Source organism: Cytobacillus sp. NJ13 (genome assembly GCA_030348385.1).
In the GTDB taxonomy this organism is placed as follows: Bacteria; Bacillota; Bacilli; order Bacillales; family Cytobacillaceae; genus Cytobacillus.
Genome location: JAUCFP010000006.1, coordinates 4,071,885 through 4,187,227, shown reverse-complemented (window position 1 = coordinate 4,187,227; position 115,343 = coordinate 4,071,885). Strand labels below are relative to the sequence as shown.

The window sequence follows — 115,343 nt, the reverse complement described above, 5'->3', positions numbered from 1 at the left end:
ATTCCAAACAGAATCGCCACAAGGAAAATCTGGGTATAGTTCGAAATCGGAAAATCCAGCCTATCCACTAAAAATGCCACAATGGACTGTGAAGCAAGGTAGGTGAATCCCACTGTCAGCAGCGGGATAATTGGCGCAACCACTGACCGGAAAACCAGCAGCAGAACAACCAGAATAAAGACGACTGTGATTCCTTCTGTCTTTTTCAGACCTTCCTGCGAACTGTTCATGAGGTCTTCATTGATCAGCCATTCACTCGTATAATAGTGATCTACCTTTGCATCATCAATAGCTGAATAAAGCTCTTCACTCAGCTCCGCTGGCTCACGGTCGTTCCAGCTTACATTGACAGAAGCCAGAATCGACTTGCCATCTTCTGAAACAAGCTGGTCTTTCAAGCTTTCTTCATTAAAATGGGTAAGAATTTCCGTAATTCCCATTTCTTCGCTTTTGTCTTCAAGCGTCCGGATAGCTTTCTCCGCTTCTTTGATTTCTTCTCCTGTGAGCTTTTTATCATTATGAAAAACAAGTGCGACCTGTGTCTCATCCCCGCCGCCTTCCTGCTTCTGCACTTCTTGCATGATATCCCCGGCAAGTGTGGATGAATACTCTTCAGGCACAGTAATCTGCCCTTTATCACGGACGAGTTCTGCCATGTTCGGCGCTGCCATAAACAATCCGGCAACCACTGCGATCCAAACGACAATGACAAGCCATTTTCTTTTAATAATTGAATACACTCTTTAATCCCCCGCTTTGTTTTCTGATAGAACTTTATCCAATTTTTCAAAGGTTTCAATAAACTGCTGGATTTCGGCCTGATCAAATCTGTTTATCAGCGATTCTACAAGATTATGAATCTTTTCTTCTGCTTTGACGTACAATTCATTCCCTTTTTCGGTAAGAGTCAGATAGACAACCCTGCGATCATTTTCATCTCGTGTTCGCTGTATCAGTCCTTTTTCCCACATACGCGTAATCATCGCCGTAATCGCGCTCTTTTTCACGTCAAACACTTCTGCAAGCTCTGACGAAGTACAAGATCCCACCTGATTTATGTACCTCAGTGTAAAATGCTGATCGTTAGTCAGATCGCTGCCAATCTGATTTTTCACAAGTGACGCAGCCTTTTTCTCAACGGAAAAAGAAACGGCAATATACCGGTCGACCAAATCCTTAATGTTTGGCACATTCACTTATATATTCACCTCACAGAGTAATTATTCTATCGTTTAACTGTTCAACTATTTAACTATTAACGTAGTTAACTTTAAGGGAGGGAACTTGGATTGTCAATAAAAAAATCCAGTGCATATTTAGTTCCACGTTTCGCCCCTGCCTTCTTCCCGCTAACTGCTTGCAGAAGCCTTTTAACAGAGTCTCTTGATTCTATCCCTAAATATTCCTTTGCTTGGGCATTGGAGATTGAATGGTTAATTAGAAGAGAGTATTCCTGAAGGGATTGAATATGTGCATCCTTGGAGAGGTGATTGAAAGCTGAACAGAGCCACCTCCCATGCATTCTTATCATCGGAAAGGAAGAGCATTTCTGGCATTGGACTCCTTGTTTCATCTCAGCGGGACTTATTTGATATCGCTGGAGGACGTTTAGCATAATCCTCCCCGATGAACCTCCTTTTTGAACGGTTATCGGGAATTCTGTTCAAAAGTGCTTCCAATTGGTGCAGCAGGAGTGACTTTATTTTTGATTTTACAATCATATTTAGACTCCTTTTTTTATATTTCAACTAAAATGCTGCTTGCAGGAATCAGATTCCTGCTTTATGAGCGAAATTTAAAATTCATCGGCGAAAAAACATGATATATGAGCGAAACACCATCAACAATCCATCTGCATGTAAAGTTACTTTCGTTGCTTCCCCAAATATTTTTATGTAAAATTCATAAAAAGACGATAGTAACGAAGGGGCGATTTTGATGAAAGTATTGGCGCTGCTGGGCAGTACCAGAGAAAACGGGAACTCGGAGTATTTAGCGAAAAAGATCGCAGAAGGTACTGATCACACCCTGGTAAAATTAACAGACCTGCAAATCGAACCGATTGTGGATCAGAGGCATGCGGATGGGGGCTTTACACCGGTTGATGACGACTATGAACAATTAGTGCAGCACATGCTTTCACATGATGTTTTTGTATTCGCCACCCCTTTATACTGGTATGGCATGAGCGGTCCGATGAAGGATTTCTTTGATCGCTGGTCACAGTATCTAAGGGATGAACGCTTTAACCTGAAAGATGAGCTGGCAAAGAAGAAAGCTTACGTTGTTATTACAGGCGGCAGCAGCGCGAAAGTAAAAGGCCTTCCCCTTGTTCAGCAATTTCAATATATCTTCGAATTTGTGGGAATGGAGTTTGCTGACTATATCATTGGAAGCGGAGTAAAGCCGGGAGAAGTTAAAGAGGACACTCTTGCTTTAGCGAAGGCCGAACAGTGGAATACATTATTTTCAAAATAAAAAGGCGGACTAATGAGTCCGCCTTTTTTTCACATCACGATTCCTGTCTTACCCTGGAATCTTTTTTCATCTGATTTTCCCCATCAGGGTCTAAATACAACTTCCTGCTTGGCATAGCGACATAAACACTCTCATTTTCAAGAATGTCCATGATCTCAAAATTGATTTCTTCCTTAATTTTCAGGAATTCTCCCCAATTTGTCGTTTTGGTAAAGAAATAAAGGAAGATATCGAGTCCATTTTCTTTGTAGTCGTCAAAGGTCACAAGAATGGTTTCCGGGTGTATATCGGGATGATTTTTTAACAAATACTCGATCTGCCCTACCACATTCGCCATTTGATCTTTAGTTGTGTCATGAGTAACGCGCAATCTGAAGCTGATTTGCCTCTTCCCCATCTTGCTCCAGTTTGTAATCGATTCATTGGCTAAAGTAGCATTAGGGACTGTGACCAGCGCCTGAGCGAACGTTCTAACCTTGGTGCTTCGAAAAGAAATATCTTCAACCGTTCCCTCAACACTTGGCGTCATAATCCAATCGCCAATCGTGCACGGCTTTTCCGTAATAATGACAAATCCGCCAAACAAGTTGCCCAGTACATCCTTGGCAGCAAAAGCAATGGCGACCCCGCCTAATCCAAGCCCTGCCACAAAGCCATTTACATCATAATCAAACTCCTGGGCAACCACGCTAATACTGATTGCTACAATAACAACTCTCAAAGCCTTTGAAATAAATGGAATGAGAATATCATCAATCTCAAGATCGTACTTAACCTTTAGGCTTGTGAAAAGGGCTGATGATGCCGATGCCATATTGTACAAGCCCCACGTGATCATGATAATGATGGACGCTCTAATAATATCTAAAAATAAGGAATTATGCTGGTTTAAGTAAGGAAAATAACCGACAGATACATAGATTCCTATAATGATAAATAACCACTGAATCGGCTTTTGAAATGAAACAAATATATGAGAGAAAAAGTCATTTGGCGCTTTTCTGCTCAGTCTTAATAATAGTGTAAATACATATTTAGTGAAAAGCTTCCGGAAAATGAGAAACAGCAGGAAAATCCCAATTATAATCCCAGATCCACCAATATATCTTCTTTCATGTAAGTTTCCCAGAACATATAAATAACCTCCTTGATGCTATTTGTTATCATAACATAATTCTATAAGACAGGTTATCATACGATACTCCCTTAAAACGTATTGGAAAAACCTTTCTTCATCCGAGGTGCATTCCCAGCTCAATACCCATAAAAGCGAGAAGTATCCCTCCGCCATAGCTCAATACATTATAAAGAATGAGCTCTTTTTTCCTTTTATCCATATGGAGCTGTATTGCTTCCAGCTTAAATGTAGAAAAAGTGGTGAATGCCCCCATGAATCCTGTGCCAAGCAGCATAAAAAGACTGCCTCCTATTCCTGAGCCTACCATGATTCCAAGAAGAAAAGAACCAATTAGGTTAATAACAAGCGTGGCAGCAGGGAACCTCGACACAATTCTTTTATTTATAACCTGACTGACCCACAGCCTAGATATTGCTCCAAAGAAACCGCCTATCCCCACCAGAAGAACATGAAACGTACTCATCCAGATTCTTCTCCTTTCCTAACCTGAAATCCCAATCGGCTCATCCATAATCCGCCAAAAAGGCTGGCTGCAACATACAAAACGGCCAGACCTGTCTTTCCATTGAGAAAGAGTGCTGCCGTTTCAACGCTTAATGTTGAAAAAGTGGTAAAAGATCCAATAAAACCCGTTCCCAGTGCCGTTTTTATATGTGCTGGCAAAGAAAAACGCACCATCAGCCCCGTCGTTAGCCAAGCCAGAAGAAAACTTCCCAGCAGATTAACCGTCAAAGTAGCAAATGGAAAAACGGCACTCTCATGAAAGAGAAAAACACCAATACTGTACCGTAAAGAGGCACCCAAAAATCCTGCAGCCCCAACCCATAAGTAAACCATCTTCATCCCTCCATTTCTTAGTTTTCCCATAAGAAAAGTGCAAGCGCCTTACCCCCCCCGAAAAGCACAAGACGAGCCTCACGGAAAGGCGTTCTTTGCCTTTTTGGGAGGATTGCCCGAAATGTGGAGGCGACTGCCCAGGGACGACAAGCATAAGACTAGCCCTGCAAGAAGGTGTTCTTTCCTTCTGAAAGGGATTGGCTTATGTCTCGAGTCCCTAGGAGCCGCAACTAGACAAGTTTGTGACCTCGAGGGGGTAGGCGCTGGAGCTAGACAGTAATCGACGTTCATAACTTATATTTTCTTATTTTACATAAAAAGACTCCTGCCAGTTACCACATAACTGACAGGAGTCATTAGCCATAAGGCGGTTAAAGGTGAACCCATCACCTAATAAGACGTATCTTTACTAACACTTTAAAACATTTGAACAAGGATTAAAAGACCTTTATTCATAGCTCAATAAGTATTCCCCTTTTTTATAAAAAACGCTGAAAGAAGCAGTCCATATAACAGATGGCCTAAAAGCCAAAAAACTATGGCAGATATAGATGTAAGTTCAGGGGTTCGATCAGATAATGCAGTCGTTGGATAAAGCAGGACTCCTATGGAAAAGGTTATTAATAAAGTACGGCCGATGATTTGGAACCTGTTCCAGCGGTATTTCCTTATTATTAATAATAAGCTGACTGCTAAAACAGCAGAAATAATCAGATGAAATACAAATTCAATCAATTCGGGAAAATGATAGTCTTTCAAAACAGGGAAGTAATCCACATTTAAAAGCAATGTATACACCTTTATTCCAGAGGATAACTCAATCATTTTCAGGAATAAGCCCAGAAAAATTCCGGATGCCAGTCCCGTAAAAGCCCCCTTTGCCAAAAGCCTCAGCATATTTTCATCCTATCCTTCCCCTTGATTGCATACTGAAAAGAATATCACTATTTATTCTGTTCCGTGATCTGGCCTATCTTAAGCCCAGTCTTGGACTGTCTGATAAAGTCATGTATTTCCTCAATTGTTAACCCCAGCTTTTTTGCTGTCATAATCAGCTCTAACCATTCTTTATCAATTTTCCCCTCACAGGTTTCCATTCCCTTTCCACTCTCCCGTAAAGATTCTGTTCCCTCAGAAGTCTTCATTGAGTGCTGCTTTTATTAATCATTCCATATAGGAATAAATGGGCAATTTCTTTTGCTAAATCTTCTGGAGTTTTTAATCCATTGAATAATTTGGTTAATGTCACGCGTTCCATAATCCCTGTCAGACTTTCAGCGACAGTCCCCATATCAATATCTTCCCTGAAGTATCCTGCTTGCTGTTCTGACAAGAGGTTGTCTTCAATTTGACCAGCTAGTATTTCTTTGGTTTCCTCGGCATCCAGGGCCATGAAAAAACCGATGCGGGTCAAATTTTGGTTTTCCAAAAAAAATTTAAAAATAGCTGTGAGGCCTGACGTTATTCGTTCAGGCAATGCAGGTAAATCAATGCCTGATTCCAAACGGCTATTGGATGTAAGTTCGGAAAGCCGGTCACGAAACAGATCGACCAGTTCTTGAAATATAGCGTCCTTGCTTTCAAAGTACAGGTAAAACGAAGGCTGTGTCAGACCTGCCCTTTGCACAATCCCACTTATTTTTGTATGAAAATAGCCCTTTTGCGCAAATTCCTCCGCGGCAATTTCAAGAAGCAATGCACGGCTCTGCTCCCCGCTGGCCCCTTTTTTCCGTCCTCTGTGTCCCATAAACAACAGCTCCGTCTGCATATATTACTCACAAGTATTATCCACTATCATCACTGGGAAAGTCAAACAATTATCTGAATTTTTTATTAATAGACGAAAAATTTATGTAATTACCAAAAAGGGAACATATATTCTTATTTTACACTGGGGGATGTGAAATGGAAAGTTACCGGAAGTACAATTTTAAAGGAAAAATAGAAAACTTTTTTTGAGGAAGAACGTTTAATAAAAGACTGTGACTTAAACCATATTATTGCCTGGCCATGGGCCACTTGGGTTTAATGATGTTTTTTACAACAATGTTCCAAATAGCATAACCAAATATTAATCCTAAAAAAAAAAACATTTAAAATCTAAAAACTTTAGGAAATTATATGGGTTACTATAGAAAACAAACGCACCCTATAGCCATCCATTAAGCGCAAAAATCAGCGCTTCACCACAAAGAATGAAAATATATTATATCCGTCGATACTGTTTCTAAGGCTGGGAGAGGAAGGTCGATAAACTATGGTGCCATAGAGCCCATCCTATAGTCTGACTCCAACGAACACGGTGCGCCACAAACTGTCGCTCCCTTACGGGAAGCACTCATGGTAGATTAATCCTAATTCTGATTGTTGCACCAGCCTCCAATTTTCAAGCCTAGAAAGGAAGATTTCAATGGATGTAATCATTGAAAGAGCATGTGGTATGGATGTTCATAAAGATAATATCACTTCGTGTATTATGACACCTGATGGAAAGGAGATTCAAACGTTTCCTACTAAAACAGTTTTTCTACTCACGTTAATCGACTGGATTAACGAACATGGCTGTACTCATGTCGCAATGGAAAGCACGAGTGTTTATTGGAAACCTATTGTTAACCTACTAAAATCTGAAGGGAATGAGTTTCTAGTTGTAAACGCCCAACACATGAAGGCACTCCCCGGTCGTAAGACCGACGTTAAGGATGCCGAATGGATTGCCCAACTTCTTCGCCATGGTTTACTCAAAGCGAGTTTCATTCCAAACCGTATTCAAAGAGAGCTACGGGAACTTGTCCGTTATCGCCGCAGTATTATCAAGGAACGTGCAAGATAACATAATAGGATTCATAAAGTTTTAGAAGGAGCCAACATCAAACTAGGTTCTGTCGTTTCTGATATTATGGGGGTTTTCCTCGAAGGATATGCTTCGGGCTATCGCTGATGGCGAGGATGATCCTGAGAAACTAGCAAACTTCGCTCGTCGTACAATGAAAAAGAAGAAAGAAGAACTTGAATTAGCACTTCAGGGGTATGTTAACCCAAATCAACGCTTAATGCTCAAAACGATTTTAACTCACATTGATTTCCTAACTGAGCAAATTGAAATGTTAGATCAAGAGATAGCCAAACGAGTTAGCTCTTATGAAGAAGATATTGAAAGACTGGATTCGATTCCAGGAATCGCCAAAAGAATGGCTGAACAAATCCTGGCTGAAATCGGTACTGATGTTAAAAATCAATTTCCTACTGCGGCACATCTTTGTTCATGGGCAGCTCTCGTACCCGGGCATAATGAAAGTGCTGGGAAAAGAAAATCAACTAGATCTAAAAAAGGAAATAAATATTTAAGATCAGCATTAACTAAAGCAGCTCAATCAGTGAGAGGCTCTAAAAACTATCTTGGTGCATTGTATCGACGAACAGCAGGACGTAAAGGCAACAAAAGAGCAGCTATTGTAGCTGCTCTTGCGATTTTGCGGATCGCATATTACCTGTTAACTAGAAAAGAAATGTATGTAGACTTAGGTGAAGACTACTTTGATAAACAAAGACAGGTTTCTATTGTACGCCATTCAGTTCTAAGACTAGAAAACTTAGGCTTACGGTTACAATAACAGAAGCTTCCTAATCCATTAAACAAGTATATAAGCACCCAAGATCAAGACGCTCCTCCCCTTTTTAAAAAGTTGAATGAGCTGCGTCTATTTAAGTGTTGCCATTTTTCTGATTTCACAGAAGGGAATTTTCATGGTAGTTGAAGAAGGACGATTACCAATTTTATGGCTATCGTCCTTTTTTATTTCCTAGCTGAACAGTATCCTTGTACTGCGCAGCTGGAAAGTTGTTCTTCTTAAAGATAAGCGCCCTACAGATCAAAAAGAGATAGTGGGTAAATCCTTTACATCTTCCTTGCATATTTCACTAACTAGCTGCCATAACGCGTTGTTTTCTTTATTTTTCGGTCCAAGCCTATTACAATTTTCATATTGAGGCTTTGAATTCCTTTATTTTTTGCATTAAACCCTAATAAATTTTTCAGAGCTAACTAATTATTATGTCGTTTGTTAATTTCAATCGTAATGAACTCCGGCAAATAGCTCGGAGTACATCCTTTTGCTACTATTTCATCTTTGTAAAGACCCGTTTTCTCACCAAGTTTAATACAACGTGCACGATTCTTTTCATCATAAACGCCTATCCAGCCTGCGGTGAAATTCATAGCCCATTGAACTTCCGGTTCTTCCTGCGTAATATTAGCTTCTAATGCAGATAGCAAGTCTGCGGTGTTATCAGGCGGTGTTTGTCCAGTCCATCTCAATCGCCCTTGATAATACCAGAAAGCTCGCCTTTGAAGAGCAGAAGGACTGTTTCCCCATGACTCCATCAATGCAATTTTCTTCTTGTCTTTGGTGAGCTGATTAGCCATTAACCAATCCATTAAGTTATTTCGCTCATCAAAAGTGTGAGTCTGCATATCCTTATCAAGCTTATTTAGCACATCTTGTGAAAGAAGTTTTTTGTCCATAATTAGGATTGCTAATAGTCTGGGCAAAAACTCTTCGGTTGACCAAAATTCCATAGCTAGTTCGTGATCTTTTTTAATGCCCTTCGCGATTTTTCGTAAGTCGCCTAGCTTAGTTTTACTATTGATCTGAGGTAGAATGTTTTCTGCTTTTGAAGAGCGTTTTATTTCTGTATCTTTTTTTTCATCCATTTTATACAACTCCTTTATTAAAGCACTGTTTCATAATATGTCCTTGACGGGATATATCAAGAACTTAATTTCGTTATAAGTCTTATTACAGTGGTGTGCCTCCAAAGTTTACCTTTTTTAATATTGTTGCATATATCGTATTAAAGCTTTCTCCGCCTATAATAGAAGAGCAACCATCTTTAATATAATAATTACATTTACTTCCTTTTAATTGGATACGAAAAGAGCATTCCTTTTTAAAGAAACGCACCCTATTGTTTAAGTACAATGTTTCACAAACTTAGTGTTATTACTGAAATGTTGCCCCCTTGTTTTCAATAAGTCTTGATGAAAAAATTGTTTATCCTGCCTTGGATTACTAAAAGAGGGATTAAACATGTTTGTACATAAGAATGTCATCTACATAATAGTTCTCATTAAACTTAATTTCTTTAATTTTACGCCCTTCCTCAACAAATCCCATACTTTTATAAAGCTCAATAGCTCGTTGATTTGTAGATAAAACACCTAAACCTACTTTCTCAATCAAGTGGTTTTGTTCCGCCCAGTTTAACAGTTCTTGAATCAGAAGTTTTCCAATGCCTTGGCCACGATATTCTTTCTTGACCATTGCAGTAAAAGAACCAGTATGAGAAAGTCTTTTGGTATTTTTGGAGCGAAAGACAATAAAACCAACTAATTTCCCTTTGGTTTCAGCAACGATTAACGTTTCCCGTTTATTCTCTAAGATTTTGTGGATCCAGCTCTTTATTTGCTCCGATGTTTCTTCAAACTCTTCAATTACCGAGACCATAAATTCGCTTTCTGAAAGAACTTCCCTTTCAATTTCTAACACGGCTTCTGCATCTTTAATATTTACTGTTCTCAAGGAAACATCAATATTACGTTCCTGCATCAATATTACCCCTCTTCATTAATATCTTTATAATTTCTACAAATAGGCAGTAGATACCTTGTTTCACTAACCTGCCCCTTTTGTTTAATAAGAAAAGGCCGCCAAATTTGGCTGCCGTATCTTCAATTAATGCACCCGTTAGTTGAATAAGAAAAAAGAGCTGCCGATTCCTATTGGATCTTCAACTCACAACCTTCCCCTTATTGAACAATGAACGGGCGATGCTTTATTAAAACATCGCCTCCTACTATTGTTCCATTGCATTATTCATCATCACATTGTACCAGCCCTTTTTCCAACTCTAAATAATGAACCAATTCAATTTTATACTTATTATCAACTTCCTGTATTTCCCAATAACCAGAATCGTATTTAAATAATACTTTATAGGCCTTACCATAATACCAGACCAAATTTTCCATCCTGGTTCCTCCAACCTTATTTACTAATAATTATTAAGAATTACCCCAATCTAAGAATATTTACTCATTAAATATTTACTGATGCAGTTATTTAATATGCTGTGTACTATTAGATCAATATGTAAGGTGGAGAAGAGGATTTTTTTGATCTGTAAGAAGTTATAAACGAACAAATAGACCAATTTCTTATCAGTTTCCTACTCAGCTATTCAAAATATAAAGATCAAATGCTCCATATGCAAAGAGAAATGGTTGAACATTATCTTCCCAATTATTCCAGAAAGTGAAACTGTCTCGGTTTTACCTCTAATTGGCTCAATTGACTCCTTTAGGATTAAATTAATTGAAGAGAAAGTGTTAAACGAGATAGCTAACACACAATATTCCAAAATCTAGTTATAACCCTATCAGGTGTATCCATGATGGGGTGCAAAGCTATCCAAACTGGGCTTCGACCTGATCTTGTAAGAAAATTGGTACATGGAGGGAGTCTCTTTGAAAATGATGCAGAAACAAGAGGGACTCTTAAAGAGACATAAAAAATATCTTTAATAGCAAGAAAAAGACCGTTTCACCGGTCTTTTTCTCTTATTGTGACATTATTCAACCAGTCACATTTGTTTAACAACAAAATACCACCTTATTTTGCAGCTTGTTAAACGTTATATCCTTCTTGTTGAACTAACCTGCCCCTTTAGTACAATAAGAAAAAAGCTGCTGCCTCTGCAAACCCCTTAATGAATTATTTTGTCGGATGAGAGGAAATTCCCCTCCCGATAAGGTTTGCAGAAACAGGTTTCCTTCCCAATTCTCTTGCCCAAATTGATAATTGTCCTATATGGTGAATTTCGTGAGCAATGGCATGGCGCATAACTTCCCCCCAAGTATCTGTTACAATTCTTCCATCAGGCAGAGTATCGTAAAATAATTGATTTTCCATACTGGCATCCCAGTTGTTCACAAAATTCTCTACTTCTAAGTGAAATTCTGCGTCCAATTTTCGAACCTTGTCCAAGCTGTTATAATAATCAAAACTCTCCTGAAAGTCCGCTTTCCCCTGTAATAGACGTATCCAGCTCCACTCGACATCAACAATATGGAAAAGTGTATGTAAAATACTGCCCATTCCACCTGTTCGGTTTTGCAAAAGCTCTTCCTCACTTAAATCTTCACACCAGTTATACCAGTCTTTTCGTATCATCCAGTTATATTTAAAAAGTGTTTGCAATAAAACCCCTCCGCAATAAGAAATATATTAACCTTAAAACATACTTTAGGAATATAAAAAAACTTTACTTACTATTACTACTTCTTCAGTCATAGTTTAAATTCCTTGTTCAACTCCCTCAGTTTAATACGGTTTACTCACGAATGCTCGCTTATTCGCAGGATTTCATCCTCCATGGATATATATTTCTAAATTGAAAAGAGTAGATTCTGGACAGTTAAATAGAGGAGTAGGATTATACTCCAAATTCTACCATATGATGTACTTCTCCACGCCAGCCCTTGGAGGCTTTCCCTCCCATGTCTCAACGGGTCAATTGCCCTCTCATTCCTTCGTCATGCCTATCCAAGGGGTGGAGGCCAGTTATGCTAACCTGATGGGTCAGTGCCCTTTTGTTGAACAAACCTGGTACTCCATACATATTTGAAACCCTGCGAATAAGCCAACACTCGATCTTTAAAAATATAAGGGGTAATGATTCTCTTCGAGAAAAAGTGAATTGAACTACGCTGCCAACTCAGTTAACGGCTGGACCTTCTTGGCACAATAAGCTTCGTTTTTTCGCGCTATCCCTACAAAGATCCTAGCTAACTTCCCGATCAGCTTCATTATAGATTTCATTTTTTTCATTTTCTTGACATTAACATTATTCGAGTGGAGGGCTTTAAATTCCGGGTTGTTCATTACCAGACTCATAGTAGCTAAATAGAGGAAACGTCTTAACCTTGATCTTCCACGCTTTGAAATGATAATTTGCCCTTTCCACTTCCCTGAACTGGCTTCGGCTAGATGGAGTCCTGCATGGCGAAGTAAAGAGTTGCCGTGTGAAAAACCACTTAAATCTCCTGCTTCCCCTAAAATACCAGCTAACGAAATTTCACTAATTCCCTTAATCATAAGTAACTTATTCGCGAAAGGAATTATAGGTAGTTCATCCTTGATTGCCAGCTCAACTCTTTCAAGTTGTTGAATCGCAAGGTCATACTCTTCGAGTAATTGTTCAAGATGAAATTTATAAGCTTCTAATGCTTGCCTTGTACCAACTGATTTCCTGGCTACATTGAGGAGTAAATAGGTTTCCTTAATCCAGGCTGTCGCTTCATCAATAACTTCCACCCGGCCACGATCTCTTCAGGCTTCATGGAACCCAGTTCCATCGGAGATGGGAAAAGCCGAAGTGTTGCGATGGCCCCTTTAGCAGTGATGTCTTTAAATACTTACCTAAGCTCGGGGAAGACAATATCCACCCAGCGATTCAATTGATTAATCGAGCTTACAAGCCTCTTAACAATGACATCCCGATTTGATATGAGTACCCTGAGCTTTTCAAACGACTCAGAAGTATTCTTTACAAAGGCATAGTAACCGTTCTTCACCATATCAGCTATTACAAGAGCGTCTTTTTTATCACTCTTTGATTGGGTATTATCACGGTTTTCTTTATTTCTTTTCACCAAATGAGGGTTAACTGTCACTACCTCAATATCTTGTTTCATCAGCCATTTAGAAAGGTTAATCCAATAATGACCGGTAGGTTCCATACCAACTATGGCAGCCTCAAGTTTATGTAATCTTTGAATGCTATTAATCCAGATTAACAGGGACGAAAATCCCTCTTCGTTGTTTGGAAAAGTGATTGGATCTCCTACTACAATCCCACGGAAATTCACTGCTCTGGCTACGTGAAATTGTTGTGCAATATCCACACCAACCACAAGATGTTTATCAGTAATTCTTTCTATTAGTTGATTTTGTTTGTCCTGCATTTTAAACTTCATAGTAAGGGTTCCTCCTAAGTTTGAGTTAGAGTCGTGTCTTACTCATATCTTACTGAGGAGCCCTATTTTTTTCAAAGCTCAAAAATAACGATCTACAGGAATGCTAACCTGCCCCGTAGCTAAAGAAGAAAAATTACTTTACTTCTATGGCAAATGCGTAATTAGCATCTCCATTAGATATGTTCTCTTTCTTTTCATCCATCCACCATGCTCCATATGAATAGTAATAAATCCCTTTTTGTGTAGGTGCTGAGAAATGATTGTTACTTACATTAACTTCCGATTCTTCATTGCTGCTTATTTGAAGAACATGAATTTCATTTGGTTTTGGTTCATATTCCATAATAAAAGTTACACTTTCACCAGGACTTACTTCAATTGGTTCACTACCTTCCAATAGCTCGATTGGTCCAGCTTTGTCCACACATTCGGCTTGAGCTTTCGACGACCAGCAATAAGTTCCAAGTATAGTTTCGAATCTCTCGTTATCCACCTCTATAAAGGCTTTAGGTGGACTAGGCTTTTCTTGGGTCACACCATTATTTGTACACCCAGTATTAATTAAACCCAAGAGAGCTATAATAAGGTAACTTTTCTTCATGATTATCTCCTCCTAAAAAACAATGCACCAATATCTGAGTAGGAATCTGTTCATCTATTTAGACGAGGTTCGTTATGTATTGTTGCATCCAAAACTAATGAATAGATAATACGTAAACAAAAAGGGCAATTATCCTTATAAGGATCAATGCCCAATTATCATAAATAGGAGTGTATTTGTTGAACAAACTTGCCCCTTTATACTAAGAAGAAAAAAGAGCTGGCGATCAACACTGGATCTTCAACTCTTGCGCCCGTTTGTTTAAGTACATCTCTTAACATACTTTTCAGTATCAAATCTGAAAAATAGTCAATACTTTGAAATCCCCAAATTGACATATCGAAAAAAATCGATATATAATATAAAACATGGAACCAATCGATGTATTCAAGGCTTTATCAAACGAAACTCGACTTAACATTTTACAGTGGTTGAAGGAACCGGAGAAGCATTTCCCTAAACAAGGCGCTCACCTGCCAAAGGAGGTCAGCTATAAAGGCGGAGTTTGTGTAGGGGATATTCAAGAAAAAGCTAAAGCTTCTCAATCTACAGTTTCACACTACTTAAATATGATGCAAAAAGCTGGTCTGCTCGAATCTGTTCGTTATGGTCAGTGGACTTATTACAGAAGAAACGAAGAGTCGATTCGTAAGTTAGCTGAATATTTTAAAACGGAAATCTGAGTTGCGGATTTCTGTTTTTTCAAAACATCATATCGATTATTCTAGATATATAAATATTAAGATACTTAGGAGGGTTTATTGAATGCGTTACTTCTCGTATTTACTAGCGTTATTTGCAGGGGCAGCACTTAGTTTTGAGGGAGCTATCTACGGTGAACTAGGCAAAACAATAGGACAATTGGAAACCAGTTTTTACAACTTTTTAATGGGATCAATAATCATGGTTCTATTATGGATATTCTTTGGGAAAGGCAGGCTTTCATATGCTGTTGAAGCACCTAAATGGTCGCTACTTGGTGGTGTGTTAGGGGTTGTTTATTTAACATCCATTGTGGTTAGTGTTCCCTTTGTTGGTGTTGGAATCACCATGGTTGCAGTCATTATTGGTCAATTGGTCATGAGTATGATTATTGAACATTATGGTTGGCTAGGCAGCAAAAAAACAAGAATCAATAGAGAGAAAATATTTGCTGTTATGTCAATGATAATAGCTCTTATTTTAGTTAACTAGGAGGTCTAAAAATGGGGATATTAATGATTCTATTTACCTTATTTGGAGGTATCACACTAAGCGCACAATCGTCTATTAATGGTACATTTAGTCGAAAAGCAGGAACAATTGAAACTACACTTTTAACGTTTCTAACCGGGACAATGTTTTTAGCAATTTTTATTCTCTTTTTTGGTAAAGGAAATATTCTTGCGATTCTAGATGCACCTAAATGGCAATTAAGTGCCGCTTTTTTAGGCACAATGTACTTACTTCTTACCGTTATGGCGGTACCAAGAATTGGTGTCATAGCAACAAATATCGCTGGAATCGCTGGTCAGCTTGTAATCGGTGTCCTAATTGATCATTTTGGCTGGTTTAATAGTTTAGTAATCGCTTTAGATATTGAACGTGCCTTCGCATTACTATTTATGTTTATTGCCCTTTATTTTATCTATAAAGGAAATAAACGCTCAAGCGAAGAATCCCAAACACAAAATATTTAATTAAACTAAACTCAATGCACACTAAACTTAATTTTCAAAAAAACGTTGTTCCCTGCAATAAAAGCTGATTTTCCTAATTAGGAATATCAGCTTTTTCTAATGCTTTGTGAAATATTACACTTAAACTAACCTGCCCGTTTAGTTAAATAAGAAAAAAAGGTGCCGATAGAGCAGCTGTTCTTGAACAAAAGCACCCTCTTGTTTAAGTACATTTGTTCACAAACTTTCCTTTTACCAACAATAAAAACGCCCTTAGTCACCCCCGTTCAGTTAAAAAATCCCCAAAGAGAATACCGTTATTTCCTATTGCAGTATAGCCTGGATAAAAACCTATTGACTTTTATATTATCAAGATGAGAATATAATCATATAGATAATGTTAGGGAGTGATTATCCAAATGGATATTAGCATTAAGGAAATAATGGACTGCATAGTTAACCCTGTTAAAAGTCAAATCATTCTTTCTATCCAAAAAAAAGGTGAATGTACAGCAAAAGATTTATTATCATCACAAAACGATATCCCACAGGCTACGCTCTATCGCACATTAAATCGTTTGGTGGATAGTGGAATTTTAAAGATTGTTGCAGAAAATAAAGTCCGCGCCGTATCGGAGAAAGTTTACGCATTGAATGAGAGCTTTTTGAATGTCAACCAATCTATCATTGAGCAAAATGATGGTGAAGCATACTTTAAGTTGTTTACGAACTTTATCATTGTATTGATGAAAGAGTTTCAAAATTACGCTGAAAAACCCTCTATAAATATTGTTAAGGATGTGTCAGGTTTCAGCGCAGTACCTATCTATGCAACTGGTGAAGAAATGTTAGAGATCGGAAATAAATTTAAAGAAATAATTGCTCCTTATCAAACAAGAAACACATCGGCCAAGGACCAAAATATGCGTATTCTTGCAACTATTATTACACCCCCAAACGATAAATAAATGTGAGGTGATTGGTATGAAAACAAACAATAAAAGGAGAAATCTTCGTATGTTAATCATTAGTATTATAGGAATATTGGTACTTTGTATAGGGATTATAGCCTTACAGTTGGTATATTTATCGAGTGCCACAAAGGGCGATTCAATCGCCAAATATGATAACCCCAAAAGCGCACTTCTGGTATTAGATATCCAAAATGACACCTTGGGAATATCCGAATACGGCAACACTAAACCGTTAATGGCTAACATCAATACAGCTATCGAATACGCTAATGACGCTAACATGGAGATTATTTACACAAAGCAGGAGTTTACGGAAAACCCTCTGAATTCATTGATTTCTGGTGGTATGTATCAGGCAGATAGTGATGGAGCTGACTTATATAATGAATTATCCGTTCAATCGGATAATATTTTTAGCAAGCTCCGCACTGATGCTTTTTCTGAGGAACATTTTGAAAATCATCTCATAAAAAATAAAATTAATACCCTTTACATTGTTGGCGCAGATGCCAGTTCTTGTGTATACAAGACAGCTTTGGGCGGAATAAACAGGGGTTATCGAATTATTATTCTGGAGGATTCCATATTTTCTGTAAAAAGGGAAATGCTGAATACTATGCTAGAGAAATATCAGACTAAAGGTATCGAGATAACTAATATTAAGGACTTTATTCAAACATAAGCAATCGATTTATGATAGTTCAAGGAGATTCATTTCTATTAACTTAGAAACAGCTGTACTACTCATTTATTGAACAATTGATCTCCTAATGCATAATATAACCTCTAGTCACGTTGGTTGCTAATTGAACTAACCTGCCCCTTCGTATTATAAGGTCAGCCAGATATTTCTGGTTGACCATTTTTTATATGGTTTTATTATAACTGTAGCCGGGGTAGAACGTACCTGCCCGTGGGAGGAGGATCCCGTCAACTAAACTGTTCACCCCCTACTTGCTTAAACATGATTTGGCTGGTTGGGACAGCGATCTCGTATAACAAAGAGGTATTGGGAGTTGAAGAAGACACCCTGGTTAACAGGATTGATGAGCTTTGTAAAAGCCGTTCAAGCAAGTGGGCACGCACTCAGGCAAAGAAGCTTATCGAGGCAGCCTCCAGAGATCCGTTCAAGGAAATATGGTTTCAAAGCCATATCACAAGTCTTGAACTGTATATAAAGATGCTTCTGGAGTACCAAAGGCACCTATCGAAGTTGGAAGCAGAGATAGATGCCTTGGCAAAAGAAATGGAAGAATATCAAATCATCCAATCTATCCCGGGTATCGGAGAAAAGATCGCGGCAACGATCATTTCTGAAATCGGAGAGATTGAACGGTTTAACCACCCTAAAAACTTGTGGCCTTTGCCGGTTTAGATCCCAGCATCTTTGAATCTGGAAGATTCAAAGGAACAGTCAACATGATAACTAAAAGAGGATCAAGCAGGCTTAGGCACGCGTTATATATGGCTGTCAGGTGTGCAATTCGTGATTCCCGTAAAAAGAAAACAACACCTGAAATTATCCCACGCAATAAGAAGCTGCGGGAGTTTTATGATAAGAAACGTGGTGAAGGCAAGCCATACAAGGTAGCCATCATCGCTTGTGCCAATAAGTTGTTACACTGGATTTTTGCACTCTTAAAAAGCAATTCAATTTTCCAAGATATAGCCTAAAATGAAAAGCTAGCTAAATAGATCAAAACCTTCCAAAATTGTCCTGATGGAGGGTTATTTAGCATGCGTACTTTTAGGATACCACACAACAAAAAATCAATTAAATGAAAAATGTCGACAAACTATTAGCTGGTTTAGTTTAATAAGAAAAAGCTGCCTAGATTGGCAGCCATATCTTTAAGGAGAGCACCTCGTTAGTAGAATAGGAAACGTTGTTTCCATAGATTTCTCGACTATTAAAATAATAGTGTATACAGGAATAAGAGCCTTCTTTCTTATTGGATTGTTAGTACGCAATCCGCTCTCGGCCACTTACTTTATAGATAATTCAGCAATAACCGGATAGTGGTCGCTAGGGAATTGACCATTTTTTTGATAGTTATTGATTTCGATCGTACTTGCGGTTACATTCCCTTTGGCAAGAATCCAATCGATGCGGTTGTCTGCTCCGCCGCCTGTTGGGTCACGGAAGCCATTGAACGTTCCAATTCCCTCATTGATTCGTGACTCCGCTGTTTCCCATAAATCATCAAAAGCTCCCTCGCTAGTTAATGTTTGATGTGGAAGAGTACCAGGACGAGTATTAAAATCCCCTGTCAGAATAATAGGTAATTCAGGGTTAAAGTCTTTGATTTTTTCTAAAATTAATTCAGCGCTCTTTTCTCTCGCTTCGGCAGATTGATGATCGAAATGTGTATTTACAAAATAGAATTGTTTATCCGTTTGGTTGTCCACAAATTTTGCCCAAGTGACCATTCTTGGAATGTTGTTTCCCCATGTTTTTGAACCGATTACATTTGGAGTATCTGAGAGCCAGAAATGATCATACTCTACTGGAGTAAACCGTTTTTCATCATAGAAAATCGCGGAGTATTCTCCTCTATTACCGCCTTCGCGGCCCAGTCCAATCCATGCATAACCTGGTAATACTTCTTCCATATCCTGAAGTTGTCCATATAAAACTTCCTGCGTTCCAAAAATATCTGGATTTTCCATACGAATGAGCTTTTTAATGGTTGGGACCCTTTCAGCCCATGTATGCGGTGATGGATCATTGTTGTTTTCATACCTTAAATTAAATGACATCACCTTCAGGTTTTGTTCCGTGCTTTCCGCAGCAAAAACATTGGAGATTCCGGAAAACATACTTCCCACCATTGCGAATACCATTGCTACCGCTAAAAAAATCGAACTTAATCCTTTTTTCAACAAAATTCCCTCCTTTTTTTGATTACATTTGAAAGTATAGTTTTCAAATGTAAACACGATGTTAAAAAAGAAGCAGATGTTTGTTTTGTTTTTTTAAAGCAGGAGAATCCGATAATATCAAGGGATTTACTAATAAAATATGAAATTTTTCTTAGAGAATCATTTGTTTTTGTAAATATTTACAGGGTTAATTCACCAGTAAAATTTACAGTTTTTTAAATAATAGTTAAAATCTTTAAATAAAGGTCCCTCCGATGGGAAGGGCCCTTATTTAAGCTTCTTAGCTGGGAATTTTGCTCCAACAGAGATGCTGATTTTTTGTTCATCATAATAGTCACTAAAGGATCTAAATAACAAGAGAAAGTGAAAAATTTCCTATCAGAACATATTTTTTTACTTCGAACCATCTGTGTTATGATAACAGAATAATAACTGGAGGGTTGTGGACATGCTGAAAGAAAAGATTAAGATCGAGGTTATTCAAAAGGTAATAGACAATTGGAGGGGATTCTTTCTATCCTACCAAATGGCATTACACGAGTTAGAAAGTGATTTTAAGATTATTGACTTAGAGTGGAAAACACAACATGGCTATTCCCCTATTGAACATATGAAAACACGTATGAAAACAATAAAATCTTTGGTGGAGAAAATTCAAAAAAAAGAAATTCACCTAACACAAGAAGCTGTAAGGAATGAAATAAGAGATATTGCGGGTGTTAGAATTGTTACAAGTTTTATTGAAGACGTGTATATGCTTAAGGAGCATATTGAGCAACGTGAAGACATTCGAATGATACGCGTAAAGGATTATATTCAGGACCCAAAAATGAGTGGATATAAAAGTCTGCACCTGATTGTAGAAACTCAAGTCATTCTGTCCAATGAAATATTATGGGTTCCTGCAGAAATACAAATTCGTACTTCCGCTATGGATTTTTGGGCATCCACAGAACATAAACTAAACTATAAATATCAAGGCGAGACTATACCTGAGGATGCTAAAAAGCAACTCATAGAGCTTGCTAAAGCTTCTTCCTTAATGGATAAGGAAATGTCAAGATTAAGAGCAAAATTACTATCCAATTAAGTAAACGAATAGACATAAATCCCCGAATCGAGACACTTTCTTCGTTCATTTTCGGGAACAAACGAATTATTTTCTTAAATTTATTTCATACAAAAATATTTGTCTAGAAAATCTTTAGGATAGTAAAGGTTGATTGTAGTGGAGTGCACTTGACTCTCCTGGGATGGCAGCTGGATCTTAAAGTAACGCACCCATTTTTTTAACAAGGCTCAATAATTTGTTGGCATTAAAGGTAATTCCACCAAATCATCTACAATAAAGGCTGCCTTGACATTGTTCCATTGAAAACCTTTTTTCCAAATTCCTTTCATTCCTACATTTTGGGCAGCTTTTACATCATTTTCTGGATGGTCGCCAACAAATATACTTTCATATAGAAAAGACCGGCTGTAATTGCAGCCAATCTTTGAGTATTGCACCCGTTAGCTTAAGCACATTTTTTCACAATCTTTACGATTCAATTTCAAATGTTATTAAGAATCTGGCCCTATGAATAAAAGAGCGCATATCCTTATTAAAGAACAGCACACGATTGTTGAAGATTACTATAGCTTATATTAGCTGGTTGGCTCAAAAAGTTTATTAAGTTAAATATAGATATTCTTATGGATTCTTGTCACAATAACCATAGAACCCATTCATTAATAAGTGCTATTTTATTTTCATAAGTAAATTCCTTCTTACATTAATCCTATGCAGCAAGCTTCACATTCTCATTTCTCATTCCAAATCCTAAAGCAATTGCAGCACCAATACAGCTAGAAAGGCAACCAGCAAACAAAAATATTGATGGATCTGACTCACCAATCAAAACGGAAGCTATTCCTCCAATTGCAGGGAAAAGTGCAACCATGTAGCCACTTTGAGCTCCTCCAATTTTTTCTACAAGCTTCAAATAAAATAACCATGCTGCAAATGATGCAACTAGGGTTAAATATAACAGCGCTGATAAGTATGAAACCGATGTTGGAAGTATAAATTCTTGTCCTTGAAATAATACAATTACTCCCATCAATATACTGCCCACTATAAATCCAATTGCATTTGCATAGATAGGATTAACCTTTTGACTTGCATTTCTTGCCGAGCTGGCGTCACCTGCTGCTGTAAGAATAGTACCTAACAAGGCAATCAGAATTCCTTTTAAATCAGTAAGTCCTTGAAAATCATTTAAGTTCGGATAGATTAGGACACATACGCCAAATACCCCTAGAATTCCCCCAATTAATACACGAGAATGTAATTTCTCTTTTAAAAAGACACGAAGAGCAATCGGAGTCAATATCACTTTTAACGAAAAGATTAAAGTTACAATTGCAGCAGAGCTCAAAATTGTGGCGTAATAAAGGCACAGATAACTTAATGCAAAGTTACATACACCAAAAACTATTATAAACGGGAAATCTTTTGTTCCTGGTCTCCCTTTTGGTTTAAGGAACCACACAAGAACTAAAAATAAAAAAGCTGTCATAACTAAACGATATAATAATGACAATTCCAAACTGACTGGAGTTCCTTGAATTTTCACCGCAATAAAATTTAGCCCCCATACTATTAAGCAAAATATGTACATAAAATATGTCATTGCATTACCTCATTCTACTGTTTATCTTAATATGTTTAATAACTTCTCAGTAAGTAATTGTAACAAATCTGAAGAAGTCAATTAACCACGACATAAATATTTTTCTTATTGAGCTAAACTGCCCCTTTAGTACAATAAGAAAAGCCGCCTGAGTTGGCAGCTGGACTTAAAGTATTGCACCCGTTTGTTTAAGTACATTATTTCACAATCTGTGTACTTTCGATTTTCATTTCTTCTTGATACTTAACTTTAGTTTTACTCCTGAACATTGTAATGGTACTGTTATTGTTATCTATCTTGATTTTCATAATATGCTTCATTCGCATATTTCTGATCAGTTCCTTTGAGATAAGCTAAAATAATCTTCGGACGTTTAAGTAAAGCCCAGTCTCCAAGTTTATCAAACTTTCTGCATGAAGTAATCATCCCATTTTTTATCGTACCGTATTTTTTTCGATTCTTCTTTCCCCAATCTTTTAATCGCTTAGCAAAATCAGCATCCTCTGCCATAAACATATCTTCATTAAATCCCTTAATCGACTTAAAATCCTTTTTGTAGCACCAGAAGATTCCCACAGATATTGCTCCATATTTAAGAAGTAGTGGGCCTATAAGTAATAAGGTTGAAACAAATATTCCTAAAGACATTCTTTCAAATTTCCCTGTAACTCCACCCCCGATGTACTTTCCAGTTGTTAAGTATTCCTCTATATTAGACAACACATGATCGTTCATCTGGGTATCTGCATCAATTGTAACGATGATTTCACCTTTCGCTATATCAACACCTGCGTTCCTAATCTTAGAAAGATTTTTATCGTTATTCTTTATGGTTATACATTTGTATGATTTTGCAATTTCTTCTGTTCTGTCTGTACATCGATTTAACACAACGATGACTTCAACCTGATTTTCAAATAATTTTGATGCCTTTGAAATAGATTCCATGCATTTTCCAATGTACTTTTCTTCATTATGGGCAGGTATGATAATTGAGAATTTTATATCCTCTTTATGTTTATCTTCTGAAGAATTCTCCTTTTCTTTCATACAATATCTCTCCCTTATAATGAATAAATTAATTTGTATTATTTTCCCTTGAAACACCAAAAACGACTGTTGTTATTATTAAATCATATTAGTATTCAGCCCTAAAAATTAAACTCATGTAATTACAACTTTAAACAACATTCTTTTTACTTAAATTTTACCATATATTGTAATTGTTTGAATCATTAAAATTTATTACTTTTCCCTTATTGTGACATATTTTTAAGAGAACCACCCCTTTATTGATTTCTTTTTATAGGTAATTAAATCGAGAAGATATAAGCCGTAAATTGCTTAGTAATATTCCTTCTTCAGCTAACCTGCCCCTTTAGTACAATAAGAGCTACTATCTAATAAAGGATAAGCCTTATAAGCTTATCCCCGATACTTCCTTATCTATTAATGAAGGTAATTCTAAAATGGATTTTAAATTAGGAATTTCTTTATAAGGCAGCATATCAATGCTTCCTATTTTAGTAGCAACATCATACTCTCCAATAATAGTGTCTAATAATATAAAGGCAGCATTTTCCCATTCTTCAAAATCAGAGTCATAGCCTCTGAGATATAGAACAATGTCTAAAGTATCACCATTTTTTCTGTAAGTGAAATAGACATCATCAGGCCCTAAACTTATATCCTCATATTCTATAGTGGATATATCTTCAACAGCACTTTTTTGGCGAAAGGCAATTATTTTAAAGCCTTCAAGTTGGGGTGCATTTTCAACAAGTTCAATGACGTCTGGAAAGGCAGACAAGATGCCATCAGCGCTTATTATAAACTCTCTCTTTCCTTGGATAAGATCTGCACTAAATTCAAATGCTATATCTTCATTTATCTTAGATAACTGCTTACTTAGTTTGTTGAACAATGAATTTAAATTTTCTTCTTTTAACCGATAATAGTCTTGTGAATTCTTTTCAAACCAAATCCAGAAGTCAGCAACTGTATAGTTTTTTCCAAAGAATTTTTTGAACATGGTGTCCATCCTTTATGAGTAATTTAAATAATTATACTCAAAGAAAAGTTAAATTTAAATAAAAATTTTGGAAACATAAGATAGAGATTCATTTAACTAAAAAAAGCCAGGATTTCTCCCGGCCACCCACTTTTAATAACCATGTACTACCCCCGAACTCACAGTTTATTCATAAGAAATATTCTGTATCACTAAAAGAATTCCTGTTTTTGAAAACTCCCTCTTTCACACTAACCTGCCCCTATAGTTTAAAAAGAAAAAAGCTGCCTGATTAGCAGCTGATCTTGAACATAAGCACCCGTTAGCTGAACAAGATAATTATATAAAGTGCTGTTAACTTTTTTAATAAAAATCTCGGAACTATAATATTTGATTTACTTCACCAATTTGTGGGTTCTTCCATTCTTCACTCATGATTTTCCATATAAAATTGTTCAACAACACTGACAATCATAGTTAGATAATTATTTATACAACAATAAAGAAATTCCATCCTATTAATAATGCAAATAATAAAGTTAACAAAGTAAGTGTAAGAATATAAAATACTTTACGTTTTTTAGAACTTACTATTTTTCTCATATATTTGATAGAGAAGAAGGCTGCAATAACTGTACATACGAGTAAAGGATAATTCAGTAAAAGATGAGGGTTGACCTCCGCAAAAGTACGGAATTTATTCATCATAATTCTAGTAATACATATTAGATTGTTAAAAACAGTCATTGTACCACATAATATTAATATTGAATAGTAGAAATTAAATCTTTTATCTTCTAATTCTAATTGTTTCTTTCTATTTTTAAATTTAAGAAAGAGTAAAATCAGTGGTGCAATTAAGAAATATAGAGTTGTACTTAATAATACTAAAACACTAGCAATTAAAACTGGGATTGATCTATCAGGTGGTAGTTCAGATAAATCCATACCATGTCCTACAATTATCTGTTTCACTTTGCCTTCTTCCATTTTGAATTTTAAAATGGGATACGCATTTCTAAAAATAGGGAAATTTTCTTTAACAAGTTCATAATAATATGGTTTCGTCTGTACATAAGTACCTTTATATTGCCCTAAACTCATTGTGATTTCATTTTTGTTCGTTGCACTAACTGTATATAAATTTTGATAATTTGCAAATTCTAAAAAATTTCCCTCTTGCCGTTGAAATGGAACATATTTTCCATCTACTTCATTTGAAGAAGGTAGTTTTTGATAAGGAACTTTACTCTCTTTATGCTTTTTACCAATTAACAATTCTTGTACTCCAAATAGAATGTCCATTTCAGCACTTGCATTTGTAAGGATTACAATTCCAAATCTTTCTTCAGGTACTATCGCAAATTGACTTGAAAATGCTGCAGTATTACCTCCATGACCAATAGTACGGTATTCTCCCAAATATTCAAAAAAACCATGTGCCGTTCCAACCATTTCTCCATCTAAACTGTAACTTGGTGAAAACATAGTTTCTAATGTAACTGAATTATCAAATAGTGGTGACTTTTGACCTTTTTCAGGAGTTATTGCAATTGCATATTTTGCCAAATCTTCTACCGTACCGTTTATAGAACCTGCCGGATAATGAGAAACATATGACCAATTACCAAGAAGGAAACCTCCTTCTGGATTTGGTAAATATCCCTTTGCTTTTGTTTCTAAAAGTTTTTTATTATCATCAAATGTTGTATTTCCCGTTGTATTATTCATCTCAAGTACATTAAATAAATGTTCCCGTTCATAATCATGAAATGGCTGTTTACTTATACATTCCACTACATAACCAGCAAGAGATGCTCCAAAGTTACTATACGAACTAGCTGTTCCCACTTTATAATACTGTTTAGATTTATCAAGTAGTAATGCTTCTTCAAGAGGGAATAATCCTTCCTTTGAAAAAGCAATTGTATCAAAGGCGTAGTCTCCAAATCCAGCAGCATGATTCATAAGATCTCTCATTGTAACAGTTTGTTGGAAATTAAGTTTTTTTGCAAAGTCAGAAGGCAGATACGTTTTAATATCCTCATCTAAATCAAGTTTACCTTGTTCAACTAATTGCATTGCAGATGTCCAAGTGAATAATTTACTTATGGATGCCCATTCAAAAACTGTCTTTGATGGATCAACTGAAATTTGCTTTTCAACATCCGCATATCCATAGCCTTTTGAGAGAATAATTTGACCATCTTTCACAACTGCAATTGCAGCCCCTGGTGTTGTTTTGTCTAAATACTGCGATACATATTGATCTATCTTTTCTTCCATCTCATTCAATGGAATACCCGAAGGTGTTTCCCCGTTAATTTTCTTTATTTCCGCTGCAAAACTAAGTTTTGTACTTAGTCCAAAAACAGTCAAAAACATAATAATACTAACTGTTAATATCAATCCTATTCTTTTTATCATTTTCTTATCCCCTCTCATAAAAGTAATAGTCTCAGATTAACGCCCTTAGAGAAAAGCTAAAAAATCAATATCTTTAAGAGATTTAACTCTGCATAACTAACATTCATTATCATTATCGATAATGATAATTCAAAAGCTGGATGATTGCAATAACTATTCTCATTATTTATAATAGGAATGAAAAATTGGATGAATAAGAGGGGATATTATGGTCAATAAAGTTGATGTTTTAATGCATCCCGTTAGAATGAAAATTTGCCAATCATTAATGAGAAATAAAGAAAATGGATTAACACCTTTAGAAATGGTCAAAATCATTAAAGATGTACCTCAAGCAACTCTATATAGACAATTACAAATTATGATGGATTCTGGAATTATTCACGTTATTAAAGAAAAAAAAGTGAAATCAGTTTCTGAAAAATATTATGTTTTAAAAGAAGATGAGGCTAAAATCGATGCGGAGGAATGGAAAAAAGCATCGCAACAGCAGAAACTTGATTATGTTACTTACTACCAATTATCTCTTTTGTATCAATATCAAAGTTATCTTAAAAAATTAGAAGAGCAAAACAATTCAGAGGATAGTGCTACTTTTTCTTTAGCCGCGTTAGAGTTAGATGATGAAAAATTCAAGCAATTCCAAAATGAATTAAATGAATTAATTAATAAGTACTACCATAATACAAGTGAAAATAATGCAGAAGATACTGCAGTTCGAACAGTTGCTATTACAATGATTCCAGATGCTTAAGAGATAATAATGCCTCTTAAGCCTCAACTAACATGCCCCGTTTTAATGAAACGACTCTCTATTAAGAACTCCTTCAAGAGTTGGCTAATGTTGCGTGCAATACCACGGGTTTGTTCAATTACTGCAAAATGTCCTGTACCAATTCACAGGACATTTCTATTGACATTTATAGATTATGCACCCTAAAACGGAACCCTTTATGCTATTTCAGCAGCCTTCTTTTCTATCTACATAAACTATTTCCCTTATTAAACTAAACTGCCCCTATAGTTGAATAAAAAGAACGGCTGTAATGGCAGCCGTTCTTTAAGTAATGCACCCGTTTGTTTAAATATATATCATCACAATCTCTACTAAATTTTACTTATCAGCATCAGTAGAATTTAATTGTCTTATTTCTTATCTTATACCCTCCTTTACGATAATTCTTTTATATACCAAGCGTCCATAGCATTATGCTCTGAACCATCTAGTGCTCTTTCAAGTTGTTGGAAACCTAATTTGATGTAAAGGAGATTAGCTGCTCGGAGTTTCTTCAATGTTTCTAAGTAACAGTGTGTATAGTGTTCCTTGGCGAAGTCGAGTGCTACTTTCATCAGCTCCTTCGACAGACCCATACCTTGAGCTTCGGGTGTAATATATAGCTTTTGCAACTCGCAAATCCCCGTGTTCTGTCCAAATGGTGCAATACCCACACCGCCTACCACTTCATCTTGTTCATTCACTGCAACCCAATACTTTGCATTTGATTGTTGCTTGTAAAATTGTGCTAGACTGCTCAGTTGGGGGTCAAAATAGGCTGTTCCTGGAATGTTTAAGTTAAATGATTCCAATGAGCGTTTAATAATTTGCTCTATTGTTTGATTGTCTTTTTCTTCAATTTCACGAATCTGCAATGTTTCATCCCCCATATCTAATAATTTATTTATTCAAAGATTATTCTTCTAATAATTCCATATTACTAGCTCTTTGTTCAAGTAACCTGCCCCTTTAGCACTATAAAAAATGCTGCATCAAGCAGCACCTAAAAGAATTTCTTATATAGCTCACGTCTCAAATGTCCACTTAGATAAGCGTATACTCTGGTGGTTTCGCTCTTTTCGTGTCCCATCAAATTCTGTATGACCTCTAAAGGTGCTCCATTATTAATAAGTGTTGTTGCATAACTATGCCGAAGTTGATGTGGATGAATGCATTTATTTATTCCCGCTCTGTTAGAAATTTTTTTAATTACATATCTCATCTGTGCAACACTCATTCGATGTGGTGCTCCAATCGTTACGAACAGAGCCTGTTGATCATCTGTCCTATCTTCCAAATATCTTTTTAACCAGATACTACATCTAGTGTTAAAATACGCTTCTCTTTCTTTTTTACCTTTTCCAAAAACGATAACAGACTGTTCTGCAAAGTTAATGGAATGCTTATCTAGGTTTACGACCTCTCCAATCCTACAACCGGTTGAATACATAAACTCAAATAACGCTTTCTTAAATGTAGTATCACAGGCTTCACGAAGTAATTCAATCTCCTCTTCTGTTAAAAACTTAGGAATTCTACTCTCCGGCTTGGGTTCTTTAATGGTAGATACCGGGTTAATCGAAACATACTTCTCTTCTTGAGCCCATTTAAATAACGATTTTATAAAACGTATCCGATGGCAGAGACTAGAAGTTTTTAACTCAGCTGCCACTTCTCCAAGATATAGTTTAATAGATTCTGTTGTAATATCAGTAATTTTAATATCTCCAAAGTATTTGATCAATAAGGACATTTGCACTTTATATACCTTTAAGGTTTGAGAAGAATACCCCTGAATTTGTTTATCTGCTTTATATAGATTCCAGGCTTCAGATACAAGCATAATGAACAACTCCCCGATCGTTCTATTACTTACAGTATTCGCCTGAAAACTTTTAAATATACTATTTTCATAGAATTTTATTAAGCAATGGAAATCGTTAGCTAAATAAGATGTCCTGCTTTATTTCTTTAATCATGAATTCAATAAATTCATAAAAAACTCGGGAAACAACTTCACTACTAACTGTTTCTCCGTTATATTCATTTAGACAATGTTCAACCAACTGCTGGTATTTATGAGGCAGATTATTTATTCCCCATTCCCCGCCTTCTCGCTTTGAAGATATCTTACCTTCTTTAATAAAATAAAGAACGCGACAGAGATTTAAGGTTAAGTACATAGGAGTCAGGTACGCAGGTGGATTGCTAATAATCTCCTCTGCAGCTCCCTCCACATCATGTAGAATGGAGGCAAGGTAATATTGACTATCGATTGGTTCATAAAGTTCACTTAATGGTTTTCCATACAGTGTTATTCCTCTCTCATAGGCAACAACTATTTGTGAAGCTAAATCTTCATCTTCAAATCCCCCGCAAAGATAATTCTCATCTGTGCGATATTTCTCCCTGTGATTATCAGAGTAATGAAACTCAAAAGGAGTTGGATAAACAAACTTTTTTAGGTAAGTTTCTAAGATAATAGTGAACTCTATTCCACGCTCATTAGACATTTCATCATGTAAGGATAAAGCTAATTTTGCAATCCTAGAATTATTTACTCGTGTTAGATTTTCATTTACAACGACTAAGAAATCGATATCACTTTTATGGGGATTAAAACAACCCATTGCTAGAGATCCATGTAAATAAATCCCTAACAAATTATCCCTAAGTTCTTCTTTAAAAAGTATAGTTATTTGGTCTAAGAAATGTTTAGTATCCAAACTAATCAACTCCCCATATTTTTCCATCAGCAATCTAAGTATAGATCGACTGAAAACTAGGTCAAGGCAAAACTTATATATAATTAAATCAACTAATGTGCCCTTTAGCTGAATACGAAAAAAGAGCTGGATCCTATTGGATCTTCAACTCTTGCACCCGTTTCTTGAATAAGAAGACAGGCTAGCCAAAACCATCCTATCCTCAACCTGCACACCCGTCATTTAACAAGCCTTTGTTCTAACTCATCTTTTTGGCGCAAGTGATGGCGAAAATGCATACCAACTAAATCATACCATTCCCTTGCATTCAGCCACCCGAACCCTCCATGCTCTACTTTATAATTTGGGTTTATATTATCCACTTTCGATTCCCATTGACTTAACCTTAGAATTACTTGTTCCATTCTTCTGATAAGATCGTCATTGCTATCTGAATTATTAGGTGGAGCATTTAGTTCAACCGGTAATTTAATTTTTATTGGAGGAAACCCTCCTATCTTAAATAAATGCACACCAAACTCAGTTTTCCCCAGGGGCTGTTCATCATATAATGTGGAACATTTTTCAACATTATCCAGGTACTCATGGGCAACAAGGATTAAATGGTCATACATTTGCCCAATTGACCAGACCGTTTCTCCAGATTTATAACTTAGCTGTTCTAAAGAGTATTTTTGAAGCTCGTTTTTGTAAGTCTTAATTAGTTTAAGCTCGCTCAATTTAATTTCTCCTTTATATTAATTAACTCACTGTATATATAACTAATTATTCAATTTTCAATTACAAATACCTTCTTCAACAAATCTGCCCCATTAATTCAATAAAAAATGCTGCATCAGCAGAATTTCTTATATAACTCACGTCTCAAATGTCCACTCAAGTATGCATAGACTCTAGTTGTTTCGCTTTTTTCGTGTCCCATTAAATTTTGTATAACCTCTAATGGTGCCCCATTAAGTGAAATAACATCTATATCTTCAGTGAGTAGCTTTAAGCAATAATTAAAGTTGTTATAATTACAATAGAATTTCTCATTCTTGGCGTCTTTGGCAAATGGATTGTCGTTCCCTGCTAATTACAGAAAGACAATATATAAGTAAAATGAAATAACTATCCCGTTAACAGAGTTAGCTGTAATGTGCTGATAGGTAGAGAGGTGTAATAGGAATGACTATAAATACTCGTGTTAGAATACCGGATGGACTTTGGACGGGGCTAAAAAAACTTGGAATTAATGCTTATGATTTGGTTCGGAAAACAAAAATGCCGCTTACTGTAATCACTGAACAAGTTGTCACTGTTGACCAATATTACGCATTATGGCAAGCATATTCCGATATCATCGGTGACATGGAAGTTGAAATGCTGCAACTTCCGACAGTATTTGAAACAACGCAGTACCCCCCGCCTGTACTGGCAGCTTACCATGCCCGTGATTATCGGGATGCTCTTGAAAGAATGGCTCGGTACAAAGAAATGTGTCCTCCTGAAAAATTACGCATTATGGAGGAAGACACAAATTGTGTAATTGAACTGGAATGGTTTGATACGGAGCATGCGGGACCACCCCTACTTGTTGGGACCACTCTCGCGTTTTTATTGGAACTTGGACGACGAGGCACCGGTTATTCTATAAAAGCTAAATCAGTAGAATTTACACATTCATTTGGTCAAGTACAGACGCTTGAAGAATACTTTGGCTGCCCTATCCACATTGGAGCAGAACGTAATAGTCTGACATTGCAAAGAGATGACCTTAATCGCCCCTTTACTTCCTACAATGCTGACTTACTGGAGATCTTAACACCAGTATTGGAGCAAACATTAGAGGAACAGCGCCACAGTCACTCCATAACGGAGATAGTTAAGTGGATATTGAAACGCAATTTAACAGGAGAACGACTCGACATACAAGATGTAGCAAGTGAGCTCGGCATGAGCGAACGAACCTTACAGCGCCAGCTTGCTAACGAAGAGACCAGCTTTAAGGAGTTGCTAAAGGAAGCCCGTCATGAACAGTCAAGACAGTACTTGGCTAATCCTAATCTAGATATTAAAGAAGTGGCATTTCTTGTTGGATATAAAGATCAGAGCTCGTTTTATCGAGCCTTCCGTAGCTGGGAAGGTATGACCCCTTTAAATTGGCGTGCTGAACATGCACTTATAAACGAACTAAGTTGATAACCAGCATAAAGGAGAAATGTATCTTGGAAATGGAATTATTGAAAAAAACCGCTTTAGTTACAGGCTCAACAAAAGGCATAGGTAAAGCAATAGCGAAAGAATTGGCTAAAGAAGGAGTTAATATTCTCATAAATGGACGCAATTATGAGGAGGTAGAACGAACTGTACAGGAAATCAAATCAGAATTCCCGCTAACTTCTCCTCAAAATGCTGCAGCTGATATTGTGGATGTTCAACAAAGAGAGGAATTATTAAAAAAATTCCCGAATGTAGACATTTTAGTTAACAATATAGGTATTTACGAAATCATGCAATATGAGGATGTTACAGATGAGCTATGGCAAAAATACTTCGAAACTAACGTATTAGCCGCAAATGGATTATGTAAACATTATCTACCAAAAATGCTAGAGAATAATGATGGCCGCATCATCTTTATTGCAAGTGAAGAAGCAGTAATGCCCTCTGGACAAATGCCTCAGTATTGTATGACAAAGTCAATGCTCCTATCATTGGCAAAAAGCTTGTCTATACTAACAAAAGGATCAGAAGTTACCGTCAATACGATTATGCCGGGACCAACACTTTCTGAAAATGTCCAGGATATAATTGAGGGTATTTACAGAAATGAAAACATAACCTTCTCAGAAAAAGAAAAACAATTCATGGTGAATAATCTGCCACAATCTGAAATACAGCGATTTATCAGACCGTTTGAAATAGGAAGACTAGCTGCATTCTTATGCAGTCCCTATGCATCTGCATTTAAAGGCTCACCAATCCGTATGGATGGAGGAATGGTCCCGACCATTTTTTAATCAAATAAGCTGCCAGGAGGAGTATTTTAATATTAAAACATAGGTTACAAGTGGCCTATTTAATTTGTTATAACTCTCGTGCAGGACTTACCTTTGAAGTAAACTTCCGAATTTATCAGAGCCTTTCAAAGTTCACGACAAAATTCGGAGCGTTTACTTTTACTAACCCTTCACCTAAAAAAAGGCCACGTATGGATTCTTTCAATGTATTTATAATGGTTTCGCAGCGTACCTCCTAACCGCAATTTCTCCCCCGATGTAAGAGATGCTCATTTAATATGTTATAACCATAAGTCATTAGACGTTCTCTAAATATAAATATTCTTCTATATTCTTCTTAAATGCTTTAATCCCCATAATTCTCTCTCCGTAATATTGAGGTACCTATTCTTACTTTTACTGGATATAACATTATCCTTCTTGTGCTAAACTGCCCCGTTAGTGGAACAAAGAAAAGAGCTGCCGCAGCAACCCCTTTTTAAACGCAAGCTATTCGTTATCTATAAAACAGAAACTATGACCTTTAACGAATTTACTTTTGTTCTTTTCTAAAATAACTGTACCAAGGCTTTCCTATGAAGAATAAAGGTGTTATCAACAATGCGATAAAACTTTTTGCTTCTAAACCATTAAAAATAACAAATACCAGGAGAATCATAAAACCCATTAGTCTTAATTCAAAACATCGTTTCATTGCAATCTTAGGAATTTTTATCAACTCCTTGTTATCAATAACAGTTTTCCTACTTAAATAATCACCTATATTTTACCATAAAAACACACCCCTTGTTGAAGAAAACTGCCCCTTTTGTTAAATAAGAAAAAGCTGCCTGGTTCGGCAGCTGATATTAGGTATATGCACCCGTTAGCTTAATAGGCATTATTCTTCTTCAATGTCACCATCAACCAACGTATCGTTTATTTGCGTTATGACAGTTCCTTTTGGTAAGTTCGCAATAAATTGATCAAGCGGAAAATATTTTTCCTCGTTTGAAAATAAATAAAAGCCAGCTCCATCGTGAAAAACAGTAATAAAACTAGTGTCTGCTTCTATTTTGAAGGTCGGAATAGACCGTTTCCTTTTTCTTAACCACTCAATAGTTTCCTCCGCTTTGAACTTTAAATTGTCGGGAAGCCAATATGTTTCATTTATTAAAAGAGCTAAAGAATCCGAATCATAAATCTTAGCTGTAAAGCAAGGTGGGTGATATTGGTGTTTCCCAGAGAAATCATAATAAGTTCGCTTTTCTTCAAGGATATTTAACCTAAAATCAATATTATTCTGTTTTAAAAAAGTGATATATTCTTCAGTTTGTTCCTCATACACAATAAAGGTAATAAATAATGGATACCTATTTTGGTGTAATAAAAATTCTAGTAAAAAGTTTTTATTTCCATCAACATAATTTTCCCCATCAGCACCAACAAAATAGGCATAATCCAATTTTCCATCCAGACTTATATAATGTCCTAAATCATCTAGAAACTCGTTTGAAATTGTTTCTTCTACAATCCATATTTCCGCCATATTTACTCCTCGATATTTTAATAAAAGTCTGATTTTCTTTGTGCTTACAAATGTTACAACTTATCCAGCCAAATAACAGAAGACTATATTACCTAAATTTCACATTTTTACCATTCCTCAAAACCCTCTGAGAGTAATATTTACACAAAAACAGATAGTATTCCTTCTTTAACTAACCTGCCCCGTTAGTGAAATAAGAAAAAGCTGTCAAAAGACAGCCTAATCTTCCGTTAAAGCAACAGTTAGTGAAATAACGAATATGAATTATTCACAAGATACAGACCAGTTAATAGCTAAGAAGTCCTATTCAGTCTTTGGTGTCTTATTGTTATCAAGACATGCATTTTTTGTGCTTTCAAGTGAATTAAAGTTTGAGATAATAGCCATTGCAGAAAATGACAGTACTATAAAACATAGCATAAAAGACTTTTTCCTCTTAATATTCACCTTACCTCCTCATAAGATTATCTATTTGGAAATTGTTATAATAAAGTTGTTTGTAAAGCCTCAGTTAACATGGAATCAAAACTATCAAATGATTGGATTAGGGTTCCGGAGGGTTTGTCTAGTTCAAGATATATTTCCTTCTGCAGGTCTAAACAGTACCAGGCTGTATCAGAGTCCCCCAAAAATATATATTGCTTTTGCCATTCATTTTCATACCAAATCTCGTTTGTATCAACAAACCCCTGAAGATCTTCAACTTCTTGGTCATCAAGTAGATGTTCATCAACACCATAGATGACCAACCCATTAAAGTCTAATCCATTTACAGTTTTCAAAAAATCTACATAAGACTTTGGTAATTCAATATTCCCTAATTTCTCCTGAATGTCCAACTGCAACTTGCTTATCTCTACATCCGTAACTGGATTCCTTAGTGAACTTCCATATTTCTCTTCAATTTTTTTTATTTCAATCAATAATTCTTTCCACTGGGCCATATCTGCTCATCCCTTCTTTATTTAAAAGGTTCCGGTGGGTAAACCTCATCTTCAAACATTGGCCAATTAATCTTCTTACTTTGTGTAGGAGTTAATTCTCTTGTTAGAGAGTTTTGTTCATTGGTAACTGCTTTATGATATGGATCATTTTTTATCATTACCAAGTTAGTAAAATCATTGGTACCACCATCATCTAAAGGTAAATTGTGATGGACTTGCCATCCCTTTGGATTAAGGCCATCTTTCATTCTGGCAATATCATTATCATTTAACCTGCGTTTCGAAGAAATTGTACTCTTATCGGATCGTTAGCAAAAGTTTTAAGGAAACTTTTCTTAACAGAATTATTAAAGGTCCTTCTTAATTACGCAGTTTCTTCTGGATGTCTTTTTGTATATATAATCTCTTCTACTTTCACGCCTTTTAAGTGGACTTTTTCCCCCTTTAATGTACCGATAAAGTAATCATCTTTTTCAATTTTATCTTTAGGCTTGGCTCTGTACCCCTCAACTGTTAACTTCTTAATCTGTGTCAAAGGGTTATGAAGTACATTGTAAGGTACTGTGCCATGAGCTGCTCCTCCTACCATTGCTGGTGTTGGCCCATGCGTCTGAAAAGAAAGTCCCTTCTCTCCCTTAGTAGCCTGGCCTACTGTCTTGGCAATTGTACCGGCTTTACCAATTCCTTTATCCCCGAGAAATCCAATTCCAAGGGTTGTCAGGCCATAGGTGAAAAAGGCTGTCCGGCTTTTAGCATCTCCATTGACAACATCCCTCTGCCAGGCATTGGTTACAGCGGACCATATGTATTTCGGCATATCCAGAGCCTGGCGTACTTTTCCGATGGGGTTATTTAAAATTCCTAGATAAAATTTCTGATGCTTCCTTTGATTTTCGAGCAGCTGGTCACGGTTAAACAGCAATTCACTGCCCAAAAACAGCGGACTGAAAGGTCCCATGATGGTTCGGCCCAGCTCATAGGTCGACTTCAGCCCATCCCATGTATCCCCTACAGCTTTGTATGCCCCCTCAATGGCTCCTTCAGCTATATCCTGAAGAATACTTTGCTCGCTTTCTGGATTGGAATTCGATATTTCCTCGTGGAAATCCTTCCAGTTGAGAGATTTAGGCTGATATTGGGCCAGAGATAAGCTACCGCTTTGGAAAATGCCTGCCATTTTTTGGATGTAATGGTTCATGAAGGATAGACCTTGCAGGAGAGGCTCCATTGTAGCCGTTTCCCCATGGTCAAAGTCCTCCAGTTTCTCAACGGTTTCTCGGCTTGAATCCTCCGCTCGCTTTGATGCCTGGATAAAACGGCCATCCTCCAGCCGTGGAAGCACAACAATATCGCTTACGGACTTCATAATCTCATTTGCTTCCTGTGTTAGATCTGCGGTAATCTGCAAGGTGCTTCTCAGCCCCTGTTTGAGCTCATGCTCCAGGAATTCCTGGCGGATAAATCCTGAAGGGGAGGGTTCAAGATTCAGCAATGAACCTATGAAACTTTTTAAATAGGATTGATACTCGTCAATCCAGGATTCAAGGAATTGCAGAAAAGGCTGGTGGCATTCCTGGTAATATGCACGTATAGCCTGGCCACCCTGCCCTTTAAAAGCAGCTTCAAGAGACACCAGCTCCTGGATGGATACCTGAACTTGATTTACCTAATCTTTAAGGATAGATAATTGAGTGCTCGTCTCGTCGATTCCTGCAAGCAAGGAATCTGCTTCTAATACCTTCAACAGAATCAGCTCCGCATTATAAATTCCATTTTCTTCCATTCTATCTTAAAGGACTCGGGCAATTAGTTGAATAGGAATTTTGGCATGAAAAAGTGTAAAAAGTTCCTTAGAAATTGTTTATTTCTTTAAATATGCTGTAGCCATCAGTGATTTCTACTTAAGATAAATACATAGCTGCATAACCCACTCTTTATTTTTTAGGCTGTTTTCGTAAACATTGTTGCTTACCATCAGGTTATAACAAAGAAAACTCGTATTAGAAAATTGCGAGTTTTTGTTATTTAAGGATTTGCTAATTCAACTAATGCACGCGCTAGTTTAAGTGCAATCCCTCACATTCTAATTTCTTATTAAATCAGTAAAAGACAAAATTCTTAAACGATCAATGTGTTTCTGTCATTCTAAATTATAAGGGAGTTTATTTCATAAGTGATAACTATGGATTCCACTTAACTATACCCCCGCTTGTTCTGTCATCGCACGAGATGGGACTGTAATTCCTTTCTTTAGCTACCATCCAACTAACCCTACGAAAGCTGAACTGAAAAGTCGAACAAAATTTTTTTTAAAAAAACATACTGTTAGTGACATATTACTGTTGTTAACAGTATACTGTTATTAACAGTAATGTGTTGCCAAAAAATTTTACATTTTAAATTAGGAGGCTAAATATATCATGAAACATACAGGGAGACATACAGGTGCATTTCTTCTGCTGTTTTTAACAGAGGGAGATAGCTATGGAGGGAAACTCCTGCAGAAATGTGAAGAAGAGCTTCCCATCAATCCAATTGATAGTGCCATTCTTTATCGAACATTAAAAACATTAGAGAAAGAAGGTGCTGTTGAATCTTATTTGGACACATCTAATCAAGATAAGCTGATAAAAATGTACAAAATTACTACAGTTGGAAAAAGAAAATTAGAAGATTTTCAAATAGATATAGAAGAAAAAAAGAAGAACTTATCATTTTTCTTAAATAAATACAATGAATGGAAGGATTCTCATCATGATTAATGGTACTATCCTTTACGCTATGGCTATTATTCTTCTCAGTATTTCTTTTATCAAAGATCGAAATAAAACGAGAGATGCTCTAATAAAGTCATGGAAAAGCTTTCGTAATATTATACCTGACATGTTATCAATTATGCTTTTCGTAGGACTATCACTGTCTATATTAACTCCAACCTTAATTTCTTCAATCATTGGAGAAAAATCTGGATTGACAGGTATTGTTTATTCGGCATTAATCGGTTCTATTGCACTAGTTCCTAGCTTTGTTGTATTTCCTCTTGGATACACATTAGTCCAAAATGGTGCAGGACTCCCTCAAGTGGCTGTATTAATGTCTACATTAATGTCCGTAGGAATCACAACTTTACCTATGGAACAAAAGATATTTGGGCGAAGTTTTGCCTATTCTCGCAACGTATCTGCAGTGGTAATGTCTCTAATATTTTCATATATTATTTGGGTGGTGATGGGATGACTAGATTAATAAGGTATCGTTTCTTTTTCATTTTATTATTTGGGCTCATTATCCTTACCTTTATAAACCAATCGGTGGGATGGAACGCATTTCAATTAACAGGAAAAAGCATTTTAGATATGCTGTTTCTACTCCCTCCTGTATTAATATTCGTAGGTTTGCTTGACAAATGGGTGGAGAAAGAAACACTTATAAGATATATGGGAGAAAAATCTGGAATCTATGGCATTTTGTTCTCCCTATTATTAGGAATAATTGCAGCTGGGCCCCTCTACGTAGCTTTTCCAATTGCAGCACTATTATTAAAAAAAGGAGCAAGCATACGCTATATTGTATTTTTTTTAGGAGTTTGGACAACTGCAAAATTACCGGTTATTGTATATGAATTTGCTTCATTTGGTGTTAAATTTACACTCATTCACATTTGTTTTGGATTGTTATTTTTCTATTTAATGGGTATTATTTTTGAAAAATTTTATAAGCATCGACAATTGTTAAGGTATGATATAACTAAAGACGTTTAGATTTAGATCGATAAATCTTTATCCACAATCCCAGATTATTTTGTAGCTGCACCTACAACGGACTATACTGCGTGCAGCAAAAGATTAGAGGATAAAGTTTGCACTGCATCCTCTCTTTGATTCACTTCTTCAACTATCCTGCTCCTTTAGTTTAAAAAGAAAAAAGCTGCACTATTAACAAACGACCTTTAACATAAGCACCCGTTTGTTTAAATACAGAAATTCACAAATCAGCAGCTTTTGAAAGAAGCTAATTTTACCCCACTTATACTTGACCCGACTTATATAATCCACCCCCTCCATTTCACACACCTACCCTGTTATCTTAATAATTTCAAATGGACATTATAATCGTAGATAAAAATTATATATAAAAGCATTAATGGTGAGGATGTAGATAGTCACTAGTTCAATTTTTTGTAGTAAATATAATCAAATAAAAAGAACTGTAGATTTACTACAGTTCCTTGAAAGTATTGAAGCATATTTTCGCCAAAAGCTTAATGAAGCATATCATTGGCTCACGGCAAAATTATGAGTTAAGTCACAAAGACAATAAAAAACCACCAAATATGTATTTGGTGGAGACGGAGGGAGTCGAACCCTCGTCCAGAAATATCGGCACTTAAGCTTCTACGAGTGTAGTCGATATATTCGCGCTTCGCTGGTCCTTATGCCTATCGACGGGCGTCCGGCCAGCTAGCCTGGTTGTTCTCTTCCTTCATCCTCAGGCGGTGGAATCCGGCGTAGCCCACTAAGAGTGAGTCCGCTACCCTACCACATGGGCGATGGAGGGGCGAACCGCTAAAGGCCTATTAGGCAGCTAAAGCGAAGTTGTTTTGAGTTTTGCCAGTTATTGGCTTTGACGTTTTAACGAGGCCGATCCCCTCGACTCGCAACCTAAGCTCGAACTATCCCTGTCGAATCCGTAGCGTCCCCATTATAATAGGTCTGCGCCGAATCTTATTCAGCACGCTGACGTTCGGATAAGCTCGAAATAGATGAGCAAAAGATTGTGTCACTCTCTGTGACAATTACTATTATAGCACACTGAGCTAATTTTTCAATTGTAAGGTTCTGGATTTACATTTTCTGCCTTTCGCGGAAAGCACGCTCTACTTCACGCTTGGCTTCTTTCTTCTTCAGATCCTCACGCTTGTCATATTTCTTTTTACCCCTCGCCAGGCCAATTAAAACTTTGGCATATCCATTTTTGAGGTACATTTTTAATGGAACGATCGAGTAGCCGACTTCCTTCGACTCACCAATCAGCTTGCTGATTTCTTTTCTATGCAAAAGAAGCTTTCTTGTCCTTAGCGGGTCGTGATTGTAGCGGTTCCCCTGCTCATAAGGACTGACATGCATGCCGAAAAGATAAATTTCATTGTTTTGAATTCTGGCATATGAGTCCTTCAGATTCACCTTGCCCGCACGGATCGATTTAATTTCCGTTCCCTGCAGAACAATACCCGCTTCGTATGTTTCTTCTATAGCATAGTCATGATAGGCCTTTTTATTTTGCGCAACCATTTTGCCAGTTCCTTTTGGCATGTTGAATCCCCCTTTGCTCCTCTTTCCTGATATCAGGAAATGCAGCACCCGTTCTATAGCGGTCTTTCTATTATAGCAAAATTGCGTGCCCCTCTCAACGAGGAGCCCTGCTGTGAAGGGAAAGAGAGAGCCTTTTAGGCCCTCCCAATTTTCTTTACCGTTTCTTTTTCTTCCGCTTTGCTTTTGGCGCATTTTCGTAATGCTTTTTCTCTTTTTTCTTTCTCGGGCCGCCTGAACTATTTCCTTTTCCCTGGTCAGACTTACTTCTGCGCGGCTTTTTCTCAGTGCTTCCGGTCTTGAACACCTTTGGAGCTTCTCTTGGTTCCCGTCTGCGGGTCCCCTTCATGCCGACGATTTCAAAATCAATCGAACGTTCGTCTTTATTTACATTGACGACACGAACAGTGATCTCGTCGCCTATGCGGAAAACATTGCCCGTACGCTCGCCAATCATCGCCATCTGGCGCTCGTCATAGCGGTAATAATCGTCCGTCATATAGCTGACATGAATAAGGCCTTCAATCGTGTTTGGAAGCTCGACAAACATTCCAAAGTTCGTAACAGAGCTGATTATGCCATCATATTCCTCGCCAATTTTATCAGCCATATATTCCGCTTTCTTAAGCTCATCTGTTTCACGTTCCGCTTCAACTGCACGGCGCTCCATATTGGAAGAATGCTCAGCAATATCCGGGAGCTGTGCGTTCCACTTTTCCCTTGTCGCCTGATCCAGCTTTCCTTCAATTAAATAGGTGCGGATTAGTCTGTGGACAATTAGGTCCGGGTAACGGCGAATCGGTGATGTGAAGTGTGTGTAAAACTCTGTTGATAACCCGAAGTGACCAAGGCTCTCTTCAAAGTACTTCGCCTGCTGCATGGAGCGGAGCATCACTGTGGATACAACCATTTCTTCCGGCTTGCCCTGAACCTCTTCAATGATTTCCTGAAGAGCACGCGGGTGAACGGAATTGGCTGTTCCTTTTACGATATAGCCGAAGTTTGTAATAAACTCGAAAAATCTTCTCAGCTTATCTTCCTTCGGATCTTCATGGATACGGTAAATGAAAGGTACATCCATCCAATGGAAGTGCTCAGCAACAGTTTCATTGGCTGCGAGCATAAACTCTTCAATCAGGCGCTCCGCAATCGAGCGTTCACGCAATGCCACCTCTGTCGGATTGCCCTCTTCATCCACTATGACTTTCGCTTCTTTAAAATCAAAGTCGATGGCTCCGCGATGCATTCTCTTTTTACGTAAGATCAGAGAAAGCTCCTTCATCAGCTCGAACATCGGCACAAGCGATTGGTACCTGTTGATAAGTTCTTCGTCCTGCTCTTCTAAAATCTTATTCACATCTGAATAAGTCATCCGTTCGGTTGTCTTAATCACACTCTGGAAAATCTCGTGATTCACGACTTCTCCATCCGGTGTGATTTCCATCTCACAAGAAAGAGTAAGACGGTCCACTTTCGGATTCAATGAGCAAATGCCGTTTGATAAGCGATGCGGGATCATCGGGATTACCCGGTCCACTAAATAAACGGAGGTTGCCCGCTCTTCAGCCTCCCGGTCGATTGGTGAGTCTTCGCGTACATAATAAGTAACATCCGCAATATGGACACCCAGTCTGTAATGGCCGTTTTCAAGCTTTTGGACCATTACCGCGTCATCAAGGTCTTTCGCATCAGCGCCGTCAATGGTAACGATGACTTCGTTTCTAAGATCCCGGCGGTTTTCCAGTTCGCTTGGATCAATCGTATCCGGCGTTTCCTCGGCATGCTTGAGCACCTCATCCGGAAACTCCAGCGGAAGGCCATGCTTGTGAATAACAGAGAGAATATCCACACCCGGGTCGTTTTTATGTCCAAGTATGTCGATAACTTCTCCTTCTGCACTCTTTCTGCCTTCTGGATAAGTGGTCAGTTTTACAACGACCTTGTGCCCTTCAACAGCACCTTTTGATGCTGATTTGGGGATAAAAATATCACTGGCAAACTTTTTATCATCCGGGATAACAAATCCAAAATGCTTGCTTTCCGTATAGGTTCCGACAATTTGTGTCACACCGCGTTCTAAGATGCGGACAATCGTACCTTCCCGCCTCTGTCCTGAACTCTCAGTCGTCACACGCGCAAGAACGATATCGCCATTTAAGGCATTATTTGTTTCATTGGGCGGGATAAAAATATCATCCATTCCCTGCTCTTCCGGAATGACAAAGGCAAATCCCTTTGCATGGCCGGAAAGCTTGCCGCGGATCAAATTCATTTTTTCCGGCAAGCCATAGCGATTGCTTCTCGTTCTGACGACAAGCCCTTTTTCCTCCATGACAACAAGTGCCTTGACGAAATCTTTGAAGCCAGTGGAATCCTCTATTCCAAACGCGGCTTCAAGCTCCTGAACCGTCAATGGCTTATACGCTTCATCTTTCATATAATGAAGCAGCTTGTCGATCAGCTGTTGTATATTATTTTCCATATCTTCATCCCTCCTTGGGGAGTTTTTCTTCTGGTATTATTCTTCCCAATCAAGCTTTTCTAAAAACGCATACACATCTTCATGCAGCTGGTCACGCTCTTTATCGAGAGTAATCACGTGCCCGGATTCTTCGTACCACTTCAGCTGCTTTAAGTCATTCTCCACTTCATTAAAAATGATATTAGCACTGTCCGTGTTGATCATATGGTCATGACGTGCCTGTACAACAAATGTTGGGGAGTATATCATATCCACATGATTGCGCACATCCGCGATCAGCTCCTGGAGTGCCTTTAATGTATTCATCGGTGTCTTTTGGAACTCTTCCATTTCCTGCTCAATTTGTGCTTCCGGCTTTCCTTCAAGTCTTTTATATTCTCTTGCGTAGTTCAGAATTCCTTCATACATGACTTCTTCGCTTTTTATGTACATAGGTGCGCACATCGGAACAATACCCTTTACAGGTACAGTGTAACCCAATTTAAGGGAAAATACGCCGCCAAGGGAAAGTCCGGCCACTGCAATTTCTTTATGACCCTTGTTTTTTAGAAATTCGTACCCGTCCATCACATCTTTCCACCAGTCTTCCGGGCCTGTATGAACAAGCTCTTCAGGCGGAACCCCATGTCCCTTATACTGCGGTGCATGGCAGGTGTAGCCCTTTGTTTCAAGAAATCTTGCCATCATTCTTACATCTGCTGTATTTCCAGTGAAACCATGCAGCAGCAGGACTGCTCTTTTTCCATTTCCAAATGTAAATGGTTTTGGCGCAACAACTCTCATGGATAAAACTCCTTTTACCTTTATAATTCCTATAATTTTATTAATCAAACGTTTGATTGAATCTGCATTCCTTATTTTTAGCAAACAGCGGGGCAACATGCCAATAAAAAGCTTTCTTACGTAAAAAAATGTGGACGTTAGCCAACATATGCAAATGTGCAAAGCCAAAAATAAAAGCCTGACCTTCTGAAGGCCAGGCGCTGCATTCATTTATATCGCGAAATAAGAAACCAAAACAGTAAGGATAAAGAATAAAACAGATAGAACGATCGTAATGCGGTGAAGAATCAGATCAATCCCGCGTGCTTTTTGCTTTCCAAAAAGCTGCTCAGCTCCCCCTGAAATGGCACCGGAAAGACCTGCGCTTTTACCAGACTGAAGGAGTACAACTACAATAAGGCCAATCGAAACTATGACTAAAAGGGTAATCAATAATGTATGCATGAAGCCACCTCCTGAAAACGTACAATCACATTATTCTTAATTTATCACATTTTGGTTGTATAAACAATAAGATTTTGGCAGGACCTGTTAGTTGGAAGGACTTTTATAGCAGTTGAGAGAATCTATATTGTGAAAGGACTGATGCCATTGATCATAAAAGAGCGGAAGAAATCAAATTTTATTCTAAGCATGAACGCTTTATTGAGAAGACTGCCGCTATCACATCCAAAAAGGGGTCTCATTGAAAGTGATTTAACGAAGCGAAAAGCAGGTATTCGCGGAGAAGAATCTGTGGATTACTTTTTAAAAGATTTACCTGAGTTCATAATTGTTAAAGATATTCGGCTTTCCAATGGAAACGGAGACTTCTATCAAATCGATATGCTTCTCCTATGCCCAAACTTCCTTCTTACCCTCGAAATTAAGAACATCTCCGGCACTATTTATTTTGACCCCGCATTTAACCAGCTGATTCAGAGCATGCAAGAAAAGGAAAGAGGTTTTCTTGATCCTTTAATACAAGCTAAAAGGCAGCAAAAGGAACTTGCAAAATGGCTAGCTGATCGTAAGATTCACACACCCATTGAGTACCTTGTTGTGATCAGCAATCCTTCTACTATTATCAAGACTCCCTCTTATCACAAAGTGGCCTTAGAAAAGGTGCTGCATGCGAGCCATTTGAGAGAAAGGATAGATAGACTAAAGGAGAAATATCCTGAAGAGAAATTAACAGACAGAGAGATCAGAAAGTTAAGCAGAGCTATTACAAATAAACATATCCCTGCGAATTACAGTGTCCTAAAATACTATGACATTGATATAAAAGAGATTATTACCGGCATTCAATGTCCTGCCTGCAGCCGATTTTCACTTAAAAGGGTGCGGGGCACCTGGAAATGCGGTAATTGCCTTACTGCTGATAAGGAAGCACATATTAGAACCCTCCATGATTACTTTCTTTTGATTAGTTCCTCCATTACGAATCAACAATTTCGGGAATTCACCCATTTATCTTCCTCAAATATTGCCAAAAAGCTGCTGACTGCGCTGAAACTTCCCTATACCGGTTCATACAAGGACCGAACCTATCAATTATCTGCCGATTTTTTTGAGAGTCTTCATTTTACCGGCCGAAAATGAATATTTACCGGCCAATATTTGATATTTACCGGCCAAAACCGGAAAAATACCGGCCAAACTGTCCTATTTACCGGCCAAGACTAAAAAAACAGCCGCCCCACCCGGGACGGCTGCACAAGCAAGATTACTTGCTCAAGTTATAGAAAGATTTTAATCCATCATATACAGCTAAATCGCCAAGCTCGTCTTCGATGCGAAGAAGCTGGTTGTATTTAGCTATACGGTCTGTACGTGACATTGAACCAGTTTTGATCTGGCCAGCGTTTGTTGCAACGGCGATATCAGCGATTGTAGCATCTTCTGTTTCACCGGAACGGTGAGATACAACTGCAGTGTAGCCAGCGCGCTTCGCCATTTCGATTGCTTCAAATGTTTCCGTTAATGTACCGATTTGGTTTACTTTGATCAAGATTGAGTTGCCTACGCCCTGCTCGATTCCTTGAGCAAGCTTCTTCGTGTTTGTAACGAACAGGTCGTCACCAACAAGCTGAACTTTGCCGCCGATGCGGTCAGTTAATAGCTTGTGGCCTTCCCAGTCGTTTTCGTCAAGACCATCTTCAATTGAGATGATTGGGAACTCGTTTACAAGCTCTTCGTAGAAGTTAACCATATCTTCTGAAGTTAAGCCCGTACGGCCTTCACCTGCAAGATCGTATTTGCCAGTTTCTTTGTTGTAGAACTCAGAGGAAGCAACATCCATAGCAAGGAAAATGTCTTTGCCTGCTTCGTAGCCAGCATTAGTGATTGCTTCAATGATTACTTCAAGAGCTTCACGGTTAGAGCCAAGGTTTGGAGCGAATCCGCCTTCGTCACCTACAGCAGTGTTTAAGCCTTTGCCAGATAGAACTTTCTTCAATGAATGGAATACTTCAGCACCCATGCGGATTGCTTCCTTGAAAGTAGGAGCTCCTACAGGCATGATCATGAATTCCTGGAAGTCTACGTTGTTGTCAGCGTGAGATCCGCCGTTGATGATGTTCATCATTGGTGTTGGAAGCTGCTTCGCGTTGAAGCCGCCAAGGTAACGGTATAATGGAAGTCCTACAGACTCGGCAGCAGCATGTGCACAAGCCATGGATACGCCAAGGATTGCATTCGCACCAAGCTTGCCTTTGTTTTCAGTTCCATCTAACGCGATCATTGTGCGGTCGATGCCAACCTGATCCGTTACATCCAAGCCGATAACAGCGTCAGCAATCAGATTGTTCACGTTGTCTACTGCTTTTTGAACACCTTTTCCAAGGTAGCGGGACTTGTCGCCGTCACGAAGTTCTACTGCTTCGTGCTCACCAGTGGATGCTCCAGAAGGAACGATGGCACGGCCAAAAAATCCTGATTCTGTTAAAACTTCAACTTCAATTGTTGGGTTACCGCGGGAATCTAATACTTCACGAGCATATACTTGTTCAATAAATGGCATAGTAATTCTCTCCTTTTTTATGAAAAATCGTTTTCGACAAAGTTCGGCTGGTGCCTGTCACCGATTACTTTTTCAATAAAGTTGTTCCTGTCATTTCCGCAGGTTTTTCCAGTCCAAGCAGGTCCAGGACAGTAGGAGCAAGATCTCCTAAAATTCCATCTGTGCGGAGTTCTGCACCATCCTCTGTAACGATGACTGGAACCGGGTTTGTAGTGTGGGCGGTCATTGGGCTGCCTTCCAAAGTAACAACTTCATCGGCATTGCCATGGTCAGCTGTGATGATCGCTTTTCCGCCTTTAGAAATAATCAGATCAACAATTTTGCCAAGGCATTCGTCAACCGTTTCAACCGCCTTGATCGTAGGCTCAAGCATGCCTGAGTGCCCCACCATGTCCGGGTTGGCAAAGTTCAGGATGATCGCATCGAAATTATCAGCCTCTATTTCCTTCAGCAACGCGTCCGTCACTTCATAAGCACTCATCTCGGGCTTAAGGTCATAGGTAGCTACTTTCGGTGAGTCGATCAGGATCCGCTCTTCGCCGGGGAATTTCTCTTCACGCCCGCCGCTCATAAAGAACGTCACGTGCGGATACTTTTCTGTTTCCGCAATGCGGAGCTGTGTTTTTCCGTTTTGCGCTAAAACCTCACCTAAAGTGTTATCAAGGTTGGTAGGTTTGAACGCTACATATCCGTCAACTGTTTCACTGAAGTGGGTTAAACAAACGAAGAACAAGTTCTCCGGATGCCCTGGCCCTCTATCAAAGGAACGGAAGTCTTTATTTGTAAAAGTGTTCGAAATCTGGATTGCCCTGTCCGGACGGAAATTATAGAAAATAACTGCATCATTGTTCTTAATTGTTGCAACCGGTTTACCATCTTCTGCAGTAATGACAGATGGAATGACGAACTCATCAAAGATACCATTTTTATAGTTATCTTCAACTAAATCCAAGGGATCGCTGTATGAAGGGCCATCACCATACACCATGGAACGGTAAGACTTTTCAACACGCTCCCAGCGTTTGTCGCGGTCCATGGAATAATAGCGTCCGGAAATCGTCGCAAATTCGCCGACTCCGTACTCCTTCATTTTTTCCTGCGCTTCTTTAATGTAGCCTGCTGCTGTTTGCGGGCCAACATCACGTCCATCCAGGAATCCATGAACATAGACATTCTTCACACCTTCTTCAGCGGCCATACGAAGCAGTGCGAATAAGTGCTGAATATGACTGTGAACGCCTCCATCTGAAAGGAGTCCCATCAAATGAAGATCCGTGCCAGTCTTTTTAACATGGTCAATCGCAGAACGGAACGTTTCGTTTTTCTCAAACTGTCCTTCACGAATCGCCACGTTCACTCTTGTTAAACTCTGATATACAATCCGGCCTGCACCGATGTTTAAGTGGCCTACTTCAGAGTTTCCCATTTGCCCTTCCGGAAGACCTACTGCTTCGCCGCTGGCTGTCAGCGTTGCGTTAGGGTAGGTATTCCAGTAGCGTTCGAAGTTTGGTTTCTTTGCCTGGGCAACGGCATTTCCCATCCGCTCGCCGCGCAATGCGAAACCATCTAAGATGATTAATGCAACTGGAGATTTACTCATTCTTGCCTGCCTCCAATAATTGAAGGAAGACTTCAGGCTCAAGGCTTGCGCCGCCTACAAGAGCTCCATCAATATCAGGCTGGCTCATATATTCTTTAATATTTCCAGGCTTTACGCTGCCGCCGTACTGAATGCGGACTGCATCTGCAGCAACTTGCGAAAATTGCTTCGCAACAACAGAGCGGATATGCGCACATACTTCATTCGCATCTGCAGATGTGGAAGATTTGCCTGTTCCGATTGCCCAGATTGGCTCATACGCAATAACAGTCTGTTTTACCTGATCTTCTGTTAAGCCATTAAGAGCTTTTTCCACCTGCGAGCCTACAAGATCCATCGTTTCACCGCTTTCACGCTGTTCAAGCGATTCACCGACACAAACGATAGGAGTTAAATTGTATTTAAAAGCAGCCAAAGTTTTTTTGTTAACTGCCTCGTCTGTTTCATTAAACATTTCCCGGCGTTCGGAATGACCAAGGATTACATATTTTACCCCAAGGTCTTCAAGTGCCACAGGGCTGACTTCGCCTGTAAAAGCACCGCTTTCTTCGAAGTGCATGTTTTGCGCGCCGATTTCAACATCTGAACCCTTTGAGCTTTCAACAAGTCGCTCCAAGAATAGTGCAGGTGCACATACAACTGTTTCTACCTGCTCTTTCCCAGGCACTAAGCCATTGATTTCTTCAAGAAAGACTTTCGCTTCCGGAAGTGTTTTATGCATTTTCCAGTTTCCTGCGATAATTGGTTTACGCATGTTGCACGTCCTTTCATGCATTTTATTATGGTCAATAGGCAGGGCAAAAATTGCCTCTATCAAAAATTATTTATCGTTTAAAGCAACTACGCCAGGCAGAGCCTTTCCTTCCATAAACTCAAGGGAAGCGCCGCCGCCTGTTGAAATATGGCTCATGCGGTCAGCAAGATGGAATTTCTCAACCGCTGCTGCAGAATCGCCGCCGCCGATGACTGAATATGTATCATTCGCTTCTGCTAAAGTCTCAGCCACAGCTCTTGTTCCGCCTGCAAATTTCTTCAATTCAAAAACACCCATTGGCCCATTCCAGATTACCAGCTTGGAATTCTGGATTACATCGCTATAGATTTCGCGGGTTTTAGGTCCGATATCAAGTGCTTCCCAATCAGAAGGAATTTCTTCTATTGCTACTGTTTTAATATTGGCTTCCTCGGAAAAATCGTCTGCTACCACGACATCAACAGGCATATAGAAGTTCACGCCTTTTTCTTTCGCTTTTTCCATAAACGATTTTGCAAGGTCAATTTTATCTTCTTCTAAAAGTGACTTTCCTACTTCATGGCCGTTAGCTTTTACAAACGTATAGGCAAGTCCGCCGCCAATGATCAGGTTGTCTACCTTTTCAAGAAGGTTTTCTATTACACCGATCTTATCTTTAACCTTTGCACCGCCGATAATGGCTGTAAATGGACGCTCAGGATTTGAAAGAGCTTTTCCAAGTACATCAAGTTCTTTTTCCATTAATAGTCCTGATACTGCAGGAAGGTGCTGCGCAATTCCTTCCGTTGAAGCATGTGCACGGTGTGCTGCTCCAAAGGCATCGTTCACATACACATCAGCAAGCTCAGCAAATGCCTTTGCAAGTTCAGAATCATTCTTTTCCTCGCCAGGATAGAAACGCACGTTTTCAAGAAGAAGAACATCTCCGTCACCTAACGTGTCAACCATTGCTTTTACAGAATCTCCATATGCTTCATCGGCCTTCTTCACTTCTTTGCCAAGAAGCTCGGACAAACGCTTTGCTACTGGTGTTAAACGCAAGTCTTCAACAACTGAACCCTTCGGGCGGCCCAGATGGCTTGCTAAGATCACTTTAGCACCCTGGTTAATCAAATACTCAATCGTTGGAAGAGCTGCTTTGATGCGAGTTTCATCTGTTACCTGTCCATCCTTCATCGGCACGTTGAAATCAACCCGGCAGAAAACACGCTTACCTTGTAACTCAACATCTTTTACGCTTTTTTTGTTCATAGCAAAAGGACCTCCTTACCAGGAAAAGCGGAAGCGCCTTGCCCAAGAGGTACGCAGACTAAAAACGCCACGTCCTGTGGCAACGTCTGCATGAACCGCATCCCTGCGGTCCTCAAGCATAAGACGAGCGCTGGCAGAAGGCGTTCTTTGCCTTCAGAAGCGATTGGCTTATGACTCGAGCCCCTAGGCGCTGGAGCTAGACACCACCCTAGTGAATTATTTTTACTTTTTGCTTTAAAACAAAAGGGAGAGGGATTGTTTCCCTGCTCCCCTTTTACCCTTATCCATTATAGACGTTAGCGATTTTAATATCCAACAAGATGAGGTATTTTTTTAAAGAAAAAATTCATCTTGAGAATGCTTCGCAAAACGAATATTTTTCTGGAAAAAATTTATCTATTAAAGCCCTTTTTGAGCGATGTAGTCAACAAGGTCCACTACGCGGTTAGAGTAACCAGACTCGTTGTCATACCAAGAGATAACTTTGACCATGCTGCCTTCCATAACCATTGTAGAAAGTGCATCGATTGTAGAAGAAGCCGGGTTTCCGTTGTAGTCGCCAGATACTAATGGCTCTTCGCTGTATGCAAGGATGCCTTTTAGTTCGCCTTCAGCAGCTGCTCTAAGAGCACTGTTTACTTCTTCTGCTGTTACATCTTTGTCAAGCTCAGCAACAAGGTCAACTAGAGAAACGTTTGGAGTTGGAACACGCATAGCTCCACCGTTCAGTTTGCCTTTTAGTTCAGGCAATACTAGAGATACGGCTTTTGCAGCTCCAGTAGTTGTTGGGATGATGTTTTCGGCTGCTGCACGTGCACGGCGATAGTCTTTGTGCGGCAAGTCAAGGATCTGCTGGTCATTTGTGTATGAGTGAACAGTTGTCATCATACCGCGCTTGATTCCGAAGCTGTCGTTCAATACTTTTGCAAATGGAGCCAGGCAGTTTGTTGTACAAGATGCGTTTGAGATTACATGGTGGTTTGCAGGGTCATATTTATCATGGTTAACACCCATAACCACTGTGATATCTTCGTCAGTTGCAGGAGCTGAGATGATTACTTTCTTCGCGCCAGCTTCAAGGTGTTTCGCAGCGTCAGCACGCTTTGTGAAACGGCCAGTAGATTCTACTACTACTTCTACGCCAAGATCTCCCCATCCTAATTGTGCAGGATCGCGCTCAGCAAGCACTTTTACTTTATGGCCGCCAACAACAAGGTAATCGCCGTCAACTGTTACTTCTTCATTTAATGTTCCGTGTACGGAATCATATTTTAAAAGGTGTGCAAGCATGTTTGCATCTGTAAGGTCATTTACTGCTACAACCTCTACGTTAGGGTTTTTAAGAGCTGCACGGAAAACAACACGCCCGATTCTTCCAAATCCGTTAATACCAACTTTAACTGCCATGATTATTTCCTCCTTAGAAAGGTAGATTTAATATTTGAAAAGGGATTACCCTTTTAACAACTGTTTTGCTGCACCTTCATCTGTCACTAAAATGGTAGAGGATGGTGCCCGTTTCATGTATGCAGCGATGGCTTTAGCCTTTGAGGAACCGCCTGCCACTGCAATGACATGTTCAATATGGGATAGGTCATCCAGCTGAAGGCCGATGGTCTGAACCTTATGTACAACCTCGCCGCCTTCATTGAAGTAATAGCCAAAAGATTCGCCTACTGCCTTGGCATGCTTTATTTTCTCAAAATCTTCTTCACTGGTTTTGCGGCGTTCCGCCATTGTAATAGCGTCCCCAATCCCGTGTAAAACCATGCTTGCAGATTTGATCTGGGTGATTACTTCTTTAATATTTGGATCTTTAATGATGCTTTCATACATCTCCCTGCTCACCTGGTCCGGTACATAAAGGACGCGGTGTCTGGAATCTGTATGATCAGCCATTTTTGCACAAATGGTATTAGCCTGATTTTTAACATCTTCCCCAATTCCGCCCCGTGCCGGCACAAACAGCCAATCCCGTTCAGCAAGATCAGGAGTAAGCATCTCTGCTACGGCTGCCATTGTGGAACCGCCGGTAACTGCGATGATATTTTTTCCTTTGAGCCTTGATTTCATGCACATCGCTGTGGCCCTGCCAAGCTCCTGCTTCACCCATGGAGATTCATCGCTGTTTCCGGAAACAATGATCGCCTGGCGAATGCCAAGTTTTCGGGATAAATCCTGCTCCATTACGGCTATACCCGAAATATCCCTCATTATTCCTTTAAGAGCTTCAAGCAAATCCTTGCCATCAGAAGAAAGGCTCATTCCCGTACTTGAAATACGGATCAGGTTCTGGTCTTTTAAAAACTCAACCTCACTTCTCAGCACTCTTTCCGTCAGGCCTAAACTTACTGCAAGGCTCCGTCTTCCAACCGGCTCCATCAGCCCTATGTAATGAAGAATCCCATAGCGCTTCTGCATAACCGCAAGCATATCAGGCAATAATCTTTTTTGAATATCAATTAGTGAGTACATCCGGAAAGCTCCTTCATCATATGTGGTCATTTTTTGTCCCGCATAGACATATTATGTCCCACTTACCGTAAAAAAAATCACCCTTGCTTCTCTTTCATAATAGCAAGAGTGAGTATTGAAATCAACTGATAAAACTCAGTTTTTTTCTGTAAGCGCTTCACATAATGTAATGGCGTCAATATGCCCGAACTGCACTTCGTTCCCATCAATTTCAACAACCGGAATCATGATCCCATACTTCTCGGTCAGTTCATCGCTATCATCAATGTCTTTCTCAATTAAGGTAAAATCATATTCTTTCTTCAATTCCACTATTACTTCCTTAGCTTTATCACACAGCGGGCATCTGCTGCGTGTGTAAAACACTAGCTCTGGCTGTTTCAATCAGCAAATCTCCTTTGTCAGTCATACCTTTTCCGTTTCGATGATGATGGAATACCCAGCTGATCCCGATATTTTGCAATCGTCCTTCTGCTGACAACCATCCCCTCTTGTTCCTTCAGCAGCTTCACAAGCTCTTGATCGGATAAAGGCTTTTGCTTATTTTCCCCTTCAATCATTTTACTAATAATCGTCTTTACCTGCTGTGAAGACGTATTTTCATCGGAGGTTGTTTTGATCGTGCTTGAGAAGAACGATCTCAGCTCATACGTCCCATATGGGGTTTGTGCATATTTTTCCCGGACAGCACGGCTGACAGTTGATTCATGTATTTCAAGTTCATCTGATATTTCCTTCATAGTCATCGGCTTCAGATGAGAAGGTCCTTTTATAAAAAAGTCCTGCTGTTTTTCAACGATTTTAAGTGTCACATTTGCAAGTGTCTCTTTTCTCTGCTCGATGCTCCTCATGATCCATTGGTAATCCTGCTGCTTTTCCTGCAAAAAGCGGCTGACATTCCGGTCTCCAGTGGCCGAAAACTTTTTATAATAGCCTTCATTAAAACTGATTTTAGGAAGCACTTCATCAAAAACACTTACGGAAAAAGAGCTTCCATCCCACTGAATAATCACGTCCGGTGTTATATATGCGGATTTCTCGCTTTGAAAGGATGAAGCCGGTCTTGGATTCATGGTCTGCACGAGGTCGAATACCTCCTGAATCTCTTTTAGCTCCACACTGAGCTGCTTGGCAATCTCCTTCCATTTCTTTTCCGCAAAAAAGGTAAAGTAGTCATCTATAATGATTTCAGCCAGTTCATTTCTCTCTGGCAATCTCTTAATCTGCAGGGACAGGCACTCCTGAAGATTCCTAGCGCCAATGCCAGCAGGCTCGAGTTCCTGCAGCTCTTCAAGCATTTGCTCCACATTTTCAAGGGGCATCTGGAGAGTCCTGGCTGCTGTCTGCAGATCTGCACGTAAGTAACCGTTTTCATCAAGGCTCTCAATAAGATGCTCAATCACTTTTTGTTCGTCCTTGTTTAATTTCAAATGAAGCTGCGATTTCAAATATTCATCCAGCATCATCGTCTTTCCGCAGCCAATCTGCTCAATCCAATTTATTTTATCTTTTTCGACTTTTGTTCTCGTCAGTTTGACACGGTCATAACGGGGATCCATCGTCTTGACATGACCGGACTCTACTTTTAAAAGGGGATTATCAAGCGCTTTGCTTTCCAGGAATGCAGAGAGCTCCTGTGTGCTGTATTGCAGAAGGGCAATCGCCTGTGTCAGCTCCTGTGTCATTGTTAATTTCATTGTCTGCTGCTGCCATAACCCAGCTTTCAAATTCATCATACATTCCCCCTGTCCCCATTTTACAATATTCCCGGTAAATGTTGTATGGAAATATCTTGGCAAATGCCAATCGCACCGGCACTTCTCCATCTTTCTGAATACTTCACAATATGCATGGCAGAGGGGAGAATATTCATTTTTTATGGTGAAAACTGCGGATTTTATGGGTTTTTTTGAAATTCAGGCTTAAATCTCGGAAATTTTTTATGGCTGGATATATTTATGTGCGGATAAAGGAAATTTATTTGCGGATAAGGTCAATTTACTTGCGGATAAAATTTTTTATGTGCGCATAGGCCGAATTTATTTGCGGATAGCGTAAAAAGTAAAAACTCCCTGCCCATATCAGACAAGGAGTTTTGGCAGCGCCCTCACTATTAAAGATTCAGGGCTTTATTATAGATGACAGGCAGCATCGGCAATTTTTATAAGTCTCGAAACTGTGAATCGGCCCAACATTTATTAAAGGAACAAACCAACAATAGAGCCTGTTAAGACGCTGCCCATCGTAGCAACCAATAATACTTTCAGCCCCATTTTAGCGAACATGGAAGCCTTCTCCCCATTAATGGCTTGTACAGTCCCTAAGATAATACCGATTGAACTAAAGTTAGCAAAAGAGATTAGGAATGCTGACACAATCCCCACTGTTTTAGGACTCAAATCTGGAATCATCTCCGCAAAACCAAGCATTGCAACGAACTCATTAGCAGCAAGTTTTGTCCCCATTACTGACCCTGCTTGTACGATTTCAGAAGCAGGGATACCCATCATGAAAGCGACAGGTGCAAAGATATAACCCAGAATTTCTGTAAAAGTCATACCAATAACAGCGTCGAATCCTGCATTAATCATTGCGAGTAATGCTACATAAGTAATAAGCATAGCCCCAACAATAAGTGCAGTCCTTCCACCTAGCAAAGTCCAGTTTCCGATTGCCTCAAAAATAGATTTTTCTGGAATCATTTCTTTAATATCAATGTCTTCATCCTCTTCTTCAGGCACAGGACACACAATAGATGAAAGGATCAGTCCGCTAAAAATATTTATAGGAAGCGCTACAAGAACAAATTCTGCAGGAATCATCTGCATGTAGGCCCCTAGGATAGAGCAGGAAACGGCAACAAGAGAGCTTGTAGTAACAACGAACAATCGATTTGCCGATAACTTAGGGATCTGAGACTTAACTGATAATATAGCAGTAGTATCTCCGAACACCATAGAGTTAACAGCAACGAATGATTCAACCTTTGGCAAGCCTGTAATTTTAGCAACAAATCCACCTATGTATTTAATTGCTAATGGCAAGATGCGAGTGTAGGTTAGAATGCCCAGTAAACTGGTTACAAAGATAATCGCCATTAAAACGTTTATAAAAAAAGCATCTGTTCCGCCGATATCACCAAAAACAAAAGCTGTTCCTTCCTTCCCAAAAGACAGAACCTTATTAACACCATTAACAACTGCTTGTAAAGCTTGTTGACCTATTGAAGTATTTAACATAAAGAATGCTAAGCCTAACTGAATAATCATCATAACTCCAATACCTTTGAAGTTAACCCTCTTCTTATCGTTACTCATCATATATGCTATACATATTAATAAGACAATTCCTGCAATCGCAGTCAAAAGACCAATCATTATAAATTCCTCCTATAGAATTAACTCCAATGAACAAATAAATGTCACGAGTAAGCATCATAATATTTGGGAGTGCCCCCCAGTTAAAATCGGATTTCCTGCTGTCCTCATTCTCCCCTTTTGTTTTTCACATTAAACTTATTGTTAAATGTAAAACATGGATAATACAGGGAAAATCAGTAATTGAAATGAATTTCTAGAATTTACTCCTGTGACTTTCTTGAAGTTGTCTGTAACCCTCCAAAATTGCATCACACCCTTCAGAAACCCTGCGGTAAGATCCTATATATTCGCAGCCTGGCTTCAGCTATTATTAAATAACATCCGAAAATAAGACAAATAAAAAAAGGATCGTATTTATTGGAAAATCAATAAATACAATCCTTTAATGACGCCCTCGGCAGGAATCGAACCCACATCTTAAGAACCGGAATCTCACGTGCTATCCGTTGCACCACGAGGGCAAATATTTTGATAGATGGCTGACCAAGCGCTCAGCCGCTACGATAACTAATTATATGATATGTTTATTCACTTTGCAAGCCTCCTTTTAGTTTAAAAATTGGAACAATGGGTATCATGGAATGAGATAGCACAGCACAGAAAAATGTGTCGAACGAATCAAACACGATTTCCATGCGATTCGTTTGACCTTAATTGACCATCAGTGTATCATGATAATACATAGGAGTTAAAAAATTTTCTTTACTTGGAAGAACATGCTTGTTCATCTTGTATGTTGACCTTATCTTGAAGGAGGAATTGGAAAATGAACTTAATCCCTACAGTTATTGAACAAACAAACCGCGGGGAGCGCGCTTATGATATTTACTCCCGCCTTTTAAAAGACCGCATCATTATGCTGGGAAGCGCAATCGATGACAATGTGGCAAACTCAATTGTTGCCCAGCTTTTATTCCTTGAAGCAGAAAATCCTGAAAAAGACATTTCCATTTACATTAATAGCCCGGGCGGAAGCATTACGGCTGGTATGGCTATTTATGATACGATGCAATTCATCAAGCCGAAGGTACAAACCATTTGTATCGGTATGGCAGCATCTATGGGTGCATTCCTTCTTGCTGCTGGTGAGAAAGGCAAGCGTTTTGCCCTTCCAAACAGTGAAGTCATGATTCATCAGCCGCTGGGCGGAGCTCAGGGACAGGCGACTGAAATCGAAATCGCTGCAAAGCGCATTCTTTTCCTTCGCGAAAAATTAAACACCATTCTATCAGAGCGCACTGGACAGCCGCTTGAAGTCATCGCGAGAGACACTGACCGCGATAACTTTATGACAGCTGAAAGAGCTCTCGAATACGGTTTGGTTGACCAAATCATATCCAGAAATTCTTTGGATAAGAAAAAGGATAAATAATAAGTGTAAAAAAACAACTCGCATCTTCCCGATGCGAGTTGTTTTAGTTTTCCTTCTGAATATAGTTTGACAGTGATTCAAGAGCTTCGTTTTCGTCGTTCCCCTCAGCCCTGAGGGTAATAACTGATCCTGAGCTTACAGCCAGACTCATTAGCCCCATTATGCTTTTCGCATTTACCTTCTTTCCGTCTTTCTCCAGAAAAATATCGGATGAGAACCGATTGGCCTCCTGTACGAACAGTGCCGCCGGACGTGCCTGTAATCCTGTTTTCAGCTTAACTTTAACCTGTTTTTCCGCCATTATATATCTCCTCCCTGCTGATACCTCTGTCAGTGAGCATCTATTGTGTCGCCCGCCCGGAGTTTCTCAGCGATTTCATCTATTTTTCTTAATCTGTGATTAATACCTGATTTACTGATATTTCCGCCTGAGACCATTTCCCCGAGCTCTTTTAAGGTGACATCCTGGTAAGCTACACGCAATTCGGCAATTTCCCTCAGTTTGTCAGGCAAAACCTGAAGTCCGACAGTTTGATCGATGAACCGGATATTTTCCACCTGACGCAAGGCAGCTCCGATTGTTTTGTTTAAGTTCGCTGTTTCACAATTTACGAGTCGATTGACCGAGTTTCGCATATCGCGGACAATCCGGATGTCTTCAAATCGGAGCAGAGCAGCGTGTGCTCCGATAATATTGAGGAACTCCGTTATTTTTTCGGCTTCCTTTAAATAAGTGATATAGCCTTTTTTCCGTTCAAGCGTTTTGCTGTTCAGCCCGAACGTATTCATCAGTTCACAAAGGGAGTCATTATGCTCCTTGTAAAGTGAAGAGATCTCTAGATGATAGGAGGAGGTCTCCGGATTATTAACCGATCCCCCGGCAAGGAATGCACCGCGCAGATAAGAACGCTTACAGCATTTCTTTTTTATGAGCTCATTGGAGATATCGTGTGTAAATACGAATCCCTCGCTTAAAATTTTCAGATCATCAAGAATTATGCTGGCCTGTTCCGTTAGCCTGACAATATAAACATTGTTCTTTTTCAGCCGCATTTTTTTCCGGACCAGGAGCTCAACCTGAACGTTGTAATTCCTTTTAATCAGTGTGTAAATCCTTCTTGCGATTGCTGCATTCTCCGTCTGAATATCCACAATCAATTTCCGGCTGGAAAAAGAAAGTGAACCATTCATCCTGATCAAGGCGGACAATTCCGCTTTGCCGCAGCAGTCTTTTATTTCCAGGTTCGTCAATTCTTTTTTCGTTTCCGAAGCGAAAGACATCCCTTCACCCCCTATCCGTAAAAGCGCTAAGCCAGTGGTATATAAAAAGATATTCTTCACTGAGCAAACGTATGCACAGTTTATTTTTTACCGGCAAAAGCCCTTTCACACCTGTATATTACGCATTAAAACGCCTATTGGTTTCATGTAAAAGCAAATTATATAACATTTGGGCAACTTCTTTTGTATCATGGCGAATGATCCCGCCTTCGTGGCTGACAATTTCACCGTGCATAATTTCAAGGCCCAGTTCGGTAAGAGCACCTGTATCATACACAACAGGCTTTGCCATTTCCTCGCTGTACCGCTCCTGAATATGGGGAGGAATTTCTTCATTGTTTACCAGAATGGTATTGATAAAAGCACAGCCCATATGATCATACAGTGCTTTTACATGATCACTTGCCGTATAATCGAGTGTCTCTCCTGCCTGTGTCATTAAATTGCATATATACACCTTTTTCGCTTTCGAATGACAGACCTCACGTCCCAGCCTAGGGACAAGCAGATTTGGAAGAATACTGGTATATAAACTGCCAGGCCCGATGATGATCATATCAGCCTGTCTGATAGCCTGCAGTGATTCAGTCAGGGCTTTAATATTTTTAGGGGTTAAAAATACCCGCTTAATTTTTTTACCAGAATAAGGAATTTTTGATTCTCCCGATACTATGGTCCCGTCTTCCATTTCAGCATGAAGGACCACACTCTGATTAGCAGCCGGCAACACCTTGCCCCTTACGTTTAACACCTTGCTCATTTCCTGAATCGCATGAACAAAGTTTCCTGTAATCGAGGTCATTGCCGCGAGAATTAAATTGCCAAGCGAATGCCCGGATAACTCATTGGATGTCGCAAAGCGGTGCTGGAACATCTCCTCAATGAGCGGCTCCACGTCTGAAAGAGCTGCCAGCACATTGCGGATGTCACCGGGAGGCGGAATATGAAGATCATTTCTCAATCTTCCTGAACTGCCGCCATCATCGGCAACTGTCACAATGGCAGTTATATCAACAAGGTATTGTTTTAATCCCCTTAAGAGGACAGGGAGCCCTGTTCCTCCTCCGATGATGACGATTCTTGGCTGTCGGTTCATTTGATGTTTTCCTTTCTCCTCTGGATGTCACGGTGCGTGATTGCCGTATGGTAATCCTTGCTGTAAAAGTCAGCGATATATTCTGTCAGCGCTACCGAACGATGCTGGCCTCCTGTACAGCCGATTGCAACGACCAATTGAGCCTTCCCTTCCCGTTTATAATGCGGAAGCATAAAGCTCAGCAGCTCCGTAACCTTTTCGAGAAATTTACTAGTTTCGGTCCATTTCAGCACATAGCTGGATACCTCTTCATCTAACCCTGTCTTCGGCCTCATATGCTCAATATAATGCGGATTCGGAAGGAACCGGACATCGAATACCAGGTCGGCATCAATTGGAATTCCATGCTTAAAGCCAAAAGACATGACGTTAACCGTAAATATTGTTTTTTTATTCAATGAGAATTCCGTTAGAATTTTCTCGCGCAATTCCCTCGGCTTCATTTGCGATGTGTTATAAATAAGCTGGGCCCTGCCTTTTAATTCTTCGAGCAGCTCCCGTTCAAGCTTTATGCCTTCAAGAGGCAATCCTGCTGGTGCAAGGGGATGGAATCGTCTTGTTTCTTTATATCTTCTGACAAGTGTCGAATCATCTGCATCAAGATATAAAATTTGCGGGGTGACCCAGGATGTTTCGGATAATTCATCCAGCGCCTTAAATAAGTGGTCAAAAAACTCACGGCCGCGCAAATCCATCACCAATGCCACCTTATTCATTTTATTCCCTGATTCCTTCATAAGTTCAAGGAATTTCGGCAGCAGCGTCGGCGGCAAATTATCTACACAGAAGAAGCCAAGATCTTCAAAGCTTTGGATGGCTACTGTTTTCCCTGCCCCTGACATTCCCGTAATTATCACCATTTGAGTATCATTAACTGCACCCGTACTCATTTATAATTTCCCCCTGTTTCTGTCAAATTCAGCTTGGATCCAGCCTGTAACTAAGCAGTTCAAAATCTGACGTATACGTAAACGTTCCATAAATCATGCCTTGTCCATGAATCATATACTCCAAAATATGTGAATCTCCGGCAGCCATCGGCAGATTCTTAATCTCTGAAAACGGATGCCAGCGAAGCTTGCCTTCCTCTGATTCATCCAAGTTCAGCCCATCAGAAGCTGTTGCCAGAAAAGTAAACATCATCCACTCCTGTACGGCCTTATCGCCATCCTTCATGATGAACGTAAAAATGCCTTTAATATTCGGATTGCGCAGATAGATGCCTGTTTCTTCCCTGAACTCACGAATGCACGAGTCCCTCACTGATTCACCAGGCTCCATCTTTCCGCCCGGAGCCACCCACCAGCCTCTTCTCGGCTTTTGTAAAAGCAATACTTTATCGTCTTTAAGTAACACACAGTTCGTGACTCGCTGCAACACATTTCACCTCTAATTTCCGAAATCATACCGCCGCCGCCTTTTCATGAAATCGCTTAAAATAATGGCTGGCTAACGTTCTTTTCTTATTCATTTCATTATACTATTTTTGTCTTAGAGCCACAATGAATACAGATTTCCAAAAAACATTCTTCAAAAGTTACAGTATTTTATGCAAAAAAAGAGCACAGGCATATGCCTGTGCTTTGAAAAGGATTATATCTTTAAAAGGGGGTCAATTTCTACTCCTATACTACCCGAAATTTATTTCATCAAGGTTACAGGAGAATTAAAACCACATGACTTTTTGTAAATCTTTTCAACCGGTGGCTATTTTTTCTAAAATAAAAGGCATACAGTCCATAGGACCATATGCCTGCTCACATTATTTTCTCGCTTTAAGGCTTTCTTGTAATTCTTCCACATAGTGCTGGGCGCTTTGCGCTGCGATGCTTCCATCACCTGTAGCTGTAACGATCTGGCGAAGGGATTTTTCGCGGATATCCCCAGCTGCAAAAATGCCTTCCACCTTTGTTTCCATTCGGTCGTTTGTTTCAATATAGCCATTGCTGTTCGTAATGCCGAGGCTTTCAAATGGTTTGGAAAGAGGGACCATGCCGATATAGATGAAGACACCATCTGCCTTGAATTCTCTTTCTTCACCGGTTTCAGCAGACACAAGCGTTACGCTGCCTACTTTTCCGTCCTTATCATTGACTTCCTTCACTGTAGTGTTCCAGATAAAGTCGATTTTTTCATTATCAAACGCACGCTGCTGCAGGATTGCCTGCGCACGAAGCTGGTCCCGTCTATGAACGATTGTCACTTTAGAGGCGAAACGGGTCAAATATACACCTTCTTCAACAGCAGAGTCACCGCCGCCGACAACAACAAGCTCTTTGCCTTTAAAGAATGCTCCATCACAGACCGCACAATAGGATACACCGCGTCCGCCAAGCTCTTTTTCACCAGGAATGCCAAGCTTTTTGTACTCCGCACCAGCAGAAATAATCACAGAGCGTGCTTTATATTGCTTCGATCCCGCAACAACCGTTTTGTATTCCTCGCCGTCAATGATTTCTTTAATATCTCCATACGCATATTCAGCGCCAAATTTCTTCGCATGATCGAACATTTTGGTGGATAAATCCGGCCCTAAAATATGGTCAAAACCAGGATAGTTTTCCACTTCTTCTGTATTGGCCATTTGTCCGCCCGGAACACCGCGTTCAATCATTAGAGTAGACAGATTTGCACGAGATGTATATACAGCAGCAGTCATCCCTGCCGGCCCTGCGCCAGCGATAATGACGTCATAAATTTTTTCTTCAGTCACAGCGATTCACTCCTTCAGTAATCAGAATTCCAGTATTTTACTAAACCACTCTATAAATACGTATTATAGTATGACCTTCTTACTGTTATCCTATAAAATTGGCGCGTGTTTCGTCCAAACATCTGCTCACTGAAGGCGGTCGTTCACCGATTTTACATATTTGCCCATCGTCGAAGCGGAAATGCCGTATCTCCCTGCAATTTTTGATTGGGAAACCTTTTCGTTTCGAAGCTTATGCCAGACATACTCAATTGCTGCAGCCCAGGCCTTTTTGTTTTTTATATTCTGCCGGTTATTTGTCAATTCAGCAAAAATAGTAAACCACATTAAATATAGTCCGGCTTCCACCGTGCCAATCGGATGGTAGTTTTCATAAAACAGTTCAGCTGTCTCATGCGCAGCCTGAACCTGGGCAGGCGCTTCCTGGTCAGTTTTCACAAAAGAAAGATATTCCTTCTCCATAGCTGAAAACTTATCGTTTCGTACAATTGCTTCAGACGTCAAAATTTCATCTCTTCTGCTGGATACTGACGTAAGGAAAAGGCCGAATAGCCGCTCCTCGATATAGTCGCTTTCCAGCTTTTTTAAAATGGATGAATAATGGTCTTCAAAGCCGCTGCTGGTAACCTTTTCATCGTTCCAGGGCTCAAAGCCTTCTTTTTCAGGATTAATCTCGATTGCTTTCTTCCATGCCGATTTCGCCATCTCTTCCCGGCCCGTAAAATAGGCTGAATAAGAAAGCCAGTAATAAAATGGTCCGTCCCCTTCAAAGCCTTTCTTTTGAAGCTTACGAAGCCATGCAAAGGCAGCCTCATACTCGCCGGTCAAAGCAAAAGTGGCACCAAGCTTGAACTGATGTTCAATGGAGAGCGGCTTGATTTTTTTCAGAGCCTCTTTCAACAAGCGCACCTGCCTGACATCCCGCTCGTAAAAAGCAAAGACAAGCTTGTTGCACAGAGCGTGGAGATTGCCCGGATTTTCTTCCAGCACCTTCTCTAAAATATCTGATGCCTTTTGCACTTCTCCAAGGTAAAAATACGCCAGGGCCAAATTGTTATATGCGGACCAGTACTCCGGATACTCATCAATAACAGAGTTCAGGATTTCAACCGCTTTTGGAAAATGGCCGGACTCCAGCAATTCCCGTGCATGTTCCTGCTTCGTAATCAGGTCATCCTGCTCGTAAAGCTCGTCATCCAAATCTTCCGCCTCAAGCGTCAGCAGTTCCAGCAGATCCTCTGTATCTTCTGTAAACTCTCCGTCCCGATCCAAATCCAGATACGTATTTGCATGTGTGTAAGCATCTTTGAAAAGGCCCATATGAGCATAGTTGTTGGCAAGGAAATAATGGCATTCCACCATATCCTCATCAAGCTCCTCCAATATCATATGAAGCAGCTGATTCGACTCCTGATACTCACCCATTTCTGAATGAACAATCGCAAGCTGGCAGATAATCATCGGTTCACCCGGCTCAAGCTGCATCGCCCGCATTAAATATTTCTTTGCTTTATGAAAATCCCTGCGGTGGTACGCCTTAATCCCTTTGGAAAAATAGTACTCACCATTCGGGATAAATGACAGTAACTTCCCCTTTTGGTGTCTAGCTTTAGAGTCTTTACTCATGAAATCCTCCATAAATGTTAGTAACTAAAGTAGTATATCACACGAACAAGCCTGTGGAGAAGGGAAGAAATGACAATACGATTTCCAATCGCAATTTTTTAATGGAAATCTTATCGCGGTTATATTTTAAAGGGTTGTTGCGGTGATTTAATAGGGGAGTTAAATTCGGAGATAAACTGGCAGTTTGGAGGCGGGTGAGAGCGGCAGCCTTTGTTGGTGCCGGTGTGGGGGAGGGAATCGAATAACCTTCTGGATATATGAGGAGGTTTCAGGTGAAGGAGTCCTTATTCGTAATCGGAATCTGTAAGTGGGGTTAGCTGCAGAAAATAAAGATGGTGACAGCCTGGAGTATTGGCGGTTTCCTAATTTCGGCTCCAGTAGTTGGTGAAGAGGCTGCCACCACATGCAATATGGATTTTAGATATAAAAGCGGGAAGTGTTCTCTGTTTCCGGCTGCATTTCTCTTATATTACCTTCTTGCCTTTTGAATTGCTTTCTTTCACTTTCTCCTCCCAAAAATCAGCACCTTTAATGCCAAGTTTAACAGGATCGAAGACTGGTTCAATGCCCGCTTTCTTCTGTTCTTCATAATCTTTAAACACTTTTAAGGCTGTTTTAGTCAGGAATAGAATAGCGACTAAGTTTAGCCAGGCCATACTTCCGAAGCCAAAGTCTCCGAGCGCCCATAATAGGGATGCGTTTTCGACACTTCCTAAGTAGATCATTCCTAAGAACAGAATCATTAAGCCTGCTTTTAGCCATTTTAGATTTCTCTTTCCGCCGAGGTAAACGAGGGTTGTTTCAGAAATATAGTAGTAAGCCATCAGAGTTGTAAAGGCAAAGAAGAATATAGCAATTGCAACGAACATACCGCCAAATCCAGGTATAACGCTCTCAACGGCCGCCTGTGTCCACATTGGTCCAGCTTCAACACCAGGGATGTTGTCAACTATCGGCTGCTTTCCTTCTGGTGTAACGCTGTACATGCCGGTGATTAGAATCATAAGTGCAGTAGCTGTACAAACAATGATGGTATCAATATAGACCGAGAACGCTTGAACAAGACCTTGTTTTGCCGGATGGGATACATCTGCTGCTGCTGAACTATAGGTTCCTTCCCCCACACCAGCAACGTTAGAGAATACTGCTCTCTTAACGCCCCATGCAATCGCTGCACCGATAATACCCCCAAACATTTCATTTGCACCAAATGCACTTGAAATAATCAGCCAAAGCATTGCTGGAATCTCTGCTGCGTTTGCAAATAAAAGAACGAAAGTAATAACCACATACCCTAAAGCCATAAAAGGTACAACTTTTTCCGCAACAGTAGCAATTCGCTTGACGCCGCCAAAAGTAATGATGCCAAGTAATACAACAAGAATGATTCCAGAGATGCTTTTATTAAGGCCAATTGTGTTTTCGAACCCAACAGCAATCGTATTGGCCTGAATACCTGGAACTAAAACTCCGTAACAGAGGGTTACAACAATCGCAACAAACACCCCGAACCATTTCATATTTAAACCTTTTTCAATAAAATAAGGAGTTCCGCCCCGGTATTGATTACCGTCTTTTACTTTATAGACCTGAGCAAGAGTGGATTCAATAAAGGCACTTGCTCCTCCTAATAAAGCCATGATCCACATCCAGAAAACCGCTCCCGGACCGCCAAATGCAATCGCAGTAGCAACCCCTGCGATATTTCCAATACCGACCCGGCCAGCTAAAGCCATTGAAAATGCCTGGAAAGAGGACACACCCGATTCTGGGTTACCCTTTTCAAAAAGAAGTTTAATCATTTCCTTAAAATATCTAAATTGCACAAAACGTGTCATAATGGAAAAGAACAATCCAGCACCAAGCGCGAACGCTACCAGCCCAAGACTCCAAACCATACCCGACGCTTTATTCACTAATTCTTCCATATTATCCCACCTATTCAAACTTTAAGTAGATAGTTCCAATTTTTATTTATAATATTAATAATATTCAGATATATAAATGCGTAAAATGGGACATTGTAACAAAACGCTGTCCCACTCCCATCCAATAGTACACAGGATGGATTGTCCAATTGTTCCTTATAATTGCTCATCATGCTTGATGTTAACAAATACACTTTTCACTTCCGTATAGTTTTGCAAGCCGTATTCTCCACCCATTTCGCGGCCAATTCCTGATTGTTTGTAGCCGCCGAATGGCATAGTTTCCCATTCAAGACCAAAATCATTAATCCAGACTGTACCTGATTGCAGCTTGCTTGCAATATAATGTCCCTTTTTCATACTTTCTGTCCAGATACTTGCAGCTAAGCCATAGTCACTATCGTTCGCCCGCTTAATAACCTCATCAATCGTATCAAAAACGAAAATGGACATGACTGGACCAAAAATTTCTTCACGAGCAATAACCATATGATCTTGTACATCAGCAAAAATGGTTGGCTGTACAAAATATCCTTTTTCAAATCCTTTTTCGCCCCCTGCCACGAGGCGCGCCCCTTCTTTCTTCCCTTGTTCAATATAATTAAGAACAGTTTGGTGCTGTTTTGCTGAAACAAGCGGGCCCATTTCCGTTTCGGGGTTCATTCCATCACCTAACTTCATTGCTTTCGCCCGTTCTGCTAAGGCCTTTACTACATGATCATATATGTTTCTCTGTACAAATACACGGGTACAAGCACTGCAGTTTTGCCCATGATTGTACATCGTTCCGTTATATACCCCTTCAATTGCTTCCTCAAGATTAGCATCTTCTAAGACAATGGCTGGCGATTTTCCGCCAAGCTCCAGCGTAACACCTTTAATTTGATCTGCAGCTTTTTTCATTACTTCTTTCCCTACAGCAGTTGATCCTGTGAATGCTATCTTATCGACATCTTTATGTGCAGTAATTGCTTCTCCCGCAATCCTGCCCGTTCCTGGCACAATATTCACGACACCATCTGGGAACCCAGCTTCTTTAAATAGCTTTCCTGCGTAGAGAAGAGATAATGGTGTTTCAGCTGCCGGTTTAATCACAACCGTACAGCCGACTGCAAGTGCAGATCCGAGCTTCCAGGCAGCCATGGCGAGCGGAAAGTTCCATGGAATAATTTGTCCTACAACCCCAACCGGCTCGTGTACAGTATAGGTTACATAATTCTTTGAAACCTGAGTTGTCTTACCAAATATTTTTGTGGCCCAGCCTGCGTAATATCTAAAATGCTGGATTGTTCCGTCGACATCATCTGCCAAGGCGATCTTGTAGGGCTTTCCGTTATCCAATGATTCCAGTTGTGCAAGTTCCTCTCGATTTTCTTCTAAGAGATCCGCAAATTTATAGATTAGATGAGAGCGTTCAGCGGCATCCATTTTTGTCCATTGGCCTTCATCAAATGCTTTTCTTGCAGCAGCTACCGCAGCGTTAATATCTTCCTCTTGCGCTTCACTTACATCTGCAATGACCTCTTCGTTTGCAGGATTAACGACGGGAAACGTTTTACCACTAATCGCCGGTACATAGTTACCGTTAATGTATAATCCTTTCACACCTTCCAAGAATTCTTTAACTTTTGGTTTCAAATTGTAATTTGTCGCTTGCATGTTCTCACTCCTCCACTACTTTAGTTTTTTACTGTCTCTAAGCTTGCAAGCAGGTCTTTTAGCTTTTGATCCTCCTCAGGTGATAGGCCTAAACGAGGGTAACGCGCAGGTCCTCCAGCCTGGCCAGTTAATTCCATGGCTCTCTTCACAATTTGCACATACTTTCCAGATCCTTCAAGGAACGCGCATAGTGGTAAAATACGATCATTGATAGACCAAGCTTCTTCAAACTCACCGTTTTGAAAATGGGTATACATGTCTGTAACTAGCTTTGGAACGATATTTCCTGCAACAGAAATCCACCCAGTTGCTCCAACTAAGTAAGACTCCATTACAAGCTCTTCAGCACCGCAGAATACTTCAAAGTCTCCTTTTCCTTTTCTTGCAAGATCTCTTACCTTGCCAATTTCACCGCTTGATTCCTTAATATGAGTCACATTTTCACAATCCTTGCCAATCTGAAGCATTAAATCTGCGCTCATATTAACGCCAGAAGTAAATGGGTTGTTATAAAGCATGATTGGAAGATTGACACTACTGGATACTTCTTTGAAATGATGGTAGATTTCATTATCCTTTGGCTTCATGTAATAAGGGTTAATGATTAGAGCACCATCCGCTCCGTGCACTTCGGCTTGCTTTGTATACTCGATTGTTTCCCTTGTTGTTTCAGCAGCAGTTCCCACAATAACAGGGATGCGGCCGCCTGCTTCCTTCATAACAATTTCTACCATCTGGTATTTTTCTTCTCTTGATAGACTGACAAATTCACCAGTACTCCCATTGATGACGATACCTGCCACACCTTGATCCACAAAATAATTAACATTATTCTTTACTCCGCCCCAATCAATTTCCTGCTCCTGTGTCATTGGTGTAATTAATACTGGATAAGCTCCTCTAATTGTCGTCATGTTAATTTTCCTCCTTATTATTTAATAGTTTTTTATTTTAATAAAAACCCTGAGAATAATGGATCTGTCGGGTCTAATACATATGTCTGCATACCCGTAATAAATCCGCGGGCTGAAAAACTAAACTCGTAACTGGTTTCCATTTGTGCTGAAGGCTCGGCTGTTAATTTGCCGTTGAAAATACTTTCATTTTCCATTGGGCTGCCTGCAGATATATCGCCATTTCTTAATAAATAGGTACTGCAGGCAGCTAGAGTGCCAAATCCCGGAGAACGCACAATATAACGATCCGGACGGAAGGTTACCGTTTTGATTTTGCCTTCACTTTTTTGCGAATGATCCAGCAAGATTACTCTGCTGAAAGCATGTTTGCCTTCTAAGGCTACAATCGCCTTTTGCCCCCATTGATTAATGACTGGAAGGTCCTCCATCTCAATCTCAAAAGGCAGCTCTGCTTTATCAAAAATCGCATAAAGGTGATCGGCTTGGACTAGAGATACTTCTGTCGCTAAATCTAAATAAGATACTGGCACATTGGTTTGCACAACCTGGCATGGCCCGCTTTTTAATTTAACTAATGTCACTTCATCATCTTTCATAGTTGCAGCAACACCAATAACACCACTGATTGTTTCAATTCTGTATTCATTTGAGAACTTGGCCTTTAATTGGCTGCACTCCAACAATGCGGTTATGACAGCAACGATTCCGCCATATTGCATCGGAACGGTTCCATTATGGTCGAAAAAAATAACAGCTGCATCGGCTTCGCTTTTAAAAGGCGGGACGACCAAACAGCCCATCAGTCCAGCAAATCCGCGGGGCTCATTTAAAAGAAATTTAATTTCCTCCTCATAGGCAAGCGAAAATTGCTCATTTAGCTCCTGTATACTTTTATAATGAATAAGTGGTCCATCCTTTATAATGCGAAATGCCTCACCTGCTACGTGTACATCAGTTGCTGTGTAAGACTTTTGAATTTTCATTTCACGTCCTCCATTTCATGTTCCATTGGGGGAATAAGTAAAAAGCCTTCTTTAAGCGGGTCTTCCTCATTATAAAAGAACCGGTGCATTCCCATTAGCCATGCTGTACCAGTGATTCTTGTAATAACAGCCTCAATACCCTGAACATCTGCTGTTTCAAGGACTTCTCCACGAAATAAAGAGCCGACAATACTCTCATGTACAAATTCTTCCCTGATACCTATCTCCTTTTTGGAAAAGAGGACAGATAATTTAGCCGAAGTACCTGTACCGCATGGTGAGCGATCAATCCCGCCTGGAGGGACAACAACTGTATTTTTCACATCTGCTTCTTCATGGGTCGGCACAGTGAAAAACTCAATATGGGTCAAACCGCGAATAAATGGATATTGCGGATGAACGACATCCGTTTTTTCGTTAATTGTATTTCTAATTTTGATAGCCTTTTCAATGATTTTTGAGGCATTCTCCGGTGTCAGTTCTAATCCAACAGATTGGGCATCAATGATTCCATAGAAGTTGCCCCCATAAGCAATATCTGCATTAACGGTTCCATTTTCCTCAACATCAACAGAGACACTCTTTAACAGGAAGGCTGGGACATTACAGAAGGAAACCTCTTTTGCTTTGCCGTTCTCTACCTTAATCTCTGCCTTAACAAGGCCGGCCGGTGTATCAATTTTTATCGAAGTAACTGGCTCTTGAACAGGAATTAGCCCCGCTTCAACTAATGCTGTACAAACACCGATTGTGTCATGGCCACACATTGGCAAATATCCGCCAGTTTCGATATATATAACACCGATATCAGCTTCCGAATGACACGGATCTGTCAAAAGTACTCCTGACATTACGTCATGTCCTCTTGGTTCATTCATCAGGAGCTTACGAATCCAGTCATATTCTTTTTGCATATGAAGCATTTTTTCGGACATTGTCGCTCCTTTCAGCTCTGGGAGTCCACTAATCAATGTCCTTGTCGGATTTCCACCCGTGTGTGTATCAATGGTTGTAAAAACTCGATTTGCTTTCATCAGGTCCTCACCCTTTCCTTAAATCGAGAATATCTCAGCGGTTCAATTGGAATGCAAGTATCCTTCTCATTAAGCATTTCCTCTATCACTTTTCCAGTAACAGCGGCAAGACTAATTCCGTCTCCCTCATGACCGGCTGCAATATAATAGTTAGGAATTCCCTCTACTTCTGACACAATTGGCAAATGATCCTCCGTCCAGGGCCGTAAACCAGCATAGGAACGTATGACCATCATGTCAGCCATTTTCGGATAAAATCTAATGGCCCGATTGGCAATGCATTTAATAATTTCATTGTTGATCTTTGTATTCAATCCAACAAATTCACGGCTGCTTCCAATCAGGAAGTTTTGACTTTCAGTTGGTTCAAAGACAAGTGCTACTCCATATTTTTCAGTTATCGGATCCACTTGGCGCTTGCCGCCAAATTTTGATATTAAGTAGCCAAATTCCATCACTTTTCTTGGTCCTACAAAGTCCTGGCGTGATGCGACAATAATGTGGCCTTTTCTTGGTTTAATTGGAATAGACAAGTCCAGCATTTCACCGATATATGGAGCCCATACTCCTGCCGCATTAATGACATAGTTAGCGGTGAAAGTCCCATTGGATGTTTCAACGGTAAATGTACCGTCCGTCATCCTTCTCATTCCAGTTACCTCAGTTTGTTTATGGGCTTTAGCGCCCATCTCCTTTGCCCCCTCAAGAAGGTTAAAGGCAAGAAGATATGGATTGACTGTTGAATCTGTTGCACACTCTAAGCCTCCTAATAAATCATCAGCAAAATACTTGGAATCCTGGCGAATGTCCTGTCTGTCCAGCATCCTGAACGGCAAGCCTGCCTTCCTCTGACGGTCAACCCACTTTTGTGCGGCTTCCATTTCTTCTTCTGTCTCACATACAAGGATGCTTCCAGGAGCCCGATATTCAAAAGGCTGTTTCAATTCTCTGCTTAATTCATCTACTAATTTCTGACTGACAAGTGACATTTGACTATCGAAGCCAGGATCTTTATCAATAGCTAAAATATTTCCGTCACAGCGGGATGACGTGCCACTGACAAATTCACCTTTTTCAATAACTGTTACATTTCTTCCAGATTTAGAAGTATAATAGGCAATTGCACAGCCTATGATTCCCCCGCCTATAACCAAAACGTCACAATGATATCTCACAAAACCAACTTCCCTTCGTCTTGTTACATCATTTTTTTAATGCAAATAACATGCCAACTTTTATAAACTTGCGTAAAAATAACAATCTCCTAATTAATTTTGCAGTTAATCAAAATATACGTTTTTTGTTTTGTTCGCAATTGTCAAAAAATTTGTTAAAATGTTGTATAAAATATTAAACAGTGTATAAAAAAATTTACATATCAGGAGGCTGTCATGTTTGAACTACCTTCAGTCAAAGAAATAATTGAAAATAATTTCATCTGTCTAAACACAGATAATGAAAGCGCTTTAGTTAGTGTTTGTTTAGATGATTCCTTTGCTGCATTAGCTGATGCCTGCAAGCGCTATGCAGCCGTTGCCGTTGTAAATTCAAGCGGTCAAGTACTTGGCTGCATCACAAATGAACAAATCATTGATTTTTTGCATGATTCCTACAATCAATTAAAGGCTTTCTATGAAGCTGTCATCAAAACATCGGACGCTTCTGTCACAGTGATTGATGCTGGTGAACGTGTCCGTACATGGACAGAGGGAGCTGAAAAAATTTTCTCTGTCAAAAAAGATGAGATTGTGGGCAAACCAATAATTGAATTCTTTGAACATCAGAATCTGCAAATCTTAGAATCCTTGTACAAAGGAAAAAGAATCCGGGGAAAGCATCACCAGCCAAGATCTGATCTATTTGTCCTAATAAATTCAAACCCTGTTTTCTTTAATGGACGCATTATCGGGGCAGTTGTATCGGAAACTGATGTGACAAGCCAGGTTGTTCTTAATGAAAAATTATTTAATATGTCGACTGAGGTTCACCGTTTAGAACAGGAGATGGCAAAATACAGGCCTTCTGATCCCTTTAAATACATTAAAGGGAAAAGCGCTGTGATGGAAAAGACAGTGCAAATGGCGAAAAAGGTGTGCTCTGTCCGATCAACTGTATTGATATTAGGAGAAAGCGGAGTCGGCAAGGAGGTTTTTGCCAAATCCATACATGAGGCAACGGAAGGACCTGAAGCACCATTTATTTCAATTAACTGCGGTGCTATTCCAGCTTCATTATTTGAAAGCGAATTATTTGGCTATGAACGCGGTGCCTTTTCCGGTGCAGATCATAGAGGAAAAAAAGGAAAAATTGAGCTTGCTAAAGGAGGCACTCTTTTTCTTGATGAAATTGGCGAAATGCCTATAGAAATGCAGGTCAAGATGCTTCGTGTCCTTCAAGAAAGAAAATATTACAAGGTTGGCGGCGAAAAAGAAATTGAGGCAAATTTCCGGGTAATTGCCGCAACAAATAGGGATTTAAAAGAATTAATAAAAGAAGGCAATTTTCGGGAGGATTTATATTATCGGCTAAATGTCGTCAGTTTAAAAATTCCTCCTTTAAAAGAGCGATGTGAAGATATCGTTGAACTAATTCATTATTTTTTAAATGATTTTTCACTGCGCTATCAGCGGCCAATACATCATTTTTCACAGGAAGTTATGCAAGAGATGCTTCAATATGATTGGCCTGGCAATGTTCGGGAGCTGCGCAATGTCGTTGAACGTCTGGTTGTTTTTGCAACAGATGGAGTCATTCGAAAAGAATATTTGCCATTTCACTCAGCAATGAGCTATTCAGCTACAGCTGATACGGACCTTCAGGAAAACAACATAGAAATGAAATCGGCCATTGTGCCACTACAGGAGGAAATGGATCAGCACGAAAAGAAGGTGCTCGAAAAAGCTTTAGCATTAACCCATGGGAACAAATTAGAATGCTCGAAAAAACTGGGTATCACCCGAGCGACCCTTTACAATCGTCTAAAACGTCTTGGCTTAAGCTGACTTAAAATACAGGATTCAAAGTTGGTACGATTTTTGCATAATATTTTTACATATAACTGAAAAGGAGGATTTCCAAATGAATAACAATGAAGCACTTGTGATATGTCGTTGTGAAGAGGTTACCTATGGGCAGGTTTTCGCAACAGCAAAAGAACATCAATGTACATCCAGGGAACTGAAACTTAGAACAAGGGCTGGAATGGGTTTTTGTGGAGGACGCACATGCAGAGTCATGGTCGATCGGATTATTGAAAGTATCGTACCTAATACAGGAGAAGGTGAAATCCCATTAAAATATCAGCCTCCAATTCGCCCTGTAACTTTTGGAACGGTAGGTGATAATAATGACTAGAATTATAGATCATCCGGTTTTAGGAAAATTAGATGATAGAAAAAAGATTGCATTCACATTTGATGGAAAAGAATATGAAGCACATGAAAATGAAACAATCGCGGCAGCTCTGCTGGCAAACGGGGTGAGAACACTGCGTGTTCATGAGGAAAGTGGAACACCAAGAGGGTTTTATTGCAATATCGGCCACTGTATGGAATGCCGTGTAAATGTTAATGGGCAGGCCAATATAAGAGCTTGTTTAACTGTTGTGAAGGAAAATATGGTTGTTGAAAGAGGAAAACATCATCCTAATATAGTTAAAAGGATGGTGGAGAATCAATGATAGATGTAATCGTAATTGGAGCTGGACCAGCAGGTTTAGCTGGTGCCATAACCTGTGCTGAATATGGCTTAAAAGTAACCGTCATTGATGAATTTGTTAGGCCAGGCGGAAGATTAATCGGCCAATTGCACCAGGAACCGTCTGGAGAATGGTGGAATGGAATAGAAGAATCAACTCGTCTGCACAACGAAGCACAGAAACTATCAGTAGACATCCGTTGCGGCGTTTCTGTATATAACCTTGAAAAAGATAAGGATTGCTGGAATGTTCATACTAATATAGGAACACTGATAGCTCCTTATGTGCTGGTAGCAACTGGTGCAGCTGAGTTCCCAATTCCTGTGCCAGGCTGGACTCTTCCAGGTGTTATGTCCATCGGGGCTGCACAGGTCATGACTAATGTTCATCGTGTCGAGGTTGGCAAAAAAGGCATAATCATTGGTGCTAACATTCTAGCATTTGCAATTTTAAACGAGCTCCAATTAGCCGGAATTAATGTGGAACATATTGTGCTGCCAGAAAAGAGTCCGCTTAGCCAAAATGCCGGAGAACCAGAGGAAGTCTTGAAGTCACTTCTAAATGCGGCCCATCTTGCCCCGTCACCAATCTTGCGTTTCGGCAGTCGCTTTATGAAAAATAAAGGATTCCGCAAATTAGGAATGAAATTTTACCCTAAAAGCGGCGTTAAGGTGAATGGAACACCATTGCAGCTTAGAAAAGCAGCACTTGAAATTCTTGGAAAGGATCAGGTAGAAGGCGTCCTCACTGCAGAAATTGATGCGAATGGGAACGTGATCAAAGGTACGGAAAAAATTTACGAAGCCGATTTCGTGTGTATCGCAGGGGGCTTGTATCCGTTAGCAGAGCTTACAGCAGTTGCCGGCTGCCCATTCCAATACGTTCCAGAACTTGGGGGACATGTTCCGCATCATTCTGAAAAAATGGAAACTCCGCTCGAAGGATTATTTGTTGCCGGGAATATCACTGGAATCGAAAGCGGAAAAATCGCCATGGCCCAAGGAACAACAGCAGGGATTTCGATTGCTAAACACGCCGGAAAAGGCAGCACTGACATTAACAAGAAGCTTGAACAGGCATTGAAAAACGTTCATACTGTCCGTCAAAACGCTGCCATCCAATTCAACCCTGAAATTGCAAACGGCCGGAGGAAAATTTATGAGCTTTGGGACGATCTTTATGGGAAAGAACAGGATTCTTTACAGGAGATAGGATAAAATGATAATGATCCACAAGCAAATTTTCGTAAAAAAACCGCCCTCCCTATTCGGAGGCCGGTTCATTTTTCTTTTCATGCCGTTTATTAAGCACCTTCAAGACTTCGCTAAAAGGCAGTTCCTGCTCCCGCAGCAGCACCATCAAATGGTAAATCAGGTCGGCCGCTTCCCATTTCAGTTCGTCCTTATCACGGTTTTTCGCAGCGATGATGACTTCTGCGGATTCTTCGCCGACCTTCTTCAGGATTTTATCCACGCCTTTATCAAAAAGATACGTCGTGTATGCTCCTTCAGGGCGTGTTTTTTCGCGTTTTTCAATGACCTTTTCAAGTGTAAAAAGGATTTCATAGTCAGATAAGCCGCCTGATTCTTCCCCGTATACTCTTTCCTCAAAACAGCTGATTGTTCCATTGTGACAGGCTGGTCCAGCTGGTTCAACCAGAACCACAATGGCATCCTGGTCACAGTCAAGCTTCATTTCAACAATTTTCTGTGTGTTTCCGCTTGTTGCCCCTTTGTGCCAGAGCTCATTGCGGGAACGGCTGAAAAACCAGGTCTCTCCTGTTTCCGCTGATTTTAAAAGGGATTCCCGATTCATATAAGCTAACGTTAATACTTCTTTTGTTTTCGCATCTTGCACTACTGCAGGGATCAGTCCCTTTTCATCGAACTTTACACTCTCCATATTCATCGGACAACCACCCCTTTTTCCTCAATATAAGACTTCACTTCTGCAACAGACGTTTCTTTATAGTGAAAAATCGATGCAGCCAATGCGGCATCCGCTTTTCCATCGATAAATGCTTCAGCAAAATGATCAGCATTTCCGGCACCGCCTGAAGCAATAACCGGAATCGAAACCGCCTCGCTGACTGCTTTTGTCAGCTTGATATCGAAGCCTTTTTTCTCCCCGTCAGAGTCCATGCTAGTCAGTAAGATTTCTCCAGCCCCGCGCTCCGCCGCTTCACGCGCCCAAGCAATGACCTCAAGATCAGTCGGTGTCCGTCCGCCATGTGTGTACACGCGCCAGGAACCAAGCTTTTCATCGTATTTTGCATCAATCGCAACAACGATGCACTGTGATCCGAAGAAATTTGCCCCTTCTGTAATTAAATCAGGATTGTTTACGGCAGCTGTATTGAGAGAAACCTTATCAGCCCCAGCTCGCAATATTCGTTTCATATCTTCCAGCGCGTTAATCCCGCCGCCCACTGTAAATGGAATGGCCAGCTCAGACGCAACAGCCTTAACAACCTCAACCATTGTTTTCCGTCCTTCATGTGAAGCGGAGATATCGAGGAAGACCAGCTCGTCAGCTCCCTGCCCATCATAAAAGCGGGCAAGCTCAACCGGGTCTCCGGCATCACGCAGCTGCACGAATTGCACCCCTTTTACCACACGGCCGTCTTTTACATCCAGACAGGGAACGATGCGTTTCGTCAGCATGATTCCTTCACCTCTTTCAGAGCTTCCGCTACGGTAAACCGTCCTTCATAAATGGCCTTTCCGACGATGGCGCCAGCAACGCCTTCAGAAGTATGCTCCCTGAGCTTCGCTAAATCAGCCAGACCGCTGACACCGCCAGATGCAATGACATTTTTCCCGGTTTCCCCTGCAAGGAGACGAACCGCTTCAATATTTGGCCCCGATAGCATTCCATCTGTTGCGATATCTGTAAAAATAAATGTTTCCGCACCTGCGTCGGCAAATCGCCTGCCTAAGTCAACTGCCTTCACTTCAGACGTTTCCAGCCAGCCATGTGTAGCCACATAGCCATTTTTCGCATCAAGCCCTACCGCTATTGCTTTGCCGTATTTGCGGATCATTTCAATAGCAAACTCAGGATTGGAGACGGCGATGCTTCCAATGATTACGCGTGTTACGCCATTATCCAGGTAATGCAGGATGTCTTCTTCCGTACGGATTCCCCCGCCGATCTGGACGGAGGCGCCAAGTTCGCGTGCAGCCTGGATGACATACTGATCATTAACACGCTTCCCATCCTTTGCCCCGTCAAGGTCTACCATATGAATCCAGTCTGCTCCTTCATCAGCAAACTTTTTGGCCATATCAAATGGAGAGTCGCCATACACCGTTTCCTTATCGTAATCCCCCTGCAGCAGCCGGACGCATTTGCCGCCTCTCATATCGATTGCCGGATAGATAGTAAAACTCATTTCACAGACATCCTTTCTTCAACCAGCTCGGTAAAATTGCGTAAAAGCGCCATGCCGAGCGAACTGCTTTTTTCAGGGTGGAACTGCATGCCGAACACATTGCCCCTTCCGACAACCGCCGGCACTTCTACATCATACATACTTCTGCTGATAACTACTTCTTTATCATCTGTATCTGCAAAGTAAGAGTGGACGAAATAGACATAATCTTCATCAAGACCTTTTAAAATCGGCGAATCCCGTAAGAATTCAAGACGGTTCCAGCCCATATGCGGAACTTTGTACGTTTCGCCTTCTGCTGTTGCACCGGGAAAACGCCTCACATGGCCAGGGAGAAGCTGCAGGCCTTCCGTCATGCCATTCTCTTCGCTGTCTTCAAATAAAAGCTGCATGCCAAGGCAAATGCCAAGGAGCGGCTTGCCTGTATCAGCAAACTCCTTTACCAGATCTGCCAGACCTGTAGAATTTAAGATGGTCATGGCATCTTTGAAAGAGCCGACACCCGGCAGAATCAAGGCGTCTGCTTTCAGGAGCTCCTCCTTATTTTCAGAAAGGAAATAAGGAACCTCCAACCTTTCAAGCGCTTTACTGACGCTGAACAAATTCCCCATTCCGTAATCGATGATGCCGATCATTTACAACATCCCTTTCGTTGATGGAACTCCCTTAATCCTTGGGTCAATCGTTGTTGCCTCATCAAGCGCACGAGCGAGTGCCTTGAAAATCGCTTCGATAATGTGGTGTGTATTCTGTCCATAGTGAACGATGACATGCAGGTTCATTCTCGCTTCAAGCGCAAGCTTCCAAAGGAATTCATGAACAAGCTCGGTATCAAATGTACCGACTTTTTGGCTCGGGAACTCGGCACGCATCTCCAAGTGAGGGCGGTTGCTGAGGTCAACTGTAACTTGAGCCAATGCTTCGTCCATCGGAACGAAAGCATTTCCATAGCGCTTAATGCCTTTCTTATCGCCTAAAGCGTCCTTCAGCACCTGGCCTAAGCAGATGCCAATGTCCTCTGTTGTGTGGTGATCATCCACGTCTGTATCGCCATTTGCAACGATGTTCAAGTCAAATTGTCCGTGCTTGGCGAACAGGTCAAGCATATGGGTCATAAAAGGCACACCTGTTTCCAGATCGCTTTTGCCTTCGCCGTCTATATTTAAGGATAGCGTGATATTTGTTTCATTGGTTTTACGTGAAATTTCTGCAGTTCTGGCCATGATTATTCCTCCAGCTTATTTTCTTAGTCTTGTCTCAATGGATCTGGCATGGGCTTCAAGACCCTCCAGACGCGCAAAGGCCGCAATTTTTTCGCCATTATCCTTTAATGCTTTTTCACTGTATAAAAGAATGCTTGATTTCTTTTGAAAATCTTCTACATTAAGCGGGCTTGAAAAACGGGCCGTTCCGTTTGTCGGCAGGACGTGGTTCGGGCCGGCAAAATAGTCGCCGACCGGTTCAGGGCTATATCTCCCGAGGAAGATTGCTCCGGCGTGACGGATCCGTCCGAGAAGCTCCATCGGATTCTCCGTTAAAATCTCCAGATGTTCAGGAGCCAGACTATTCACCGTTTCAATAGCTTCATCCATGTTTTCCGCCACATAGACAGCACCATAGTTTTCAATTGATTGAGAAGCAATTTGCTGCCTTGGCAGCTCAGCCAGCTGGCGGTCCACTTCGCTTGAGACCTGTTCCGCAAGTGCGGATGATGGTGTCACAAGGACTGCACTTGCCATCGGGTCGTGTTCTGCCTGTGATAACAGATCTGCCGCCACTTCATCTGCGTGTGCCGTATCATCTGCTAAAATGGCAATCTCACTGGGGCCTGCGATCATATCTATATCGACATCCCCAAAAACTTCACGCTTTGCAAGTGCCACAAAGATATTTCCGGGACCTGTAATTTTATCAACAGGGGCTATCGTTTCCGTTCCATATGCCAGAGCTGCAATTGCCTGGGCACCGCCCGTTTTATAGATTTCTTCTGCCCCTGCGATTTGGGCCGCAGCAAGGACCGCAGGAGGCAGCTTTCCAGTCTTTTTATCAGGAGGAGAGGTGATGACAATCCGTTTCACGCCCGCAACCTTTGCCGGGATCACATTCATAAGAACTGATGATGGATAGGCAGCCGTACCGCCTGGGACATACAGGCCGACTGAATCAAGCGGTGTGATCTTTTGGCCAAGCACTGTGCCGTTTTCTTCTGTTGTCATCCAGGAAGGACGCAGCTGCTTTTCATGAAAAGACCGGATGTTTTCAGCAGCTTCTTTAATGATCTCAAGGATTTTTACATCCACTTTACTCAAAGCTTCTTCTATTTCAGCCTGCGATACCTTGAATTCATCCAGGGAAATGCCATCAAATTTTTCTGTGTATTCTTTTAATGCCTGATCTCCGTTTTGGCGGACTGATTCAATAATATCTTTTACAATCGCCCGCTGTTCTTCTGTTCCGTTATCAACAGAACGTTTAATTGAAATCTGGTCATTTACTTTTAAAATTTTCATAGACCTCTACATCCTTTAAGAACGAATTTCTTCTCCAGCTATTACTTCCGTAAGACGTTCAACGAGTTCACTTATGCGTTCATCCTTCATGCGGTAGCTGACAGGATTGACAATTAATCTTGAAGTGATGCCAACGATGGTTTCGTATTCAACAAGCCCGTTTTCTTTAAGCGTTCGGCCGGTTGATACGATATCTACGATTCGGTCCGCTAGCCCAATCATAGGCGCAAGCTCTATAGATCCATTCAATTTAATGATCTCCACCTGCTCCCCCTGCTCGCGGAAATACGCTGCAGCAATCTGCGGATACTTTGTAGCAATTTTAGGAGCCACATCGTTCAGCCTGGTATTTGGCAGTCCTGCAACCGCGAGATAGCAGGCGCTGATCTTTAAATCAAGAAGCTCGTAAACATCTCGCTCTTCTTCAAGCATTACGTCTTTCCCGGCAATCCCAAGGTCTGCTACACCATGCTCTACATAGGTTGGCACATCCATCGGCTTTGCAAGGATAAAGCGGAAATTCTCTTCCGGTACATCTATAATCAATTTACGTGAATCATCAAATTCCGGCGGTAATTGAAAGCCTGCCTGGCGGAGCAATTCAGCCGCTTCTTCAAAAATGCGCCCCTTTGGCATCGCAATCGTTAAAACTTCACTCATTTTATACTCTCCTTTCCAGCTTTTCCGACTAAAAAGGTAATATCCTCATATTGGCTGGTGCAGGCATCGATGTCCTTGACACCGCTAATATCCTGCAGAACCACTTTCTTTCCGGCTGAACGTTCTTCCTTAGCAAAATCGAATGCCTCTTTGCGGCGTTCCGGACTGTATAAAACGCAGTACACAGGTTCAGCCGCATTGCTGTCTTCCAGAGCCTCAAGCAGGCGGTCCATTCTGATGGCAAAGCCGGTTGCTCCCGTATCTTTTCCGAACTTTTGGAGCAGCAGATCATAGCGGCCGCCATTTCCGATCGGGAAACCAACATTTCCTGCATATACTTCAAAAAGAATGCCCGTGTAGTAGCTCATATGGCTGACGAGCGTTAAATCAAATTTAACAGTGCCTTCCTGGCCGTAGTCCTGCATAATGCCCCAAAGCTGTTCGAGCTCGGCTAATGCTTTTTTTCCTGTGCCGTTTTCCAGAAGGCTATAAGCAATCTCAATGACTTCTTCCCCGCCTCTTAATTTAAGAAAATCGAGAAGCCTTTGTTTATCAATGGATGAAAGAGCCAGGCTCTTCACATGTTCCCTGTACCCGACATAATTTTTCTCATATAAAAACCTTGTCAGGTTTTCCACTCTTTCTTCCGTTCCTAAAATCTGCTGGAAGAAGTCACGGACAAAACCGATGTGGCCGGCAGAAAGCTGGAAATTCTGAAGCCCTGCTTCTTTTAAAGCGGAGATCATCATCGCCATCCCTTCGCCATCCGCACTGATCGTATGGTCGCCAATGCATTCAACACCGATTTGCTCAAACTCAGCTGGCCTGCCCCCCTCCCGCTGCTGGGCGCGGTATACATTGGCAGAATAGGCAAGCCTGATAGGCAGCTCGTCTTTTAAAAGACGGGATGCAGCCACCCTTGCGATCGGCGCTGTCATATCTGGACGCAGCACGAGGGTATGGCCCTGCTGATCAAGCAGCTTGAACAGCTGCTGATCAAGTATTGCTGATGCCGCTCCAACTGTTTCGTAATATTCGAGTGCAGGCGTTTCGATAAACTGATAGCCCCAGCGTTTCATTTCCCCCTGGATGGATGACCGGACTGATGCCTTTCTTTCATATAAATCGGGTAATGTATCTCTCATGCCTAACGGCTTTTCAAACATAAATAATCGGCTCAAAAGTATTCACCTCTATGACTTAAAAATTCCGAATCCTTTAGTTCGCTAATATGGTAGCAAATTGAAGTTATATGTAGTTTAACGTGCAAACTCCTTGCCGTCAACCAAAAGGAGCAGAAAAATAAAAAAGACTCCCTTTATTTAAAAGGCTCTTTTCGTATAAGTTGTTGTTTTTCGCCTATCAATGTTGTCCGTTGATTTCCGCTCCAGGCTGCTCGCTTTCCGCGGGGCGGGCGTTGAGCCTCCTCGACGCTCCGCGTCTGCGGGGTCTCACCTGTCCCGATACTCCCGCAGGAGTCTCGCACCTTCCGCTGCAATCAACTCAGCAAATAATATACAAAAAGCAACAAACCTTGCGAAAACAGCCTTTTAAAAAGGAGCTTTCTTATAGTTTGTACTATTTTGGAAAGGTTATTTAAGTTAAAGACTTTCATCTAAATACATCTAGCATCTTTTGGAATCTATCCAACATCTCACACAATAATAAAAAAACCCCGCCAGCCTAAGCAAGCGGAGTTTTGTCTTTATTTACACCATATATTGGATCATCCGCCCAGCGTGCGGCAAGTTCTTCCTTTGTATAGATGACACGCATCGGATTGCCGCCAACAAAAGCTCCAGGCGGGACATCTTTATGGACAAGCGTTCCAGCTGAAACAATCGCACCATCTCCGATCGTGACGCCGGGAAGAATGGTTGAATTGGCGCCAATCATGACTTCGCTGCCAATTTCAACCCTGCCGAGGCGATATTCCTTAATCAGATATTCATGGGCGAGAATCGTAGTGTTGTATCCTATGACCGTGTTGCGGCCGACACTTATTTTTTCAGGGAACATGACATCCAGCATAACCATGAGTGCGAATGATGTCTGATCCCCAACCTTCATTCTCAGGAAATTACGATAGAGCCAATTTTTCATGCCCAGAAATGGCGTGTAGCGCGCAAGCTGGATCACAATAAAGTTTTTGACCACCTTCAAGAACGGAACCGTTTTATACACATGCCAGAGAGAATTGCCTCCCTCTACCGGAAAACGCTCCGTTTTTCTCATTTGTTTTCTGCCTCAAGAATATCGAGCAGGTCAGCCATATTGTCCAGCATATAATCTGGTTCAAAGTGCGCGAGGAATTCACGGCCTTTCGCTGTCCAGGCAACTCCAGCCGTTTTCGTGCCTGCATTTTTTCCGCCATCGATATCGTGCGAATTATCGCCGACCATAATTGCTTCTTCAGGTTTCGCATCCAGCAGGCTCAATGCCTTCAAGATTGGCTCCGGATCGGGCTTTGGCTTATCCACGTGGTCGAGCGTGACAACCACGTCGAAAAACTGGTCAAGATTCGTCAGCTTTAAGCCCTTTTCAACTACATTGGAAACTTTCGTCGTAACAATGCCCAGTTTATATCCCGATTCTTTTAAAGTCCGAACCGTTTCAAATACGCCAGCAAATTCCTTCACAAGCACGTCGTGGTTTTTAATATTGTACTCCCGGTAAACCGAGATCATCTCCTCCACTTTTTCCGGGTTGATGGACTCGAATGTTTCATGCAGGGTTGGCCCCATGAATGGGAGAACATCTTCCCGCTGATAGCTCTCAGGATAATACTTTCCCAGCGTATGCAAAAACGAGGAAATAATCAATTCGTTTGTGTCGATTAATGTTCCATCTAAGTCAAATAATAGTGTGTTAATGCTCATATGTTGCTTCCTTTCTTTTTGCCAGATCAGCACGCTTCCAGATCGCTGCCACCGCCAATGTCAGGATAATTGCCACTCCCAGGCGGATCAGCAGAAGCGGTAATACCGGAATGCCAAGCGGCACAAAAATCAAAGTATCTTCAACGACTGCGTGGCAGGCAACGAGGAAAATAAATGCGATCGTTACATCTTTTTTGCTGACGCCATCTTCCTCTACTGCCTGAATCATGACGCCCGCCCCATAGGCAAGGCCAATCAGCAATCCGGCTGCAAGGGTTGTAGATGTATTTTCTTTCATTCCAAGTGCCCTTGTCACAGGCGCCATCCATTTTGAAAAAACAGCAAGCCATTGCTTATCTTTTAAGATCTGAATAATAATCATCAGCGGAATGACGATGATGGCAAGCTGGAGAATACCGAGCAAAGCAGTCTGCAGTGCATCCAGCAGGATTGGCAATGCCCCGGATGCCTGCTCTTCTTTTGCCGGAATAAATCCGTACTTAGCAGTTTCGGATCCGCCATGCCAAACAAGGTTGATGACAATCGCGCTTAAAAGCGCCAGGCCGATGCGTACTGCAAGAACGACCCACAGCTTAACGCCGACCTTCAATGCCACTCCCGTTTCAATCAGCATATTATGTGAAAAAGACAGCATGACGGCAATAATAAATACTTCTTTTACCGTGAGATCGAGCGTTAAAATGGCTCCAATCCCTGCATACAAATTTAAGAAATTACCCAATACAAGCGGTATGGCTGCATCTCCTGACAGCCCAATCAGATTCATAAGGGGCGTGATCAGCTTGATAACCCATGGAAGCACTGGCGTATGCTGAAGCAGTGCCACAATCAGCGTGACCGGGAATATGACTTTCCCGAGTGTCCATGTTGTCTTTAAGCCGGCCATCAGCCCCCGTTTGCAAGATTCAACCAGCATCTTTACTCTCCCCTGTCCGTTATTTCCCCTCGGCTTTATCCAAATAACGAGCTTTGGCAAGACCCTCTGCTCTTCTATAAAAAATCAGTACTAGCGCCACAATAATAAGAACGATAGATATCGTCTGAGCAATCCTTAAATTCTCAGTAAGCATCAGGCTGTCGGTCCGCAGGCCTTCTACGAAGAAACGGCCGATCGAATACCAGATTACATACGAGAGGAAAAGTTCCCCGCGCCTTAAGTTTACTCTTCTTAATAATATAAGGATGATAAATCCAATGATATTCCAAATTGATTCATATAAAAACGTCGGATGATAATAGGCTCCGTTAATATACATCTGGTCAATGATAAATTCAGGCAAATACATATTTTCCAGGAATGCCCGGCTGACTTCCCTGCCATGAGCCTCCTGGTTCATGAAGTTGCCCCAGCGCCCGATTGCCTGCCCCAAAATGATGCTTGGCGCTGCAATATCGGCCAGCTTCCAGAACGATATCTTCCTTTTCTTTGCAAAAACATAAGCTGTGATGACAGAACCAATCAAGGCTCCATGAATGGCAATTCCTCCATTCCATATTTTGATGATTTCACCCGGATTCTGCGAGTAAAAATCCCATTGAAAAATAACGTAATAAATTCTTGCGGAAATAATCGCAATGGGAATGGCCCACAGCATCAAATCGGCAAAGATATCCTTAGGGAGTCCCCTTCTCTCCCCTTCTCTCATCGCGATTATGAGAGCCAGTGCAATGCCAGCACCGATAATCAGGCCGTACCAGTGGACCTGAATCGGTCCAAGGGATATAGCAATCGGATCTAACGGCTGAATATTTTTTTCCATGATCACTTCTCCTTCTCTAGAAAAGCGCAAGGCGCCCGCTTATCGGCTTATGACCTCGAGCCGATGGCACCTGGAGCTAGACTGTTATCTAATATTCTTCTATTTTAAAGCTAGTCAGGTTTATCAGCTTTCAATCAAACGTTTGATTGAAAGTGTTTTGCCCTCTTTAACGATCATCATGGTCTCCGTCCTCAATCACATCCGACAGGCGGTTCGTGAACTGTTCCGCTGCATTCATCCCCATTCTCTTTAAGCGGAAGTTCATGGCAGCTACTTCAATGATGACAGCCAGGTTTCGTCCGGGTCTTACCGGAATGGTCAGCTTTGTAACTTCTGTATCGATGATTTTCATCTTTTCTTCATCAAGGCCAAGACGGTCGTACTGCTTTTTCGGATCCCACAGCTCCAAATTCATGACCACAGAGATTTTCTTATAGCTGCGGACTGCTCCAGCACCAAACAGGGTCATGACATTGATAATGCCGAGGCCGCGGATTTCAAGCAGATGTTCGATCAATTCCGGTGAGTTTCCGACCAGGTAATCTTCATCTTCCTGCCTGATCTCCACGCAGTCATCCGCAACAAGGCGGTGTCCCCGCTTTACAAGCTCAAGCGCCGTCTCGCTCTTACCAACTCCGCTTTTTCCAGTTATCAGTACCCCTACCCCATAAATATCGACAAGGACGCCATGCACTGCCGTGGTTGGAGCAAGCTTGCTTTCCAAAAAGTTGGTCAGCAAACTGGAAAAACGGGTCGTTTTCTGTTTGGAGCGGAGCAGCGGAACCGATTCTCTCTCTGCCGCTTCAATCAGTTCGTCAGGTATATCCAGTCCTCTTGTGACGATTATGCCGGGTGTAATGTCTGTACAGAGCCGTTCAAGCCGGATCTCCCGCTCGGAATTATTTAACTTTTCAACGAAAGACAGCTCGGTTTTTCCGACCAATTGAATACGTTCAGCCGGATAGTAATCAAAATAACCAGCCATCTCCAGCCCTGGACGGGAAATATCACTCGTCGTAATCGGCCGGTTAATGCCTTCCTCTCCGGCAATCAATTCGAGCCCAAATTTTTCTATAATATCTTTTGTGCGCACTTTTACCAAAATAGGTTCCTCCTTTAATGCTGGCACTTCTGGATGATCTCTTTATATGTAACTTATAATTTCTAAAAAATTCACTCTGAAGTTTCACTCTATTTTAGCACTTTTTAACGCAGAACCAAATTTCTGAAAACGATTTTTACAAAATTAACACTAGGCCCATATGCTTAATCCTTCTCGATAGGGACAATTTTCCGGGATGTTCTGCGTATAAATATGATGATATGCCTTTTATAAAAATATTCAGATGGTATAGACAACTATACTAAACCTTGGTAATATGATTATGTAAGCGAATTCATTTACATTTTTTAGCTTTTATTACGTTCATTCATTTTTTTAAAAAAGAGGGGGAAAAACTCATGCGTAAAGAAGAACGCTTGGCGAAAGAGATTACGGAGCAGTTGGGCGGCACCGGCAATATCGCGGAACTGGCCTCCTGCATGACCCGCCTTCGCGTGAAGCCGGTCGATGAAAGCAAAGTCAACCTGAATGGCATTAAGGATATTGATGGCGTTATGGGTGTGGTGGAAGCAGAAACACTCCAAATCATCCTCGGACCTGGGATCGTCACCAAGGTTGCTGACGAAGTTTCCAGGATGACAGGCAAAAATGTTTCATCCGTTGATGATGAGGACGAAGAGATTGACACTTCATTGGAAGGACTGGCAGCCCGGACGAAAGCCGGACTCAATGAGAAAAACGCTACTCCTTTCAAGTTATTTTTAAGAAAAATTGCAAGTATCTTTATCCCGCTGATTCCAGCTATCGTTGCTTCCGGTTTGATTGCAGGGATCAATAATGTAATCATCAAATCAGGCGGAGATCCGGAATCCACGCTCGTTCAAATGCTTGATCTGATTGGCTGGGGTTTATTCGGTTACCTTGGCGTGTTTGTAGGTATTAACACAGCGAAGGAGTTTGGAGGGTCTCCTGCTCTGGGCGGTGCGGCTGGTATTCTATTAATCAACCCAGGCCTTGCCAATATAACTCTCTTCGGTGAAGCGTTGGTGCCAGGCCGTGGCGGCCTGATTGGAGTCATGCTCGCTGCTGCGCTTGTGGCCTTTTTGGAAAAAAGAATCCGCAAAGTCGTCCCGTCAGCAATCGATATTATCGTAACACCGACACTGGCATTATTAATTACAGGCTTTGCGACATTCTTTGTCCTGCAGCCTGTTGGCGGATTCCTTTCTGACATTATCACAAAAGGTCTGCTTGGCGTTCTAGATGTTGGCGGAATCCTGGCTGGCTTAGTACTTGCCGGAACCTTCCTTCCGCTTGTTGTAACTGGGCTGCATCAAGGTTTAACTCCAGTTCATATGGAATTGATCAACTCAATTGGCGACGATCCGCTGCTGCCAATCCTGGCAATGGGTGGTGCCGGCCAGGTAGGTGCGGCATTCGCCATCTACTTCAAAACAAAAAATGCCCGTCTGAAGAAAGTGATTAAAGGCGGACTTCCGGTTGGAATGCTCGGTATTGGTGAACCGCTTATTTTCGGGGTTACCCTGCCGCTGGGGCGTCCTTTCCTGACAGCGTGTCTCGGAGCTGCTGTCGGCGGTGCTTTCCAGGCGTTCTTCAAGATTGCTACAGTAGCCATCGGGGTTTCCGGCATACCGCTTGCCTTCCTCGTTCACACAAATCAAATCGTACTGTATCTGATCGGCCTATTAATCGCCTATGCATTTGGATTCCTGTTCACATGGTTGTTCGGATTCAAAGAGGAAATGGCTAAAAACATATAGAAAAGCGGAAGCGCCTTGTCCACCCCCGACACCTCGAGGGGGTAGGCTGCTTGCGCTAGACAGTTATCTATGTTCAAGATTTTATATTTTCTAATTTAGGAGAAGGAGGAGCATTCCTCCTTCTTTACTTATGAGATCACGTTTTTGAAAAATTCAGACTTATAGGGGTGACCATGATGCTTGGAATATCAGTATATCTTTCAGAAGAGCGCCAGCTTCAAAATGCAAAATGGATTGAACGGGCGGCTTCTCACGGCCTCACATCCATCTTCACTTCCCTCCATATTCCCGAAGATGACCACAGCACATATAAACAATTGCTTCAGAACCTCGGTGCTCTTGCAAAGCAGCATCAAATGGAACTCCTCGCCGACGTTTCCCCTCAATCATTGGACCATCTGGGATTGGACTGGGAATCGACCGATACTCTTCTTGAATGGGGTCTCTCCGGAATCCGGGCAGACTACGGCTTTACTTCTGAGCAGATTGTTGAACTCTCTAAAAAAATGAAACTTGGAATCAATGCGAGTACTATCTCTGCTGAAGAACTGCAGGAGTGGATGGAACTGGGCTTAAACGCCCATAATGTTGAAGCCTGGCATAATTTTTATCCGCGGCCTGAAACGGGTTTGGATAAAGACTTTTTTATAGAGCGAAATCGGTTCCTTAAAAGCATGGGGATAACCACCATGGCGTTTGTGCCTGGTGACGCTGAACTTCGCGGGCCCATTTTTGCAGGGCTTCCTACACTTGAGAAACACCGGGGCTGTTCACCCGCTGCTGCGGCAGCTGAATTGATGAACAGCTGCAATACAGACAAGGTGCTGATCGGTGACCATTCAGTAAAAGACGGGACTCTTGCACAACTGGCGAAAATCGCTGAGGGTGCTGTGCCTCTCCGAATCGAGCTGACTGGCGGACAAATCTATGAGGAGCTTTATAGCAAACCTCATACAAATCGGATGGATCCTGCCCGGGATGTTATAAGGTCAGTGGAATCAAGGTCATATGCTGGACAGGGATCAAATAAATGGGAACCTATGAACCAGCTGGAACGTAAAAAAGGCAGTGTCACAGTTGATAATATCCTATACGGCCGCTACGCAGGCGAGATGCAGATTACTTTAGCAGATCTGCCCCGGGATGAACGCGTGAATGTGATCGCAAGAGTTATGGACGAGGATCTGCCGCTACTTGAACAGATCAAGGCAGGAACTAAATTTCAATTAATAGTGAGGGATTAACAATGAATATTACAAAGCTAAATACCGAGCAGCGGAACCCAAAAACAATGGAAATAGATTTAATGACAACCGAAGAAATTATTACAATCATAAACCAGGAAGATACGATTGTTCCTAATGCCATTGCAAGAGAAATCCCTCACATTGTAAAAGTGGTGGATGAAATTACGGATAGTTTTAAAAAAGGAGGCCGCTTGATTTACGTTGGAGCTGGCACCTCAGGACGCCTTGGCATTATCGATGCTTCAGAATGTCCGCCAACTTATGGTACTGACCCGGAAATGGTTGTCGGCATTATCGCCGGCGGCAAGGAAGCTATGACCGAGGCAGTTGAAGGAGCAGAGGATAACAGTAAACAGGGACGCCAGGATGTCGCTGATATTCAATTATCGGACAAGGATGTGCTTGTCGGCATTGCAGCGAGCGGCCGTACGCCGTATACGATCGGAGCTCTTCAATATGGAAATGAAGTCGGTGCCGTTACTGTAGCTGTAGCCTGCACCAAGGACTCAGAAATGGGGAGAATCGCTAAATATACGATTGCACCTATCACAGGTCCAGAAGTGGTTACAGGCTCTACAAGAATGAAAGCAGGCACTGCACAAAAGCTCGTCCTGAACATGTTAACAACAGCTTCCATGATCAAATTGGGAAAAGTATACGGCAATCTGATGGTGGATGTGCAGATGACAAATGAGAAGCTGTTTAAACGTGCTGAAAATATCGTCAAAATGGCTACAGGTGCATCTGATGAGGAAGCCCAGGCCGCTCTCAAAGAACAAAACCATAATACAAAGGCTGCGATTCTTCAAGTTTTAACAGGATTAAAAGGTGAAGCAGCTGCCAGGCTTCTGGAAAAGCATAATGGCTATTTACGGGAAGCCATTGCGGAATATCATACTAAATAATGATATATATTGTATGAATTTACCTTGAAACTCAAATTAATAGGATAGAAAGCGTCCACCCGCCTTCTATCCTATTTTAGTTGTATAGACCAAAATTCCAGATAGAGTTAAATATTTCAACTGGTATAGACATCTAAACACAAACCTTTTATAATAAAAGTATCATTCAAACGGAGATGAACTGAAAATGAGCCGTCTATTACTGAAAAACGCTAGAATTATTCTGGAAAACAGCATGATCGACCAAGGGTTTATTCTAATAGAAAAAGACCGAATCTTAAAAACTGGAACATTGGAGGAGCTTCCTGCCATAGGCCAGGATACAGAAATCATAGAACTTTCCCCTGAGCATACAATCAGTCCGGGGTTTATTGATGTTCACATTCACGGCGCTGGCGGTGCCGATACAATGGATGCAACATTTGAAGCACTAAACACGATGGCCAGTGTTTTGCCTGAAGAAGGGACGACCAGCTTCCTGGCCACGACCATCACACAGGAAAAGGAAAAAATAGAAGCAGCGCTGGTCAATGCAGCTCACTTTCAAAAAGAACAAAATACTCCTGGCCAGGCTGAAGTAATCGGCATCCACCTGGAGGGCCCGTTTATTAATGAAGTAAGAGGCGGAGCCCAGCCGAGGAATCATATACTCGAGCCTGATATCGAACTTTTTAAGCGCTGGCAGGAAGCAGCAAATGGGACCATCAAGCTGATTACACTTGCACCTGAGAAAGCAAATGGCTATGAATTTATCCGCTACTTAAGTGAAAACGGTGTTGTCCCTTCAATCGGCCATAGCGATGCCATTTATACAGAAATGGAGAAAGCTGTTCAGGCGGGAGCTAAGCAGGTTACTCACCTTTTTAACGGAATGAGAGGCTTGCATCACCGTGAACCTGGAGTAGCCGGCGCTTCGCTTTTATTCAAAGAATTGATAGTTGAAATGATTGCCGATGGAATCCATGTCCGGCCTGAGATGATCAAGCTTGCACTGAACGCCAAGGGGCCGGATGGGATGATTCTGATAACGGATTCCATGAGAGCAAAATGCCTGAAAAATGGCCATTATGATCTTGGCGGACAGGATGTAAAGGTTGAAAATGGCCAGGCACTGCTTGCTGACGGCACACTGGCTGGAAGCATTTTAAAAATGAAAGATTCCATAAAAAATATGATTGATTTTACTGATATTCAGCTGTCTGAAGCTGTCCAGCTTGCGAGCAGCAACCCGGCCAGACAGCTCAAAATGTTTGACCGGAAAGGCAGCATTTCGAAAGGAAAGGATGCCGACCTGGTTGTGCTCGATGAAAACCTTGAGGTTGCCATGACTTTCTGCAGAGGCGTCAAAGCCTTTGAACGTGAGGTGAAAAGACCTTGAAAATCATTCGGACAGCCGATTATAACGATATGAGTCAAAAATCAGCTCAGCTGATGATTGAAAAAATCCGGCAGCAGCCGGATATGACATTAGGGCTTGCAACCGGCAGCACACCAAAAGGAGTTTATGCCGAACTAATTAAAGATCATCAAAAAAATGGCACTTCTTATGAAAAAATCACGACGATTAATTTAGATGAATATATCGGCTTGCCACCTTCCGACCTTAATAGCTACAGGCATTTCATGAATAGTGAACTATTTGATCATCTTGACATCCGGCTTGTAAACACGCACCTTCCCAATGGAGCAGCAGAAGATATGTCACAGGAATGCGAACGGTATGAGCAGCTGATCAAGGATCTTGTCGATATCGATCTGCAGCTGCTGGGAATTGGACGCAACGGACATATCGGCTTCAATGAACCATGCACGTCTTTTCACAGCCGAACACATGTCGTGGACCTGGCGGAAAGTACACGTAAGGCTAACGCAAGATTTTTCAGCTCTATTGAAGACGTTCCGGCCCAGGCGATTACAATGGGAATCGCTTCGATTCTTGATAGCCGGGAAATCATCCTGCTCGCTTCAGGTTCTGCCAAGGCAGAAGCCCTCAAACAACTGGTTTATGGAGAGCCTGATGAACAGTTTCCCGCATCAGCTTTGAAGCTGCATGCGAATGTGACAATCATTGCCGATGAAGAAGCACTCAGTCTTGTCAGTAAGGATCGATGAGCACTACTAATAGTGATAGGAGAATTCCCATGATCGATAAGCAATCACCCATCCCGATATATCACCAATTGGAAGAGTATATTAAACAATTAATTGAAAACGGCATATTAAACCCTGATGAAGCCATCCCTTCAGAGCGCGAGTATTCTGAGCAATACCAGATTAGCCGCATGACAGTCAGACAGGCATTAAACAACCTCGTCAACGATGGCTATCTATACAGGCAAAAAGGACGCGGAACTTTCGTCAACAAGCAAAAGGTCGAACAAAAGCTTCAGGGATTGACCAGCTTTACTGAAGATATGAAAGAGCGCGGCATGGTGCCGAGCAGCCGTCTAATTTCATTTGAAATCATCCCGGCCGAGCCGCAGCTGGCGAGAAAGCTTGATATAAAAGAAAACACACCTGTTTATGAAATTAAACGGGTGCGGATGGCAGATAATCTGCCAATGGCGCTGGAAACCACCTGCCTACCTGCTAATCTCGTTAAAGGGCTTACGGAAGAAATCATCAACAAGTCACTTTACCAGCATATTGAAGAAAAATTGTCCCTGACCATCAGTGAAGCAACACAGCAAATTGAAGCCTCCATCGCTAAGGAAACGGAAGTAAACCACTTGCAGGTCGAACCTGGGTCACCTGTACTGCTTATTGTCCGAACTTCCTTTTTAGAGGACGGCACGCCTTTTGAGCTTGTTAAATCAGCATACCGCGCAGACCGCTATAAATTCGTTCATACGATGCAGCGCGCTGCAAAATAGGAGAAAGCCCATTAGGGTTTTCTCCTATTTTCATTTTACCATGTCCTTTTGGACGGTCTGTCCATATTATATATAATGAGAATATTTTTTTATATGAAAGGAGCGATCAGATGAAAATCATATTGGATGCCGGGCATGGATATAGCACCTCCGGCAAACGAAGCCCTGACGGCATGAGAGAATATGAATTCAACCGTGCTGTCGCAGACCTGTCAAAGGAGATGCTGGAAAAGTATCAAAACACGGAGGTTTTCTTTGCCCATTCCGATGAACGGGACATACCGCTTGCTGAAAGGACCGCGCTGGCAAATAAACATAACGTGGACTGCTATGTGTCCATCCATGCCAATGCTTACGGAACCGGCGGATGGAACAGTGCAGGCGGAATTGAAACATATGTCTACCCTTCCAAACCCCGGGAAGCGTTAGCATTAGCCCAAAAAATACAGCGAAACTTAATCAGCGCGACAGGCTTGCGGGACCGGGGAGTCAAAACAGCTGATTTCCAGGTTCTACGTGAGACAAAAATGACTGCAGTACTTGTAGAATGCGGGTTTATGACCAATAAAGAAGAAGCTTCCCTTCTCCGAACCCCTCTCTATCGAAAACGCTGTGCACAAGCCATTGTAAAAGCAATCGCCGAACAATACGGCTTAAGAAAGAATGATAAAATCAAACAATATAAAGTTCAAGTTGCATTTTCAGAAAAGCAGCTTGCCGAGAAACTTGCCGGGAATCTGCAAAAGGACGGCTTTAATGCCACCATCATTGAATAGCAAAAAGCCAGCATCAACACGGGTGCTGGCTTTTTAACGCATTTACTTTTCCCTCGCCGGTTCAAGGATCGCTTTTTGAATGATCAGATTAACAATTGACATAATCACAGACACAAGAATCGCGGTGCCAAACCCGGCAATTTCAAATGAATCCCCCATAAAGCCATCTGTAATCATTAACGTAACAGCATTGATGACGAACAAAAACAGACCGAGCGTTAAAATAGTGACGGGCAAAGTTAATATAATCAGGATTGGTTTCACAAGAACGTTCAGGATGGAAAGCATGAAGCTGGCACCGATGGCAGCCCCAAATCCCGACAAGTAAAACGAATCCTTAAAAAAGCCGGCGATCGCTACAAATAGGACCGCATTAATCAAAATACCCAGAATCCATCTCATTTCTTACAGCACCTCTTCATTCGGAAGCACGAACACAAGCAAAGCATATATTAGTGTCATTGGGAAAACGCCTGTTGTAAATAATAAAACAATGAAAATCACCCTGAGTATGGCAGGATCTATACCGATCGCTTTTGATAAGCCACCCAATACTCCCGCTAATTTCCGATTACTGCGGGAGCGAACCAATTTATTCATTAAGAAGCCCTCCTATCAGAGAAGCGAATTTTGTCTGCTGCGAATTTACCAGGCTGTTGACCGCTTAATCGTGATCGCACCAGTCTTTGAGTCAGCCCGCAGCTTAAGTCCGCTGCCGCTTTCTTTAACAGACTTAAAGCGCAGCATTTTCTGGATTACTTCGCTCTTTTCTTCTATTACTTCAATACCCTCAATATCAGGGTGGAAACTGCCCAGATTGGTGCGAAGCTCTCCGCTGACAGCAGCGAAATCCGGAACAAACAAGTCGATGCTGCCTGTTGCTGCCTTCGCTTCGATCCATTCGCAGCGTTCATTTTCTGCCCTGCATGTTACATTGCCATTAAAAGATTGGAGTTCGGCTTTTTTGAAGTCTCCTTCAGCCAGAATTGCACCATTTAACGTTTCGGCTTCTACATGATCGATTCGGCTTTTTTGAATGGTAATCTGCCCATTTGCTGTCTCAGCCTCAACATTTTTACTGTTTAAATCACTAACCGTAATCTTTCCATTGGCCGTTTTCGCTTTAAAGTTTTCCACTGTTAAGTTTTGACTTTCAATCGGGCCATTAAACATGCGGATTTTCACATTTTCATATTCAGACCTTGGAATATAGATGACCGCTTCAAGCTTCATCCACTTTTGCTGAGTGGAAAATCTCAGCCTTTGTCCTTCAATGGCAAAAATAACATCCTTCAGGAAATTTCTGCGTGCTTCATCCTGATTATCCACACGATAGACCTTAGCTTTGCATTCAACTCGGACATCATTTTGCTCCCATGGAATCACCTTGACTGTCCCATTGGCAACATCAATGTCCAGATCTTTTAAGTATGCGTCTGCATGCTGAAATATATGAGAGATCTCAACACTTTTCCCAAAATTAAAATCAAGATCCAGATCCTTCACTTTCTTAAATGCTGAATCTACAAAATCAATAATTTTTTCCTTGGCACTTTGATGCTTGGAGCTGTATGGCTCACCCTTTTTAGCTTCTTCAAACTTAACCTCAGCAGATAGCTCCTTAATTAAATCCTCCTGCTTCTGTTCCATCGTCTGATTTGTTTTTTCAAGCTGCTCCAGCAGGGTTAAAGCTTCGTCAACAGTAAGCTTCCCATCCTCGACCATTTTCAGAATACGTTTGCGTTCCTCTTTCATTCTTTGGCCCTCCTCTATTATTTCTATTCTTGTATCAGGACTTTTACCCCTTTAATGATATTCCAGATAAGTACAATTAATAGCAGAATGAGTGTGATGCCGACAGCTGCCAGAAAAAATATCGGGATTTCCTGTTCATTTACTGTGAACTGGGTCACACCAGCAAAAACAATAAATGGAACAGGAACCAGCGGAATCAAATGTGATAAAAATGCGCTCTTGGCATGCCGCTTCACTTCCGTGTCTTCTGATGCAAAAAATACAATGAGCGGAAAAATAAATCCTGCGAACATAATGCTAAAATAGCTTAAGGCAGACAGAACCTTTCTTGTTTCCATTGTTTTCAGCTCCTTTATCGCAGTCTAACGGGCAGTAAAACCCCCACTTCAAGACTCAGAGAAACCAATGGAGGATAAGTGGGGGGCAAACTGCCCGTAAAGGCCCGATTGGTTCAACTAACAATCAGCGGGGGATAAAAAAACCCCACTGATTGAAGTTTCACCTTATCTGTCATACGGAAATGGAGCGCTAAAAGTTTCAGCCTCTTCTTCATTATAGAAAATCAAAGGAGTATTTTCCTCCATATTTCTTAAAATACATCTGCAGGCTGAGGGGTTCCATAGCCTCAAGTCGCATAGCCTTTTCTATAATAAAAACCGCCTTTCTTGAAAAGACGGTTTTATGGTTATATCCTATTTATAGGCAGCTGCCAGGTCTGTGCGCGGAGCTTCCTTCTTTTTCACTTCGTCGATTTTATTGACAAACATTTGGAATACTTTTCGTTTTTCATCCAAATCACGTATGTATTCTTTCAATTCGTTATACTTCTCTTCAAAAGGCTTATGATACATTTCGCGGATATTATCAATAATCTCTTCGTTCACAGTAGACTGGATAACCTGTTTTGTAATTCCATATTTATAGGAATATACTTTGAGTTCTTTTTTAACATCCTCATATTCATTATTAATCTGGTCCAAAACCTCGGAAATATCCTCTTTCCATTCTTCCAGAGACTTCGCTAAATAATCCTCCATAATGACCTCCCCTTCTGTATCCAGACAATAGTTTCCCTTATATAGGAGTATAACGCTGCTTGGTTACATTGGTTTTGCTGGAACATTACATTGTGTTATCAATTAATAGAAGGCGATATTATCTGTTGAAATGTGGTGTTGATTTCCGCTGCAGGCACTCAGCGATCGCGGGCTTCCGGGAGCCTCCTCAGCGTTCCGTCTGTGGGGTCTCCCTGTTACGCTTCTCCCGCAGGACTTTGAATAAGCATCCTCGAATAATCACCGCACGAAGGAAATGCGGCAGCATTTTAGAGGATCGAGCGCCTTCCGCTCCAATCAACCCGGCGAAAACTATTATATCTGCGTATCACAGACTATTAGAAAAACTAAGGCCTGCCCAAGATACTTTATACAATTAAACTAAAATGAGTAATGATCTATAATCTTATCCGCAATCAGCTCATATCCCTTCCCGTTCGGATGAAGGGAATCAGCGAAGTACTGTTTCTTATTTTTCCCCTTGAAGAGTTCATTGGTAGAAATGTAGGTGATATTTTTATTTTCTGCTGCTTTTTTTCTTATGGATTTATTCCAATGGTCAATATATTTTTCAATCTGGTCGCCGTCTGGATAAGGATTGTATAGCCCGAGCAGGATAACAGGTGCATCACGGTTGGCGGTATCCAGTGTTTCCAGGATTCCATTCAGTTTATCCTCATATATGTCTTTAGCTTCAACCAGTTTTTCGTGATGGAGCGGGTACAAATCCCCGCCGTTGCTTTTCAGTAAATCGTTTGTGCCAATATATACAATAAACATATCTGCATTTTTGATATCCTGTGCCACTTTCGGTTTTAGCATTTGCTGGAGGACATCAGAAGATTTATAACCATACACTCCATGATTCGTTATTGTATAATTCTTATTCGGATAGGTCCGATCCAGTTTGCTCTGCAGCCTGCCAATGTAGCCCTCTTCCGTTTCATCTCCATATCCGTAGGTAAGCGAATCGCCAAAAGCTACAATCGCTTGATTGCCTTCAGCCTTTTTTTCTTCTCCAAGAAATGTAATGGATAGATAGATGCCGATCCCAAGCAAAATAAAGCCTGCTAAAAGATAGATTTTATTTTTCATAGTGTATGTTCCTTTCTTGGTTGAGATTAGTGAAGGTTGCTGCAGACGCATGTTCTATACCCCTCATTCCGGAAAATTAATCTCTCTTCCATAAAAAAGAAGCAGTACCAAAACGGCACTGCTTCCTCTTAATTAAGCGTTTGTCACGCCCTCTTTTTCTTCAATTTGCTTTTTCATTCTCAGGCGGTCTCTTTCCAGGATTGGTTTGAGATACTTACCTGTATAAGATTCTGGAACTTCGGCAATTTTTTCCGGTATACCTGCTGCTAAGATGGTACCGCCCTTATCGCCGCCTTCAGGTCCAAGGTCAACGATATAGTCTGCTGCCTTGATGACATCAAGATTATGCTCAATAACCAGTACCGTGTCTCCATTTTCAACAAGACGCTGAAGGACCACGAGCAGTCTTGAGATATCATCAACATGAAGACCTGTTGTCGGCTCATCAAGAATGTACAGGGAGCGGCCGGTTGAACGGCGGTGCAATTCGGAAGCAAGTTTGACACGCTGCGCTTCACCGCCGGACAATGTTGTCGCAGGCTGTCCCAAAGTGATGTAGCCCAGGCCAACATCATATATCGTCTGCAGCTTACGGCGGATTTTAGGGATATTTTCGAAAAACTCCAGTGCATCTTCCACTGTCATATCGAGAATCTCCGAAATATTCTTCCCTTTGTACTTTACTTCAAGCGTTTCCCTGTTATAGCGTTTGCCATGACAGACTTCACATGGTACATACACATCAGGCAGAAAGTGCATTTCAATCTTGATGATCCCGTCTCCGCGGCATGCTTCACATCGTCCGCCTTTTACATTGAAGCTGAAGCGCCCCTTTTTGTAGCCGCGCACTTTCGCTTCATTGGTTGAAGCAAACACATCACGAATATCATCAAACACTCCGGTATATGTTGCCGGGTTGGAACGAGGCGTCCGCCCGATTGGAGATTGGTCGATATCAATGACTTTATCCAGGTGATCGATACCTTTAATTTCTTTATGCTCACCCGGCTTTGCTTTAGCTCTATGGAGCTTTTGGGCAAGCCCTTTATGAAGAATCTCATTGATTAATGTACTTTTTCCTGAACCGGATACACCAGTAACGGAAATAAAAGTGCCGAGAGGAAACTTAACGTTCACATTTTTAAGATTGTTTTCTTTAGCCCCTTTAATTTCGATAAAGCGTCCGTCGTTCTTCCGGCGCTCAATCGGAAGCGGAATGAATTTCTTGCCTGACAAATATTGCCCTGTCAGGGAGTTTGGATCATCCATTACCTGCTGAGGCGTACCCGCTGAAACGATTTGTCCGCCATGAACCCCTGCTCCCGGGCCCACATCAATTAAATAGTCAGCTGCCACCATCGTATCTTCATCGTGTTCTACCACGATCAGGGTGTTGCCGATATCACGCATATTTTTCAGCGTATCAATTAAACGGTCATTATCACGCTGGTGGAGACCAATGGAAGGCTCGTCCAGAATATAGAGTACACCTGTCAGGCGCGAACCGATTTGTGTGGCCAGGCGAATACGCTGTGCTTCACCGCCGGACAAAGTTCCCGCTGCCCGGCTTAATGTCAGGTAATCAAGCCCGACATTAATGAGGAAGCCTAGCCGCTCCTTAATCTCACGGAAAATGAGATTCGCAATCTTCATTTCTTTTTCAGAAAGTGTCAGATTCTCAAAAAAGCTGAATGCTTCCTCAATCGAATATTCTGTTACATGGCCGATATGCTTTCCGGATACAAGCACCGCAAGAGTTTCCGGCTTCAGACGGTAGCCTTTACACGAAGGACATGGATGCTGGGCCATGTATTTTTCCATTTGCTCCCGGATATAATCGGAGCTTGTTTCTTTATAGCGGCGCTCCACATTGCGAATGACACCTTCAAAATGGATATAATTCTCCCTTACCTGGCCAAAATCGTTTTCATATCGGAAATAAATGCTGTCCTTGGCGGATCCGTATAAAACTTTATCAAGCAAGTGTTCAGGAATATCCTTAACCGGCAGGTCCATATCAATTCCATAATGATTGCAGACTGCCTCCAGCAGCTGAGGATAATATTGAGAGCTAGTCGGTTCCCATGGCGCAATGGCATTTTGCTTTAATGAAAGATCCTTATTGGGTATTACCAGATCAATATCTACCTCCAGCTTTGAGCCCAAACCGTCACATTCAGTACAGGCACCAAACGGACTATTAAAAGAAAACATTCTTGGCTCAAGTTCGCCGATTGAAAATCCGCATTGAGGGCAGGCATGGTTCTCGCTGAACAGCAGTTCTTCTTCCCCAATTACATCCACAAGCACCTTGCCATTGCCCAGATTCAACGCGGTTTCCAATGAATCTGCCAGCCTTGGTGCTACGCCTTCTTTTACGACAATCCGGTCGATTACTACTTCTATTGAATGCTTTTTGTTTTTTTCCAGCTCAATCTCATCACCGAGATCCATCATTTCCCCGTCGACACGGACACGGACAAACCCCTGCTTTTTGACATCCTCAAACACTTTTACATGCGTGCCTTTTCGGCCGGATACAAGCGGAGCCATAACCTGGAGTTTTGTTCTTTCAGGGTATACCATAATCCGGTCAACCATTTGTTCAATGGTCTGTGAGGAGATTTCAATATTGTGAATCGGACAGGTGGGACGCCCCACCCGCGCAAATAATAATCGCAGATAATCATAAATTTCTGTCACCGTTCCCACTGTGGAGCGAGGATTTCTGCTTGTCGTCTTTTGGTCAATTGAAATGGCAGGAGACAGCCCTTCGATCGCATCCACATCAGGCTTATCCATCTGACCGAGGAATTGCCGTGCATAAGCAGATAATGATTCCACATAGCGGCGCTGCCCTTCTGCATAAATCGTATCAAATGCCAGAGAGGACTTTCCTGAACCTGAAAGTCCTGTCAGGACGACAAGCTTATCTCTCGGAATGGTGACATCTATATTTTTCAGATTATGGGCTCTGGCACCCTTTACAATCAGTTTATCCATCGCCATTTTTACGTCATCCTTCCGCTTTCAGCTCTAATATTAAATCACGAAGCTCGGCAGCCCTTTCGAAATTCAGGGATTTGGCTGCTTCCTTCATTTCTTTTTCCATATCGCCGATCAGCTTCTCGCGCTCTTTCTTGTTCAGCTTGCCGAGCTTTGCTGATGGCTGGTATTCTTCCTGCTCTTCTGCCGCATGGGTTGCACGGATTGAATCGCGTATATCCTTTTGGATAGTCATTGGCGTGATGCCATGCTTCTCATTGTACTCTTCCTGAATGGAACGGCGGCGCTTTGTTTCACTGATAGCTTTTTCCATACTGTCAGTGATCCGGTCTGCATACATAATGACATGGCCATTCGCATTACGCGCTGCACGTCCAATCGTCTGGATGAGTGAACGTTCTGAACGGAGGAAACCTTCTTTATCAGCATCGAGTATGGTAACGAGAGATACTTCTGGAATATCAAGTCCCTCCCTCAGAAGGTTGATCCCGACCAGCACATCGTACTTGCCAAGACGGAGCTCTCGGATAATTTCAATCCGCTCGAGCGTTTTTACCTCTGAGTGCAGATACTGCACTTTAATTCCGATTTCTTTTAAGTAGTCTGTCAAGTCCTCAGACATTTTCTTTGTTAATGTAGTGACAAGCACACGTTCATTTTTCTGAATGCGATCCTGGATTTCACCGATAAGGTCATCAATTTGCCCTTCGATTGGACGGACATCAATTGTAGGATCAAGCAAGCCGGTTGGGCGGATAATTTGCTCAATCATTTCCGGTGTATGCTCAAGCTCATAAGGACCCGGTGTTGCCGAAACAAAGACAGCCTGTTTCACATGCTGTTCGAACTCGGTAAACGTAAGCGGCCTGTTATCCATGGCTGAAGGCAAACGGAAACCATGGTCCACAAGCACGGATTTTCTTGCCTGGTCACCATTGAACATGCCGCGGATTTGCGGCAGAGTTACGTGCGACTCATCAATCACAATTAGAAAGTCTTCCGGAAAGTAATCCAGAAGGGTATACGGTGTTGAACCAGCTGGCCTTAACGTAAGGTGGCGGGAATAGTTTTCAATGCCGGAACAAAATCCCATCTCCCTCATCATCTCAAGGTCATAGCGGGTCCGCTGCTCGAGGCGCTGGGCTTCCAAAAGCTTATCGTTTTCTCTTAATTCAGCAAGGCGCACTTCCAGTTCTTTTTCAATGTTCTGGATGGCGACCCGCATTTTTTCTTCACGCGTTACGAAGTGGGATGCCGGGAAGATTGCAACATGCTCACGTTCACCCATAATTTCTCCGGTGAGGGCATCTACTTCACGGATCCGGTCTATCTCATCCCCGAAAAACTCTACACGGATACAATGCTCATCCCGTGATGCCGGGAAAATCTCTACTACATCCCCGCGTACACGGAAGGTGCCGCGCTGGAAGTCGATATCATTGCGCTCATACTGAATGTCAACGAGCCTGTGAAGAAGCTGGTTCCTCTCAATCTCCATGCCGGTTCTGAGGGATAGCACCATTTCACTGTATTCTTCAGGAGAACCTAAGCCATATATACAAGACACACTGGCAATAATGATGACATCTTTGCGCTCAAATAATGAAGAAGTCGCCGAGTGGCGGAGCTTATCAATTTCATCATTGATGCTTGCATCTTTTTCAATAAAGGTATCTGTAGAAGGCACATACGCCTCCGGCTGATAGTAGTCATAATAGCTGACAAAATACTCAACAGCATTGTTTGGAAAAAAGTCCTTAAATTCACTGTATAACTGCCCAGCAAGTGTCTTATTATGGGCAATGACAAGCGTCGGCTTGTTAACCTCTTGTATAACATTTGAAACCGTGAAGGTTTTTCCCGTTCCTGTTGCACCCAAAAGCGTCTGGTGCTTCTTGCCGGAATTAATTCCCTCCACAATTTTTTTGATTGCCCCAGGCTGATCGCCCTGAGGAGAATATTTTGAGACTAATTCAAATTGATCCTTCACCTATAAGCCTCCCGTTCAAGTTACTTTCATCTATATATTAATCACAAACCAGCATTGAAAGAATTTAAGATCCGGGATGCATGGCTGATTTGTCAGTTTTTTACTCAAAACTCATATCATCATTCTACCACAAAGTGCCTAAAACAAACCAACAATATACGAACGGATATTCGTTTTTTTATTTTTACCGAGAAAATATTGCTTGGGAAATATGCCGAATTTTTGAGGGGGATGTCGAAGCAAGGTTAATCAAACGTTTGATTAACCTCCTGAAATTAAATCAATCGTTTGATTAATATTGATTAAAAGCCGATCTTACGCAGGCATAAATACAGCTGAAATTTCATTAAACAAAAAACCTGTCGATACGTTTGTTCGACAGGTTCCGCAAAAATTATTCCGCACTTGGTTTTGTTTTTGGCTTCAGTTTTTGAGCGTACCAAAACCCGACAGTCAATGAAAGTGCGTCTATAACAATTAAGGCAAAAGAATTTGTGTAGCCTTTATAAACAGAAGCAGCAATCAGTCCCACCGTCAATACAAGCCCAATCACACGATTATAGCTTACCCTAGTAAAAAGCAGTACCAGCAGGCCAGGCAGCAGAAGTGCTGACAAATATTTTAAAGCCAATTAAAACACCTTCTTTTGTTTATTCACAAAAATTCAAGGATTCTACCATTAGAATAGCTTTTCAAAAGAAGATGTACAAGTTTTTTCAGTGTTATTCCTTACGTTCTTTCACATAATAAGAAAAAGAACTGATTATGGAGGAATGCATTATGGCCAGAAGAAAAAGACGTCCACTTGTGCCGGAATCAAGAGCGGCATTAGACCAGCTGAAAAATCAGGTAATGGCAAACCAGGGATACCGTGTTGACAGTGAAAATCCTGATGGCGTGAAATATGAAATTGCTGAGGAGGCCGGTGTGCCTTTAAAGCCGGGCTATAACGGCCGCCTTACATCAAAACAGGCAGGAACAGTGGGCGGGAAGATTGGCGGCAGTATGGTAAAGGAGCTTATTCGGATGGCACAGGAACGGATGAAGGAAAAGTAGGTAATTGTGAACTTTGGGAAATTAATTTAGAAATTGGGGAAACGAGCACTAAATTTGAGGAAAAGATTCTGCACATTGGGGAAACAACACTCCAATTTGAGGAAAAGACTCACTAAAATAAGGAAAAGCTATCCCGCAAAAGGATAGCTTTTGTTCTTATTCAGCAGCTTTTCGCTCTAGAAATTCCTGTTTTATGGATTTAAGCAGATCGGGGTTCGTTACCAGCTGGAAGGCAGTGAGTGCGAGCCCTTTTGCCCCGGTTATCAGTGCTTCGTCTCCTTTTACAGATGCTGCAGCCTCCCGAAACGGAACTGTATGGGCAACAAGATCATCAGCACCAATTTTAATATAAGGATGAATAGTTGGAACCACTTGGCTGATGTTGCCTGCATCCGTCGAGCCGATTCCATCTCTGTCCCCTTCCACGACCGTTTCTCCCAAGCCTTCAATCACTTCTTTAAACACTTGGTCATATGTCTTGTTTAACAGCAGGTTGTCGACTTCATTTTGAAAAGCAATGACATTCAGCTTTGCTCCTGTTGCCAATGCAGCGCCTTCAGCGACAGCTTTAACCTTCCGTGTTACCTCATTTAGACTGGTTCTGGTTGAAGCACGGATGAAAAATCTGGCTTTTGCATATTCAGGGATAATATTTGGTGCATCCCCGCCATGAGTAATAATGCCATGGATTCTCACATCATCCTTTAATTGCTGACGAAGGGCATTAATTCCATTAAAAAGCTGAATAACTGCATCAAGGGCATTGATTCCTTCCTCCGGTGAAGCTGCCGCATGGGCAGGCTTGCCGATAAACTCGAAGTCAAGCGGATCAACTGCCAGTGATGAACTGGTCAGGCGGGTATGGTTTGATGGATGAACCATCAGGGCCGCATCAATACCTTCAAGCAATCCATGCTTCACAAAGCTGCCTTTTGCACTTCCATTCGGCCCGCCTTCTTCTGCCGGGGTTCCAAATACTACTGCTTCTCCTCCGGTCTCATCAATGACCTTGCTCAATGCAATGGCTGCTGCCACACTTGTCGTGCCTATGATATTGTGACCGCATCCATGGCCCAGCCCGGGAAGGGCATCATATTCTGCAAGGAATGCAATGGACGGCCCCGGTTTATCGGATTTTTTCCTGGCAAGGAAAGCTGTTTCATGCCCGGCTACTGCTCGCTCTATTTCAAAACCTTCCTTTTCAAGGATGCCTGAAAGCAAGCCAGAGGCAAAAAACTCCTCATTTCCTATTTCCGGGTTTGCATGGATCTGATGGCTTGTGGAAAGGTAAAGTTCTTTTTTATCATCAACATTCTTCCTGATTGCTTCTTTCAGTTCAGATAGTGCTTTTACAGGTGCCGTCATCATTGTTCCTCCTTTATAAATTAATTACCAGCCAATATCACTTAAAGGAATGAAAGTCGGAATCATGCTTCCGTCATATTCTTTCGTGATGAAATCAGCTACATCATCTTCCTGGTAAAGTTCAGCAATTCTCTTAAGCGTTTTGTTATCCTTGTCTTCTGTTCTGACAGCGATGATATTTACATACGGAGTAGCGGTTTCGCTTTCAATAAAAACTGAATCCTTAGTTGGGTTAAAGCCTGCATCTACGGCAATTCCGTTATTGATTACAGAAGCAGAGACATCCGGAAGAGCACGCGGCGTCTGTGCTGATACCATTTCTACAAATTCAAGGTTCTTCGGATTTTCAACGATTTTATTCAAGTCCAGGTTTCCATCATAGTCCTCAGATAATTTAATCAGGCCGGCTTCCTCCAGTAAGAGAAGCGCTCTTCCGCCATTTGAAGCATCATTTGGAATGGCAATTTTTCCGCCTTCCGGAATGTCTTCTGCAGACTTTACTTTTTCAGAATAAAGGCCCATTGGTGCTAATACAGTTGTCGCAATTGGTGTAAGATCCATATTATGCTCTTTAATAAAAGTGTCAAAATATGCGACTGTCTGGAATGCATTTACATCAAGATCACCTTCTGCAAGGGCAACGTTTGGCTGCACATAGTCAGAGAATGTCACAACCACAATTTCAATGCCTTCCTTTTCAGCCTTTTCTGCAATAAAGTCCCAGATTCGAGTATCTGATCCGCTGACACCTAATTTAATCTTCTTTGTTTCTTCTCCGTCAGTTGTGCTTGAGCATGCTGCAGTGAACACAGCCAATGCTAAAATAATGAATGTTAAGAATAGTTTTTTCATGAAGTATTTCCTCCTAATTTATCTTCTTCTGATTTTTTTGGATAAGATATTTCCGAATGACTGCAGGCCTTGAACCATGACAACTAAGATCGCAACGGTAATCAGCATGACTGTTGTATCGAATCGCTGATAGCCGTATGTAATGGCGAGGTCACCAAGCCCGCCGCCTCCGACTGCCCCGGCCATGGCTGATGCTCCGACCAATCCGATTGTTGCAATTGTAAAGCCTAATACCAGCGAACTGAGTGCTTCCGGAATCAGGAACTTTAAAATAATCTGGCCCGGTGTTGCTCCCATTGCTTCTGCAGCTTCTATGACCCCCGGATCTACCTCAAGCAATGAGTTTTCTATTAATCTTGCAATATAGGGACCGGCATAAAAGACAAGCGGCACTACGGCTGCTGCCGTACCAATCGATGTTCCGACAATGAGCCTGGTAATTGGGATAATGGCTACCATTAAAATGATGAAGGGAACTGATCTGAAAATATTAATAATGCTGTTTATGATGTTAAAAACAACGAGGTTTTCCAGCAGATGCCCTTTCCTTGTCACGACAAGCAATATGCCAAGCGGCAGTCCGATAACAGCTGAAAACAGCAATGAGAATGCCACCATTTGGATCGTTTCGATTAAGGCTTCGATGATTTTCTCCTGATTAACTAGCACGCGATGTCACTTCCTTTATTGAAACTTTTTCCTGGCTGATGTACTGAATAGCACGTCTGATTTCACTGTCCGGACCCTGGAATTCGACAATCAAGTTGCCAAAAGGTGTTCCCTGAAGTTCAGTAATATTTCCAAACAGGACGTTGAAGTCGATATTAAACTTTTTGGCAACCTGCGAGAGCAGCGGCTGCCCGGCAGAGTTTCCAACAAAGTTGATTCTAAATACCTTTTGAAGCCCTTGCTGTTTTTCAATCACTTCTTTAATAGAATCAGGTATTTGATCATTCATGACCGTGCTGACAAAGTTTTTTGCTGTTTGTGTTTTTGGTGATGAAAAGACATTGAAGACTGTTCCTTCTTCAATAATTTTTCCTGCCTCTATTACAGCAACACGATCACAGATCTCTCTGATTACAGACATTTCATGGGTAATGATTAGAATGGTAATGTTGTATTCTTTGTTTATTTTTTTCAGCAGCTGCAGGATAGAGCTGGTTGTCTGCGGATCCAGAGCTGAAGTTGCTTCATCACATAATAGAATGGAAGGCTGGGTCGCCAGCGCCCTCGCAATTCCGATCCGCTGCTTTTGCCCGCCTGACAGCTGATCGGGATAACTGTTCGCCTTGTCTGCAAGCCCCACGAATTCTAATAGTTCATGGACACGCTTTTTTATTTCATCCTTAGGGACCTTAGCCAGTGTGAGAGGCATCGCCACATTGGCAAACACGGTTTTCGAGTTTAAAAGGTTAAAGTGCTGAAAGACCATCCCGATGTTTCTTTTCACTTCACGAATTTCTCTTACAGATAAAGCCGTCAAATCATGTCCGCTGACAATGACCTTTCCTGAAGTCGGCTTCTCCAGCCAATTGACACAGCGGATCAAAGAGCTCTTTCCCGCACCGCTGAAGCCGATCACACCGAAAATCTCACCCTTGTTAATTTTTAAGTCTATTCCATCTAAAGCAGCTACCTGCTGTCCTCCGCTTTCATAGACTTTCTTTAAATTCTGGAACTCTATCATTCAGCATCTCTCCTTTGATGGTGACAGGTACCTATACCACTTGAATGAACTGGCATAGGTACCTGTCACCTTTTATCAAACGTTATATATAATTATTCCTATGTGAAAACTAAGAATTATATCCTGAAATTTACCTCTTCCTTCAGAAGAGGTTTTTTGAAGTCCTCTCCTTATCTTCCAGGCTTTCGCCTGCTGGATTTGGCACAGTGCTGTCTGCCTGCTGCCGAAGCTTCATTGGGCCAGGTCCCTCTGCTTCTCTCGATAAGAATTATTCATATGTTTATGAATAGAATCTTGATGCTTTTTTTTTCGAATAAAACAAAAACCCTCTTCTAAAGAAAGAAGAGGGCAGCATTTATCAATGGTCCTCTCCTTATCTTTCAAGCAATGCTTGCTGGATTTGGCACGGTACACGCTGTCCGCTGCCGAGGTGTCATAGGGCCAGTCCCTCAACCTCTCTTGATAAGAAGATTTTTATTATTCGATTGTTTAATATGTTTATTACTTTACCACCATAAAGAAATGTATGTCAATATATAATTTTCAATTTTTTCATTTGAATTAACCACCTGTTCCCTGTCACGGGCTTAGCTCTGCAATAACCCTAGGTTTTTTGCTTGCGGCTCTACTAAAAAATGATAGTTAAATCCTATGTGTCTAAGCCCATAACTCATGTATAATAATGGAAAAGTGCCATTTTTCAAAAAAGGAGGGACAGCAAATGATTATGACCGAGAATCCTGCAGATTTATTTGCGGATAAAGTCGAAGCGAGGAATCTGCAGCTGGCCATTCAGCATTCCAGCGATGTGATTGCAAGAGTGACAAAAGAAGGCATTGCATTATATGTCTCCCCTTCCTGCTTTCCGATGCTGGGGTATTCGCAGCAGGATTTTTATCGAAGCAGCCTTTATACATACTGCCATCCAAATGACCGGGACCTTTTAAAAGATGCATTGTCCGAACTCGAACAGGTTCCGCATAAACGGGAGACCTTTCGCTTCAGACATAAGGAGGGCCATTATCTGTGGCTTGAAGCCAATTTTTCAGTCATTAATGACGATAAAGAAATGATGTGCATCATCAGGGATATGACACAGAGAATTATCATGGAAGAGGAGATTCTTGAAACACAGGAGAAGTACCGCTTTCTGGTGGAGTACTCCAAGGATACGATAGGAATGGTGACACAAAAAGGGATTTGGACCTACATCAATAATGAAGGAAAAAAGCTTTTTGGATTCACGAGCATCAAAGAGATGATCGGCACCTCCCTCCACGACTACACTCCTCCTTCAGAACATTCCACTCTCGATGATTTTCTGCAAACAAAGCTAAGTGTGAATTTTGAGCTTAATCTGATCCGGACTGACGGGCGAATGAGAAAAGCCGAAGTCCAGCTGATTCCAACCACTTTCAAGAACAGAAAGGTCTACCAAATCATTATTAAAGATGTGACTGGACAAAAAAAGACGGAAGAAAAGCTGCAGAATGCTGAAAAACTTTCGGTTGTCGGTCAGCTTGCCGCAGGCATTGCCCATGAGATCCGCAACCCGCTAACAGCCATAAAAGGCTTTACACAGTTATTATACGAAGAGCATAAAGGCGATTTCGCGGAGGTTATTCTTAATGAACTGGAGCGGATTGAAGGCATCGTCAATGACCTGCTCGTTCTCGCCAAACCTCAAATCACTGAAATGGAAGAAACCTGCCTGACAAACGTTGTAAAAAGTGTGATCACTCTCTTAAACAGCCAGGCTGTTATGGAGAATATCATGATCGAACTAACACAGTCACCCGGCGAGTTTTATGTTAAATGTGAAAAAGATAAAATTAAACAGGTGCTGATTAACATCATTAAGAACTCAATTGAAGCCATGCCGATGGGCGGAAAAATAAATGTGGATATCCGCCGGGATGACCATTGTGTCATCATCAGTGTCGAGGATGAAGGAATTGGCATACCTGAAGAACGCCTCGCCAAACTGGGAGAGCCGTTTTACAGCACAAAAGAAAAAGGCACAGGCCTGGGCATTATGATCTGCAAAAAAATCATTAAAAACCATGGCGGAAACCTTTACATCCACAGCAGGGAAAATGAAGGAACAACGGTCCGGATTACTTTGCCGCTTTCCTGAATGGAAGAAGCCAGATGCCTGAACTGGCTTCTTTAATTTTGAATGATAAACTCCTGGTCCTGCGGGCTATCCCCAATATGTACCCTCTCCTTAAAAAAAATCTCATCCTCTGACATAAGCATCACTGTTGAACTCCTGGTTCCGTAGCCTTCGCTTTTGATAAATAAAGGAGACAGAATCCGCTCCCACTCAAATGATACTCCTGTTTTCGGAAGCATGTCATCAGGGGCAGGGTCTGCATTCTGGAGAAGTGTGAACAAGTCTTCTGTAAAGTTCCCAGAAGCATGATCTATTAGCTTAGATAAGCCCTCCTTCCCCTTTTTCACCTTAGGCCACCCGGTATTCAGCACATGATTGCTGACCCCGTACACTCCTGGTTCAAGCTGCTCTATTCTATCTTCCACGTTCGAATAATAAAAGAGCTCTTCCAAATTGCCCGCAAGCAGATTGTAGCCGGGATAGCTGCTGCGATGTTCAGATGCTATTTTCACAAAATCAGCAGGCGAAGCACTGCCTTTCAAAAAATCCGCCACCAGATCTCCTCTTGACCTCTTGCCATCTGTCACATCATTCGGATTGCGGTAATTTGTCAGAGCTGCAAACTGTCCATTCTTTGTGACACCCATCCACGTCCCCATCTTGCTTAAATCGCGTCCAGCCAGAATAGCAGGATGGTCCTCCCAAAAATGGGCCGGTGCAGTCGGGCGCTCATAAAATTCATCGCGATTAGCGGCAACGATAAGCTTGTATACAGGATGGACTTTGTATGCGAAAAGGATTAAGCACATTTAGATCACTGCTTTCGTTTTATTTATTATTTTAGCTTTTCGGGAGAAAAAAAAATACCCGATTTAATTGTGTGAACTATTAGATAAATTCTAATGCATGTTAGATAAAATAGAGATCATGCCAGATAAATCTTTTAACATGCTAGAAAAACCCAACAAGTTGTAACATATTTGATAAATCATGTAAGATAAATCCAGAAAAAAAAGCCCCTTCTTTAAAAGGAGCTTACTCAAATTAAGTAACCGGTTCTTCTCTCGCTGTCTTCCTCGCCCTTAAAAACCTAACTGTATTCAAAACAATCGTTTTGGTCACAGCATAGGTAGGTATTGCCAGGATCATTCCGAGGATACCGGCAAGATTGCCTGCAACCAGCAATAAGATGATGATGGTGGCCGGATGTGTGTTTAAGGTTTTTCCCAGAATCAGCGGTGACAGCACATTCCCCTCTATCTGCTGGGCAATCACTATGACTACGACAACCAGTAAGGCTTTAGTCGGCGAGTCAAAAAGTGCGACGATTACGGCAGGTGCGCCGCCAAGAAACGGGCCGACATAAGGAATGATATTGGTTATGGCAACAATAAGCGCCATGACTAGCGCATATGGCAAATCGATGATTAAATAGCCAATAAACGAAAGGGTTCCAACAAATAATGCCACTGTAATCTGCCCCTGAATGTAGGAAGAAAGAGTCTCTCCTGTTTCCTTAAGCGTTTTAACACCCTCTTCTCTGTAAGAAGCAGGAAGAAACTTTGAAACAGCAGCAGGGAACTTATCTCCATCCTTAAACATATAAAACAGCAGGAATGGCACCGTTACAATTGTTATCGCAATATTGGTGACCAGGCTGACAATTCCTGCTACCCCCTGCGTCACACGGCTAGGGAGGGTATTGGCATATTCCATAATGCGGGCTTCAATTTCTTCAAGCAATATGTAGTCCTGCGTCAAAAACCATTTAAACTCTTCAGTGTTAGACATTGAAGTAACAAAGTCTTTTGTCGTTTTCGCATATCCCGGCAGGTCGTTGAATAATTCAGTCACCTGTCTGCTGATAAGGGGAGCGATGTTGCCAATAACCAGCATTACCAACCCGATAACAGCTGCATAGATGATTAATATCGCTGCCGTTCTTGGCACCTTGTAGCGCTGGAGCAATCTTACCAACGGACTCAATAAGAAATAGAGAAATCCCGATATAATGATTGGAAAAAATAATGTTGACGCAAAAATACCGACCGGTTCAAACAGAAAGGAAATTTTCGTTGATACATAAATGATTGTTAAGATAAGCAGCAATTGTAAAGTCCAGAACTGCAGTTTTTTCTTTGCCACAATGTCACCTTTTTCTTTGAATGGATTATCTAAAGGATATCATATTCGCGTGTTTACTCCTAAGAAGATGCTACTTCTATTACGAATAGGAATTGAAAAGGTTTCGGAAAAAATTATCCATATTATTAAAAACCACACATCCTCAAATTAGATATATTCACTCATAAACATCTCAGTTTTTGGTTTAATCCTGCTTGATGAAGGGTATAAAGAACTATAATCCCAAACATCCCTCCCCTTAAAAGCCAGGAGTGAACAGACACATGAGTACAATAGACATTTTCAAGAAGGAACTCGTATTACTGACAGGGGAAATGAATCGCTGTAAGAATGTAAAGATAAAAAAACAAATTTTTAATGATATTCTTCTTATCCAGAAAGCAGTGCAGAACTTACTCTAAGCTGCTCATAAATTAGAATCCATCTGCCTTTCCTTCTCACTTGAAGAACAAAAAACCAGCATCCATGGCTGAAATACTGGTTTTAGAAGTTATTTTCAAGCTTACTTTAATGTTTGGTTATTTTCCGGAATGGCCCCTTATAATATCACTTTTGATATATTGTACTGTAATTCTTAATTTCACGGAATTAGATACCTGCTAACTTGGATTAATTAGTTTTTTTAAAACAAACGGAATAAATTTTTAGTAACAACCTTCTTAAACTATAGCACCCTTTACTTTAAGTACAACCTTTTTTTCTTTTTCCGATAATGCAGGACGGACAAAAAGCCAAATCTGATGGGCAGCTAATGGTATCGTACCTGCTAATGCAATCACAGCTGCAAGCATTAAATAAACCCACAAAATATCACTTGGACCTAGAACTGCTAATTTTATTGATAAATCTTGGATTAACCAATGATAAATATTCTTTACATAGATTAAAGCTAAAATTACTAATAACATAAAACTTCCAACGATAATAATCAGACGTTTTCGCAATTCACTTAAGTGGTCCACAAGATTCATCTCTTGTATATCCATTGTATCATCTCTAAAAAAAGAAGATAAAAGCATGGAAGCTACCTACATCTTCTAATATATCTTATTTGTTTAGGCTTCTTTTCTTTTTTGTGTTTCGTATTTGTCTTTCTTTGACTCATCATCTGATACTAACTCACGTGTTGATTTTTTAAACTCTCTTAAAGTAGATCCAAATGCACGACCAATTTCAGGTAGCTTGGATGGACCAAAAATTATTAAGGCAATGACTAGAACAAGAATTAAACCAGGAATCCCTATATTTTGTAACATTTAAATAACCTCCATCGTTTAGATAGCTCTTTTTCTTTGTGGCATAAAATTATATAATTTATAATCTGCCTGTTTACCACAAGCTTGGCATTTTACCTCTTTAAGTACTTTATTATCATTTGAGATAGATTGAATATGTGGAAGAAAAATCATTTTTAAGGCTTTAGAAACATGTTGTTTACAAACTAAGACCACATTAAAAGCTCCTTCCATAGAAAGAATTATAGGTTATCTGGACATGTGATCCCAGATGGTGTCCACCTGCAACAAATTACCTGGAATGTAAAAAAAGATGTAAACCGTATAAAGTGTTAGCTTACATCTTTTTTTGGTAACCTGAAAAACAATTTAACTCATTTTTACTCCATGGCGCTCAAATGCTGCCGCTTCTAGAATAGACATACCTTGTGCTTCGGCAACCTGAGCCACTTTTTCAGAAACTTGCGGTGCAAGATTCGCTGGAGCAGCATAGGACATTTCCCTTGCGCGCGCAGAGTTTCTGCGTTGGAACGGTCCCCAAATGGCAAAGGTTTTGCCTGGGCTTTGAATATTTACAAAAAGTGTATTACCATCTGGTGAGAAGGTTGGGCCAGCCAATTCAGAATCACTTAAACGGTTTGCCGCAAAGGGATAGACCTTGCCTTCTGGGGTAATTCCCATAAGGCGATCTTGTCCAGAACCATCTTCTGCATACCAAAGGTCGCCCCATGGAGTACAGCAGATATTATCCGGATATTCCATTTCTCGTGCATCATTACCCTCATAGAAAAGCTCCATTGTATTAGTGTGAGGAATATAACGATAAACGCGTCCTAGTTTTTTGTCACCGGCAGAGGTGTCATCGAACCAGAAAACTCCTTCTTGGAAGAACGCTCCCTCAAGTCTAGAGAACTTAATGCAATTTTGAGCATCAGCGTCTTCACGGCACAAATGAGGATCTACTTCCTTCCAAACAATTTTAAATGTTTGTCCTGTTTTAAATGTGCTTGCTGATGGGTCAGTTACCGCTTCAATCGCAGCCGCATACAGCTTACCGCCTTTTTGTAACGCCCCCG

General features: G+C 41.1%; 112 protein-coding genes, 1 tRNA gene, 1 other RNA gene, 6 pseudogenes and 3 riboswitches (2 of these 123 cut by a window edge). Of the genes and pseudogenes, 31 read left to right on the top strand and 89 right to left on the bottom strand.

Annotated features, from left to right (window positions below; translation table 11 throughout):
- Both QUF73_20725 and QUF73_20720 read right to left on the bottom strand, forming a co-directional pair.
- Positions 1 to 740: the start of an MMPL family transporter gene (locus QUF73_20725; GenBank protein MDM5228549.1), read on the bottom strand. Its footprint begins 2,389 nt before the window's first position; the window shows 740 of its 3,129 coding nt (coding positions 1-740); it begins with the start codon at positions 738 to 740; its stop codon lies beyond the left edge, outside the window.
- A 3-nt stretch (positions 741 to 743) separates the two neighbouring features.
- Positions 744 to 1,196 carry a MarR family transcriptional regulator gene (locus tag QUF73_20720; protein MDM5228548.1) on the bottom strand — a complete coding sequence of 151 codons (453 nt, stop codon included), beginning with the start codon at positions 1,194 to 1,196 and terminating at the stop codon, positions 744 to 746.
- 742 nt (positions 1,197 to 1,938) lie between these two features.
- Between QUF73_20720 and QUF73_20715 the strand changes: the two genes are divergently transcribed.
- Positions 1,939 to 2,478: a flavodoxin family protein gene (locus tag QUF73_20715; GenBank protein MDM5228547.1), complete on the top strand. Its 540-nt coding sequence runs from the start codon at positions 1,939 to 1,941 to the stop codon at positions 2,476 to 2,478.
- A 34-nt stretch (positions 2,479 to 2,512) separates the two neighbouring features.
- On the opposite strand, the gene QUF73_20710 is transcribed toward QUF73_20715, so the two are convergent.
- The 6 genes from QUF73_20710 to QUF73_20685 all read right to left on the bottom strand — a co-directional run bounded on the left by QUF73_20710 (position 2,513) and on the right by QUF73_20685 (position 6,200).
- Entirely contained in the window at positions 2,513 to 3,292 is a 780-nt protein-coding gene (locus tag QUF73_20710; GenBank protein MDM5228546.1) for a mechanosensitive ion channel family protein, read from the bottom strand.
- 418 nt (positions 3,293 to 3,710) lie between these two features.
- Complete coding sequence (crcB, locus tag QUF73_20705; protein ID MDM5228545.1) at positions 3,711 to 4,079, bottom strand: fluoride efflux transporter CrcB; 369 nt, start codon at positions 4,077 to 4,079, stop codon at positions 3,711 to 3,713.
- Positions 4,076 to 4,483 carry a CrcB family protein gene (locus tag QUF73_20700; protein ID MDM5228544.1) on the bottom strand — a complete coding sequence of 136 codons (408 nt, stop codon included), beginning with the start codon at positions 4,481 to 4,483 and terminating at the stop codon, positions 4,076 to 4,078. Before QUF73_20700 ends, crcB begins: the two co-directional genes overlap by 4 nt.
- A gap of 310 nt (positions 4,484 to 4,793) precedes the next feature.
- Positions 4,794 to 4,853: riboswitch (Fluoride riboswitch) on the bottom strand.
- 59 nt (positions 4,854 to 4,912) lie between these two features.
- Positions 4,913 to 5,350 carry a hypothetical protein gene (locus QUF73_20695; protein MDM5228543.1) on the bottom strand — a complete coding sequence of 146 codons (438 nt, stop codon included), beginning with the start codon at positions 5,348 to 5,350 and terminating at the stop codon, positions 4,913 to 4,915.
- A gap of 47 nt (positions 5,351 to 5,397) precedes the next feature.
- Positions 5,398 to 5,550: an anti-repressor SinI family protein gene (locus QUF73_20690; protein MDM5228542.1), complete on the bottom strand. Its 153-nt coding sequence runs from the start codon at positions 5,548 to 5,550 to the stop codon at positions 5,398 to 5,400.
- Between the two features lie 44 nt (positions 5,551 to 5,594).
- Entirely contained in the window at positions 5,595 to 6,200 is a 606-nt protein-coding gene (locus QUF73_20685; GenBank protein MDM5228541.1) for a TetR/AcrR family transcriptional regulator, read from the bottom strand.
- A 663-nt stretch (positions 6,201 to 6,863) separates the two neighbouring features.
- Between QUF73_20685 and QUF73_20680 the strand changes: the two are divergent.
- Positions 6,864 to 8,067 (top strand): annotated as a pseudogene (locus tag QUF73_20680) (IS110 family transposase).
- Between the two features lie 431 nt (positions 8,068 to 8,498).
- On the opposite strand, the gene QUF73_20675 reads toward QUF73_20680, so the two are convergent.
- From QUF73_20675 to QUF73_20650, 6 genes and pseudogenes are all read right to left on the bottom strand, one after another.
- Entirely contained in the window at positions 8,499 to 9,167 is a 669-nt protein-coding gene (locus QUF73_20675) for a DNA alkylation repair protein (GenBank protein MDM5228540.1), read from the bottom strand.
- A gap of 370 nt (positions 9,168 to 9,537) precedes the next feature.
- A complete protein-coding gene (locus QUF73_20670; protein ID MDM5228539.1) occupies positions 9,538 to 10,062 on the bottom strand; it encodes an N-acetyltransferase in 525 nt (174 codons plus the stop codon).
- A gap of 263 nt (positions 10,063 to 10,325) precedes the next feature.
- Entirely contained in the window at positions 10,326 to 10,484 is a 159-nt protein-coding gene (locus QUF73_20665) for a hypothetical protein (protein ID MDM5228538.1), read from the bottom strand.
- A gap of 742 nt (positions 10,485 to 11,226) precedes the next feature.
- Positions 11,227 to 11,712 carry a DinB family protein gene (locus tag QUF73_20660; protein MDM5228537.1) on the bottom strand — a complete coding sequence of 162 codons (486 nt, stop codon included), beginning with the start codon at positions 11,710 to 11,712 and terminating at the stop codon, positions 11,227 to 11,229.
- Between the two features lie 504 nt (positions 11,713 to 12,216).
- Positions 12,217 to 13,490, bottom strand: a pseudogene (locus QUF73_20655) (IS110 family transposase).
- 133 nt (positions 13,491 to 13,623) lie between these two features.
- Positions 13,624 to 14,091 (bottom strand): hypothetical protein, encoded by a 468-nt coding sequence (locus tag QUF73_20650; GenBank protein ID MDM5228536.1) that lies wholly within the window; start codon positions 14,089 to 14,091, stop codon positions 13,624 to 13,626.
- Between the two features lie 368 nt (positions 14,092 to 14,459).
- Between QUF73_20650 and QUF73_20645 the strand changes: the two genes are divergently transcribed.
- The 6 genes and pseudogenes from QUF73_20645 to QUF73_20620 all read left to right on the top strand — a co-directional run bounded on the left by QUF73_20645 (position 14,460) and on the right by QUF73_20620 (position 18,397).
- Entirely contained in the window at positions 14,460 to 14,774 is a 315-nt protein-coding gene (locus QUF73_20645; GenBank protein MDM5228535.1) for a metalloregulator ArsR/SmtB family transcription factor, read from the top strand.
- A gap of 82 nt (positions 14,775 to 14,856) precedes the next feature.
- Positions 14,857 to 15,285, top strand: coding sequence for a DMT family transporter (locus QUF73_20640; GenBank protein MDM5228534.1), 429 nt, complete (start codon positions 14,857 to 14,859; stop codon positions 15,283 to 15,285).
- An 11-nt stretch (positions 15,286 to 15,296) separates the two neighbouring features.
- Positions 15,297 to 15,770, top strand: a complete 474-nt coding sequence (locus tag QUF73_20635) for a DMT family transporter (protein MDM5228533.1) — start codon at positions 15,297 to 15,299, stop codon at positions 15,768 to 15,770.
- Between the two features lie 398 nt (positions 15,771 to 16,168).
- Positions 16,169 to 16,717 carry a hypothetical protein gene (locus tag QUF73_20630; GenBank protein MDM5228532.1) on the top strand — a complete coding sequence of 183 codons (549 nt, stop codon included), beginning with the start codon at positions 16,169 to 16,171 and terminating at the stop codon, positions 16,715 to 16,717.
- A 49-nt stretch (positions 16,718 to 16,766) separates the two neighbouring features.
- A complete protein-coding gene (locus QUF73_20625; GenBank protein MDM5228531.1) occupies positions 16,767 to 17,405 on the top strand; it encodes an isochorismatase family cysteine hydrolase in 639 nt (212 codons plus the stop codon).
- A gap of 315 nt (positions 17,406 to 17,720) precedes the next feature.
- A pseudogene (locus QUF73_20620) lies at positions 17,721 to 18,397 on the top strand (IS110 family transposase).
- A 312-nt stretch (positions 18,398 to 18,709) separates the two neighbouring features.
- Here the strand turns inward: QUF73_20620 and QUF73_20615 are convergent.
- Entirely contained in the window at positions 18,710 to 19,606 is an 897-nt protein-coding gene (locus tag QUF73_20615; protein ID MDM5228530.1) for an endonuclease/exonuclease/phosphatase family protein, read from the bottom strand.
- A gap of 448 nt (positions 19,607 to 20,054) precedes the next feature.
- Here QUF73_20615 and QUF73_20610 point away from each other — a divergent pair, with 448 nt between their 5' ends.
- On the top strand, positions 20,055 to 20,696 hold the full coding sequence (locus QUF73_20610; protein ID MDM5228529.1) for a GTP pyrophosphokinase family protein: 642 nt from the start codon (positions 20,055 to 20,057) through the stop codon (positions 20,694 to 20,696).
- A gap of 209 nt (positions 20,697 to 20,905) precedes the next feature.
- Here QUF73_20610 and QUF73_20605 read toward each other — a convergent pair.
- From QUF73_20605 to QUF73_20585, 5 genes and pseudogenes are all read right to left on the bottom strand, one after another.
- Positions 20,906 to 21,067: pseudogene (locus tag QUF73_20605) on the bottom strand (HAD hydrolase-like protein).
- 320 nt (positions 21,068 to 21,387) lie between these two features.
- Complete coding sequence (locus tag QUF73_20600; protein ID MDM5228528.1) at positions 21,388 to 22,281, bottom strand: DMT family transporter; 894 nt, start codon at positions 22,279 to 22,281, stop codon at positions 21,388 to 21,390.
- Between the two features lie 288 nt (positions 22,282 to 22,569).
- On the bottom strand, positions 22,570 to 23,331 hold the full coding sequence (locus tag QUF73_20595) for a glycosyltransferase (protein MDM5228527.1): 762 nt from the start codon (positions 23,329 to 23,331) through the stop codon (positions 22,570 to 22,572).
- A 367-nt stretch (positions 23,332 to 23,698) separates the two neighbouring features.
- Positions 23,699 to 24,313, bottom strand: a complete 615-nt coding sequence (locus tag QUF73_20590; protein ID MDM5228526.1) for a hypothetical protein — start codon at positions 24,311 to 24,313, stop codon at positions 23,699 to 23,701.
- 468 nt (positions 24,314 to 24,781) lie between these two features.
- Positions 24,782 to 26,719, bottom strand: coding sequence for a serine hydrolase domain-containing protein (locus QUF73_20585; protein MDM5228525.1), 1,938 nt, complete (start codon positions 26,717 to 26,719; stop codon positions 24,782 to 24,784).
- A gap of 208 nt (positions 26,720 to 26,927) precedes the next feature.
- On the opposite strand from QUF73_20585, the gene QUF73_20580 reads away from it, so the two are divergent.
- Positions 26,928 to 27,473: a helix-turn-helix domain-containing protein gene (locus tag QUF73_20580; GenBank protein ID MDM5228524.1), complete on the top strand. Its 546-nt coding sequence runs from the start codon at positions 26,928 to 26,930 to the stop codon at positions 27,471 to 27,473.
- A gap of 416 nt (positions 27,474 to 27,889) precedes the next feature.
- On the opposite strand, the gene QUF73_20575 is transcribed toward QUF73_20580, so the two are convergent.
- The 5 genes and pseudogenes from QUF73_20575 to QUF73_20555 form a co-directional block, all read right to left on the bottom strand.
- Positions 27,890 to 28,369 (bottom strand): GNAT family N-acetyltransferase, encoded by a 480-nt coding sequence (locus QUF73_20575; protein ID MDM5228523.1) that lies wholly within the window; start codon positions 28,367 to 28,369, stop codon positions 27,890 to 27,892.
- A 128-nt stretch (positions 28,370 to 28,497) separates the two neighbouring features.
- The gene (locus QUF73_20570; protein ID MDM5228522.1) at positions 28,498 to 29,337 is read right to left on the bottom strand and encodes a tyrosine-type recombinase/integrase; all 840 of its coding nucleotides are present in this window, start codon (positions 29,335 to 29,337) and stop codon (positions 28,498 to 28,500) included.
- Positions 29,338 to 29,434: 97 nt separating this feature from the next.
- The gene (locus tag QUF73_20565) at positions 29,435 to 30,220 is read right to left on the bottom strand and encodes a DUF4111 domain-containing protein (GenBank protein MDM5228521.1); all 786 of its coding nucleotides are present in this window, start codon (positions 30,218 to 30,220) and stop codon (positions 29,435 to 29,437) included.
- Between the two features lie 218 nt (positions 30,221 to 30,438).
- Complete coding sequence (locus tag QUF73_20560; protein ID MDM5228520.1) at positions 30,439 to 30,939, bottom strand: DinB family protein; 501 nt, start codon at positions 30,937 to 30,939, stop codon at positions 30,439 to 30,441.
- Positions 30,940 to 31,055: 116 nt separating this feature from the next.
- Positions 31,056 to 31,175, bottom strand: a pseudogene (locus QUF73_20555) (integrase).
- 212 nt (positions 31,176 to 31,387) lie between these two features.
- Here QUF73_20555 and QUF73_20550 point away from each other — a divergent pair.
- Complete coding sequence (locus QUF73_20550; protein ID MDM5228519.1) at positions 31,388 to 32,401, top strand: helix-turn-helix domain-containing protein; 1,014 nt, start codon at positions 31,388 to 31,390, stop codon at positions 32,399 to 32,401.
- A 26-nt stretch (positions 32,402 to 32,427) separates the two neighbouring features.
- The gene (locus QUF73_20545; protein ID MDM5228518.1) at positions 32,428 to 33,222 is read left to right on the top strand and encodes an SDR family oxidoreductase; all 795 of its coding nucleotides are present in this window, start codon (positions 32,428 to 32,430) and stop codon (positions 33,220 to 33,222) included.
- An 880-nt stretch (positions 33,223 to 34,102) separates the two neighbouring features.
- Here the strand turns inward: QUF73_20545 and QUF73_20540 are convergent.
- The 4 genes and pseudogenes from QUF73_20540 to QUF73_20525 all read right to left on the bottom strand — a co-directional run bounded on the left by QUF73_20540 (position 34,103) and on the right by QUF73_20525 (position 37,345).
- Positions 34,103 to 34,750: a hypothetical protein gene (locus QUF73_20540; GenBank protein ID MDM5228517.1), complete on the bottom strand. Its 648-nt coding sequence runs from the start codon at positions 34,748 to 34,750 to the stop codon at positions 34,103 to 34,105.
- A 482-nt stretch (positions 34,751 to 35,232) separates the two neighbouring features.
- Positions 35,233 to 35,694 carry a YrhA family protein gene (locus QUF73_20535; GenBank protein MDM5228516.1) on the bottom strand — a complete coding sequence of 154 codons (462 nt, stop codon included), beginning with the start codon at positions 35,692 to 35,694 and terminating at the stop codon, positions 35,233 to 35,235.
- 17 nt (positions 35,695 to 35,711) lie between these two features.
- The gene (locus tag QUF73_20530; GenBank protein ID MDM5228515.1) at positions 35,712 to 35,942 is read right to left on the bottom strand and encodes an HNH endonuclease signature motif containing protein; all 231 of its coding nucleotides are present in this window, start codon (positions 35,940 to 35,942) and stop codon (positions 35,712 to 35,714) included.
- A 116-nt stretch (positions 35,943 to 36,058) separates the two neighbouring features.
- Positions 36,059 to 37,345, bottom strand: a pseudogene (locus tag QUF73_20525) (LXG domain-containing protein).
- A gap of 769 nt (positions 37,346 to 38,114) precedes the next feature.
- On the opposite strand from QUF73_20525, the gene QUF73_20520 reads away from it, so the two are divergent.
- The 3 genes from QUF73_20520 to QUF73_20510 are packed head-to-tail and all read left to right on the top strand — an operon-like array spanning position 38,115 to position 39,455.
- Positions 38,115 to 38,456 (top strand): helix-turn-helix transcriptional regulator, encoded by a 342-nt coding sequence (locus tag QUF73_20520; protein MDM5228514.1) that lies wholly within the window; start codon positions 38,115 to 38,117, stop codon positions 38,454 to 38,456.
- Positions 38,449 to 38,931 carry a hypothetical protein gene (locus tag QUF73_20515; protein MDM5228513.1) on the top strand — a complete coding sequence of 161 codons (483 nt, stop codon included), beginning with the start codon at positions 38,449 to 38,451 and terminating at the stop codon, positions 38,929 to 38,931. The genes QUF73_20520 and QUF73_20515 overlap by 8 nt, the downstream gene beginning before the upstream one ends.
- Positions 38,928 to 39,455, top strand: a complete 528-nt coding sequence (locus QUF73_20510) for a permease (protein MDM5228512.1) — start codon at positions 38,928 to 38,930, stop codon at positions 39,453 to 39,455. Before QUF73_20515 ends, QUF73_20510 begins: the two co-directional genes overlap by 4 nt.
- Before the next feature lie 579 nt (positions 39,456 to 40,034).
- Here the strand turns inward: QUF73_20510 and ssrA are convergent.
- From ssrA to secG, 5 genes are all read right to left on the bottom strand, one after another.
- Positions 40,035 to 40,394, bottom strand: a transfer-messenger RNA (tmRNA) gene (gene ssrA / locus QUF73_20505).
- Between the two features lie 144 nt (positions 40,395 to 40,538).
- Positions 40,539 to 41,006: an SsrA-binding protein SmpB gene (gene smpB / locus QUF73_20500; protein ID MDM5228511.1), complete on the bottom strand. Its 468-nt coding sequence runs from the start codon at positions 41,004 to 41,006 to the stop codon at positions 40,539 to 40,541.
- 154 nt (positions 41,007 to 41,160) lie between these two features.
- On the bottom strand, positions 41,161 to 43,485 hold the full coding sequence (gene rnr / locus QUF73_20495; GenBank protein MDM5228510.1) for a ribonuclease R: 2,325 nt from the start codon (positions 43,483 to 43,485) through the stop codon (positions 41,161 to 41,163).
- 36 nt (positions 43,486 to 43,521) lie between these two features.
- Entirely contained in the window at positions 43,522 to 44,268 is a 747-nt protein-coding gene (locus QUF73_20490) for a carboxylesterase (GenBank protein ID MDM5228509.1), read from the bottom strand.
- Positions 44,269 to 44,478: 210 nt separating this feature from the next.
- The gene (gene secG, locus QUF73_20485; protein ID MDM5228508.1) at positions 44,479 to 44,712 is read right to left on the bottom strand and encodes a preprotein translocase subunit SecG; all 234 of its coding nucleotides are present in this window, start codon (positions 44,710 to 44,712) and stop codon (positions 44,479 to 44,481) included.
- A gap of 129 nt (positions 44,713 to 44,841) precedes the next feature.
- On the opposite strand from secG, the gene QUF73_20480 reads away from it, so the two are divergent.
- Positions 44,842 to 45,852, top strand: coding sequence for a nuclease-related domain-containing protein (locus QUF73_20480; GenBank protein ID MDM5228507.1), 1,011 nt, complete (start codon positions 44,842 to 44,844; stop codon positions 45,850 to 45,852).
- A 124-nt stretch (positions 45,853 to 45,976) separates the two neighbouring features.
- On the opposite strand, the gene eno is transcribed toward QUF73_20480, so the two are convergent.
- The 10 genes from eno to QUF73_20430 form a co-directional block, all read right to left on the bottom strand.
- Positions 45,977 to 47,272, bottom strand: coding sequence for a phosphopyruvate hydratase (gene eno / locus QUF73_20475; protein MDM5228506.1), 1,296 nt, complete (start codon positions 47,270 to 47,272; stop codon positions 45,977 to 45,979).
- 64 nt (positions 47,273 to 47,336) lie between these two features.
- A complete protein-coding gene (gene gpmI, locus QUF73_20470) occupies positions 47,337 to 48,872 on the bottom strand; it encodes a 2,3-bisphosphoglycerate-independent phosphoglycerate mutase (protein MDM5228505.1) in 1,536 nt (511 codons plus the stop codon).
- Complete coding sequence (tpiA, locus tag QUF73_20465; protein MDM5228504.1) at positions 48,865 to 49,626, bottom strand: triose-phosphate isomerase; 762 nt, start codon at positions 49,624 to 49,626, stop codon at positions 48,865 to 48,867. The genes gpmI and tpiA overlap by 8 nt, the downstream gene beginning before the upstream one ends.
- 66 nt (positions 49,627 to 49,692) lie before the next feature.
- Positions 49,693 to 50,877, bottom strand: a complete 1,185-nt coding sequence (locus tag QUF73_20460; protein ID MDM5228503.1) for a phosphoglycerate kinase — start codon at positions 50,875 to 50,877, stop codon at positions 49,693 to 49,695.
- Between the two features lie 399 nt (positions 50,878 to 51,276).
- Positions 51,277 to 52,284, bottom strand: a complete 1,008-nt coding sequence (gap, locus tag QUF73_20455) for a type I glyceraldehyde-3-phosphate dehydrogenase (GenBank protein MDM5228502.1) — start codon at positions 52,282 to 52,284, stop codon at positions 51,277 to 51,279.
- 45 nt (positions 52,285 to 52,329) lie between these two features.
- Complete coding sequence (locus QUF73_20450; protein ID MDM5228501.1) at positions 52,330 to 53,352, bottom strand: sugar-binding domain-containing protein; 1,023 nt, start codon at positions 53,350 to 53,352, stop codon at positions 52,330 to 52,332.
- A 135-nt stretch (positions 53,353 to 53,487) separates the two neighbouring features.
- Positions 53,488 to 53,736 carry a glutaredoxin family protein gene (locus QUF73_20445; protein ID MDM5228500.1) on the bottom strand — a complete coding sequence of 83 codons (249 nt, stop codon included), beginning with the start codon at positions 53,734 to 53,736 and terminating at the stop codon, positions 53,488 to 53,490.
- Between the two features lie 17 nt (positions 53,737 to 53,753).
- On the bottom strand, positions 53,754 to 55,085 hold the full coding sequence (rpoN, locus tag QUF73_20440; protein ID MDM5228499.1) for an RNA polymerase factor sigma-54: 1,332 nt from the start codon (positions 55,083 to 55,085) through the stop codon (positions 53,754 to 53,756).
- A 465-nt stretch (positions 55,086 to 55,550) separates the two neighbouring features.
- Positions 55,551 to 56,726, bottom strand: coding sequence for a nucleoside transporter C-terminal domain-containing protein (locus tag QUF73_20435; GenBank protein MDM5228498.1), 1,176 nt, complete (start codon positions 56,724 to 56,726; stop codon positions 55,551 to 55,553).
- A 395-nt stretch (positions 56,727 to 57,121) separates the two neighbouring features.
- Positions 57,122 to 57,193: transfer RNA gene (locus tag QUF73_20430), tRNA-Arg, on the bottom strand.
- A 305-nt stretch (positions 57,194 to 57,498) separates the two neighbouring features.
- Between QUF73_20430 and clpP the strand changes: the two genes are divergently transcribed.
- Complete coding sequence (gene clpP, locus QUF73_20425) at positions 57,499 to 58,104, top strand: ATP-dependent Clp endopeptidase proteolytic subunit ClpP (protein ID MDM5228497.1); 606 nt, start codon at positions 57,499 to 57,501, stop codon at positions 58,102 to 58,104.
- Positions 58,105 to 58,147: 43 nt separating this feature from the next.
- Here the strand turns inward: clpP and QUF73_20420 are convergent, their stop codons facing one another.
- From QUF73_20420 to QUF73_20360, 13 genes are all read right to left on the bottom strand, one after another.
- Positions 58,148 to 58,405: an HPr family phosphocarrier protein gene (locus QUF73_20420; protein ID MDM5228496.1), complete on the bottom strand. Its 258-nt coding sequence runs from the start codon at positions 58,403 to 58,405 to the stop codon at positions 58,148 to 58,150.
- A gap of 29 nt (positions 58,406 to 58,434) precedes the next feature.
- On the bottom strand, positions 58,435 to 59,385 hold the full coding sequence (gene whiA / locus QUF73_20415) for a DNA-binding protein WhiA (GenBank protein MDM5228495.1): 951 nt from the start codon (positions 59,383 to 59,385) through the stop codon (positions 58,435 to 58,437).
- Between the two features lie 118 nt (positions 59,386 to 59,503).
- On the bottom strand, positions 59,504 to 60,481 hold the full coding sequence (locus tag QUF73_20410; GenBank protein MDM5228494.1) for a YvcK family protein: 978 nt from the start codon (positions 60,479 to 60,481) through the stop codon (positions 59,504 to 59,506).
- Positions 60,478 to 61,371: an RNase adapter RapZ gene (rapZ, locus tag QUF73_20405; protein MDM5228493.1), complete on the bottom strand. Its 894-nt coding sequence runs from the start codon at positions 61,369 to 61,371 to the stop codon at positions 60,478 to 60,480. Before rapZ ends, QUF73_20410 begins: the two co-directional genes overlap by 4 nt.
- A gap of 28 nt (positions 61,372 to 61,399) precedes the next feature.
- Positions 61,400 to 61,858 (bottom strand): 8-oxo-dGTP diphosphatase, encoded by a 459-nt coding sequence (locus QUF73_20400; GenBank protein MDM5228492.1) that lies wholly within the window; start codon positions 61,856 to 61,858, stop codon positions 61,400 to 61,402.
- A gap of 385 nt (positions 61,859 to 62,243) precedes the next feature.
- On the bottom strand, positions 62,244 to 63,194 hold the full coding sequence (gene trxB / locus QUF73_20395; protein MDM5228491.1) for a thioredoxin-disulfide reductase: 951 nt from the start codon (positions 63,192 to 63,194) through the stop codon (positions 62,244 to 62,246).
- Positions 63,195 to 63,320: 126 nt separating this feature from the next.
- Positions 63,321 to 64,820: a tetratricopeptide repeat protein gene (locus QUF73_20390; GenBank protein MDM5228490.1), complete on the bottom strand. Its 1,500-nt coding sequence runs from the start codon at positions 64,818 to 64,820 to the stop codon at positions 63,321 to 63,323.
- Between the two features lie 464 nt (positions 64,821 to 65,284).
- The gene (locus QUF73_20385; GenBank protein MDM5228489.1) at positions 65,285 to 66,748 is read right to left on the bottom strand and encodes an alanine/glycine:cation symporter family protein; all 1,464 of its coding nucleotides are present in this window, start codon (positions 66,746 to 66,748) and stop codon (positions 65,285 to 65,287) included.
- A 156-nt stretch (positions 66,749 to 66,904) separates the two neighbouring features.
- Entirely contained in the window at positions 66,905 to 68,407 is a 1,503-nt protein-coding gene (locus tag QUF73_20380) for an aldehyde dehydrogenase family protein (GenBank protein MDM5228488.1), read from the bottom strand.
- Positions 68,408 to 68,427: 20 nt separating this feature from the next.
- Complete coding sequence (gene dapA / locus QUF73_20375) at positions 68,428 to 69,321, bottom strand: 4-hydroxy-tetrahydrodipicolinate synthase (protein ID MDM5228487.1); 894 nt, start codon at positions 69,319 to 69,321, stop codon at positions 68,428 to 68,430.
- Between the two features lie 32 nt (positions 69,322 to 69,353).
- Complete coding sequence (locus tag QUF73_20370; protein ID MDM5228486.1) at positions 69,354 to 70,307, bottom strand: proline racemase family protein; 954 nt, start codon at positions 70,305 to 70,307, stop codon at positions 69,354 to 69,356.
- A complete protein-coding gene (locus QUF73_20365; GenBank protein MDM5228485.1) occupies positions 70,304 to 71,341 on the bottom strand; it encodes a proline racemase family protein in 1,038 nt (345 codons plus the stop codon). The genes QUF73_20370 and QUF73_20365 overlap by 4 nt, the downstream gene beginning before the upstream one ends.
- Entirely contained in the window at positions 71,341 to 72,516 is a 1,176-nt protein-coding gene (locus tag QUF73_20360; GenBank protein ID MDM5228484.1) for an FAD-dependent oxidoreductase, read from the bottom strand. Before QUF73_20360 ends, QUF73_20365 begins: the two co-directional genes overlap by 1 nt.
- Before the next feature lie 216 nt (positions 72,517 to 72,732).
- Between QUF73_20360 and QUF73_20355 the strand changes: the two genes are divergently transcribed.
- The 4 genes from QUF73_20355 (at position 72,733) to QUF73_20340 (ending at position 76,255) form a co-directional block, all read left to right on the top strand.
- Entirely contained in the window at positions 72,733 to 74,343 is a 1,611-nt protein-coding gene (locus tag QUF73_20355) for a sigma 54-interacting transcriptional regulator (protein MDM5228483.1), read from the top strand.
- A gap of 76 nt (positions 74,344 to 74,419) precedes the next feature.
- A complete protein-coding gene (locus tag QUF73_20350) occupies positions 74,420 to 74,695 on the top strand; it encodes a (2Fe-2S)-binding protein (GenBank protein ID MDM5228482.1) in 276 nt (91 codons plus the stop codon).
- A complete protein-coding gene (locus QUF73_20345) occupies positions 74,688 to 75,020 on the top strand; it encodes a (2Fe-2S)-binding protein (protein MDM5228481.1) in 333 nt (110 codons plus the stop codon). The genes QUF73_20350 and QUF73_20345 overlap by 8 nt, the downstream gene beginning before the upstream one ends.
- A complete protein-coding gene (locus QUF73_20340; protein MDM5228480.1) occupies positions 75,017 to 76,255 on the top strand; it encodes an FAD-dependent oxidoreductase in 1,239 nt (412 codons plus the stop codon). The genes QUF73_20345 and QUF73_20340 overlap by 4 nt, the downstream gene beginning before the upstream one ends.
- A gap of 46 nt (positions 76,256 to 76,301) precedes the next feature.
- Here the strand turns inward: QUF73_20340 and hisIE are convergent, their stop codons facing one another.
- From hisIE to hprK, 13 genes are all read right to left on the bottom strand, one after another.
- Entirely contained in the window at positions 76,302 to 76,946 is a 645-nt protein-coding gene (gene hisIE, locus QUF73_20335) for a bifunctional phosphoribosyl-AMP cyclohydrolase/phosphoribosyl-ATP diphosphatase HisIE (GenBank protein MDM5228479.1), read from the bottom strand.
- The gene (gene hisF / locus QUF73_20330; protein ID MDM5228478.1) at positions 76,943 to 77,701 is read right to left on the bottom strand and encodes an imidazole glycerol phosphate synthase subunit HisF; all 759 of its coding nucleotides are present in this window, start codon (positions 77,699 to 77,701) and stop codon (positions 76,943 to 76,945) included. The genes hisIE and hisF overlap by 4 nt, the downstream gene beginning before the upstream one ends.
- Positions 77,695 to 78,432, bottom strand: a complete 738-nt coding sequence (gene hisA, locus QUF73_20325) for a 1-(5-phosphoribosyl)-5-[(5-phosphoribosylamino)methylideneamino]imidazole-4-carboxamide isomerase (protein MDM5228477.1) — start codon at positions 78,430 to 78,432, stop codon at positions 77,695 to 77,697. Before hisA ends, hisF begins: the two co-directional genes overlap by 7 nt.
- Entirely contained in the window at positions 78,429 to 79,067 is a 639-nt protein-coding gene (gene hisH / locus QUF73_20320; GenBank protein MDM5228476.1) for an imidazole glycerol phosphate synthase subunit HisH, read from the bottom strand. Before hisH ends, hisA begins: the two co-directional genes overlap by 4 nt.
- Positions 79,068 to 79,655, bottom strand: coding sequence for an imidazoleglycerol-phosphate dehydratase HisB (gene hisB / locus QUF73_20315; protein MDM5228475.1), 588 nt, complete (start codon positions 79,653 to 79,655; stop codon positions 79,068 to 79,070).
- Between the two features lie 15 nt (positions 79,656 to 79,670).
- Complete coding sequence (gene hisD, locus QUF73_20310; protein ID MDM5228474.1) at positions 79,671 to 80,942, bottom strand: histidinol dehydrogenase; 1,272 nt, start codon at positions 80,940 to 80,942, stop codon at positions 79,671 to 79,673.
- 15 nt (positions 80,943 to 80,957) lie between these two features.
- Positions 80,958 to 81,602, bottom strand: a complete 645-nt coding sequence (gene hisG / locus QUF73_20305) for an ATP phosphoribosyltransferase (protein ID MDM5228473.1) — start codon at positions 81,600 to 81,602, stop codon at positions 80,958 to 80,960.
- Positions 81,599 to 82,783, bottom strand: coding sequence for an ATP phosphoribosyltransferase regulatory subunit (locus QUF73_20300; protein ID MDM5228472.1), 1,185 nt, complete (start codon positions 82,781 to 82,783; stop codon positions 81,599 to 81,601). Before QUF73_20300 ends, hisG begins: the two co-directional genes overlap by 4 nt.
- Before the next feature lie 502 nt (positions 82,784 to 83,285).
- On the bottom strand, positions 83,286 to 83,837 hold the full coding sequence (locus tag QUF73_20295) for an acyltransferase (GenBank protein MDM5228471.1): 552 nt from the start codon (positions 83,835 to 83,837) through the stop codon (positions 83,286 to 83,288).
- Positions 83,834 to 84,481 (bottom strand): pyrophosphatase PpaX, encoded by a 648-nt coding sequence (gene ppaX, locus QUF73_20290; GenBank protein ID MDM5228470.1) that lies wholly within the window; start codon positions 84,479 to 84,481, stop codon positions 83,834 to 83,836. Before ppaX ends, QUF73_20295 begins: the two co-directional genes overlap by 4 nt.
- Entirely contained in the window at positions 84,471 to 85,418 is a 948-nt protein-coding gene (locus QUF73_20285; protein ID MDM5228469.1) for a nucleoside recognition domain-containing protein, read from the bottom strand. The genes ppaX and QUF73_20285 overlap by 11 nt, the downstream gene beginning before the upstream one ends.
- Before the next feature lie 19 nt (positions 85,419 to 85,437).
- Positions 85,438 to 86,262, bottom strand: a complete 825-nt coding sequence (lgt, locus tag QUF73_20280) for a prolipoprotein diacylglyceryl transferase (protein ID MDM5228468.1) — start codon at positions 86,260 to 86,262, stop codon at positions 85,438 to 85,440.
- Between the two features lie 166 nt (positions 86,263 to 86,428).
- Positions 86,429 to 87,364, bottom strand: coding sequence for an HPr(Ser) kinase/phosphatase (hprK, locus tag QUF73_20275; GenBank protein MDM5228467.1), 936 nt, complete (start codon positions 87,362 to 87,364; stop codon positions 86,429 to 86,431).
- A 359-nt stretch (positions 87,365 to 87,723) separates the two neighbouring features.
- On the opposite strand from hprK, the gene QUF73_20270 reads away from it, so the two are divergent.
- From QUF73_20270 to QUF73_20240, 7 genes are all read left to right on the top strand, one after another.
- Positions 87,724 to 89,106 (top strand): PTS transporter subunit EIIC, encoded by a 1,383-nt coding sequence (locus QUF73_20270; protein MDM5228466.1) that lies wholly within the window; start codon positions 87,724 to 87,726, stop codon positions 89,104 to 89,106.
- Positions 89,107 to 89,282: 176 nt separating this feature from the next.
- Positions 89,283 to 90,350: a MupG family TIM beta-alpha barrel fold protein gene (locus tag QUF73_20265; GenBank protein MDM5228465.1), complete on the top strand. Its 1,068-nt coding sequence runs from the start codon at positions 89,283 to 89,285 to the stop codon at positions 90,348 to 90,350.
- 2 nt (positions 90,351 to 90,352) lie between these two features.
- Complete coding sequence (gene murQ / locus QUF73_20260) at positions 90,353 to 91,258, top strand: N-acetylmuramic acid 6-phosphate etherase (protein MDM5228464.1); 906 nt, start codon at positions 90,353 to 90,355, stop codon at positions 91,256 to 91,258.
- A gap of 187 nt (positions 91,259 to 91,445) precedes the next feature.
- A complete protein-coding gene (gene nagA / locus QUF73_20255; protein ID MDM5228463.1) occupies positions 91,446 to 92,636 on the top strand; it encodes an N-acetylglucosamine-6-phosphate deacetylase in 1,191 nt (396 codons plus the stop codon).
- Complete coding sequence (gene nagB, locus QUF73_20250) at positions 92,633 to 93,370, top strand: glucosamine-6-phosphate deaminase (protein ID MDM5228462.1); 738 nt, start codon at positions 92,633 to 92,635, stop codon at positions 93,368 to 93,370. The genes nagA and nagB overlap by 4 nt, the downstream gene beginning before the upstream one ends.
- A gap of 29 nt (positions 93,371 to 93,399) precedes the next feature.
- Positions 93,400 to 94,131, top strand: coding sequence for a GntR family transcriptional regulator (locus QUF73_20245; protein MDM5228461.1), 732 nt, complete (start codon positions 93,400 to 93,402; stop codon positions 94,129 to 94,131).
- A gap of 110 nt (positions 94,132 to 94,241) precedes the next feature.
- Positions 94,242 to 94,907, top strand: a complete 666-nt coding sequence (locus tag QUF73_20240) for an N-acetylmuramoyl-L-alanine amidase (GenBank protein ID MDM5228460.1) — start codon at positions 94,242 to 94,244, stop codon at positions 94,905 to 94,907.
- Positions 94,908 to 94,949: 42 nt separating this feature from the next.
- Here the strand turns inward: QUF73_20240 and QUF73_20235 are convergent, their stop codons facing one another.
- The 9 genes from QUF73_20235 to QUF73_20195 form a co-directional block, all read right to left on the bottom strand.
- Positions 94,950 to 95,309: a phage holin family protein gene (locus QUF73_20235; protein MDM5228459.1), complete on the bottom strand. Its 360-nt coding sequence runs from the start codon at positions 95,307 to 95,309 to the stop codon at positions 94,950 to 94,952.
- Positions 95,310 to 95,312: 3 nt separating this feature from the next.
- Positions 95,313 to 95,507 carry a PspC domain-containing protein gene (locus tag QUF73_20230; GenBank protein MDM5228458.1) on the bottom strand — a complete coding sequence of 65 codons (195 nt, stop codon included), beginning with the start codon at positions 95,505 to 95,507 and terminating at the stop codon, positions 95,313 to 95,315.
- A 45-nt stretch (positions 95,508 to 95,552) separates the two neighbouring features.
- Entirely contained in the window at positions 95,553 to 96,662 is a 1,110-nt protein-coding gene (locus QUF73_20225) for a DUF4097 domain-containing protein (protein MDM5228457.1), read from the bottom strand.
- Positions 96,663 to 96,685: 23 nt separating this feature from the next.
- Positions 96,686 to 97,000 carry a hypothetical protein gene (locus QUF73_20220; protein MDM5228456.1) on the bottom strand — a complete coding sequence of 105 codons (315 nt, stop codon included), beginning with the start codon at positions 96,998 to 97,000 and terminating at the stop codon, positions 96,686 to 96,688.
- Between the two features lie 354 nt (positions 97,001 to 97,354).
- Entirely contained in the window at positions 97,355 to 97,699 is a 345-nt protein-coding gene (locus tag QUF73_20215) for a hypothetical protein (protein MDM5228455.1), read from the bottom strand.
- 399 nt (positions 97,700 to 98,098) lie between these two features.
- On the bottom strand, positions 98,099 to 98,863 hold the full coding sequence (locus QUF73_20210; protein MDM5228454.1) for a GDSL-type esterase/lipase family protein: 765 nt from the start codon (positions 98,861 to 98,863) through the stop codon (positions 98,099 to 98,101).
- An 81-nt stretch (positions 98,864 to 98,944) separates the two neighbouring features.
- Positions 98,945 to 101,821, bottom strand: a complete 2,877-nt coding sequence (uvrA, locus tag QUF73_20205; GenBank protein MDM5228453.1) for an excinuclease ABC subunit UvrA — start codon at positions 101,819 to 101,821, stop codon at positions 98,945 to 98,947.
- Between the two features lie 7 nt (positions 101,822 to 101,828).
- Entirely contained in the window at positions 101,829 to 103,808 is a 1,980-nt protein-coding gene (uvrB, locus tag QUF73_20200; GenBank protein MDM5228452.1) for an excinuclease ABC subunit UvrB, read from the bottom strand.
- Between the two features lie 394 nt (positions 103,809 to 104,202).
- The gene (locus QUF73_20195) at positions 104,203 to 104,439 is read right to left on the bottom strand and encodes a DUF2198 family protein (GenBank protein ID MDM5228451.1); all 237 of its coding nucleotides are present in this window, start codon (positions 104,437 to 104,439) and stop codon (positions 104,203 to 104,205) included.
- A 149-nt stretch (positions 104,440 to 104,588) separates the two neighbouring features.
- On the opposite strand from QUF73_20195, the gene QUF73_20190 reads away from it, so the two are divergent.
- Positions 104,589 to 104,864, top strand: a complete 276-nt coding sequence (locus QUF73_20190) for an alpha/beta-type small acid-soluble spore protein (protein MDM5228450.1) — start codon at positions 104,589 to 104,591, stop codon at positions 104,862 to 104,864.
- A gap of 156 nt (positions 104,865 to 105,020) precedes the next feature.
- Here QUF73_20190 and QUF73_20185 read toward each other — a convergent pair whose 3' ends face one another.
- From QUF73_20185 to QUF73_20170, 4 genes are read right to left on the bottom strand one after another with little or no spacing between them, the layout of a single operon-like run.
- Positions 105,021 to 106,229 carry a M20 family metallopeptidase gene (locus QUF73_20185; GenBank protein ID MDM5228449.1) on the bottom strand — a complete coding sequence of 403 codons (1,209 nt, stop codon included), beginning with the start codon at positions 106,227 to 106,229 and terminating at the stop codon, positions 105,021 to 105,023.
- A gap of 24 nt (positions 106,230 to 106,253) precedes the next feature.
- A complete protein-coding gene (locus QUF73_20180; protein ID MDM5228448.1) occupies positions 106,254 to 107,081 on the bottom strand; it encodes a MetQ/NlpA family ABC transporter substrate-binding protein in 828 nt (275 codons plus the stop codon).
- Between the two features lie 18 nt (positions 107,082 to 107,099).
- Entirely contained in the window at positions 107,100 to 107,750 is a 651-nt protein-coding gene (locus QUF73_20175) for a methionine ABC transporter permease (protein ID MDM5228447.1), read from the bottom strand.
- A complete protein-coding gene (locus tag QUF73_20170) occupies positions 107,740 to 108,771 on the bottom strand; it encodes a methionine ABC transporter ATP-binding protein (protein ID MDM5228446.1) in 1,032 nt (343 codons plus the stop codon). The genes QUF73_20175 and QUF73_20170 overlap by 11 nt, the downstream gene beginning before the upstream one ends.
- A 167-nt stretch (positions 108,772 to 108,938) precedes the next feature.
- Positions 108,939 to 109,039: riboswitch (SAM riboswitch) on the bottom strand.
- 102 nt (positions 109,040 to 109,141) lie between these two features.
- Positions 109,142 to 109,240: riboswitch (SAM riboswitch) on the bottom strand.
- Positions 109,241 to 109,492: 252 nt separating this feature from the next.
- On the opposite strand from QUF73_20170, the gene QUF73_20165 reads away from it, so the two are divergent.
- Positions 109,493 to 110,908 (top strand): PAS domain S-box protein, encoded by a 1,416-nt coding sequence (locus tag QUF73_20165; protein MDM5228445.1) that lies wholly within the window; start codon positions 109,493 to 109,495, stop codon positions 110,906 to 110,908.
- Between the two features lie 32 nt (positions 110,909 to 110,940).
- Here QUF73_20165 and QUF73_20160 read toward each other — a convergent pair whose 3' ends face one another.
- Both QUF73_20160 and QUF73_20155 read right to left on the bottom strand, forming a co-directional pair.
- On the bottom strand, positions 110,941 to 111,696 hold the full coding sequence (locus QUF73_20160; GenBank protein MDM5228444.1) for an NRDE family protein: 756 nt from the start codon (positions 111,694 to 111,696) through the stop codon (positions 110,941 to 110,943).
- A gap of 235 nt (positions 111,697 to 111,931) precedes the next feature.
- A complete protein-coding gene (locus tag QUF73_20155; protein MDM5228443.1) occupies positions 111,932 to 113,032 on the bottom strand; it encodes an AI-2E family transporter in 1,101 nt (366 codons plus the stop codon).
- A gap of 263 nt (positions 113,033 to 113,295) precedes the next feature.
- Here QUF73_20155 and QUF73_20150 point away from each other — a divergent pair, with 263 nt between their 5' ends.
- Positions 113,296 to 113,433, top strand: a complete 138-nt coding sequence (locus tag QUF73_20150; protein ID MDM5228442.1) for a hypothetical protein — start codon at positions 113,296 to 113,298, stop codon at positions 113,431 to 113,433.
- Positions 113,434 to 113,691: 258 nt separating this feature from the next.
- Here QUF73_20150 and QUF73_20145 read toward each other — a convergent pair whose 3' ends face one another.
- The 4 genes from QUF73_20145 to QUF73_20130 form a co-directional block, all read right to left on the bottom strand.
- Positions 113,692 to 114,018, bottom strand: a complete 327-nt coding sequence (locus tag QUF73_20145) for a twin-arginine translocase subunit TatC (GenBank protein MDM5228441.1) — start codon at positions 114,016 to 114,018, stop codon at positions 113,692 to 113,694.
- Positions 114,019 to 114,087: 69 nt separating this feature from the next.
- Complete coding sequence (locus tag QUF73_20140; GenBank protein ID MDM5228440.1) at positions 114,088 to 114,288, bottom strand: twin-arginine translocase TatA/TatE family subunit; 201 nt, start codon at positions 114,286 to 114,288, stop codon at positions 114,088 to 114,090.
- Positions 114,289 to 114,306: 18 nt separating this feature from the next.
- Positions 114,307 to 114,483 (bottom strand): hypothetical protein, encoded by a 177-nt coding sequence (locus QUF73_20135; GenBank protein MDM5228439.1) that lies wholly within the window; start codon positions 114,481 to 114,483, stop codon positions 114,307 to 114,309.
- Between the two features lie 153 nt (positions 114,484 to 114,636).
- Positions 114,637 to 115,343: the end of a DUF839 domain-containing protein gene (locus QUF73_20130; protein ID MDM5228438.1), read on the bottom strand. It continues 727 nt past the right edge of the window; 707 of the gene's 1,434 nt are visible here — the last part of the coding sequence; the start codon falls outside the window, past its right edge — the gene reads right to left on this strand; its stop codon occupies positions 114,637 to 114,639.

Coding starts and splice junctions, on each gene's coding strand:
- QUF73_20350 (MDM5228482.1), top strand. CDS start 74,420: ATGAATAACAATGAAGCACTTGTGATATGTCGTTGTGAAGAGGTTACC.
- dapA (MDM5228487.1), bottom strand. CDS start 69,321: ATGACGACAATTAGAGGAGCTTATCCAGTATTAATTACACCAATGACA.
- QUF73_20665 (MDM5228538.1), bottom strand. CDS start 10,484: ATGGAAAATTTGGTCTGGTATTATGGTAAGGCCTATAAAGTATTATTT.
- secG (MDM5228508.1), bottom strand. CDS start 44,712: ATGCATACATTATTGATTACCCTTTTAGTCATAGTTTCGATTGGCCTT.
- QUF73_20220 (MDM5228456.1), bottom strand. CDS start 97,000: ATGGAAACAAGAAAGGTTCTGTCTGCCTTAAGCTATTTTAGCATTATG.
- QUF73_20645 (MDM5228535.1), top strand. CDS start 14,460: ATGGAACCAATCGATGTATTCAAGGCTTTATCAAACGAAACTCGACTT.
- QUF73_20580 (MDM5228524.1), top strand. CDS start 26,928: ATGGTCAATAAAGTTGATGTTTTAATGCATCCCGTTAGAATGAAAATT.
- hisB (MDM5228475.1), bottom strand. CDS start 79,655: ATGGCCAGAACTGCAGAAATTTCACGTAAAACCAATGAAACAAATATC.
- QUF73_20535 (MDM5228516.1), bottom strand. CDS start 35,694: ATGGCCCAGTGGAAAGAATTATTGATTGAAATAAAAAAAATTGAAGAG.
- QUF73_20685 (MDM5228541.1), bottom strand. CDS start 6,200: ATGGGACACAGAGGACGGAAAAAAGGGGCCAGCGGGGAGCAGAGCCGT.
- QUF73_20210 (MDM5228454.1), bottom strand. CDS start 98,863: ATGCGTCTGCAGCAACCTTCACTAATCTCAACCAAGAAAGGAACATAC.
- tpiA (MDM5228504.1), bottom strand. CDS start 49,626: ATGCGTAAACCAATTATCGCAGGAAACTGGAAAATGCATAAAACACTT.
- QUF73_20690 (MDM5228542.1), bottom strand. CDS start 5,550: ATGGAAACCTGTGAGGGGAAAATTGATAAAGAATGGTTAGAGCTGATT.
- QUF73_20630 (MDM5228532.1), top strand. CDS start 16,169: ATGGATATTAGCATTAAGGAAATAATGGACTGCATAGTTAACCCTGTT.
- QUF73_20185 (MDM5228449.1), bottom strand. CDS start 106,229: ATGACGGCACCTGTAAAAGCACTATCTGAACTGAAAGAAGCAATCAGG.
- QUF73_20540 (MDM5228517.1), bottom strand. CDS start 34,750: ATGGCGGAAATATGGATTGTAGAAGAAACAATTTCAAACGAGTTTCTA.
- hisG (MDM5228473.1), bottom strand. CDS start 81,602: ATGAGTGAAGTTTTAACGATTGCGATGCCAAAGGGGCGCATTTTTGAA.
- rapZ (MDM5228493.1), bottom strand. CDS start 61,371: ATGAGTACGGGTGCAGTTAATGATACTCAAATGGTGATAATTACGGGA.
- QUF73_20420 (MDM5228496.1), bottom strand. CDS start 58,405: ATGGCGGAAAAACAGGTTAAAGTTAAGCTGAAAACAGGATTACAGGCA.
- QUF73_20215 (MDM5228455.1), bottom strand. CDS start 97,699: ATGGAGGATTATTTAGCGAAGTCTCTGGAAGAATGGAAAGAGGATATT.
- QUF73_20490 (MDM5228509.1), bottom strand. CDS start 44,268: ATGAGAGTTGTTGCGCCAAAACCATTTACATTTGGAAATGGAAAAAGA.
- hisD (MDM5228474.1), bottom strand. CDS start 80,942: ATGAAAATTTTAAAAGTAAATGACCAGATTTCAATTAAACGTTCTGTT.
- hisA (MDM5228477.1), bottom strand. CDS start 78,432: ATGAGTTTTACTATCTATCCGGCAATCGATATGAGAGGCGGCAAATGC.
- QUF73_20165 (MDM5228445.1), top strand. CDS start 109,493: ATGATTATGACCGAGAATCCTGCAGATTTATTTGCGGATAAAGTCGAA.
- QUF73_20635 (MDM5228533.1), top strand. CDS start 15,297: ATGGGGATATTAATGATTCTATTTACCTTATTTGGAGGTATCACACTA.
- QUF73_20270 (MDM5228466.1), top strand. CDS start 87,724: ATGCGTAAAGAAGAACGCTTGGCGAAAGAGATTACGGAGCAGTTGGGC.
- QUF73_20595 (MDM5228527.1), bottom strand. CDS start 23,331: ATGAAAGAAAAGGAGAATTCTTCAGAAGATAAACATAAAGAGGATATA.
- QUF73_20355 (MDM5228483.1), top strand. CDS start 72,733: ATGTTTGAACTACCTTCAGTCAAAGAAATAATTGAAAATAATTTCATC.
- hisIE (MDM5228479.1), bottom strand. CDS start 76,946: ATGAATATGGAGAGTGTAAAGTTCGATGAAAAGGGACTGATCCCTGCA.
- QUF73_20235 (MDM5228459.1), bottom strand. CDS start 95,309: ATGAGATGGATTCTGGGTATTTTGATTAATGCGGTCCTATTTGTAGCG.
- QUF73_20670 (MDM5228539.1), bottom strand. CDS start 10,062: ATGCAGGAACGTAATATTGATGTTTCCTTGAGAACAGTAAATATTAAA.
- gap (MDM5228502.1), bottom strand. CDS start 52,284: ATGGCAGTTAAAGTTGGTATTAACGGATTTGGAAGAATCGGGCGTGTT.
- lgt (MDM5228468.1), bottom strand. CDS start 86,262: ATGGAAAAAAATATTCAGCCGTTAGATCCGATTGCTATATCCCTTGGA.
- clpP (MDM5228497.1), top strand. CDS start 57,499: ATGAACTTAATCCCTACAGTTATTGAACAAACAAACCGCGGGGAGCGC.
- QUF73_20710 (MDM5228546.1), bottom strand. CDS start 3,292: ATGGCATCGGCATCATCAGCCCTTTTCACAAGCCTAAAGGTTAAGTAC.
- QUF73_20390 (MDM5228490.1), bottom strand. CDS start 64,820: ATGAGTAAAGACTCTAAAGCTAGACACCAAAAGGGGAAGTTACTGTCA.
- QUF73_20295 (MDM5228471.1), bottom strand. CDS start 83,837: ATGAGAAAAACGGAGCGTTTTCCGGTAGAGGGAGGCAATTCTCTCTGG.
- QUF73_20585 (MDM5228525.1), bottom strand. CDS start 26,719: ATGATAAAAAGAATAGGATTGATATTAACAGTTAGTATTATTATGTTT.
- QUF73_20180 (MDM5228448.1), bottom strand. CDS start 107,081: ATGAAAAAACTATTCTTAACATTCATTATTTTAGCATTGGCTGTGTTC.
- crcB (MDM5228545.1), bottom strand. CDS start 4,079: ATGAGTACGTTTCATGTTCTTCTGGTGGGGATAGGCGGTTTCTTTGGA.
- smpB (MDM5228511.1), bottom strand. CDS start 41,006: ATGCCAAAAGGAACTGGCAAAATGGTTGCGCAAAATAAAAAGGCCTAT.
- rpoN (MDM5228499.1), bottom strand. CDS start 55,085: ATGAATTTGAAAGCTGGGTTATGGCAGCAGCAGACAATGAAATTAACA.
- QUF73_20610 (MDM5228529.1), top strand. CDS start 20,055: ATGCTGAAAGAAAAGATTAAGATCGAGGTTATTCAAAAGGTAATAGAC.
- hisH (MDM5228476.1), bottom strand. CDS start 79,067: ATGATCGGCATCATCGATTACGGAATGGGGAATTTGTTCAGCGTCAGT.
- QUF73_20570 (MDM5228522.1), bottom strand. CDS start 29,337: ATGCTTGTATCTGAAGCCTGGAATCTATATAAAGCAGATAAACAAATT.
- QUF73_20150 (MDM5228442.1), top strand. CDS start 113,296: ATGAGTACAATAGACATTTTCAAGAAGGAACTCGTATTACTGACAGGG.
- ppaX (MDM5228470.1), bottom strand. CDS start 84,481: ATGAGCATTAACACACTATTATTTGACTTAGATGGAACATTAATCGAC.
- QUF73_20695 (MDM5228543.1), bottom strand. CDS start 5,350: ATGCTGAGGCTTTTGGCAAAGGGGGCTTTTACGGGACTGGCATCCGGA.
- gpmI (MDM5228505.1), bottom strand. CDS start 48,872: ATGAGTAAATCTCCAGTTGCATTAATCATCTTAGATGGTTTCGCATTG.
- QUF73_20170 (MDM5228446.1), bottom strand. CDS start 108,771: ATGATAGAGTTCCAGAATTTAAAGAAAGTCTATGAAAGCGGAGGACAG.
- QUF73_20520 (MDM5228514.1), top strand. CDS start 38,115: ATGAAACATACAGGGAGACATACAGGTGCATTTCTTCTGCTGTTTTTA.
- uvrA (MDM5228453.1), bottom strand. CDS start 101,821: ATGGCGATGGATAAACTGATTGTAAAGGGTGCCAGAGCCCATAATCTG.
- QUF73_20450 (MDM5228501.1), bottom strand. CDS start 53,352: ATGTACTCACTAATTGATATTCAAAAAAGATTATTGCCTGATATGCTT.
- QUF73_20140 (MDM5228440.1), bottom strand. CDS start 114,288: ATGTTACAAAATATAGGGATTCCTGGTTTAATTCTTGTTCTAGTCATT.
- QUF73_20385 (MDM5228489.1), bottom strand. CDS start 66,748: ATGGAAGAATTAGTGAATAAAGCGTCGGGTATGGTTTGGAGTCTTGGG.
- QUF73_20715 (MDM5228547.1), top strand. CDS start 1,939: ATGAAAGTATTGGCGCTGCTGGGCAGTACCAGAGAAAACGGGAACTCG.
- eno (MDM5228506.1), bottom strand. CDS start 47,272: ATGCCATTTATTGAACAAGTATATGCTCGTGAAGTATTAGATTCCCGC.
- QUF73_20240 (MDM5228460.1), top strand. CDS start 94,242: ATGAAAATCATATTGGATGCCGGGCATGGATATAGCACCTCCGGCAAA.
- QUF73_20265 (MDM5228465.1), top strand. CDS start 89,283: ATGCTTGGAATATCAGTATATCTTTCAGAAGAGCGCCAGCTTCAAAAT.
- hisF (MDM5228478.1), bottom strand. CDS start 77,701: ATGCTGACGAAACGCATCGTTCCCTGTCTGGATGTAAAAGACGGCCGT.
- QUF73_20625 (MDM5228531.1), top strand. CDS start 16,767: ATGTTAATCATTAGTATTATAGGAATATTGGTACTTTGTATAGGGATT.
- nagA (MDM5228463.1), top strand. CDS start 91,446: ATGAGCCGTCTATTACTGAAAAACGCTAGAATTATTCTGGAAAACAGC.
- QUF73_20515 (MDM5228513.1), top strand. CDS start 38,449: ATGATTAATGGTACTATCCTTTACGCTATGGCTATTATTCTTCTCAGT.
- whiA (MDM5228495.1), bottom strand. CDS start 59,385: ATGTCTTTCGCTTCGGAAACGAAAAAAGAATTGACGAACCTGGAAATA.
- QUF73_20225 (MDM5228457.1), bottom strand. CDS start 96,662: ATGAAAGAGGAACGCAAACGTATTCTGAAAATGGTCGAGGATGGGAAG.
- QUF73_20410 (MDM5228494.1), bottom strand. CDS start 60,481: ATGAACCGACAGCCAAGAATCGTCATCATCGGAGGAGGAACAGGGCTC.
- QUF73_20675 (MDM5228540.1), bottom strand. CDS start 9,167: ATGGATGAAAAAAAAGATACAGAAATAAAACGCTCTTCAAAAGCAGAA.
- QUF73_20370 (MDM5228486.1), bottom strand. CDS start 70,307: ATGAAAATTCAAAAGTCTTACACAGCAACTGATGTACACGTAGCAGGT.
- QUF73_20510 (MDM5228512.1), top strand. CDS start 38,928: ATGACTAGATTAATAAGGTATCGTTTCTTTTTCATTTTATTATTTGGG.
- QUF73_20340 (MDM5228480.1), top strand. CDS start 75,017: ATGATAGATGTAATCGTAATTGGAGCTGGACCAGCAGGTTTAGCTGGT.
- QUF73_20365 (MDM5228485.1), bottom strand. CDS start 71,341: ATGAAAGCAAATCGAGTTTTTACAACCATTGATACACACACGGGTGGA.
- QUF73_20345 (MDM5228481.1), top strand. CDS start 74,688: ATGACTAGAATTATAGATCATCCGGTTTTAGGAAAATTAGATGATAGA.
- QUF73_20700 (MDM5228544.1), bottom strand. CDS start 4,483: ATGGGAAAACTAAGAAATGGAGGGATGAAGATGGTTTACTTATGGGTT.
- QUF73_20245 (MDM5228461.1), top strand. CDS start 93,400: ATGATCGATAAGCAATCACCCATCCCGATATATCACCAATTGGAAGAG.
- QUF73_20285 (MDM5228469.1), bottom strand. CDS start 85,418: ATGCTGGTTGAATCTTGCAAACGGGGGCTGATGGCCGGCTTAAAGACA.
- QUF73_20600 (MDM5228528.1), bottom strand. CDS start 22,281: ATGACATATTTTATGTACATATTTTGCTTAATAGTATGGGGGCTAAAT.
- QUF73_20160 (MDM5228444.1), bottom strand. CDS start 111,696: ATGTGCTTAATCCTTTTCGCATACAAAGTCCATCCTGTATACAAGCTT.
- QUF73_20145 (MDM5228441.1), bottom strand. CDS start 114,018: ATGGATATACAAGAGATGAATCTTGTGGACCACTTAAGTGAATTGCGA.
- QUF73_20640 (MDM5228534.1), top strand. CDS start 14,857: ATGCGTTACTTCTCGTATTTACTAGCGTTATTTGCAGGGGCAGCACTT.
- QUF73_20550 (MDM5228519.1), top strand. CDS start 31,388: ATGACTATAAATACTCGTGTTAGAATACCGGATGGACTTTGGACGGGG.
- rnr (MDM5228510.1), bottom strand. CDS start 43,485: ATGGAAAATAATATACAACAGCTGATCGACAAGCTGCTTCATTATATG.
- murQ (MDM5228464.1), top strand. CDS start 90,353: ATGAATATTACAAAGCTAAATACCGAGCAGCGGAACCCAAAAACAATG.
- QUF73_20190 (MDM5228450.1), top strand. CDS start 104,589: ATGGCCAGAAGAAAAAGACGTCCACTTGTGCCGGAATCAAGAGCGGCA.
- QUF73_20650 (MDM5228536.1), bottom strand. CDS start 14,091: ATGAAGAAAAGTTACCTTATTATAGCTCTCTTGGGTTTAATTAATACT.
- QUF73_20530 (MDM5228515.1), bottom strand. CDS start 35,942: ATGAAAGATGGCCTTAATCCAAAGGGATGGCAAGTCCATCACAATTTA.
- QUF73_20380 (MDM5228488.1), bottom strand. CDS start 68,407: ATGCAAGCGACAAATTACAATTTGAAACCAAAAGTTAAAGAATTCTTG.
- QUF73_20230 (MDM5228458.1), bottom strand. CDS start 95,507: ATGAATAAATTGGTTCGCTCCCGCAGTAATCGGAAATTAGCGGGAGTA.
- QUF73_20590 (MDM5228526.1), bottom strand. CDS start 24,313: ATGTTCAAAAAATTCTTTGGAAAAAACTATACAGTTGCTGACTTCTGG.
- QUF73_20460 (MDM5228503.1), bottom strand. CDS start 50,877: ATGAACAAAAAAAGCGTAAAAGATGTTGAGTTACAAGGTAAGCGTGTT.